Genomic DNA, 115,343 nt, shown 5'->3' with positions numbered 1-115,343 from the left:
ACGGCCGGGCCGAAGCGCTCGATATCGACCAGGAAGGCGTCATGGCCCTGCGGCGACGGCAACGGCAGGAATTCGACTTCCGCGCCGCCCGCGCGCAGGCCTTCGGCGACCTGCTGCTGTTGTTGCAGGGGGAACAGGATGTCGGTCTGCACGCCGATGGACAGGGCCTTATCGACGCGGATCTGGGCAAGTCCTGTCATCACGTCGCCGCCGTATTCGGCGAGATCGAACCAGTCCATCGAGCGGCTGAGGTAGAGATAGCAGTTGGGATCGAAGCGGCGCACGAAGCGGCGCGCGTGGCCTTCGAGGTAACTCTCGACTTCGAACTCGAGGCCGAACGGATCGTCGTCATCGCGGCGGTCGGAATCGAGCCGCACGCGGCCGAAGCGGCCGTCCCATTCCAGCGCCGAGCGATAGGTGATCACGCCGAGCTTGCGCGCCATGCGCATGCCGGCTTCGGGATAGGTTTGGTCGTCGTACTGGCCGTTGTTCCAGTTCGGGTCGAGGCGGATCGCTTCGCGCTGCAGCGAACGGATTGCGATCGAGAATGGCAACGCACGCGCGCTGCCGGAGATGTTGATGTGGCTGCGCGCCGAACCCGGATGACGCAGCAGGTAGGCGAGCGCGGTCATGCCGCCCATCGAGTTGCCAATGATGCAGGCGAGGCGTTCGATGCCGAGCCCATGCACGACCGAGAACGCGGCGTCGGCACCGTCTTCGACCGAAAGTTCAGGGAAGTCGAGGCGGTACAGCTGGCCCGTCGCGGGATTGATCGATGCGGGCCCGGTCGAGCCCTTGCAGCTGCCGAGCGAATTGACGCAGATGGCGAACCAGCGGTCGGTATCGATCGCCTTGCCCGGTCCGAGCATCGCTTCCCACCAGCCCGGTTCCGGATTGCCGGTGTTCATCGCTGCATGTGCGTCGGGCGAGAGGCCGGTGACGATCAGCACCGCGTTGTCGCGTTCGGCATTGAGCGTGCCCCACGTTTCGTACGCGGCGCGCGCACCGTGCAGCGCGCCACCGCGTTTCATCGGGAACGGCGAGGGCAATTCGAAGAAGCGGGTTCCGATCGGGATGAATTCGGTCATTCGCGCATGTTGCCGATGGTGAGTTCGACTGGTGCAGTGGCGGGCAGGCGCACGCGTACCGGGGCTGATTCCAGGTCGCCTTCCTGCGGCATTGCATTGCCGCTGCCGGATAGCCGCGCGATCACCTCGACTTCCTGCAACGACGACAGCTTCTGCGTCGGCATGGGGCTGTCGCCATCGTCGAGTGTGGCCGTGAACGGCAATTCCTGCACGCTGTGCTTCTCGACCGCCACCGGCATCGGTGGTCCGCTCGGAATACGTGCGATCACGAAGATGTTGGAGTCGTGGCGCAGGCGCACGCGTGAGGCGAGGTCGGGATCGAGCTGGACTTTCACCGTGATCGTGTGGTCGCCCGTGGCAGCGGCCGGCGCTGGCAACGGTGGCAAGCCGGCGGCGGTACGCGCGGCGTCTATTTGCGGACGCAGGGTGGCTGCGGTCCTGGCATCGACTTGCGGCAGCAGCGATTCCCAGGTCTTCGCGGCGTCGGCATGCTTGCCGGCCTGGCGCTGGGCGATGCCCAGGAACCAACGCGCGCGCTGGTGCTGTGGCTGTGCCTGCAACGCACGCTGCAGCAATGCGATCGCAGCATCGTCGAAGCGCCGTTCCGACGCGGCCATGGCGCGCGCCTGTGCCGCTTCGACCAGCACGTCGGCATCCCGCGGTGCCAACGCCACGGCCTTGGCGTAGGCCTCACGTGCATCGGCGAAGCGCTGTTCGGTGGTGTAGGCCTGGCCGAGCAGGCGCCAGCCGTCGGGTTGCTTCGGATCGCGATCGAGTTGCGCTTCGAGCTGGACGATGGCGTCGTCGAGCGTCGGCGGCATCGCAAGCGCTTGTGCATCGAGCGCGGTCGGGGTGCCGACGAGCTGGTAGAGCGCAAGTGTCGATATCGCGACGGTCGCGGCAATGCCGAGCGCCAGGTTGCGTGAGCTACGCCACAGCGGCCGCAACAGCAACGCGAGGACGGCAAGGGTGAGGGCGATTGCGAGAACGAGGAAAGCGGTCATCACCACTCCTGCGTGTCGTCGGTGGCGACTGTGCCGTGATCGGAGCGCTTGCGCACGATATGCGCGACGACCATGCCGCCGATCAGCACCAGCACGATCGGCCCCAGCCACAGCAGCCAGGTCTTGCCGGCGACGCGCGGACGGTACAGCACGAACTCGCCGTAGCGCGCGACCAAGAAATCCCTGACCTCGGCGTTGCTCTTGCCTTGCCGCATCAGTTTGAGCACTTCGCGGCGCAGGTCGTAGGCGATCTGCGCGTTGGAATCGGCCAGCGACTGGTTCTGGCACATGACACAGCGCAACTCGGAGACGAGCGCGCGGAAACGTTGTTCTTCCGCAGCGTCGTTGAACTGCAGCGGTGTTGGATCGGTCGCGACCTGGGCGATCGCGAGCGCCGGCATGCACGCCAGCAGCAAGGCGAGCAGGAAGGCCTTCATCGTGCGTCCTCGATCCGCTGCAGGGCCGGCAGCAGTTCACCGGCGATGAGCGCGTCGGTCAAGGGGCCGACATGCTTCCAGCGGATCGTGCCGTTGCCATCGACGAGGAAGGTTTCCGGTGCGCCGTAGATGCCCCAGTCGATGGCGGATTTACCTTCGACATCGGCGATCACGAGCCAGTATGGATTGCCGAACTGGTCGAGCCAGCGCAACGCGTCCGCTCGATCGTCCTTCCAGTTGTAGCCGACCACGCGTATGCGCTTGGTTTCGGCGAAACGGGTGATCACTGGGTGCTCGACCTGGCATTCCGGGCACCAGCTGCCCCAGACGTTGAGCAGGAATGGCGCCCCGCGCAGGTCCTGTAGCGTCACTGTGCGTTGTGGTTCGTGCAGCACCGGCAATGCGAACGCCGGTGCCGGCTTGTCGATCAACGGCGAGGGCAGGGCGTCGCGGTCCGGTTTGCGGCTGAGCCAGACGCCGGCGGCGAGCAGCACCGCAATGGCGGAGAAGATCGCGAGAGGAAGCCAACGATTCAATTTCATGGATCGCCATCCCCGAAATTTCCGTCAGGGCTCATATGACCCCGGGCGATAGGCACACCGATTTGCGGTTCCCAACTCTCTTCTGAGCTGGGAAGTTTGCTATGGCTGCGTTCACTACCTTCAATTTCTTTCGGTCTGAAACGTCGATCCGTTGCTGTGACGAAGCCACCCATCGCCATCAACAGCGCACCGAGCCAGATCCAGCGTATGAATGGTTTGCTGTGCACCCGCACCGCCCATGCATCACCGCCAAGCGGTTCGCCCAATGCGACGTACAGATCGCCGGTAAACCCTGGTGCGATGCCGGCCTCGGTCATCACCTGGCCGCCGCTGGCGTAGCTGCGCTTTTCCGGATGCAGCGTGGTCAGCGGTGCGTCGTCGTGCAGGACCTGCACGGTGCCGCGGTCGGCGATGTAGTTGGGACCTTGCAGGCGCTGCACGCCTTCGAAACGGAATGCATGGCGGCCGAGTTCGACGGTTTGCCCAGGCTTCAACGCGAGCTCGTGTTGCTGGTTCAGGCCCTCGACCAAAAGAGCGCCGACCAGGAACACCGCGATGCCGACGTGCGCGAGCGTCATGCCAAGCATTTCGGCGGTGAAGCGTCGTCCTTGCGAATTGGGTTTACTTCTTTGAAGCCGAGTCCACAGGAAACGCGCCGTGCCCGCTGCAACCCAGGCTGCGCCGGCCACGCCCGCAGCGACCTTCCACTGGCCTTGCGGCGCGAGGAAATACGCGGCGATGCCGATCCCGAGCGCAAGCCCGAGCCACGGCAGCAGCATCGCGATCGGTCGCGACGCCTGTTCGCGCTGCCAGCGCGTCAAGGGCCCGAATGGCAGCAGCAATACCAGCGGTGCCATCAGCACCACGAACAACAGCGCGAAGTAAGGCGGGCCGACGGAGATCTTGCCGAGGTTCAACGCATCGGCCAGCAATGGATACAGCGTGCCGAGCAACACCATTGCGCATGCCGAAGCCAGTAGGAGGTTGTTGGCGAGTAACAGGGTTTCGCGCGAGCTCGCCGCGAACGGTGCGCCGTCTTCGGCGTCCGGTGCGCGCAGCGCATACAGCAGCAGCGAGCCGCCGATGACCACGCCGAGGAACGTCAGGATGAACAAGCCGCGCATCGGATCGGAAGCGAACGCATGCACGCTGGTGAGCACGCCCGAGCGCACGAGGAAGGTGCCGAGCAGCGATAGCGAGAATGTCGCGATGGCGAGCAGCAAGGTCCAACCGCGGAAGCTGCCGCGCTTTTCGGTCACCGCCTGCGAATGCAGCAACGCCGCACCGGCGAGCCACGGCATGAAGCTGGCGTTCTCGACCGGATCCCAGAACCACCAGCCGCCCCAGCCGAGTTCGTAATACGCCCACCACGAACCCAGCGCGATGCCGATGGTGAGGAAGCCCCAGGCGACGTTGGTCCACGGCCGCGTCCAGCGCAGCCAGCGCACGTCGACGCGGCCATCGAGTAGTGCCGCGATCGCGAATGCGAATGGCACCGCGAAACCGACATAGCCGATGTACAGCATCGGCGGGTGGATGATCATGCCCGGGTCTTGCAGCAGCGGGTTGAGGTCGCGGCCTTCGAGCTCCGCCGGCAGCAGGCGCTCGAATGGGTTGCTGGTGAAGATCAGAAACGCGAGGAAGCCGATGCTGACCAGCCCCATCACGCCAAGCACGCGTGCGATCACCTCGCTAGGCAGGCGCTGCGAGAAACGCGCAACCGCCGCGGTCCACAACGCAAGAATCAGCGCCCACAACAGCAGCGAGCCCTCGTGAGCGCCCCAGACCGCGGTGTAGCGGTAGACGATCGGCAGCAACGAGTTGGAATTGGTGGCCACGTAGCGCAGCGAGAAATCCTGCGTGACGAACGCATGGCTCAGGATCGCGAAAGCGAGTGCGACCAGCGCGAGTTGCAGATAGGCGGCCGGACGCGCGATCGCCATCCACGATGCGCGCCCACGCTGTGCGCCGGCCAGCGGCAATGCGGCTTGCAGCGCCGCAACCAGCAGCGCCAGGATCAGGGCGACTTGGCCCAGCTCCGGAAGGATATGCACAGGCAGCATTTACTGTGTGCTCGCCTTGTCGGCGGGCATCGGCACGTCGTGCTTGCGATGTGCCATGCCCATCTTGTCGGCGACTTCCTTCGGCATGTAGGTCTCGTCGTGCTTGGCCAGCACTTCCTCAGCGACGAAGGTGTCGCCCTGCATGCGTCCCGTTGCGATCACGGCCTGCTTCTCGCGGAACAGGTCAGGGAGGATCCCGGTGTAGACCACGGGCAATTGCGCATCGCCGTCGTCGACGCGGAAGTGCGCCTGCATCGAGCCTTCTGCGCGCTGGAACGAGCCGGCCGCGACCATGCCGCCGAGACGAAAACGGGCGCGCTCGCCCGCTTCGCCCTTCAATACTTCCGAGGGCGTGTAGAGGTAGGCGACATTGCGCTGCAGCGCCATCGCAACCAGCGCGGTGGCGATCGCGGCCGCGACGACCAGCGCCAGCACCAGCCACAGACGGCGTTTGCGGGTCGGATTCATCGCGTCAGTTCCGAAGGTGTCGTGCGCGCAGCTTCACGCGTGGCCCTCAGCTTCGCGGCCCGCAACTGCTGGCGGATCTGGATGCGCGGCGCAATCAGGTCCCACAGCAGCACGACAACGAACACCGTGTAAGCGGCGATGACGTAGTTCTGGTAGCTCATCGGCCGCCTCCTGCACCGTCAGCCTTGGTCGGCGGATTGGCAATTCGTAGCACCCAGTCCTTGCCGGCTTCGCGACGCAGGTTGTCGGCACGCGAACGCGCCAGCAACGAACCGATGAACCACAGCTTGGTGCCGATGATCATCGCCACCAGTGGCGGCACCATGCTCGGGTCGATGCTCGATTTGCCGAGCAGGCTGATCGTCTGGCCCTGGTGCAGCGAGTTCCACCACACCACGGAGTAGCGGATTACCGGCAACAATGCGACGCCGACGATGGCGAGCAGACCGGCAGCGCGCGCGGCAGCGCGGCGATCGTCGATGGCGTTGTAGAGGCCGATCACACCGAGGTAGAGGAAGAGAAGAATCAGTTCGGTGGTCAGGCGCGGATCCCAGTCCCACCACGTGCCCCACATCGGCTTGCCCCAGATCGAACCGGTGGCGAGCGTGATCACGGTGAACGCAGCGCCGATCGGTGCGCAGGCCATCGCCAGGATTTCGCACAGCTTGATCCGCCAGACCAGCGCGATCGCCGCGTAGACGGCCATCAACCCGAAGACGAACATGCTCATCCAGGCGCTCGGTACGTGGATGTAGAGGATCCGGAAGCTGTCGCCCTGCTGGTAGTCGGCCGGCACCTGGAACAGCGCCGCCCACAGCCCATATGCCATCACCAGCACGCCGAACGCGTACGCCACCGGCGCCCAGCGCGCCGCGAAACGGTCGAAGTAAGGCGGCGAACCGAGTTGGTGGAACCAGCGGACGACAGGATTCATCATGCTCTTAAACAGCGTTAACTCAGGGCAATACGGATGGCCGCGGCCGCAGCCAAGGGCGCCAGTACCAGCGCCAGCACCAGGCCGGCACCGAGCAGCAGCAGCGCGCCGGTCGGATCGAGGCCCTGCGACGCGGCGGCCACGCTGCCGGCGCCGAACACCAAGACGGGCACGTACAGCGGCAGCGCCAGCAGGGCGACAAGGATACCGGAGCGCCGCATGCCGACGGTTAACGCGGCCACCACCGCGCCGAGCAGGCTCAGCAGCGGCGTGCCCAGGGCGAGTGAGGCCAGCAACACCGGCAATTCGCTGCGTGGCAGGTGCAGCAGTTCGCCGAGGAAAGGCGTGGCGACGAGCAGCGGCAGCGCGGTCGTCGCCCAGTGCATGAACGTGCGCACCAGCACCAGCCACGACAGCGGCACCGGGGCCAGCATCCATTGCTCGAGCGAGCCGTCCTCGGCGTCGCCGCGGAACAGCGTATCCAGTGCGAGCAGGCCGGCCAGCAGGACGGCCAGCCACAGCACCGCCGACGCCACCTTCGACAAGGCCTGTGCTTCGCCGCCCAAGGCCAGTGCGAACAGCACCACGACCAGCAGCGCGAACAGCGCCGGCTGCAGCGCATCGCCGCGACGGCGCCAAAGCAGGCGCAGGTCGCGCAAGCACAGGGCCTTTGCCGCTCTCAGGAAGTCCGATGTGCCGTCCATGGCGTTAATGACTCTGCTCCGGATAGCCCGGCCCGGCCATCCCTGGCCGGGCGTTCGGAGTCGCAGCCGATGCCGATAGGGCATCGGCTGGGCGCGACCCCTCACCCAGCGTCAGCATCCGTGTCCGCACCGGCGGTGCGGCATAGGCACCGTGCGTGGTCAGCAACGAGGCACCGCCATCGCGCAGGTGTGCCTGGACCATGCGGTTGACGAGATTGATCCCGTCGAGGTCGAGGTTGGCGTAGGGCTCGTCGAGCAGCCATAACGGCGCCGGCGCCAGCCACAGCCGGGCCAGCGACAACCGCTTCTTCTGCCCCGCCGACAGCTGGCGGGCGAGGATGTCCTCGTAACTGGCCAGGCCGACGATGCCCAGCGCATTGCCCGGCGTCTGCCCACGACGGCGGCCGTGCAGGCCGCAAAGGAAATTCAGGTTCTCGAGCGCCGACAGATCCGCCTTCAGGGCCGGCAGATGGCCGAGGTAGGCGATCGCGCGGGAACGCAGCGACGCCTTTGCCGGTTGCCCATCGATGTCGACTTCGCCCGCATCCGCTTGCAGCAACCCAGCCAGTACGCGCAGCAAGGTGGTCTTGCCGGCGCCGTTGTCGCCTTGCACCAGCAGCGCCTCGCCCGCGTCGACGGCGAAATCGAGTGGGCCGAACACCGGCTGCTCGTTGCGCGCAAAACGCAAGCCGCGTGCGGCGAGCAGCGGCGGGTTGCGGTTGGTCATTAAGGGGGTGTTCCAGCTAGAGACGGTTATCATTTTAGCTGTCGTTCCCCCACTACGCCGAATCCGGTGAGGTCAGGGAAGAGCCAAGATCGATTCCGAGGGAACGGATGAGCAGCGCAACGAGGTTTCTGGACGTTCTACTGATTGCCGCTGCGTTGTTCCTGGCCTGCTTCTGCGTCCTGCTGTTCAGAAGCTTCAATCAGGCACCCCCGTTCGAGGGGCCGGTCGGAGGCTACCTGCCGCTGCAGGCCTTCCAATCGAAAATCGAAAGCTGCAAGTTCAGCGCGCACCGCCGGATCCTGATCTCCGGCTGGATTGCCAGGCCGGGGCAGCGCCGGGGCAAGCACACGACCACTGTCGTCATACGCGACGCAGCCGATGGTCGGCTCTATGCGATGGAAACCGATCTTCCGCCACGGCGGGATGTCTCCAAAAGATTGAACTACTTGCTCGGCGACAGGATCGACTACACGACGTCCGGGTTTGCGGCTTCGCTGAACTTGCAGAAGGCCGGGCACAGGATCCGGGAGGGCCAGCTGTACATCGCCTATGACGAGGGCGAAAGCTACACGCTGGTACCGACGACGTGCTCGTTCTCGGGGGCACGATGAAACGGATCCATGTTCCGGCCCCCTGGCTTCTCCCTGTGCTGATCATAGTCGCGGTCTTCTGCCTGAATTTCTTTGTCTTCGAAAAACGGGCTGACGGCGACGATGCGTTGTTTTCCGCAGCGATCAGCAAGAACGGCCTTTGGCAGTTCCTCCAGTACCGCTACATGCACTGGTCCGGCCGGGTCCCGAACGACATCGCCCTTGTGCTGCTCAATCACATGGTGGCGTGGAAGGTACTGAATGCATGCATGCTGCTGCTGTTGTGCGACAGCATCGGCCGCATCGGGTTTGCCGATCGTTTGCCTCGCTCCGCGTCGATGGCATGCGCGTTCGCACTTTTCATCCTGTTCACGCCGGGCGTGCTGTCGGAAGCGGCGTGGTGGGTGACCGGATCGCTCAACTATCTGTGGCCAGCCGCACTGGGTGCCTACGGTGCATTGCAATTCCTCGACAGGCGAGAACGCTCCACGCTCGGCCACCTCAGCCTGATGATCGCTTCCGGTCTGGCTGCCTATAACGAGCAGGTCGCGATTGTGATGATCGGGATGCTCGCGCCGATCATGTGGAGGCTGGCAGCGACTCGGGAATGGAACAAGTGGGACATCGCCCACGTCGGCTTCGTGCTTTTGAATGCGGCCATCGGGCTTGCGGCACCCGGGGCCCGTAACCGCTACGAGCTCGAGCAAATCCGCTGGTTCGCCAACTTCGACGCGCTCGATTTGATGGAGAAGGCGAACATCGGCATGGGGCTGGTTGCCAGCACCATCGTCAATGCCCAGAACCTGCTGGTCGCGATGCTGGCCGCGATTTCCGCATGCTTCGTCTTGCGCAGTCCCGCCAGCCGCTGGGCACGCATCGCGATCCTTGGTGGGTTGATGTTCGTGGGGGCCAACTACCTCATCGGGCTTTCGCTGCCCGCCGACTCGAGGCTGGCAGCGATGTATGGCGTGACTGCGGTTTCTGGCGTCAATGCAGCCTGGTCGAAGGCTTATTCGTTCATGGCAGTTTCGCTGTTTTCGACACTCTGCCTGGTCGCCGCCACGGCCCTGGTTTTCTTCAAGCGATCGCCGCGCGAAGCGTTGCTTACGGGTTGGGTTCTGTTGGCTGCGCTCGCCTCGGTGGCAGCCCTGGGTTTGTCGCCGACGGCTTTTGTCTCCGGGGACCGCGTCCGGTTCGTCGCGTCGGTTGTCTTCCTGGCCGTGACCTGTCGGGCGTTGGCTGTGTTCCGTGAACAATACGGGGAGCTGGCATTCAAGGGCGCGATGGCGCTTGCGGGTGCAATCGCGGTCCTGCGGGTTCTTCAGCTGGCCGATTGAATCGGCTGATGACGGGCACTCAGCCTACCCAGTCAACGCAATCTGAACTCGCCGCAGCAGGCCGCACGCGGTACGCGCGCAGGCGCGCTGGCTCGCCACGCCGCCAGTACAGCGTGGCGAGTTGACCGAAACGCCGCGCCATCGCATCGAAATCGGCCGCAGGTATGCCCACGACCAGCCAACTCGGCTCGCGCCAGGTGCGGTTGCGGGCCGAGGAAAACGCGGGGCGGAACGGCGCGCCACTGGCGAGCAGCGCTGCGTTGAGCGATTCGTCGGCCAGGCGATTGGTGTGTTCTGGGCGCTCCACCGAATAGGGGTTCCACGCCGACAACAATCCGAACGAGGTGCCTTCCGGGAACGCGGATTCCAAATCCGGTGCGGGTGCACCGATTTGCAGCGCATGCCAATGGCCGTCGCGCTCCCAGCGGTAGTCGGCGTCCAGATAAGCCTGCATTAGCGCGACGATGCGGGCATCGTCGAAGTCACTGGGGGTCACGAAGCGTGGCCTGCATCCATGCTACAAAGTCGCCATTGTACCGGCTCCCCCACTTCCGATGCCCCTGACCAAGCTGCCCAAAGTCGGCACCACCATTTTCACCGTCATGTCCCAGCTCGCGCTGGAACACAAAGCCGTCAATCTCGGCCAGGGGTTTCCCGATTTCGCCGTGCCGGATCGGCTGGTCGAAGAGCTCGACAAGGCCATGCGTGCCGGTCACAACCAGTACGCGCCGATGACCGGCATTCCCGCGCTGCGCCAGGCCATCGCCGCCAAGACCGAGCGTTGCTATGGCTATCGACCGGATGCCGATAGCGAGGTCACGGTAACCTCGGGCGCCTCGGAAGCGATCTTCGATGCCATCCACGCGGTGGTGCATCCGGGCGAGGAAGTGATCGTCCTCGATCCCTGCTACGACTGCTACGAACCGGCGATCGACCTGGCCGGTGCGAAGGCGGTGCATGTGCCGCTCGATCCGCAGACCTTCGCCCCCGACTGGGACAGGGTCCGCGCCGCGATCACGCCCAGGACGCGGGTGTTGATGATCAACAGCCCGCACAACCCGTCCGGTGCGATGCTCGGCGCAGACGATATGGCCGTGGTCGCTGATCTGCTCCGCGATACGAAGATCTGGCTGCTCTCGGATGAAGTCTACGAGCACATCGTGTTTGATGGTGCCCGTCACGAATCGGTGTTGCGCTATCCCGAACTGCGCGAGCGCGCCTTCGTCATCTCCAGCTTCGGCAAGACCTACCACTGCACCGGCTGGAAGATCGGCTATTGCATCGCGCCACCGGCGTTGTCCGCCGAATTCCGCAAAGTGCACCAGTACAACACCTTCTGCAGTTTCGCCCCGGCGCAGCACGCGTTCGCGGCGATGATCGAGCAGGAGCCTGAGCACTACGAACAGCTCGGCGCGTTCTACGAAGCCAAGCGCGACCATTTCCGCGAACAGTTGCTGACGACGAAGCTCAAGCCATTGCTGGTGCCGGGCGGTTATTTCCAGCTCGTCGATTATTCCTCCGTGAGCGACCTCGACGACCTCGCGTTCTGTCGCTGGCTGACCACCGAAAAAGGCGTCGCTGCGATCCCGTTGTCGCCGTTCTACGAGACCCCACCTCAGGGCCAGCGCCTGGCGCGACTGTGCTTCGCCAAGAATCCGTCGACGCTCGACGCTGCGATCGAACGCCTGCAGAAATTGTGAATGTGGCTGCATTTGTGGGAGCGACGTAAGTCGCGATCATCAGGTCACATCGCGACTTACGTCGCTCCCACAAAGAACGAAAAGGAAAGAACTGGGACTTTATGAACAACCTGCGTATTTCCCTCGTCCAAGGCGACACCCGCTGGCACGATCCAGCCGGCAACCGCGACTATTACGGCCACCTGATCGCACCGCTGCACGGCACCACCGACCTGATCGTGCTGCCGGAAACCTTCACCAGCGGCTTCAGCAATGACGCGATCTCGCAGGCCGAAAGCATGGACGGTCCAACCGTCGCCTGGCTGCGCGAGCAGTCGCGCAAACTCAATGCGGCGATCACCGGCAGCGTCCAGATCCGCACCGACGAGAGTGTCTTCAACCGATTGTTTTTCGCCACGCCTGATGGCGCGTTGAAGCATTACGACAAGCGCCATCTGTTCCGCTATGCGAAGGAACACGAGCGTTACGCCGCAGGGCGCGACCGCCTGACGGTCGAATGGAAGGGTTGGCGCATCTGCCCGCTGGTCTGCTACGACCTGCGCTTCCCGGTGTATTCGCGCAATCGCTACGATGTCGAACGCAAGGGCGGCCTCGATTACGACCTGCTGATCTACGTCGCCAATTGGCCGTCGGCACGCGCGTATCCGTGGAAGACGCTGCTGCGCGCCCGCGCCATCGAAAACCTGTGCTTCGTCGCCGGCCTCAACCGCGTCGGCACCGACGGCAATGGCCTGCATTACGCCGGCGACAGCGCCGTGATCGATTTCCTCGGCCACCCGCTCAGCGAATCCACCGACGAAGAACTGGTCACGACCACCACGCTTCCCGCCGCCGAACTGCTGGCCCATCGCGAGCGTTTTCCGGCCATGCTGGACGGGGATGCGTTTACGCTGGCGTAGGGAAGTGGCGTCTTACCACTTCCTTTACGAATACTGGAGTTAACTGAAACTCCAAGCGGTTCGCGTCGCATCACCCCGAGGGGTGGTCATGAGGCTGGACGGACAAGCGTTGTTGTTGGCTTGCGGGTTGATGCTGGCCGCTGCATTGCCGGCGACGCCGCCTGCATCGCAGACCGCGGGTGCCAAGCCCGACGGTGTGGCACCCGTGATCCTGCTGGAAATCGAAGGCGGCATTGGTCCGGCTACGCGCGATTACATCCAGCGTGGCCTCAAACGTGCAGCCGCCGAGCACGCGCCTGCGGTGGTGCTGCGCATCGACACTCCAGGCGGACTCGATGCCGCCACTCGCGACATCAACCGCGCCATCCTGGCCTCCGAAGTGCCGGTGATCGCGTGGGTTGCACCACAAGGCGCGCGTGCCGCCAGCGCCGGCACCTACATCGTCTATGCCTGCCATCTGGCGGCGATGGCACCAGCCACGTCGTTGGGCGCAGCGACACCGGTGGCGCTGGGTGGGCCTGGTCCCGGGTCCGCACCGGGCACCGCGCCGAAGAAGGAAGACGAGACGCCGAATAAGGACGACGGCAAAGCCGACGGCAAGCGCAAGGACACACCGCGCGACGATAACGCAATGATGCACAAGGCGATCAACGACTCGGTCGCCTACCTGCGCAGCCTTGCGGAACTGCGTGGCCGCAATGCCGACTTCGCTGAGGCCGCGGTGCGCGATGCCGCGACCCTGACAGCCGCCCAGGCGCAGTTGCAGAAAGTGGTTGAGATCATCGCCGACAACATCGACTCGCTCTTGCGCCAAGCCAATGGCCGTAAGGTCAAGTTGCGCAAAGGCGATGTGGTCCTTGCGACGGCTGCTCGATCCGTGGTCGCCGTCGCGCCCGACTGGCGCTTCAAGCTGCTGGCAGTGATTACCGAACCGACGGTCGCCTATCTGCTTCTGCTGGTGGGCTTGTACGGCCTGCTATTCGAAGGCTACAGCCCTGGCGCTGTCTTCCCTGGAGTGGTTGGCGCGATCAGTCTGCTGATGGCGCTGTACGCATTACAGGTGTTGCCGGTCAATTACGCCGGTGTCGCGTTGATCGTGCTCGGTGTCGCCTTGATGACGGCAGAAATCGCGATGCCCAGCTTCGGTTCGCTCGGAATCGGTGGGCTGGTCGCGTTGATCGTCGGCTCGCTGATCCTGTTCGACACCGAAGTGCCGGGTTTCGGTGTGCCTGGACAGCTCATCGTCGGTATCGGCGTGGCCAGCGCTCTGGTGTTCACGACCACAATCTGGCTGGCGGCGCGCGCCCGTCGGCGCCCGGTGGTGACTGGTGTCGAGGAATTGGTCGGACATATCGCCATCGCCATGCGCGATTTTGATGGTCGCGGCCAGGTGCAGATTCGCGGCGAACTCTGGCAGGCCGAATCGCCCGCGCCGGTGCGCCGCGGCCAGCCGGTGCGCGTGCAGGCGCTGGATGGCCTGGTATTGCGCGTCACCCCGGTCAACGAAGCTAAGGGAGTCTAGCCATGGGCATCATCGTGTACTTCCCGGTACTACTGATTGCGCTGGTGTTACTGGCCACTGCGATCAAGATCCTGCGCGAGTACGAGCGCGGCGTGGTGTTCCAGCTCGGCCGCTTCTGGAAGGTCAAGGGGCCGGGGCTCATCATCCTGATCCCGATCGTGCAGCAGATGGTACGCGTCGATCTGCGCACCATCGTGATGGACGTGCCGCCGCAGGACGTGATTTCTCGGGATAACGTCTCGGTGAAGGTCAATGCGGTGGTCTACTTCCGCGTGGTCGACCCGCAGAAAGCGATCATCAACGTCGAGCACTTCTACGAAGCCACCAGCCAGCTCGCCCAGACCACGTTGCGTTCCGTGCTCGGCAAGCACGAACTCGACGAAATGCTGGCCGAGCGCGACAAGCTCAACGACGATGTCCGCACCATCCTCGATGCGCAAACCGATGCATGGGGTATCAAGGTCGCCAATGTCGAGATCAAGCACATCGACCTCAACGAAACCATGGTGCGCGCGATCGCCAAGCAAGCCGAAGCCGAGCGCGTGCGTCGCGCCAAGGTGATCCACGCTGAGGGCGAGCTGCAGGCTGCCGAGAAACTGGTCGAGGCCGCCAAGCTGCTCGGTGCCGACCCGCGCGCGATCCAGCTGCGTTACCTGCAGACCTTGACCGAGATCGCCGGCGAGAAGAGCTCCACCATCGTGTTCCCGCTGCCGATGGACCTGGTCGAGCCGATGTTGACCCGGCTCAAGGGCGCATCACCATAGCGTCGTTCAAACCAGGCCGGTGCCGTAGAACACGCCGATCACCACGAACACCGCCAGCGTCTTGATCACGGTGATCGCGAAGATGTCTTTGTAGGCCTGGCGATGGGTGAGGCCGGTAACGGCGAGCAGGGTGATCACCGCGCCGTTGTGCGGCAAGGTATCCATACCGCCGGACGCCATCGATGCGATGCGATGCAGCACTTCCATCGAGATCCCTGCGGCCTGTGCATTGGCGATGAAAGTTTCCGACATCGCTGCGAGCGCGATGCTCATCCCGCCGGACGCCGAGCCGGTGATGCCGGCGAGCGCGGTGACGGTGATTGCCTCGTTGACCAGCGGATTGGGGATGGCACTTAGCGCGTTCGCGACGACGAGGAAGCCTGGTAAGGCGGCGATCACCGCGCCAAAACCATATTCCGATGCGGTGTTCATCGAAGCGAGCAGGGCTCCGCCGATGGCATGGCGGGTGCCGTCGGCGAAACTCGCCATCACCGGTTTCCATGCGAAGGCCAGCACGGTGGCGATGCCGACCAGCAACGCGCCTTCGACGGCCCAGATCGCAGCGACTTTCGACACTTCCTGCACTACCGGCGTGGCGTTTCCCATCACCGCCGGCACGAATTCATGACTACTGCCGTAGACGCGTGGAATCCATGTGGTCAGCAGTTTGTTGGCAACGCCGACCAGCACCAACGGCAGGATCGCGACGAATGGATTGGCCAGTGCACCGCCGGCAAACACGGCCGGTTCGTTGAGCAGCGTCGAGGGATCGCCATAGCCTTCGCCGTTTGCGGCGGCCTTGCGTCGGCGCCATTCGAGGTAGGCCAGACCCAGGATCAGGATGAAGACGCCACCGACCGTGCCGAGGATCGGCGCGGCCCAGGAATCGGTGCCGAAGAATGCGGTGGGGATGATGTTCTGGATTTGCGGCGTGCCTGGCAGCGAGTCCATGGTGAAGGTGAACGCGCCGAGCGCGATGGTGCCGGGGATCAGGCGCTTGGGGATGTCGCTCTGGCGGAACAATTCTGCCGCGAACGGATAGACCGCGAAGACCACGACGAATAGCGACACGCCGCCGTAAGTGAGCACCGCGCAAACCACGACGATCGACAGCATTGCGCGGCCGGCACCGAACAACCGGATGGTGGCGGCGACGATCGCCTTGGAGAAACCCGAGATCTCGATCAGCTTGCCGAAGATCGCGCCGAGCAGGAACACCGGGAAGTACAGCTTGAGGAAGCCGACCATCTTGTCCATGAACAGGCCGGTGAACATCGGCGCAACCAGCGAGGGATCGGTCAGCAGCACCGCACCGAGCGCGGCGACCGGCGCGAACAGGATGACGCTGTAGCCGCGGTAGGCCACCAGCATCAGAAAGCACAGCGCGGCCAACACGATCAGAAAGGACATTCCTTCGCTCCACGGCGATCCCCAGGCCGCGAGTGTCGGGAATGCAGGGTCACGCGGCCCATTGTCCGAAGGTACGATGCCACCCGCAGCGGGGCGGCCCTAGCCTTGCGGGCAATGGCGGCAGGGGGCCGCTGGCAAGACATACCCGCAGGAGGGACGTAATGAGGCGCAAGCATCTGAGTCTGGCGATCGGTTCCGCGCTGCTCGCATCGGCGATGGGGTCACCGCTGGCACTGGCGCAGGACACCGCACCTGCCGCCACCAAGTCCGAACCCAAGACGCTCGACGTCGTCACTGTGACCGCGCGCAAGCGGGAGGAGACGCTGCAGGAAGTCCCCGTCGCCGTCACTGCCTTCACCGCAGATGCGCTGGACAAGCTCAACGTCGAGGACCTGGGCGATCTCGACGCGCAGGTACCCAACCTGACGATCTACGCCGCGCGTGGTTCTAGCAGCACCATCACCGCTTATATCCGTGGCGTCGGCCAGTCCGATCCGCTGTGGGGCGTCGATCCCGGTGTTGGCATCTACATGGACGACGTCTACATCGCACGTCCGCAGGGTGCGTTGCTCGATGTGTTCGACGTCGATCGGGTGGAAGTGCTGCGCGGTCCGCAGGGCACGCTCTACGGCAAGAACACCATCGGCGGCGCGATCAAGTACATCTCCAAGCCGCTGTCGCCGGAATTCAACGGCTACGGCCAGGTCACGGTCGGCAATTACGGCCAGCGCGACCTGAAGGCAGCGGTCGGTGGTGGACTCGGCGGAAACGATGCCCTGCGCGCGCGCCTGTCGGTCGCCGACCTGCATCGCGATGGCTTCGGCGAGAACATCGTCACCGGCGAGGATGTCAGCGACAAGAAGATCAAGGCCTTCCGCTTCAACATCGGCGCGTACGTAACCGATGACGTGAACCTGCAGTTTGCAGTCGATCACATGGACGACACTTCCGGTGTCCGCGGCGCCCAGATGCTGGCGCCGAACCGCTTCGTGCCGGGCACGCTCCCGCTCGACGATCGCTACGACGTCCGCAACGGCATGCCGAACATCAACGACACCGAAATGCTCGGCGTCTCGGCGGCCGTGAACTATCGCTTCAGCGAGGACTGGAACTTCAAGTACATCTGGGCCAAGCGCGAATCGGACACCGAAACCAACATCGACTTCGACACCCTGCAGAACAAGATCGCCGACGTAAAGGCGTTTTACAGTGACGAGCAGGTCAGCAACGAGTTCCAGGTCAATTACGATGCCGGCGGGCGTTCCCGCGGCGTGATCGGCATCTACGCCTTCGACGGCGAGGCCGGTGGCCAGGTGCTCAACAACTTCTTCAACCTGCTCTTCGGCGACACCCAGGGCACGGTCTACACGGAAAGCGTCGCTGCATACGCCGACTGGTCGTTCAACCTGACCGACAAGCTGGAACTCAGCGTCGGTGCCCGGTATACCGACGAGGACAAGCACGCGGTGGTGTTGAACCGCGGCTACAGCGACGCGACTTACACCAATCCCATCAGCGTTGCCGCCAACTTCGACAAGACCATCAACTTCAAGAATGTCTCGCCGAAGATCTCGCTGGACTACCAGATCACGCCCGACATCATGGTCTACGGCCTGGCGTCGCGCGGCTTCAAGTCCGGTGGCTTCAACATCCGCGCGCAGGCCACCGCGGTGCCGCGCTCGGCGGAGCCGTTCGAGGACGAGCAGGTCGACAGTTACGAGGTCGGCACCAAGATGGGCCTGTTCGACCAGCGGCTGTTCCTCAACCTGGCCTATTTCCACAACAAGTACGACGACATCCAGCTGTCGATCTTCACCGGTTACGACAGCAACGGCGACGGCGTCGACGACGCGTTCTTCGGTGATTTCACCAACGCGGGCGCCGGCACGGTGCAGGGCTTCGAGGCCGAGTACCAGTGGCTGCCGACGGAGCACTGGCTGATCTCCGGCAACCTTGCGTGGCTGGATGCGCAGTACGACGAGTACCTGTTCAAGGGCTTCAACATCGCCCACCAGCAGGAATTCACCAATGCCCCTGAATTGTCCGGCGCACTGAACGTGGAGTACCGGACCGACCTCGGCGGTGCCGGCAGCCTGTCGGCGCGCGTCGGCTATTCCTGGCAGGACGATGTCGTAGCCACCACGGAAGTCGTCTTCGATCCGGTGTTGCGCACCTCGGTATCGCCGATCACGCAGGATGGCTACGGCCTGGTCAACGCCGGCGTCATCTGGAAGGCCAACGATGCGTGGACGGTGTCGCTGCAGGGCACCAACCTGGCCGACAAGGAATACCGCACTACCGGCTACGTCCTGCCGACACTCGGCGTGCGGACAGGCTTCTACGGCGCACCGCGCCAGTACACGCTGAGCGTGCGTTACGAGTTCTGAGTATTCCGCCACACCCCGAAGTGGCGCGAATCCAGCGGCGGGCCTCGGCCCGCCGCTGCGTTATGCTCGGTTCGAACCAGAGCCAAGGGCGTGGGCGCGGTCGTGATGCAAGCGCAAGCTGAGACTGTTCCGTGTTGAGCGTGGGCGTCGTCGTCCTGGCGGCCTTGCTCTGGCTCGGCGCGCTGTTCGGCGTGGCGTTGTACGCGGAGCGCCGGCCGGCCGTACTCGCATCACGATGGCCATACGTCTATGCGCTGTCGCTGGCCGTGTACTGCACGTCGTGGACGTTCTACGGCACCGTTACCCAGGCCGCGCGCTACGGCTGGCCGCTGCCGCCGACCTTCGTCGGCACCATCCTGCTATACGCGTTCGCGGCGGTGGCGATGGTGCGCCTGGTGCGCCTGGCTCACGCATCGAATGCGACCTCGCTGGCCGACCTGATCGCGACCAGGCTCGGCAAGGATTCCTGGGTGGCCGCGACCGTCACTGCGGTCGCCGCGCTCGGCCTGATTCCGTACATCGCATTGCAGCTGAAAGCCGTGGCGATGAGCTACGCGATGCTGACGCGTTCTGGCGCCGAGGTTCCGCAGTCGCTGTGGCAGGACGGTGCGCTGTACGTGGCGTTGTCGATGGCCGTGTTCGCGATGCTGTTCGGCACGCGCCGGGTCAGTGCTGCCGAGCACAACCGCGGCCTGGTGCTGGCGATTGCCTTCGAATCGATCTTCAAGCTGGCGGCGATGCTCGCGCTCGGGGCGTTCGTGGTGTTCGGGCTCGACCTGCCGGACGTCGCGGCGAAGGTCCCGCAGTCGGAGCCTGACGCCGGCGGCTTCATGCCGCTGGTCCTGCTCGGTGTGCTGGCGATGTTCACCTTGCCGCATCAGTTCCACGTCGGGGTGGTCGAGTGTCGCGACGAGTCGCACGTGCGCACCGCGCGCTGGCTGTTTCCGCTGTACCTGCTGCTGATCGCGTTGCCGTTGCTGCCGCTGGTGCGTGCCGGCGATGCCTTGCTTGCGGGCACCGGCTTGTCGTCGGACCTGTACGTGCTGGCGTTGCCACTGTCGCAAGGCCAGGATGGGCTGGCGCTGTTCGCTTTCCTCGGCGGCCTGAGCGCAGCGACCGGCATGGTGGTGGTCAGCACGCTCACGTTGAGCCTGATGATCGGCAATCACTGGCTCGCGCCCGGCCTGTTGCGCGGCGCGTGGTTGCACTCGCGCGGCGGCGACCTGCGCGGCACGGTGTTGTTGCTGCGTCGGCTCGGCATCGTCGCGATCATGTTGCTGGCCTGGGCCTACAACCGGTTGATCGCGGGCAACGATGCACTGGCCGATGTCGGGGCGGTGTCGTTCTCGGCATTGGCGACGCTGGCACCGGCGCTCGGGTTCGCTGTATGGCGGCCGCAAACGCCGCCGCGCGCCGTGGTAGCCGGCATCGTTGTCGGATTCTCGATCTGGTGCTGGGCACTGCTGGTGCCGCTGGCGGCGCAGGCACGCGGCATCGCGCCGGAGTGGCTGCACGACGGACTCTTCGGAGTGAGCTGGCTGGCACCGGATGCGTTGTTCGGGCTGACCGGCTGGAGCCGGCTCGGCCGCGCGGTGGCATCGAGTCTGTTCGTGGGCACGCTGGCGACGTTCGCGGTTGCGGCGTGGCGGCAGGGGCCGCGTCGCGAAAAGCGTGGTTTCGACCTGCGCACGCTGCGCAACGCCGGTCGCCGCTTCCTGCCGGAGCCGCGTCTGGACGAACTGCTGCAGGACGCTCCGGCGAGTGGTCCGGTGCCGGCAGCGATCGAGGCGCGCCTGGAACACGAACTCGCCGCGGTCCTCGGCAGTGCTTCGGCCCGCCTGTTGCTGGACGCGGCGCAGCGCGAAGTCGGCGCCGACCTCGACACCGTCGCAGCGATCGTCGGTGAGGCATCACAGGACCTGCGCTTCAACCAGCGCCTGCTCGAAGCGGCGATGGAAAACATGAGCCAGGGCATCAGCGTGGTCGATGCGCAGTTGCGGCTGGTGGCCTGGAACCGACGCTACGCCGAACTGTTTGGATTCCCCGAGGAGTTGCTGCATGTCGGCCAGCCGGTGGCGGACCTCGCCGCCTGGGCGTTGCAGCGTATGCCGCACCACGACACGAACGAGCGCGCGCTGGAACGCCGACTGGCGCACATGCGCGCCGGCACGGCGCACCTGTCCGAGCGCGTGTTCCCGGACGGCAGCATCGTCGAGATCCGTGGCAATCCGATGCCCGGCGGCGGTTTCGTGGCGACCTTCACCGACGTCACCGCATTCCGCCGCGCCGAGGCCGCGCTGATCCAGTCGAACGAAACCCTCGAGGAGCGCGTCGTCGACCGCACCACGCTGCTGGAGCACGCCAAGCGCGAAGCCGAACGCGCCAACGATGCCAAGAGCCGCTTCCTTGCCGCGATCGGCCACGACCTGCTGCAACCGCTGCATGCCGCACACCTGTTCACCGATGCACTGTCGCAACAGTTGTCCGATGCGGGCCAGCGCGCATTGGTGGCGCAGACGCGCGGCGCATTGGATTCGACCACCGACCTGCTGACCGGCCTGCTCGACATGTCGCGCCTGGAAGCGGGCGGCTTGTCGGCACAGCTGCGCGATTTTCCACTCGCCGAAATACTTGATCCGCTGGCATCGGAATTCCGCGCCCTGGCTGCGGAACGCGGATTGGAGTTCCGTTACGTCCCCAGCCGCCTATGGGTGCACAGCGATCCGCAATTGCTGCGCCGTGTGCTCCAGAATTTCCTCGCCAATGCGGTCCGCTACACCGCGCGGGGTCGAGTGCTGTTCGGCGCGCGCCGCGAGGGCGACACACTGCGCATCGAAGTCCACGACAGCGGCCCGGGCATCGCGGACGATCAACAGGGCGCGATGTTCGAGGAATTCCGCCGAGGCGAGGATGCGGCCGGGCAGGGACTGGGGCTCGGATTGGCGATTGCCGAGCGCATGGCGCAATTGCTCGACGCACCGTTGTCGCTGCTTAGCCGGCTCGGTGTCGGCACGATGTTCGCGATCAGTGTGCCGATCGCCATCGCGCCAGCAAGGGAAGATATGGCGCTATCGGATGCGCGTGTGCGTCTGCCCGGCACCCACGTATTGGTCGTCGACAATGAGCCGATGGCGCTCGATGCACTGCAGCGCCTGTTGCAAGGCTGGGGTTGCACGGTGAGCGTGGCCAGCGGCGGAGATGCCGCGCAACGTGCGCTCGCCGATCGTGTGGCCGACCTGTGGCTGTTCGACTACCACCTCGACGACGACGACACCGGCGTCGCGCTGTGCGATCGACTGGTGCAGGCCCATGGCGCGCGACCCGCCGTCATCCTGAGCGCCGATGTGGGCGAGGGCGTCCGCCGCGCGGTGCACGAAGCCGGTCTCCCGCTGTTGATCAAGCCGCTCAAGCCACTGGCGCTGAAGTCGGTGCTGGACCGGCTGCTGGCTGCACGGACGGTTCAGTAGGGTCGATTCGCCCTGCAGCGGAGGAGAAGCGATGGCTTCTTCTCCGTCTTGGCCCCGCTTCGCACTGCAGGCTTTATTTCTTGAGCTTCGCAGGGAACTGCTTCGCAATCCCGTCGGTGAGCGCATCGGCGAACATGAGCATGTGCTCATGGCCTTCGTCGTATGCCTTGATGTCCGCCGCCCAGTCCTTGTTGAGCCTGGCGACGACTTCTCCGGTCGTGAGATCCAGATGCTTCTGCAGCATCGCTTCCAGGTCCGCCTTTGGCCAATGCGAATTGGCGGTGCTCAGGAAGGCGGCGATGTCCTTTCCGTTTGCCGACCACTTGGCTTGGGCGGCCGTCAATGGCTCCTTGTCGCCCGCCTTCGCCGCCGCGACCACTTCGGTGGCGATCGTGATGTGGTCGCGCAACAGCGCGGCTAGTTTGTTTCCCGCATCTTCGCCGTAGTACGGCTTGATCGCCACCCCGATGTCGTCCTGGTTCTGGAGCAGACGCTTGGCGACGGCATCAGTGTCGGGCAAGCCGGCCAATGCGCTGATGATGTAATTGCGGGTGTAGGTGATGTGGTCTTCCCACAATTTCCTCATCGCAGCCTTCAGTTCTTCCTTGCGCTCGGCCTTGGATGCGCCCTGCATGCTGGCGCTGGCAGCAGCAACAAGATTCGCCTCCGGTGCAGACTGTGCGATGGCGGCCGGGCTGGCCAAAGACGCCGTGAGTAGTAGTGCCAGGATGATCGCTTTCATGATGCGATTCCTCCTACGTGAGAGACCGATCATTAGGCGCGCCGCCGTGAAACCAGCGTAAAACGGCCCAGTCATAACGAAGCCCGGAATAGCTCAGCGATATCGGCTGCCATATCGTCGAGGCGCAATGCCATGCGAACGATCATTGCGATTCACGCCAAGATAACAATCGAAATTCATGGAGCAGCGGCCGTGTCCGCCTAACGTCATTCAGAACGTTTGAAGATTTGCGCCATGAAGCATTCTGGATGCATGAACCGTTCACGTTCGGCCCGGATGCAGCGCACGTCAGCAACCTCTTCACATATTTGGGAATTCCGCCATGCCTACTTGCACCGTCCGATACAACGTCCGGCTCATCCCGAAAATTCCAGAGGCCCAGGCCATGAACGCGATCGGGATATTCACCGAAGAACGTGCCCCGAACGAACAGGGTGACCCCGGCCCCCTGATTTCGCGCCGGCTCAATAATTTCAGCGGCCCGGCCGGCAGTTCTCTCAGGGAAATCGTCAGGCACGGGAATACATGGCAGATGGACGTGCAGGATCGGGTTGGCCCATTGGAATGGGATGCCTGAGCGAATCTCAGCGGAGATCAACCGGTTGCCGAAGCCGTTGCGCGCGTACCGCTACAACTGCCGCGCCGGATCGCTCAGTTCCAACTCCCGCAATACCACGCCCGCCTGGGTGCGATTGCGTACGCCGAGGCGTTCGAAAATAGCGGTCAGGTGCGCTTTGACCGTGCGTTCCTGCACGTCGAGGCGGTCGGCGATCTGCTTGTTGAGCAGGCCTTCGGCGACCAGCACCAGCACGCGGAACTGCTGCGGCGACAGGCTGGCCAGGCGCGCGGCGAGGTTGGCATCGTGCGTCGATGATTGCGCGCGCGCTGCCGAGCTACGCAATGTCGCCGGAAGCCATTGTTCGCAGGCGAGCACGGTGCGGATCGCGTTGCGCAGTTCGTCGAGGCCGGAACTCTTGGGCAGGTAACCGGCGGCGCCATGGTCGAGCGCACGGCGCACTACGCGAGGATCGTCGTTGGCGGAGACGACGACCACGGCCACGCCGGGATACTGCGCACGGACCGCTGCGAGGCCGGCGAGGCCATGGTTGCCCGGCATGTGCAGGTCGAGCAGCACGAGGTCGATGTCAGGTTCGCTCTCGAGTACGGCGAGCACGCCGTCGAGTGAATCGGCTTCGCGTACCTGCAGGTCGGCGACAGCGTCTGCTGCGGCACCGCGCAGCGCAGCGCGGAACAGCGGGTGGTCGTCGGCAATCAGCAGGGTGGGCATGCGGTGAAGCTACTGGATCGTCCAGCCGCCGTCGACGTCGATGGTGTGTCCGGTGATGTTGCGTGCGGGCGGCGAGATCAGGAACGCGGTGATGCCGGCGAGTTCGTCGAAGCCGATGAACACGCCTTTCGGCATCGGTTTCAGCATGACTTCGCTGACTACCTGCGCCTCGGGGATGCCGCGCGTGCGCGCCTGGTCGGCGATCTGCTTGTCGACCAGCGGGGTCTTCACGTACGTCGGGCAGATGGTATTGATGGTGATATCGACGTCGGCGGTTTCCAGCGCGACGACTTTCGAGAAGCCAAGCAGGCCGTGCTTGGCGGCGACGTAGGCGCTCTTGTACGGACTGGCGACCAGCGAATGGATCGAGCCGATGTTGACGATGCGGCCGAAGCCGCGCGCGCGCATGCCTGGCAGCAACGCACGCGTCAGCCGCGCGACGCCGACCAGCATCACCTGCACCAGGAAATCCCACTTCGGCATCGGGAATTCCTCCAGCGGCGCAACATGCTGCAAGCCCGCGTTGTTGATCAGGACCTCGACCGGACGCGATACCGCGGCGACTGCCGTGGCGACGCTGTCGTCGGAGGTCACGTCGAGCGCCAGCGCCTCGGCAGAACCGCCGGATGCGCGGATCTGCCCGGCCACGGCGATAGCGGCGCCGAGATCGAGGTCGGTGACGACGAGATGGTGGCCGGCGCCAGCCAGCTCGGTGGCGACACCGGCACCGATACCGCTGCCAGCGCCGGTGATCAGGATGCAGCGAGCGGTCATGGACTGCGGGTAGTCATGGACGTTCTCCTCGGCCAAGACTAGCAAGTGGCTGTCCTGCCAACTTGGTACGAAAGTACGATGCCGCGCCGACTCAGGCTTGCTAGGGTCGCGGGCATGATGACTGCATCCTTCCCGTTGCGTGGTTCGATCCTGGCCGGCGTCGCACTGCTGGCCGCTTGCGTCGCGGCGGTTCCGCGTCCGGCCAGCTCGGAGGCATCGATGTTCACCACCATGCGGGTCAGCGAGCATCGAGGCACCGACGACTTGCTGACCGGCGGCCTCGGCCTCGATGGCCTGCGTGCGATGACGCCACCCGTGCTCGCGAATCCGGAGCGACCTTCGCCCGCGGAATTGCGCCGTCGCGCCTTGTGGAACAACTGGCGCGGCATCGCCGACCTTGCGCCGGGTGGTGGCTACGGCGACCTGTACGGCAGCGTTGCGAACGTGCCCGGTCGCGAATTCCACGCTTACGCCACGGTCCCGGGCGCAACTCAGCCGCATCGCGTGATGCTGCAACTGCCCGATGCCTTCGACCAGGGCAAGCGCTGTGTGGTGGTCACCGCCGTGTCGGGCTCACGCGGCATCTACGGTTCCATCGCGGTGGCCGGGGCCTGGGGCCTGCCGAAGGGCTGCGCGGTGGCTTATACCGACAAGGGCGCAGGTACGGACTACTTCGATCTCGATGCGCGGCAGGGTGTGCGCACCGACGGTACCGTGGGCGCTGTCGACGATGGTCTCGCGTTCACACCGGAGCCGATGGCGGGCAACGGGATTGCATTCAAGCACGCGCATTCGCGCGACAACCCCGAAGCGGTTTGGGGCCGGCACGTCAGGCAGGCCGCCGAATTCGCATTGCAGGCATTGAACGAGGCGCTGCCGCAAGCGCCGCGTTTCACCTTCGACAACACCCGCGTGATCGCGGTCGGCATCTCAAACGGTGGCGGTGCGGTGCTGCGCGCGGCGGAACTGGAAGGCAGCGGAGCCGAAGACGGCTGGCTGGATGCAGTCGTCGCCGGCGAGCCGAACATCGTCGTCGCCGATGCGCGCCCGCTGTACGACTACACCACCGAAGCGGCGCTGCTCATGCCCTGCGCCTTGCCGCAGCTGGGGTTGCCGCCGATGCCTTACGCGGCACAACGCTGCGCTGCACTTGCAGAGGCGGGACTGATTGCCGGCGCCGATCCCGTCGCGCAACAGAAATCCGCCTACGACGCCTTGCGTGCCTCCGGGTGGACCGACGCCGCCTTGCGTGCAGGCTCGATCAGCGTCGCGTTCGACCTGTGGCGCGCGGTCGCGGTGACCTATGCCTCGACGTACGGCCGCTATGGCGTCGGGGAGCATCCCTGCAAACAGAACTTCGCCGCGATGACGCCGGCACTGGCGCCACGCCCCGCAACGGCGGCCGAGCGCAGTGCCTGGTGGGCGGACGCCAGTGGCATTCCGCCGGGTGCAGGTGTCGGCATCACCGACGGCATCATCGCAACGACGCCCGATCCGACACTGCCGGGATTGCGTTGCCTGCGTGCGCTTTGGGACGGGCAGGGCGCCGATGCGGACAGGGTGCGTCAAGGGATCGCAGAAACCCGCGCCGCATTGCCGCGCGAGGGCCTGCCGGTTGTGGTGATCCATGGCCTCGACGATGGCCTCGTGCCGGCTGCCTTCAACAGCGCGCCCTATGTCGCCAAGGCGAAAGCCGCCGATCGCGACGTGCGCTACTGGCAGGTGCGCAACGCCCAGCATTTCGATGCGTTCCTCGGCTTTCCGCAGTACGGTGCGCAGTACCTGCCGTTGCTGCCTTATATCTACGCGGCGCTCGACCGGGTCTGGGCGCATCTCGAAGACGGCAGCGCACTGCCGGCGGATGCGGTGATCGAAACGACACCGCGCGGCGCGGGCAAGCCGCTCGACGCCAGCCATCTGGCCATACCACTTTGATCGCGTGACGCAAACGCCTGTCGCGCCTCTGCGGTGGCCATGTCCAGTCCATCACTGGGATTGCGGTAGCGTCGGCACGACACACGCATGCCGGACATCCCATGCCTTATGCATCCACCTATGCAGCCACTGAACCGGGTCGCGCCGATGTCGATGGCCTGGCCGGCCCTGCCGTCGTCGAGTTCGGTGCGCCCTGGTGCGGCTACTGCATCGCCGCCCAGCCATTGATCGAATCCGCGTTCGCGCGGCACGCCGACGTGCGTCATATCAAGATCGAGGATGGTCGCGGATTGCCGCTCGGCCGATCGTTCCGGATCAAGCTATGGCCGACGCTGGTCTTCCTGTTCGACGGAGAGGAAGTCGAACGCATCGTTCGTCCGACGGACTTCGCCGAAATCCTCCAGGCCTTTGAACGGATCGATGCGTCCTGAGGGTCGATTGTCTTTCCGGAACGGCGTATTCCTCTTCCGGAATCCAGCAATGACCTTCGCGAATGCGAAATGGTCATTCCGGAGCGTGGAAATGCCCTTGCGGAATCCCACGCTTGCATTCGCGAAGGCGAATTCGCCCTTCCGTTGCACCAAATCAGCGCAACGGGATGACTTCGCAGCCCTCCGTTGATGAAAATTTCATCAACGGAATGAGTCTTTTGGATTCCGGAAGGCGAAAAAGCCGGGTCAGCGACGTGCCTGCTGCTTACGCTCGCCGTTTGTGGAAATACACCTGTTCCGCCGCCCAACGCAGCGGTGCCGAATGCAGGAACAGGTCGAACGGCCAATCGCACTGGAATCGGTCGTAAGCCCAGCGCAGCGCGCGCTTGGCTTGGAAGCGTGGCGCGGCGCGTGCCGCCACTTGCTCGGGCGCCTCGCCGCCGTCTCGCACGTATCGTGCGATGGCATCGCCAACGCACCAGCCATGCTGCCAGGCCGAATGGATGCCGCCCGCCGTCACCGGCGAAACGATGCCGGCGGCATCGCCGGTCAGGATCACGCCCGGTGCCGTGATCTGCGATACCGGGCCGCCGCATGGCACCAAGCCAGCGCGTGTTGCCATTGGTGTCGCGTCAATCGGCAGGCCGACAACGCCGCGGATGCGTTGCAGGAAGCCATCGATGTCTGGACTGCGCGTCTGCGCATTGCTGTGCCGCAACGCGAGTCCGACTTGGACGCCGGTCGGATTCTGCGCGACCCAACCGATGTAGCCGGGCGCGTAACGCTTGCTGATGAAGCAGTGCAGCGCATCCGGTTCAGGTAATTGCAAGCCGGCGAATTCGTGTTCGATCCCGTAGAGGAAATCGTCGACGCGACCGAGATTCGCGCGTTCGGCGACGCGCGACTTGGCGCCGTCGGCGCCGACCAGATAGCGCGTGCTGCCGAGGCCTTCGACCTGCCAGCCGACGCCATCCTGCGTGGCGTTGGTGAACGATTGCTGCAGCCTTAGTTCAACGCTGTGCGAACGCAATTCGTCCGCCAGCCAGCGCATCACGTTGGGCGTGTCGGTGGTGAGGAAGTAGTAATCTGGCGCGACCAGCGACAGGCTGCGCAGATTGGGGGCATACAGGCGCACGCGTTCCACGCGTTGCACCAGTGCCGCCGGCACGCGGTTGAGCCAGGTCTGCTCGGCGGCTTCTTTGACGATGATCCCGGTGGTGTGGAGTTTGATCCCAGGGTCGCGCTTGCGCTCGATCACGCACACGCGCAATCCGTAGTGCGCCGCCGCAAGTGCGCATGCCGCGCCGGCAAAGCTGGCACCGACGACCACCACGTCCCAGTCGTATCGTTGAACTGCCGTCATTGCTCGCTGCTGTGTCGTAGGTGTGCGAGGCAGTGTGGTGATGCGATGTGGAGTGGATACGAGTCGCGTGTGAAGTCAGCAAGAAGCGCAAACACGAAGGGCGCCGAAGCGCCCTTGTGTCGTCTCACTTGCGTCGGCGCTTAGCCGCCGCCCTGACGTCCGCCACCGGGACGCCCACCACCACGCGGACCGCCGGGCCTCGGACCACCGGGACGTGGGCCGCCGCCGGGGCGACCACCGGGTTTGCCACCCGGACGCGGACCACCGGGGCGCGGGCCACGCGGCTTGTCGGCGTACGGGTTGTAGCTGCCGGGGTTGGCGTGATCGGACGGGAAGCTCGGCGCGTTGGCAGGGTGGCCATATGGACGCGATGAACGCTGGCCTTGGCCCTGGCCGCCGCCGGGGCCACGCGGACTGCGTTGATCCTGGCCGAAGCCGCTGTCGCGACGCGGCGGACGATCACCGTAGGCACCACCGCCTGGGCCGCGCGGACCACGCTCGCCGCCAGGGCCGCCTGGACCGCGTTCGCCGCGGCCCTGGTAACCGCCTTCGCTGCGTTCGCCATACGGACGATTACCACCCGGACCACCACTGCGCGGACCACCCGGACCGCCCGGACGCGGGCCACCGGGACGGCCTGCGCCGCCGCCAGGCTTGTTGCCATAAGGCTTGCGCGGACCACGTGCGCCATCGGGATTGCGATGACCGGCCGGGCCGGTGTCGACGCCTTCCGGCACGTACCAAGTGCGGAATGCGGCGGGATTCTCATGGCTACCGGGTTGTGCATCGCCACGCGGACCGCGCTGGCCTGGCTGGCGCGGGCCCTTGGGCTTGAACGCCTTGTGCGCCTGCTTGGCGGCAGCTTCGCCACTGACGGTGAGGCCGCCGTGAGGCTTGTTGCCGCCGCGACCGCGGCCGCGGTCTTCGCGCACATGATCGAAGCGCCGCAGTTCGCGGCCTTCATCGGCGGTGTTATGGCCGCTGATGTAGCCAGCCGAACGACGCTCGCCGCCGACGTGCACGGTCGACTTGGCGGCCTTGCGCTGGCCGATCACCGGTTGCAGCGTCAACGCCGACGGCGCGCCGTCTTCGAGGCCAAGCTTCTTGCGCAGCGCTTCGACCTTGTCGGCCTGCAACTCCTGCGATTGCCCGCGCAGCAGCGGCTGCGGCAGGGAGACATCGCCATAGCGGATGCGCTTGAGGCGGCTGACCTGGCAGCCCTGCGATTCCCACAGGCGGCGCACTTCGCGGTTGCGGCCTTCCTTCAGCAATACGCGGAACCAGTCGTGCGAATCGCTGCCGCCGATGCGTTCGATCTCGTCGAACTTGGCCGGGCCGTCTTCCAACGCGATGCCGCGGGCAAGGCGGTCGACGATGTTGTCCGGCACGTTGTCCATGCCTTCCGGCGCGCGCACGCGGCAGACGTATTCGCGCTCGACCTCGTAAGACGGATGCATCATCGCGTTGGCGAGTTCGCCGTCGGTGGTCAGCAGCAGCAGGCCGGTGGTGTTGATGTCGAGGCGGCCGATCGCAATCCAGCGCGCGCCTTTCAGGGCGGGCAGCGCTTCGAAGATGGTCGGGCGGCCTTCGGGATCTTCGCGCGTGGTCACTTCGCCTTCGGGCTTGTTGTACATCAGCACGCGGGCCGGTTCGGTGAGCGCGCTGGCGACGAAGGTCTTGCCGTCGATCTCGATCTTGTCGCCGCCGGTGATGCTCTGGCCGACTTGTGCGACCGCGCCGTTGACCTTGACCAGGCCGTCGGCGATGCGCTGCTCAAGTGCACGACGCGAGCCCAGGCCGGCTTGCGCGAGGACCTTGTGCAGGCGCTCTTCGAGGCGCGGGGTTTCAGCGGATTTTTCGATGTCGCCGCGTTTCAGCGTGAGCTTGCGGCTACTTTTATCTGGAGTGTCACTCATCTTTCTGCTCCGACGAGGCCTGCTCCATTTCAAGAGCTCCGGCGTCGTCATCTGTTGTTGCTACGGGCGTCGTCTCGACGGCGTGGTCGTCTTCGATGTCGTTCGTATCCGCCGCGCGCTCTCCCGGCGCGGCTTCGGGTTCGCCGGTGAGGGCGGGGGATTCGTTTTCGCCGCCGGTTTCGTCGGCGTCGGTGTCAGCGGTGATATCGCCGATCGGCATGCTGCCGTCCGATGTGCCGGCGTCGAACTGGAATTGCGGCTCCAGCTCGCCGAGATCCTTCAGTTCCGACAGTGGCGGCAGTTCGTCAAGGCGCTTGAGGCCAAAGTAGTCGAGGAAGATCTTGGTGGTGCCGAACAACGCCGGCTTGCCGGGCACGTCGCGGTGGCCGACCACGCGGATCCACTCGCGTTCCTCCAGCGCCTTAATGATGTTGCTGTTCACCGCGACGCCGCGGACCTGTTCGATCTCGCCACGAGTGATGGGCTGGCGGTAGGCGATCAGGGCCAGGGTTTCCAGCGTGGCGCGGGTGTACTTGGTCTGGCGCTCGGTCCACAACCGCGCGACCCAGGCATGCACGTCGGCTTGCACCTGGAAGCGGAAGCCTGAGGCCAGTTCTACGAGTTCGACGCCGCGGTCGGCGCAACCTTCGCGCAGGCTCTGCAACGCTGTTTCGACGCTGTCGGCAGGGGGCGGCGCGTCTTCCGGGAACAGCGCGTGCAGCTGCGCCAGCGTCAGCGGCTGGTTCGCGGCCAGCAAGGCGGCTTCGACGATGCGGGTGATGAGTTGTTGGTCCATTGCGCGGTACGTGTGGGCGAACAGGCTCATGGCCCGTTTCGACTTTCAGTGGAATCGTTGGCGGCGTCGGGTTCGTCGTCGAATTCGCTCGACAGTTCCAGCGCGGCCGGGTCGCCTTCGCCGATGGCGAGGGACTTGACGTAGATGATGCCGACCGACGCCGGTGCGATCGGGGCTTCCTGCACGAGGTCGAGCAGGTGTTCCTTGGCCAGTTCGAGCAACGCAAGGAAGGTCACGACCACGCCGAGCTTGCCTTCGTGCACTTCGAACAACGATTCGAAGCGGTGGAACTTGCCGTCTTCCAGGCGCGTGAGCAGTTCGCCCATGCGCTGGCGCACGCTGAGTGCGTCGCGCTTGATCGCGTGCTGGGTATACAGCTCGGCGCGCTTGAGCACGTCGTGGAGTGCCAGCAACATTTCACGCAGGTCGACCGGCGGCGGCAGCTTGACCGAGGCGCGGTCCGGCACGAAGGCGCTGACCGGGACGGTGTCGCGATCCTGCCGGGGCAGGGCATCGATATCCTCGGCAGCCTGCTTGAAGCGTTCGTATTCCTGCAGGCGGCGCACGAGTTCGGCGCGCGGATCGCCTTCTTCATCCTCCGCCATCGCCGAGCGCGGCAGCAGCATCCGCGACTTGATCTCGGCCAGGATCGCGGCCATCACCAGGTATTCGGCGGCCAGCTCGAAGCGCATCTCGTGCATGGCCTGGATGTAGTCGACGTACTGACGGGTGATCTCGGCGACCGGGATGTCGAGGATGTCCAGGTTCTGCCGGCGGATCAGGTACAGCAGCAGGTCGAGTGGACCTTCGAAGGCATCGAGGATGACCTCCAGCGCGTCCGGCGGGATGTACAGGTCCTGGGGGATCTGCAGCACCGGTTGGCCGAGCACCATCGCCAGCGGCATTTCCTGCTGCTGCGGTTGGACGGGCGCATGGTTTTGCTGGGTCGCGTCGGACGCGTTTTCAGAAGTCATCAATTTAGCGGCCCCCTCCGGGCCACTGAGTCTCGCAAGAGCGCGTGCTGGGGCAAGGCTTGGTCACACGGAAGCGTCAAGTTAAAGCAGGCGTCTGGTACGACGGGCGTCGCTGGTCGAACATCCCCGAACACCACACGCGACACGCACCGCTATGTTGCGGCGGACAGCGAGAAGGGACGTCGGGCAGGGGTCGGGTTGGGGCAGCGGGCGCGTGGGTCGCGATGGGCCGCTGCATCCGGCCTCGAACTATGGACGCAGGGTACGGGCTGCGCTGGCCGCTGTCTAGCGGGTGGCTGAATGCTGCGCGGCTACAATCGGCGCCTGCGAATCGAGGAAGCAAGCGCATGTGGTACGCGATCGAGGGCCATGACGGTCCGGATGTCCTGGCGAAACGGCTGGCCGCACGAGGCGATCACCTGGCGCGGCTGCATGCCCTGCGGGACGCGGGGCGGCTGATGTTGGCCGGTCCGTGCCCGGCGATCGATGCCGAGGATCCAGGCCCGGCCGGGTTCAGCGGGAGCATCGTGATCGCTGAATTCCCTTCGCTCGAAGATGCCCGCACCTGGGCCGATGCGGATCCCTACATCGCGGCAGGCGTCTATGCCCGCGTCGACGTGCGGCCGTTCAAGCCGGTGCTGCCATGATCCAAACGGAGCGCAGCGATCGTGTCGAACGCATCCGTGTCGCGCTCGAAGCGGCCTTCGCGCCGCAATCGCTGGAGGTCATCGACGATAGCCACAGGCACGTTGGCCATGCAGGCGCGCGCGATGGACGCGGCCATTTCAATGTCGACATCGTCAGCCCGGCCTTCGCCGGCATGTCGCCGCTGGCCCGGCATCGTGCGGTGTACGCCGCGCTTGGTGAGATGATGGACACCGACATCCACGCCCTGTCGATCCGAGCCAGGACCGCTGAAGAACACTGAGCATGGGCGGTAATTATGTTGCGGTGCAACGTAAATCGCCCCGGTTCTGCTGCGGTGCAGCAGCTCCGAAAGCCCCGCCAGGCCTACGTATCATCGTTTTGAGGCGGGGCGTTGGCAGCAAGATAACGCTTGCTTTACACGTTTCGTTGAAAACGTTTACAGTCGCCCCGGGCTATCGCAGCTCGCGGAGGGTCGATGAGCGGCGTGAACATCACCATCAAGGATGTCGCACGACGCGCCAATGTCTCGGTTGCGACCGTTTCGCGAGCCCTCAACGGACATGAGAATGTTACCGAAGCCGTGCGCCAGCGGGTGTTCAGCGCCGCCCACGAATTGCGTTACAGCCCGCATCATGCCGCGCGCAGCCTCAGCAGTCGCCGCACTCGCACCATTGGGGTGGTGCTGCCGGATCTCTACGGTGAATTCTTTTCCGAATTGATGCGTGGCATCGACCAGGTCGCGCGCGAGCGGGGCCTGCATTTGCTGGTGTCCAGTTATCACGGCAATCCGGAAGAGCAGGGTGTTGCGTTGCGGGCGATGCGTGGTCGCGTCGATGGCCTGCTGGTGATGTCGCCTTACCTCGACAATGTCGATGGGCTCGCCGACAACCTGTCGCATTCGATGCCCGCCGTCCTGTTGAACACGCATTTGCCCGGTGCAGGCATTCCCACGTTGAGCATCGACAATTACGGCGGCGCGCGCACGCTGATGCGCCACCTGATCGAAAGCGGCTACCGCCGCATCGCATTTATCGCTGGCCCGGAAGACAACTTCGACGCCCACGAACGCCTGCGTGGTTATGGCGATGCCATCGCAGAAGCATTGCCGGACGCCAAGCCCTGGATATTGCCGGGCGATTTCGATGAAGCCTCCGGACACCGTGCCGGCCGCGAATTGCTGGCATCGAAGCAGCGTCCCGACGCCGTCTTCGCGGCCAACGACATGATGGCGCTGGGCTGCCTGTTCGCGTTCAACCAGGCCGGCTTGCAAGTGCCCGGCGATGTTGCCCTGGCCGGATTCGACGACATTCCACTCTCGCGCTACGTGCATCCTTCGTTGACGACGATGCGCGTCGACATCACCGAATTCGGCGGGCGCGCACTGCGTGCCTTGCTCGATCGACCAGAACAGGACGACGCGACGGTCCCGACGGAAATCCTGCTCGCGCCCGAACTCATCGTCCGCGAATCGACCCGGGCCGAAGCGCCGCGACAGGCTCGCACCGACAGTTCCTGATCCAGCGCCGGCAGCAACGCGCCCGGGCTCCTTTTCCATGGATGCAAATCGACCTACCCACACCTTGTCCGCTGATGTAACCGATTACACGAATACCTGACCGCCCTGGGAGGGGACATGTCATGAAGCATCAAAACCAGTCGTCGCGTCGTTACAACCGCACGTTGTTGTGCTGTGCATTGGCCAGTTGCCTGGCCTTGGCTGCCCCGATTGCCATCGCGCAAACCACCGCCGCCACGGTCCGCGGCCAGGTCACGGTGGACGCTGCCCCTGCTGCCGACGCACGCGTGACCGCGACCAACCTCGCCACCGGCTTGACCCGCACCGTGCAAGCCACCGGCAATGGCAGTTACACCGTGACTGGCTTGCCGCCGGGCACCTATCGCATCGACGTTGCTGCGGGCGGCCGCACCAGTTCGCAGACTGTGCGAGTGCAGGTCGGACAGACCGCGACCCTGGATCTCGCTGTCGGCGCGGCGGCTGCGCCGACGACTCTAGAGACGGTGACGGTGGTGGGGACCGTGCTGCCCGAGACCAAGACATCGGAAGTCGCCACCTATGTTTCCCAGAAGCAGATCGAGGTATTGCCACAAGCGTCGCGTAACTTCCTCGCGTTCGCCGACACGGTGCCCGGCATGATCTTCGAAACGAGCTCCGATGATTCGACCAAACTGCGCGGCGGCGCGCAGAACTCCAACGGCATCAACGTCTTCATTGATGGCGTGGGCCAGAAGAACTACGTCTTGAAGGGCGGCGTAAGCAGCCAGGATTCGACCAGCGGCAATCCGTTCCCGCAATTGGCCATCGGCGAATACAAGGTTATCACCTCCAACTACAAGGCCGAATACGACCAGGTCAGCAGTGCGGCGATCACTGCGGTCACTAAATCAGGCACGAACGAGTTCGACGGCAGCGTCTTCTGGGACAGGACCAGTACCGATTGGCGGTCGCCTACTTTTGCCGAGGAACGCGCCGGCGGTAGGAAGACGATTTCACTCACGGAGCAGTACGGCGCCTCGTTCGGCGGGCCAATCATTCGCGACCGCCTGTTCTTCTTTATGACGTATGAAGCCAAAGACCTCACCCGGCCGCGTGACGTCAGCCCCGATGACTCTGCGTTCAGTCTCGCGGACCTGACGGAGGAGCTGCGTGATCAGACAGGCCCCACGTCGGCGGCATTCGAGGAGGACATGTTCTTCGGCAAACTCACCTGGCAGCCGGACGACGCGAACCTGGTCGAGTTGTCCGCGAAGGTGCGCGAAGAGGTGGAAGTCACCGGCATCGGCGGTGCGAACACCCTTTCTTATGCGAGCAACAAGAACAACGACAGCACGCGCATCGACCTGCGCTGGCAATGGACGGTCGGGGACTGGTTGAACGACGCGCACATCACGTCCGAAGACGACTACTGGAATCCGCGCCCCGTGACGATCGGACCGGGCTATAACATCGTCAACACGCTCAATGACAATAACGGCAGGTTGATCCTGAATGTCGGCGGCGGGCGCGACTTCCAGGACAAGGGCCAGAAGGGGTATGCGTTCCAGGACGACCTGACCTTCACCGGCTGGGAAGGGCACACGATCAAGGGCGGGGTCAAGTTCAAGTCCGTACGCGTGGATGCATTCCAGCAGCAGCCGTTCAACCAGCAGTTCCGGGTCGACTACTACCGCAACCTGGCGGCAGGGAACACCACGGTCGACAGCTTCATCCCATTCCGGGTCGAATTCGGCGCCCCGCTGCCAGGGATCGCGGATCGCAACGTGAGCTCACGCAACAAACAGTTCGGCATCTATCTGCAGGACGATTGGGAGGTCAACGAGCACCTGACGCTGAACTTCGGCCTGCGTTACGACTACGAGGAAACGCCCAGCTATCTGGACCACCGGACGCCGGACAACCTGGCCGCCGCGCTACGCGGATGGCAGAACATCCAGAACACCGACTACAACATCGAGGACTACATCAGTAACGGCAACAACCGCGATGCCGACGACGACAACTGGGCGCCGCGCCTGGGCTTTTCCTATGACCTGAACGCCGATCAGCGCCATGTCATCTTCGGCGGCGCCGGTCGTTCCTACGATCGCAATCTATTCGATTACCTCGCGCTCGAGCAGGCCAGGAACACGTTCCCGACCTACTCGTTCAACTTCGACGTGGCAGGTCACCCATGCACGCAAGGCACCGGCAATTGCGTTGCCTGGGATCCCAGGTACAAGGATCTGAACGAGCTTTATGCACTGGTCGCTGCCAACCCCAACCTGGGGCAGGAAGTGAACATGATGAACAACAACCTCGAGACGCCATATTCGGATCAATTCAGCTTGGGCATGCGGAATGTCGTGCCGCTGATGGGGCACGACTGGAGTACATCGGTCACCGTGGCGCATATCCGTAGCTACGACGGCATCATCTTCTCGCTCGGCAACCGCTATCCGGACGGAACGTTTTACGGTCCCGGCCGCACGTTCGGTGGTGCTCCGTTCGGCCAGCCGATTCCTGGCTTCGGCACGCTGGTCAAGGCCGACAACGGCCTCGAAACCCGTGCCAACCAGTTGCTGCTGTCCGCGGAGAAGCCCTTCACCCCCAGTTCCCCATGGAGCGTGACGCTGGCCTACACCTACACGGACTCGGAGGAGAACCGCAGCAATGCGGCCAACGGCGACGAGCATTACGTATTCGACTACCCCAACCTGGACGACCACCCGTGGGTGGAATCGATCGGCATCTCCAAGCACCGTTTCGTAGGCACAGGCGTTGTCGAGTTCTGGGGTCTCACGTTCTCGACCAAGCTCACGTTGGCGAGCCCTGCCGCCAAAAACGTCCTGAACTGTATCCAGCCGACTCCGGCCGGCCTGGACAACTGCGCCTACGGCACATTCGAGGCTGGGTACTTCGATGACGCCAAGTTCCGCCAATGGGACATCGCGGTGCAGAAGGAATGGACCATCGAAGGCGACCTGAGCCTCTGGGTGCGCGGCGATGTCTTCAACGTCACCAACGCACAGAATCTGACGGACTTCGGTACGTTCAGAGGCGTCGATGGCGTGCAAGACGTCAACTACGGCATCCGCACCGGCAACGGGACGGTCTGGCCGCCGCGCATGTTCAAGCTCTCCGCGGGTTTTAGATGGTGATGTCGCCCCGACCCGCCCGCATTTAGCGGGCGGGTCGTTTGCGAAGCTCCAATGGATTTCTTGAAGACAGGTTGATTTGCTAATGCCTTTACTCGCTGGTCGTTTTCGATTTTTGCTCATTCCGGTGTGTTTGCTGACGGTCATCGCCGCATGCCAGCGGCAACCGGTTTCAGATCAGGCGACAGCTGCGTCCAACCCGCCTGCGACGCCCCTGCAGATGCAGTCGCGCGATGTTCCCGCGCTGATCGACGACCTCGAACGCCGCACCTTCGATTACTTCTGGGAACTGGGCAACCCGGATAACGGCCTGGTGCCGGATCGTTGGCCGACGCCTTCGTCTTCGAGCATCGCCGCAGTTGGTTTTGGCCTAACCGCATACGGCGTCGGCGTCGAACGTGGCTGGATCAGCCGCGAGCAGGCCGTCGACCGCACGCTGGCCACGCTGCGTTTCTTCGCGCGCGCACCACAAGGGCCCAACGCGTCCGGCGCCGCCGGCTACAAGGGCTTTTTCTATCACTTCCTGGAAATGGACAGCGGCGTGCGCAGTGGCACCAATGAAGTGTCGACGGTGGATACGTCGCTGCTGCTCGGCGGTGTCCTGTTCGCGCAATCATATTTTGATCGCGACGATCGACGCGAAACCGAGATCCGCCGTCTTGCGGAGAAAATCTATGGTCGCGTCGATTGGCCTTGGGCGCAGGAACGTGGTGCCTGGATATCGATGGGCTGGACGCCGGAGCACGGCATGCATGCCTACGACTGGAAGGGTTACAACGAAGCGATCCTGGTGTACATCCTCGCGCTCGGATCGCCGACGCATCCGGTCGGCAAGGATGCGTTCGAAGCCTGGACCTCGACCTACGATCGCACCTGGGGCAAGTTCCATGGCCAGGAGCACCTGAGCTTCCCGCCGCTGTTCGGCCACCAGTATTCGCACATCTGGATCGACTTCCGCGGCATCCACGACAACTACATGCGCAAGCGCGGGATCGATTACTTCGAGAACAGCCGCCGCGCGGTGCTGTCGCAGCAGGCCTATGCGGAAGAAAACCCGTCGCAGTGGCAGGGTTACGGCAAGAACGTCTGGGGCCTGACCGCCAGCGATGGCCCGATCGACGCCAGCTTCGAATACAAGGGCGAGGCGCGCCTGTTCCGCACCTATTCCGCGCGTGGCGCCGGCATCGAATACATCCTCGACGACGGCACGATCGCGCCGACCGCAGCCGCCGGTTCGATCGCCTTCGCGCCGGAGATTGCGATTCCGGCCATCGAGGAGATGCATCGACGCTACGGCAAGCAGATCTACGCCGAATACGGCTTCCTCGATGCGTTCAACCCCAGCTTCACCTATGCCGATGCCGACCTGCATCATGGCAAGATCGTCGACGGCATCGGCTGGATCGATGGCGACTATCTCGGTATCGACCAGGGCCCGATCGTGCTGATGATCGAGAATTATCGAAGCGATTTCGTGTGGCAGGTGATGCGCAGGAACCCGCACATCCGCCGCGGCCTGGAACGTGCCGGCTTCAAGGGCGGATGGCTGGAGCAGAAGGCGAGCGCAGCAGCCGATAGCCAGCACGCTTCCGTCACAAAGCCGCACTGACGATTGCTGCATGCGCTCGCGCTCACCACTGCCATGGCTGTGCTGCCTGCTGCTGGCGTTGTGCGGCGGCTGCATGCGCGAACGCGACGATGGCAAGGAAGTGGTGCGGTTCTGGGCGATGGGGTACGAAGGCGAAGTCGTCGCCCAATTGATCCCGGAATTCGAGCGCCGCAATCCCGGCATCAAGGTGGACTTGCAGCAACTCCCCTGGTTGTCTGCACACGAAAAACTGTTGACTGGATTCGCTGGCGATGCGTTGCCGGATGTGGTTCCGCTCGGCAATACCTGGATTGCGGAGTTCGCCGCGCTCGACGCACTGGAACCGCTCGATCCATTCATCGCGCGAACGCCTTCCCTGGACACCGCCGATTATTTTCCCGGCCCCTGGGACAGCGGCGTCGTCGATGGCAACGTCTATGCCGTGCCGTGGTACGTCGAAACACGGCTGCCGTTCTATCGCACCGACTTGTTGAAGAAGGCCGGCGTCAGTGCGCCACCGAAGAGCTGGGACGAGTGGCGGACAGCGATGGCCGCGATCAAGCGCGAAGTCGGCCCGGACAATTACGCGATCCTGCTGCCGCTCAACGAATTCGAGCCGCTGCTGAACCTGGCGATCCAGGAACCCGAACCATTGCTGCGCGACGACGGCCGTTACGGCAACTTCCGCAGCGCCGGTTTCAGGCATGCGCTGGGGTTCTACAAGGAGATGTTCGACAAGCGTTGGGCGCCGTTGGCCACGAACGTGCAGATTTCGAATGTCTGGGACGAGCTGGGCAACGGCTTCTTCTCGTTCTATATCTCCGGCCCCTGGAACATCGCCAAGTTCAAGGAGCGCCTGCCGCAGGACCAGCAGGACGACTGGATGACGATGCCGTTGCCCGGACCCAATGGAGCTGGTGCTTCGGTAGCCGGCGGCACCAGCCTGGTGATCTTCCGCCAGTCGCGCCACAAACAGGCTGCGTGGAAATTGATCGAATACCTTTCCGAGCCTGGAACGCAGGCCCGCTTCCACGCGCTGACCGGCAACCTCCCGCCGCGCCGCTCGCCGTGGCGCACACCCGCGTTGGGCAATGATCCTCATGCGCGTGCGTTCCGCATCCAGCTTGAACGCGCCGTATCGACGCCGAAAGTCCCGGAATGGGAACGCATCGCCACCGAGATGCGTCTGGTGGGCGAGCAGGTCGCGAACGGTCGCATGACCGTCGACGAGGCCGCGGTCGAGCTCGACCGGCGCGCCGACAGCATCCTCGAGAAGCGACGCTGGATGCTGGACCACCACACGCTCTCGGCTGGTGCGCAATGAAAGCCTCGACGGCAGGCTGGATGTTCGCGGCGCCCGCGCTCGGCGTCATCGGGGTGTTCTTCGTCTTGCCGGTCATCGCCGCGCTGGCACTGAGCCTGACCGATTTCGACATCTATGCGCTTGCCGATATCGACAACCTGCGCTTTGTCGGTTTCGACAATTACATCGGCCTGCTGCAGAACCCGCTGTTCTGGAAGGCGCTCGGTAACACCTTGTATTTCGTCGTCGTCGGCGTGCCGTTGTCGATCGCGGTCTCGCTGGGCGCCGCGTTGTTGCTGCATTCCAAGCTGGGTCGGTTCAAGCCGTTCTTCCGCACCGCATTCTTCGCGCCGGTGGTCACCACCGTGGTCGCGGTGGCGGTGATCTGGCGCTATCTGTTCCATACCAAGTACGGGCTGGTGAACTGGGGCCTCTCGTCGGTCGGCATCGATCCGGTCGACTGGCTCGGCGATCCGCACTGGGCGATGCCGACGATCATCCTGTTCGCGGTGTGGAAGAACTTCGGCTACAACATGATCATCTTCCTCGCCGGGTTGCAGTCGATCCCGGAGGATCTGTACGAAGCCGCGCGCATCGATGGCGCGTCGGTGTGGCGGCAGTTCCTGCATGTGACGCTGCCGATGCTCGGCCCGGTGCTGTTGCTGGTCGGGATCCTGACCATGGCCGGCTACTTCCAACTGTTCGCCGAGCCTTACGTCATGACCCAGGGCGGGCCGCTGGAAAGCACGGTCAGCGTGCTGTACCTGATGTACGAAGAAGGGTTCAAGTGGTGGAACCTCGGCAATGCATCGGCCGTGGCGTTCTTGCTGTTCGTGCTGATGACCGCCGTCACCAGCGGCTTGCTGTGGTTCGCGCGCAGGCGGGGAGCGGAATGATGCATGCCGCCCAGCACCGCTTCGCTGCGGCGATCATCAATGGACTGTTGATCGGGCTCGCCGCCCTCAGCATCGCGCCGTTGCTGTGGATGTTGTCGGTGTCGTTCATGCAGACGGGCGAAGCGAGCCATTTCCCGCCGCCGTTGCTGCCCGACGCACCCACCTGGCACAACTACCGCGAGCTGTTCGTGCGTGCCGGCATGGGTCGCTATCTGGCCAACAGTTTCCTGGTCGCGACCTGCATCACGCTGCTCTCGCTGCTGTTCAACACGATGGCGGGCTATGCGTTCGCGAAGTTGAAATTCTTGGGCCGCGATCGGGTGTTCCGCGGGCTGTTGGCGGCGCTGGTGATTCCGGGACAGGTCGCGATGATGCCGCTGTTCCTGATGCTGAAGCAGATGGGCCTGGTCAACACGTATGCCGGTGCGATCGTGCCGGGGATGGCGGCGATCTTCGGCATCTTCCTGGTGCGCCAGTACGCCAGGACCATCCCGGACGAACTGCTGGAAGCCGCGCGCATCGATGGCGCCGGCGAATTCCGCATCTTCTGGCAGATCGTGCTGCCCGCGCTCAAGCCGATTTTGGTGACCCTGGCGATCTTCAGCTTCCTCGGCGCATGGAACGACTTCATGTGGCCGTTGATCGTCCTCAGCGACCAGCAGTTGCAGACCTTGCCCGTGGCGTTGGCGTCACTGTCGCGCGAGCATGTGATGGATAACGAACTGATGATGGCGGGCTCGGTGGTGACGGTGCTGCCGGTGCTGCTGTTGTTCCTGGTGCTGCAGCGTTATTACCTGCAGGGCCTGCTGGTCGGGAGCGTCAAAGGGTGAGGATGGTCTTTGCATTGCTGCTTGCGCTTGCTTTCGTTGCATCGGCGCAACCAGGCCCACGCGCTCTCGACAGCTTCGACACCATCGACAACTGGAAAGCCGTCGCCTCCGACAGCGTCTCGGCCAGCCTGCGCCAATCCGATGGCGTGCAGGGCAAGGCTCTCTGCCTCGACTACGACTTCAACGGCGTCTCCGGCTATGCAGTGGCCCGGCGCACGTTGCCGATGACCTATCCGGCCAATTACGAATTCGCGTTGCAGTTGCGCGGCGAGGGCCCGGTCAACAACCTGGAGTTCAAGCTGAGCGACTCCAGCGGCGACAACGTCTGGTGGGTCAACAAACCGAACTACCCGCTGCCGCGCGAGTGGACGCCGTTGAAGCTCAAGAAGCGGCATATCACGTTCGCGTGGGGTCCGAGCGAAGACAAGACGCTGCGCAAGACGCAAACCTTCGAGATCACCATCAGCGCCGGCAAGGGCGGCGGCAAGGGCACGGTGTGCATCGATGAACTGCTGTTCCGCGAACTTCCTGTCGACGACACGCCGGCGCCGAAGCCCGTCGCAAGCGCTTCGACGCATGTCGCCGATGACGGCGCGGCAAACGCGGTCGATGGCGACCGCGCGACCGCATGGCGCGTGCCGAAGCGCGCCGGGCAAACGCTGACGCTGGACCTCGGTCGCGAACGCGAATTCGGCGGCTTGAATCTGCGTTGGCGCGACGGCGAACATGCCTCGGTTTACCGCATCGCTTGGTCCGACGACGGCCGCACCTGGCGTGAAGCTCGCAAAGTGACGCTGGGCAACGGCGGCGTCGATCCGATCGCGCTCCCCGAATCGGAGGCGCGCTATCTGCGCCTGATCCTGGAAGACGGGCCGGGCACGAACTTCGGTCTGGCCGAAGTCGCCATCGAAAAACTGGCTTTTGCCGCGACGCCGAACGATTTCATCAAGGCGTTGGCGAAGGATGCGCCGCGCGGCTGGTATCCGCGCGGGTTCGTCGGCGAGCAGCCGTACTGGACGATCGTCGGTGTCGACGGTGGCAAGGAACAGGGCCTGATTGGCGAGGACGGTGCGATTGAAGTCGCGAAAGGCGGCTTCAGTATCGAACCGTTCGTGGTCAGCGACGGCAAGTTGGTGACCTGGGCGGACGTGCGCGCGACGCAGTCGCTGCAGGACGGCTATCTGCCGATTCTGAGCGTCGAATGGAAGCATGCGGACTTTGGTTTGCGCATCACCTCGTTCGGTCACACATCGTTTTCAGGCGACCGTTCGCAGCTTCATGCCCGCTATCGACTGAGCAACCCCACAATCTCGTCACGCGACTACATTTTCGCGTTGGCCGTGCAGCCGTTCCAGGTCAACCCGCCAAGTCAGTTCCTCAACACCGTAGGCGGCGTCAGTCGGATCGAGGTGCTGTCCTTCGAGGACGGCATCGCTTCCGTGGCCGGCAAACAACGCGTCTACGCCAGCGTCAGTCCCGATGCTGCCTTTGCGACTGCATTCGATGCCGGGATGGCGGTGTCGCATCTTGCTGAAGGGACGCTGCCCGACACGAAACGCGTTTCGGACGAAACCGGCTTGGCTTCCGGTGCGATGCTCTATCGCTTGCATCTGGGGCCGGGCGAGTCGAAAGACATCGATCTGCTTATCCCGCTGACAGGCGGTGCCTTCTGCGAAGGCAATACCTGCACCGCGGATGCGATGCAACGAAGCGTGGCGGACGAATGGCGCAAAGAGCTGGGCCATGTCCGGATCCGCGTGCCGGAAAAGGCGCAACACCTGGTCGACACGTTGCGTACGGCACTGGCGCACATGCTGATCAGCCGCGTCGGTCCGCGTCTGCAGCCGGGCACGCGCTCCTACGCGCGTGCATGGATCCGCGACGGCGCGATGATCTCGGAAGGACTGCTGAGGCTCGGTCGCGAAGATGTCGCCGCTGAGTTCCTGCGCTGGTACGCGCCGTACCAGTTCGATAACGGCAAGGTGCCGTGCTGCGTCGACGACCGCGGCAGCGATCCGGTACCGGAAAACGACAGCCACGGCGAGCTGATCTACGCCGTCGCGGAACTGTATCGCTACACCGGCGACCGCGAACCGCTCGAGGCGATGTGGCCGCACGTCGTCGGTGCCGTGAAGTACATGGACGAGTTGCGCCTGAGCGAGCGCACCGAGGCCAATCGGGCCAGTAACCCCGCGTTCTACGGGTTGATGCCCGCGTCGATCAGCCACGAAGGCTATTCGGCCAAACCGATGCATTCGTACTGGGACGATTTCTGGGCGTTGCGCGGTTACAAGGACGCCGTCGAGATCGCGCAGTGGCTGGGACGCGATGCCGATGCCGATCGCTTCGCGGCGTCGCGCGACCAGTTCCGGGATGACCTGTACGCCTCGCTGCGCGTTGCGACACGTCAACGCGGCATCGACTTCATTCCGGGGTCTGCCGAACTCGGCGACTTCGATGCCACGTCGACCACGATCGCGCTGGCGCCCGGAGGCGAACAGGGCCGCCTGCCCGAAGACCTCCTGCGCAACACTTTCGAGCGTTACTGGAAGGAATTCGTCGAGCGCCGCGACGGCAAGCGCGAGTGGAAGGACTACACGCCGTACGAACTGCGCACCATCGGCAGTTTCATTCGCCTCGGGTGGCGCGATCGCGCGCATGAAGCCCTGGATTTCTTCTTCGCCGACCAGCAACCGCGCACCTGGAACCAATGGGCCGAAGTGGTATCGCACACGCCGCGCAAGCCGTTCTTCCTCGGCGACCTGCCGCATGCGTGGGTCGAATCCGATTACGTCAGGTCGGCGCTGGACCTGTTCGCCTACGAGCGCGATGTCGATGACGCACTGGTGATCGCAGCCGGCATTCCGGCCGACTGGCTGGACGGGGAGGGCGTCGCGATCGAGGGCCTGCGCACGCCGCACGGCAAGCTGGGCTACTCGTTGCGTCGTACTGGCGGCAAGTTGCGCCTGCAGCTATCTGCGGGACTACGCGTGCCGGCTGGTGGCATCGTGTTGCCGTGGCCCTATACCGGCAAGCCGGGTGCCGCGCGGATCGACGGCGCGGCGGCGCAATGGAACAATGGTGAGCTGCGGATACGCGCGTCGCCGGCGAACGTGGAAGTTGAGCTGGCGAAGTAGGGCGCCTTCCCGATCGATCAACCCGGCAACGGATCGGCCAGGCTGCGCCCATGCGTTGCGATCACGTTGCCGTACCAACGGGCGCTGTCCTTGGGCGTGCGTTCCTGGCTGTCGTAATTGACGTGGACGATGCCGAAGCGCTTGGAATAGCCGAGCGACCATTCCAGGTTGTCGAGCAACGACCACACCATGTAGCCACGGATGTCGCACCCGGACTTGATCGCGTCGTGGATGGCGGTGATGTGCTTGCGCAGGTAGTTCGTGCGCAGCGGATCGCGGACGCGACCCTCCTCAGCGACGGGAGGATCGAAAAAGGCGGCGCCGTTCTCCGTGATGTACAGCGGCAGATCGCCGTAGCGTTGCTTCACCCATTGCAGCGTGTCGGTAAGCCCCTGCGGAAAGACTTCCCAACCGGTTTCTGTGTAGGTGCCAAGCGGTTGTTTGACCGCACCGGCGCGTAGCGGATAGCTGCCGTCGGCGCGGGTGACGTTGCGGGTGTAGTAGTTGATGCCGATGAAATCGAGCGGCTGCTTGATCAGGGCGAAATCTTCCGCCGGCCATTCCGGCCAGGCGTCCCCGAAGATTTCGCGCAATTCGTCCGGGTAACTACCGAGCAGGGCAGGATCGAGGTACTGGCGGTTCATGTAGGCATGCGCTCGCTCGACCGCGGCCTTGTCCTCGGTAGACTCCGACGCGGCGTACTTCGGTTCCAGGTTCACCACCAGGCCGATCTCGTGCTTGCCGACTGCGCGATAGGCCTTTACCGCGGCACCATGGGCGCGCATGAGGTTGTGGCTGGCGATCGGCGCCTCGAAACGGCTGCGATGTCCCGGCGCCAGCGCACCGTGCAGATAGCCGCCGTCGGTGATCACCCAGGGTTCGTTGAGCGTCACCCACTTCTTCACCCGGCCATCGAGCGCGCGGAACATCACCTCACCGTATTCGGCGAACCAATGCGCGATGTCCGGATTGAGCCAGCCGCCGCGGTCGTCGAGGGCGGCCGGCAAGTCCCAGTGATACAGGGTCACCAGCGGTTCGATGCCGTTGGCCAGCAGTTCGTCGACCAGGCGCGAATAGAAGTCGAGGCCTTGCTGGTTGACCCGGCCGGTGCCGTCCGGCAGCACCCGCGACCACGACACACTGAAGCGGTATGCCTGCAGGCCGAGCTCGCGCATCAGCCTGACGTCGTCCTTCCAGCGCCGGTAGTGGTCGCAGGCGACATCCCCGGTATCGCCGTTGAGGGTCATTCCCGGGGTATGCGCAAAGCGGGTCCAGATGCTCGGCCCGGCGCCATCGGCCAGCGGCGAACCTTCGATCTGGTGGGCCGCGGTGGCGGCACCCCACAGGAAGCCTTCCGGGAACATGTAGTCAGGTGCAGCGTAGTCCTGTGCAGGCGACTGGCTCATCGCGTAGGTTCCCCTGATCGCTGGAAGTGGCGGCATGTAAACGATTACATGGCAGAATAGCCCAGCTCTCGATCAAATGCATGGCCGCTGTCCACAACTTCGCCGGGAGGCACATGGCAGGTCTGTCGCTGGAAGGGATTCGCAAGGTCTATCCGAACGGCCAGGTCGCGGTCGACGACGCGAGCTTCACGGTCGGCGATGGCGAGCTGCTGGTGCTGGTCGGGCCGTCGGGCTGCGGTAAATCGACGCTGCTGCGGATGATCGCGGGCCTGGAGGCCATCAGCTCGGGCACGCTGCGCATCGGCGAGCGCGTGGTCAACGACGTTGCCCCCAAGGATCGCGACATCGCGATGGTGTTCCAGAGCTATGCCCTGTATCCGCACATGAGCGTCGCCGAGAACCTGGGCTTTGGCCTGAAGTTGCGAGGCCTCCCCAAGGATCAGATCGCCGCCCGCGTGGGCGAGGCGGCTGCGACGCTGGAGCTGGGGCAATTGCTCGACCGCAAGCCTGCCGCATTGTCGGGCGGACAGCGGCAACGCGTGGCGCTCGGTCGTGCCCTGGTCCGGCAGCCGCAGGTATTCCTGCTCGATGAACCGCTGTCAAACCTCGACGCGAAGCTGCGCATGTCGATGCGCGTGGAGATCGCGCGTCTGCACCGCCAGCTCGGCGCCACCATGGTCTATGTCACCCACGACCAGATCGAGGCCATGACCCTCGGCCAGCGCATCGTGGTGTTGAAGGATGGCGTGATCCAGCAGATCGATACGCCGATGGCCCTGTACGCCAGGCCTGCGAACCTGTTCGTCGCGACGTTCCTTGGCAGCCCGGCGATGAATGTGCTGCGCGGGCAGGTGGTCCAGCAGGACGGCCTTGCCCTGGATCTCGGCGATGGCTGGAGTGTGCCCCTAGGCGATGCAGACCTGCCGGCGCAATGCCTCGGCCGTGAGATCGCGGTCGGCGTACGCCCCGAGCACCTGCATACCGCCGAGGCTGGCGAGGCGCGCGCCGCCTTCGCGCCCGAAGTGGAAGTGGTCGAACCCGTCGGCAACGAAGTCTTCGTCAACCTGCGCCATGGCCCGCAGTCTCTAGTGGCACGTTTCGGTCCGCAGACCCTGCCGGAGATCGGCGCTCCGCTGCCGATCGCCCTGGCTTCGCGTCACCTGCATTTCTTCGAGCCCGAATCCGGCCGCCGGATCGACGCCGAGGCCTGAGCGTCCCCTTTCCGGCCGCTCGGGACGGCGCTGCGGCAGCCCGTTATACTCGCCCGTGAACATGACGCTTGCGTCGTTTCACCGCAAGTAAATTCAGTCACTTAGCGGAAAAATCAAACCTATCTTCTTATTATGCAACGCCGGCGCGAGCCATTGGCGTTGCAGGGGCCCGACGACCGCCGCATGCGCCTGTCCACGATCAAGCTCTCCGGTTTCAAATCCTTCGTCGATCCGACCACGCTGCACCTGCCGACCAACATGACCGGCGTGGTCGGGCCGAATGGTTGCGGCAAGTCCAACATCATCGATGCGGTGCGTTGGGTGATGGGCGAAAGCTCCGCCAGTCGCCTGCGCGGCGATTCGCTGACCGACGTGATCTTCTCCGGTTCGTCGTCGCGCAAGCCGGTGTCGCAAGCCACGGTCGAACTGATCTTCGACAACGCCGACCACACCATCACCGGCGAATACGCCGCGTTCAACGAGATCTCGGTCAAGCGCACGGTCAGCCGCGACGGCCAGAGCAATTACTACCTCAACGGCACCAAGTGCCGCCGCCGCGACATCACCGATCTGTTCCTCGGCACCGGCCTCGGCCCGCGCAGCTATTCGATTATCGAGCAGGGCATGATCAGCCAGATCATCGAGGCGCGGCCCGAGGATCTGCGCGTGTTCCTCGAAGAAGCTGCCGGCATCTCCAAGTACAAGGAACGGCGCAAGGAAACCGAAACCCGCATCCGTCATACCCGCGAGAACCTCGATCGTTTGAACGATCTCCGCGAGGAAGTAGGCAAGCAGCTCGAGCACCTCAAGCGCCAGGCCCGCCAGGCGGAGCAATACCAGTCGATCCAGGCCGAACGCCGGATCAAGGACGCCGAGTGGAAGGCGCTGGAATACCGCGCCCTCGATACGCGGGTGCAATCGCTGCGCGAGAAGTTGTCGCAGGAAGAAACCAAGCTGCAGCAGCTGATCGCCGAGCAGCGCGAAGCCGAACGCCAGATCGAAACCGATCGGGTCCGCCGCGAAGAAGCCACCGAAGCATTGAACAAGACGCAGGCCGAGGTTTACCAGGTCGGCGGCACGCTGGCCCGGATCGAACAACAGATCGCGCACCAGCGCGAAATGGCGCAAGGCCTGCAGCGTGCGCGCGACGAAGCCCAGAGTGCGCTGGCCGAACTCGGCAGCCACATCAGCGGCGACGAAGCCAAGCTCGGCGTGCTGCGCAGCGCCATCGCTGAGGCCGAACCGCAACTGGCGCAGCTGCAAGGCGACGACCAGGCCCGGCAGGACGCACTACGCGAAGCCGAGGCGAAACTGGCCGACTGGCAGCAGCGTTGGGACGCACACACCCGTGCGCAGTCCGAAGCCGCGCGCGCCGGCGACGTCGAGCGTACCCGCGTCGATTATCTTGACCGCCAGGCTCTCGATGCCGACCGTCGTCGCGAACAACTCCTCGCCGAACGTGCCGGCCTGGACCTGACTGCATTGGCGGAAGCCTTCGCCGGGATCCAGGCGCAGCACGACACGCAGAAAACCTCGCTCGACGGCCTCAATGCCGACGTCGAGACACGCAAGCACGCCGTCACCGAACTGCAGGACCAGCAGCGCACCGCGCAGACCGAACTTGCGGACGTGCGCAAGCAAGCGCAGGAAAAGCGCGGCCGCCTGTCTTCGCTGGAAACGCTGCAGCATGCCGCGCTCGGGCAGGAACAGGGCGCCGCGACGGCGTGGCTGAAGCAGCGCGGGCTGGATTCCGCCGCGCGTGTCGGCGAGAAGCTCGTCGTCGAAACCGGCTGGGAAAACGCAGTTGAAAGCGCGCTTGGTCAACTGATCGAGGGCGTGCTGGTCGAATCGCCGGAAGCACTGGTCGATGCGCTGGGTGAGCTCGGCGAAGGTCGCTTGACCCTGGTCGATCCACACAATGACGCCATCGCTTTTGCGCCGACGTCATTGGCAGCGAAGGTGCAGGGCCCAATCGCGATCCGCCGCATCCTGTCGAAGTTGCATGCGGCCGAGACCCTGAGTGATGCGCGCGCGCTGTTGCCTGGCCTCGGCGATGGCGAATCGGTCATCACCCGTAACGGCGAGCGCCTCGGTGCCGGCTGGGTACGCGTACTGCGTTCCGGTGCGACCAAGCAGGGCGCGTTGTTGCGCGAGCGCGAGATCCAGTCGCTCCGCGCCGAAATCGAACAACTGCAGCACCGTGAGCACGAGCTCGAGCGTGGCATCACCGCCTGGCGCGATCGTTTGCTTGCTGCCGAGCAGCACCGCGAAGACGCGCAGCGCGCGTCGTACCTTGCCCATCGCAGCGTGTCGGAACTGGCAGGCCAGCTGCAGAGCCAACAGGGGCGGCTGGATTCCGCACGCAATCGCATCGAGCGCATCGATGCCGACGTCGCGCAACTCATCGCCACGCTCGACACCAGCCGCGAGCAGGCCCGTGAAGCGCGTGCAAAGCTCGAAGACGCCGTCACGCGCATGGGCGAGCTGGAAACCACGCGCCAGGCGCTTGACGCCGAACGTCGCACGCTCAGCGAAGCCCGCGACGCCGCGCGTTCCGCCGCCCGCGAATCGCGGGACACCGCACACGCGTTGGCACTGACCCTTGAATCACAGCGCGCGCAGATCGTCGCGTTGTCCCAGGCGCTTGAACGTATGGGCGGGCAACGCGGTCAGCTCGATACGCGCCTCAATGAACTCGCGTCGCAACTGGCCGAAGGCGATACGCCGGTCAACGCGCTGGAGAGCGAGCGCCAGGCCGCACTCGAAGAACGCGTACGTACCGAAAAAGCGCTGGCAGCCGCACGCTCGGCGCTGGAAGGCATCGACAACGAACTGCGCGGTTACGAACAGACCCGCCACCAGCGCGATGAACAGGCGCTGGCGCAGCGCGAAAAGATTTCGCAGCGCAAACTCGACCAACAGGCGCTGGTGATCAAGGCCGAGCAGCTTTCCGTTGCGGTGGTCGAATCCGGTTTCGTGCTCGATGAAGTCATCGCCAGCCTTGCGGCCGATGCCGACCTCGCGGTGTGGGAGAAAGCGGTCACCGATTTCGACGCCAAGCTGCGCCGATTGGAGCCGGTCAACCTGGCCGCGATCGCCGAACATGCCGAGGCCGCGCAGCGGAAGGACTACCTCGACGCGCAGAACACCGACCTCACCACCGCGCTGGAAACCCTGGAAGACGCGATCCGCAAGATCGACCGCGAAACCCGCGGTCGCTTCAAGGACACCTTCGACCGCGTGAATTCCGGTGTGCAGGAACTCTACCCGCGCCTGTTCGGCGGCGGCCATGCCTACCTTGAACTCACCGGCGAAGACCTGCTCGACACCGGCGTTGCGATCATGGCGCGCCCGCCGGGCAAACGCGTCTCGAACATCTCGCTGCTGTCCGGTGGCGAGAAGGCGATGACTGCGGTGGCGCTGGTGTTCGCGATCTTCCGCCTCAACCCGGCACCGTTCTGCTTGCTGGACGAGGTCGACGCGCCGCTCGATGAAGCCAACGTCGGTCGCTTCACGGCGATGGTCAGCGAGATGAGCGAGGCGGTACAGTTCCTGTTCGTGACCCACAACAAGGCGACGATGGAAGCCGCGCACCAGCTCTCGGGCGTGACCATGCGAGAGCCGGGCGTCAGCCGCCTGGTCTCGGTGGACCTGGCCGAAGCCGCGCGCCTCGCCGGCGCCGCGTAACGAGGAGAAACGATGGATACGACCGTGTTGCGCATCGCCATCGCCATTGCTGGTGTGTTGTTGATCGCCGCGATCTATTTCTTCGGGCGCCCGCGTAAACCGGGACAGGGCCGGCGCGTCGCGGAGCGCAGCGACGGCAGCCGCATCGAGCCGACACTGGGGGCGCAACTGGAAGACGAGCTCGCCAGGGGTGGGTCAGAACCGACCGTGCAATCGGAACTCGGGCTGTCCGGCAGCGAATCCGCCGATGCCGGGCACAACGACCTCGGTCGCCGTGGCGAGGCGAGCTTCGAAAAAATCATCACGCTGTATGTCGCCGCGCGCGCCGGCGAGAAACTGCGCGGCCCCGACATCGTCGTCGCTGCGGAGAAGGCCGGGTTGACCTATGGCCACATGCAGATCTTCCATCGACTGGTCGAGAACCATCCCGAGCGCGGACCGATCTTCAGCGTCGCCAACATCATGCGACCCGGCAGCTTCGACATGGCGACGATCCAGGAGCTGGAAACGCCGGCGATCGCGTTCTTCCTGACGCTGCCGGCGCCGCTGACCGCACTGGATGCCTGGGAAAAGATGCTACCCACGGCACAACGCATGTCCGAATTGCTCGACGGCGTGGTGCTCGACGAGTCGCGCAATGCACTCGGCCGCCAGCGCATCGCCCACATCCGCGACGAACTGCGCGGCTATGATCGTCAGCATGAAGCGCCGCCCCTGACCAAGCCTGCGCGCTGGTAGCCCTTGCTCGCCTTCCTGCGAAAGCGGGACAAGCGCCAAGCGCTGAACATCCGAGGGATGCTCCGAAGAGCGAGCGCAGCAAGTCATCTGGGTCTTGCTTTTGCCGCTGCTGAATCAAAGTCAAAATGGATCCCGTCGTTCGCCGGGATGACGGCGTGAAGGACTAGCGCGTGACAAAGACCACCTCCAAGCCTGCCGACCGCGTCATCGAACTCCGTCGCAGGCTCGACGACGCCAACTACCGCTACCACGTGCTCGACGAGCCGGACATCCCGGACGTCGAATACGACCGCATGTTGCGCGAGCTGGAAGCGATCGAGGCAGAACATCCGGAACTGGCGGACCCTAATTCGCCCACCGCGCGCGTCGGTAATGCGCCATCCGGCAAGTTCGCATCGGTTCGCCATGCAGTGCCGATGCTGTCGCTGGCGAACGCTTTCAGCGACGGTGAAATCCAGGAATTCGTCGCGCGGATCAGCAAGGAAACCGGCGATCAGGAACCTGCGTTCTCGGTCGAGCCCAAGCTCGACGGCCTCGCCATCAGCCTGCGCTATGAGCACGGTGTGTTCGTGCGTGGCGCGACGCGTGGTGATGGAGCCACCGGCGAAGATGTCAGCGCCAACCTGCGCACGGTGCGCACAGTCCCGCTGAAGTTACGCGGCAAGGCGCCGCCGGTGCTCGAAGTCCGTGGCGAAATCTACATGCCGAAGGCCGCATTCGAGCGCTACAACGACTGGGCGCGCGAACATGGCGAGAAGACGCTGGCGAATCCGCGCAATGGCGCAGCTGGTTCACTGCGCCAGCTCGATGCACGCATCACCGCGCAGCGGCCGCTGGCGTTCTATGCCTATGCGCTGGGCGAAACCGATGGCGCGAAGCTGCCATCCACGCATTCGCAGACGTTGGCATGGCTGCGTGAGCTAGGGTTTCCGGTCTCTCCAGAAGTGGACGTCGCACGTGGCGCTGGCGGGTTGCTCGAATATTTCAATCGCATCGGCGAGCGTCGCAACGCATTGCCGTACGACATCGACGGCGTGGTCTACAAGCTCGATCGTTACGACCAGCAACGTGCGATGGGCTTCGTTTCGCGTGCGCCGCGCTGGGCATTGGCCCACAAGTATCCGGCGCAGGAAGAAGCGACCACAGTGGAATCCATCGAGGTCAATGTCGGCCGTACCGGCGCAGTCACGCCGTGGGTGCTGATGACACCGGTCCATGTGGGCGGCGTTACCGTGACCCGGGCGACACTGCACAATGCCGATCAGATCGCACGGTTGGACGTGCGTGTCGGCGATACGGTGATCGTGCGGCGCGCCGGCGATGTGATCCCGGAAGTGGTGCGGGTGATCGAAGAACGGCGGCCACTGGACAAGCGTGGCAAGCCGCTGCATCCGCCGTACCAGTTGCCGACGCAGTGCCCGGTGTGCGGCTCGGCGGTCGAACGCGAGGAAGGGGAAGTCGTCGCGCGTTGCACGGGTGGTCTGTACTGCGCAGCGCAGCGGGTGCAGGCGCTGTTCCACTTCGCATCGCGCAGGGCGATGGATATCGACGGCCTGGGTGAGCGGTTCATCACGGCCCTGGTCGAGTTCGACTACGTGCACAGTGTCGCCGACCTGTATCGGCTGACGCTCGACGATTTCGTCGCGATGAAGCGTCGCGCCGATGAGCGTGAAGGCAGCACGCCAGAAACCGTGAAAGCGGGCAAGGTCGCGACCAAGTGGGCCGAGAACCTGATCGCGGCCATCGATGCAAGCCGCAACACGACACTGGAACGCGTGCTGTACGCGCTCGGCATCCGCGATGTCGGCGAATCGACGGCCAAGACGCTTGCGCGGCACTTCGGCGCGCTCGACCCGCTGATGACCGCCGATGAGGCCACGCTGACGACGGTGCCCGACGTCGGCCCGATCGTCGCCGCGCGCATCGCCCACTTCTTCGCTGAGCCGCACAACCGCGAAGTGATTGCCGCATTGCGCGCCAACGGTGTGCATTGGCCGGAAGGTGCGCCGCAGCGCTCGAGCGAGGGTCCGCTCTCTGGGCAGACAGTGGTGTTGACCGGCGGTCTGGAGGCGATGTCGCGCGATGAGGCTGGGGCAAAGCTTGAAGCCCTGGGCGCCAAGGTGTCAGGCAGCGTGTCGAAGAAAACATCCTTCGTCGTTGCCGGTGAAGCAGCGGGCAGCAAGTTGGTGAAGGCCCAGGAATTGGGCGTCGAGATCTGGGACGAGGCGCGGCTGCTGGCGTTCCTGGCCGAGAACGGGCAATGAGCTTCCCCTTCACCTGTGGGAGCGACGTAAGTCGCGATCAGAGCGCAGCGATGCCACACGATCGCGACTTACGTCGCTCCCACAAGAGCAGGGACAGGGTTTGGGGCAGGGGCGGATGATGTCGGATTGGCAGCCGACGGCCGCGTTTGATGCGCTGCGGTTGCGCGCAAGGCTCAACGCACTGATCCGTGCGTTCTTTGCCGCCCGCAGCGTGCTCGAGGTTGAAACGCCGGTGCTGTCCCGCGCCGGCAACACCGATCCCAACATCGCCTCGTTCTCGCTGCAATTCAGCGGTCGCACCGAGGGCGCGCCGCGCACGCGCTGGTTGCGCACATCGCCGGAATTCCCGCTCAAGCGCCTGCTCGCGGCAGGACTTGGCGATTGCTACGAACTCGGCCGCGTGTTCCGCGATGGCGAGGCCGGCGGGCGCCACAATCCAGAGTTCACGATGCTCGAATGGTATCGGGTGGGTTGGGACCATCAGCGCCTGATCGATGAAACCGGGGCGCTGGTGCAGGAGGCGCTGGCGCTAGTCGATCGTGATGCCGAAGTCGTAAAGCAGAGCTATCGCGAGTTGTATTCGCAGCGCCTCGGCCTGGACCCGATGCAGGCCAGCGACGAGCAGTTGCGCAATGCACTTGGCGATATCCGCATCGACCCGGCTGGCCTGACTCGCGACGACTGGCTCGATCTGCTGATGACGCATCGGCTGCAGCCATCGTTTCCCAGCGATCAGTTGCTCGTTGTCTACGATTATCCGGCATCGCAATGCGCACTCGCTCGCATCCGTAGCGACGACCCGCCGGTAGCGGAGCGCTTCGAGCTCTATCTCGGTCCGCTGGAGCTGGCCAACGGCTATCACGAACTCGCCAACGCGGGCGAACAACGGGCGCGGTTCCAGCGCGATCACGCCATCCGACAGATGCGGGGACACGCCGAACCACCGTTGGACGAAGGCCTGCTCGCGGCCTTGCAGCATGGCCTGCCGGCCTGCGCTGGCGTTGCGCTGGGCGTCGACCGTTTGCTGATGGCGATGCTGGGCACGGACCGCATCGGCGACGTGCTTGCGTTCGATTTCGCCCACGCCTGAAACGGCGGCTAAATGTCTTTTTAGCCGCGCAGACGAGGGCGGCAAATCTTCTGCCGCGATTCAGTTCCGCACGCTAGAGTGCGCGTCAGGCCACGGAGGAGTGCCGTCATGCGACTGCTGATCGCTTCAAGTCTTGTGCTTGTGTGCAGTGCGGTCGCTTCCGGCGCCGCGGTCGCGCAGCAATACGGATATGAGTCTTACCCTGGCAACGACAGCGGCATCGTGCGTTGCGAGTCGGTGAACGGCCGCACGCAGCAATGCCCGGCCGATACCTACGGCGGCGTGCGCCTGGTGCGCCAGTTGTCCCGCGGTGCCTGCGTCCAGGGCCAGAATTGGGGTTACGGCCGCAACGGCATCTGGGTGTCGGGAGGATGCCGCGGGGAGTTCGCCCTCGGTTATGGCGGGCGTAATGACGGCTACGGTTACGACGATCGTTACGGCGACGCGGGCCCACAAGTCATCCGTTGCGAATCCAATGATGGTCGCAGCCGCGGCTGTCCGATCGACGCGCGTGGCGGTGTCCGCCTGATCCGCCAACTCTCGCGCTCGCCCTGCATCGAAGGCCAGACCTGGGGTCGCGATCGCCACGGCTTATGGGTATCGCAGGGGTGCCGTGCCGAATTCGAAATCGGCTATCGCCGTGATCGCGGCTACGGCTGGGGCCGCAATGACAACCGTTATGACGATGGTTACGGCGGTCCGCAGACGACGCGATGCGAGTCCAGCGATGGTCGTGGCCGGCGTTGCAATGTCTCGATTCGGCGCGGCGCGGAGCTGGTCCGGCAATTGTCGCGCTCGGTGTGTATCGAAGGTCAAAGCTGGGGCTGGGATCGCCAAGGCGTCTGGGTCGATCGCGGTTGCCGCGGTGAATTCAACGTCTGGTGATTTCGCAGCCCAGTGTCGTTCCACTAAACCGCCGCGCTTTGCGGCGGTTTTTTCATCGTCATGCCGCTGCCGCTAAACTAAGCGGATGAGCGCCGACATCGATTACGCCCGCTACGACCGCATTCGCCCAATCCGCTGGACCGGCGATGCGCTCGAACTGCTCGACCAGCGCAAGCTGCCGTTCGTGGTCGAGTACCTGAGTTGCCGGACCAGCGATGAGGTCGCAGCCGCGATCCATGCGTTGGCAGTCCGCGGCGCACCGGCGATCGGCATTGCCGCGGCCTGGGGCGTGGTGTTGGCGACGCGCGCGATTGATTCTGACGATGTCACCGATGCTGCGAGCAAGCTCGAGCCGGCCTTGCAACGACTCAACGCGGCGCGTCCGACTGCAGTCAACCTGGCCTGGGCGCTCGCACGCATGCGCGCGGCGCTCGCACGCGCCGGCGCCGACTGGCGCGACGCACTGGAACGCGAAGCGCGCGCGATCGATACCGAAGATCTCGCCGCCAACCGGCGCATGGGTGCACTCGGTGCGGCGCTGATCGAACCTGGCAGTGGCGTGCTCACGCACTGCAATACCGGCTCGCTCGCCACTGCGGGTTTCGGCACCGCGCTCGGTGTCATTCGCGCTGGCGTTGCACAGGGGCGCATCGACGAAGTGTTCGCGGGCGAAACCCGCCCATGGCTGCAAGGGGCGCGCCTGACGGTGTGGGAGTTGCAGCAGGACGGTATCGACGCAACCCTGATTGCCGATGCTGCCGCCTCGCACCTGATGAAGACCGGCAAGGTGCAGTGGGTCGTGGTTGGCGCTGACCGCATCTGCGCCAATGGCGACACGGCCAACAAGATCGGTACCTACCAACTGGCGATCGCGGCCAAGCACCATGGCGTCAAGGTCATGGTGGTAGCGCCGTCGTCTACAGTCGACATGGCCACGGCCAGCGGCGATCTGATCGAAATCGAAGAACGCGATCCCGGCGAGCTTCACGGGATTGGCGGAACGCGCACGGTGGCCGAAGGCATCGGTGCCTGGAACCCTGTTTTCGACGTTACTCCGCACGATCTGATCGACGCGATCGTGACCGAAAAGGGCGTGATCGAGCACCCGGATGCCGCCTCGATGCGGGCCGCTTTCGGCGCCTGAGATCGCGGCTGCAAAAATCCTCTAAAAAACACCCCTAAGTCATTGTTTCTGCGTGCGAATAAGCGGACTTTACAGGCCGCTTTCATGCTAGAATTTCACATCTGTTGATCCCGCCTGTTTGGGCTGTTGCGGATACCCCTCCGCAGCCCATCCGCGGCCATAAAAAAACTGAGCAAACGGAATCCGAATGGCCGAACTCGCCAAGGAAATCATCCCGGTCAACCTCGAAGACGAGATGCGTCGCAGCTACCTCGATTACGCAATGAGCGTGATCGTGGGGCGCGCGCTTCCCGACGTCCGGGATGGCTTGAAGCCCGTGCATCGCCGCGTCCTGTTCGCGATGAACGAGCTCGGTGCGCACAGCAACAAGCCGTACTACAAGTCGGCGCGTATCGTCGGTGACGTCATCGGTAAGTACCACCCGCACGGCGACCAGTCGGTGTACGACACGCTGGTGCGCATGGCGCAGCCCTTCTCGCTGCGTTACCTGCTGGTGGACGGGCAGGGCAACTTCGGTTCGGTCGACGGCGACTCCGCCGCGGCGATGCGTTACACCGAAGCGCGCATGGCCAAGCTCACCCATGAGCTGATGGCGGACATCGACAAGGAAACCGTCGACTTCCAGCCGAACTACGACGAGAAGGAACTCGAGCCCACGGTCATGCCGACCCGGGTGCCGAACCTGCTCATCAACGGTTCGGCCGGCATTGCGGTCGGCATGGCGACCAATATCCCGCCACACAATCTGTCGGAAGTGATCGACGCGACCATCGCGCTGATCGACGAGCCGACGATCGATATCGACGGCCTGATGCAGTACATCCCAGGCCCGGATTTCCCGACCGCGGGCATCATCAACGGCACCGCCGGCATCCACCTGGCCTACCGCACCGGCCGCGGCCGGGTGCGCATGCGCGCGCGCGCCGAGATCGAGGTCAACGATGACAACGGTCGCGAGGCGATCGCGGTCACCGAGATCCCGTACCAGGTCAACAAGGCACGGCTGATCGAGAAGATCGCCGAGCTGGTGAAGGAAAAGAAGCTCGAAGGCATCAGCGAGTTGCGCGACGAGTCCGACAAGGACGGCATGCGCATCTACATCGAGGTCAAGCGCGGCGAATCGGCCGAGGTCGTGCTCAACAACCTCTACCAGCAGACGCAGATGGAGTCGGTGTTCGGCATCAACATGGTGGCGCTGGTCGATGGCCGCCCGCAGTTGCTGAACCTCAAGCAGATCCTCGAGGCGTTCATCCGCCACCGCCGCGAGGTGGTGACCCGCCGCACCATCTTCGACCTGCGCAAGGCGCGCCAGCGTGCGCACATCCTCGAAGGCCTGACGGTCGCGCTCGCCAACATCGACGAGATGATCGAGCTGATCAAGACCTCGGCGAACCCGAACGAAGCCCGCGACCGCATGCTCGCGCGCACCTGGGAGCCGGGTCTGGTCGGCGCGCTGCTGGCTGCAACGGGTGCAGAAGCGTCGCGTCCGGAAGACCTGCCGAATGGCGTCGGCCTGGTCGACGGTCGCTACCAGCTCACCGAAACCCAAGCCCAGCAGATCCTCGAGATGCGCCTGCACCGCCTGACCGGGCTGGAGCAGGACAAGCTGACCGAGGAATACAAGCTGCTGCTGGAAACAATCCGCGGCCTGATCGAGATCCTCGAGAACCCCAACGTCCTGCTCGATGTGATCCGAACCGAGCTGCGCAACGTCAAGGAAGAATTCGGCGATGCGCGTCGCAGCGAGATCCGGGCCAGCGAGGAAGACCTCGACATCCTCGACCTGATCGCGCCGGAAGACGTCGTGGTCACGCTGTCGCATGCGGGTTATGCCAAGCGTCAGCCGGCCAGCGACTATCGCGCACAGAAGCGCGGCGGCAAGGGCCGCAGCGCTGTGGCGACCAAGGAAGAGGACTTCATCGACCAGCTGTGGCTGGTCAACACCCACGACACGTTGCTGACCTTCACCAGTACCGGCCGTGTGTTCTGGCTGCCGGTGCATCAGTTGCCCGACGCCGGTCCGAATGCGCGCGGCCGTCCGATCATCAACTGGATTCCGCTCGAATCTGGCGAGCAGGTGCAGGCGGTTCTACCGGTACGCGAGTACCGCGACGATCGTTACGTGTTCTTCGCCACCCGCGACGGCACGGTGAAGAAGACGCCGCTGACGGAGTTCGCGTTCCGCCTGCAGCGCGGCAAGATCGCCATCAACCTCGACGAGGGCGATGCATTGGTGGGCGTCGCCCTGACCGATGGCACCCGCGACATCATGCTGTTCGCCAGCAACGGCAAGGGTGTGCGCTTCGCCGAGAACGAAGTACGTTCGATGGGCCGCACCGCGACTGGCGTCCGTGGCATGCGCCTGACCGCGGGCGAGGAAGTGCGCAGCCTGATCGTGATCGAAGGTGACGGCGACATCCTTACCGCCAGCGAGCGAGGCTTCGGCAAGCGCACGCCAGCGACCGAGTATCCACGCAAGGGCCGCGGCACCCAGGGCGTGATCGCACTGCAGACCACCGCCCGCAACGGCAAGCTGGTCGGTGCGATCCAGCTCAGCGACCACCATGAGGTGCTGCTGATCTCGGACGGCGGCACCCTGGTGCGCACGCGCGCCGCGGAAATCTCGCAGGTCGGTCGCAATACCCAGGGCGTGACCCTGATCCGCCTGGCTGCGGACGAGAACCTGCAGGCGGTGGAGCGCGTCGATGCTTCGCTCGATGACGAAGTCGAGGCGATTACAGCGGTCGACACCCAAGGTGAGTCCGCTCCGCCGCTGCAATGATCGCTATGTGATGCTGAAACAAAAAACGGGCGGCCATTGGCCGCCCGTTTTGCTTGCGAACGTGACTTACCTGGGTCAGATCATGCCAGCTGCGATAGCACGTATTCGGCTGAAGACACCCGGTATTCGCCAGGGGCTTCGACATGCAGTTGTTTGACCACGCCGTCCTCGGCATAGAGCGCGAAACGCCGCGAGCGCGTACCCATCCCGTAGGCGCTGGCGTCCATTTCCAGGCCGAGTGCACGGGTGAAGTCGCCGTTGCCGTCGGCCAGCATCATCAGGCCATCCGGCACATCCTGGCTCTTGCCCCAGGCCTGCATCACGAAGGGATCATTGACCGACATGCAGGCCACATCGATGCCCTTTTCGCGGAATTCGTCGAAGTGCTCGACGAAGCTCGGCAGGTGGCGCTCGGAGCAGGTTGGAGTGAATGCGCCGGGCACAGCGAACAGCACCACCTTCTTGCCGTCGAACAGGGTACGGGTGTCGATGGTTTCGACGCCTTCGCGGATGCGTTGCAGCGGGATTTCGGGCAGGCGGTCGCCGGCTTGGATGGTCATGCAGTTCTCCCTTTGGATGAACGCAGTTTAGACGCGAACCGATAAATCCGCGTCAAGAATCTTGAAACGCCGCCGCTCGTTCGCATCTGATTCCGGACGGCGATTGCCGTCGTGTCCAAGCCAAGGTTCAACGAATAGGAGGTGTATGCGATGAGTATCGTCCGTTACCGCCAGTGGCCGGGCCAGGCGTCCTTGCAGAACGAAATGAAGCAGGCGTTCGACCGCCTGTTCGAAGGCAGTCTCTTCGACCAGGCCGGTTCCGACGACAGCTCCGTGGTCACCAGCCAGTGGGTGCCGCGGGTAGACGTCAAGGAAGAGAACGACCGTTTCGTGCTGTACGCCGATCTGCCAGGCATCGATCCCAATGACATCGAAGTATCGATGGACAAGGGCCTGCTTACGATCAAGGGTGAACGCAGCAGCGAGACGTCCGAACAGACCGACCGCTTCTCGCGCATCGAACGTCGTTACGGCAGCTTCCATCGCCGTTTTGCGCTGCCTGACAGCGCCGATCCGGAGGGTATCCAGGCCCACGGCCGCAACGGAGTGCTGGAAATCACCATTCCCAAGCGGCCTGAGTCCGCGCCCCGGCGCATCCAGGTGGGGCGCTACGAGGAAGAGCGTCCTGCGATCGACGCACCGAAGACGTCGCCGCACTGACGCGCTGCAGTCCTTCGCTGCGTTAATCTTCTGGCCCGCGTCGACCTGTCGCGGGCCAGATTCTTTGTCGCGGATGGCCACGCATGCAATTCAAGGACTACTACGAAATCCTCGGCGTCGAACCCGGTGCGGGCGAGGCGGAGATCAAGACCGCGTATCGACGCCTGGCGCGCAAATACCATCCGGACGTCAGCAAGGAAGCCGGCGCCGAGGAAAAATTCAAGGCGATCAACGAAGCGTACGAGGCGTTGCGCGATCCGCAGAAACGTACGGCCTACGACCGGTTGCGCGCACGCGGTTATCGACCCGGCGATGAAGTACAGCCGCCGCCGGGTGGCTTCGGTGGCGGTCCTGGCGGATTCGATTTCGAGGAAATCTTCGCCGGCGGAGGCGCCGGGGGTGGTTTCAGCGATTTCTTCGAATCGCTATTCGGGCGTCAGCGCGGCGGTTTCGGCCAGCAGCCGGGGCGGGGCCCGCAACCGCGTGGCGACACGCGAGCGAAACTCGCGGTGCCGCTGGAAGCGGTCTACGAAGGCGGCAGCGTGCGCATCGGGATCAACGGTAAGACCCTGGATGTGCGCGTGCCCAAGGGCGTGCGACCGGGGCAGGTGATCAGGCTGGCCGGACAGGGCGCGCAAGGCGACTTGTTGCTTGAAATCGAATACGCCGCCCACCCACGATTCGAAGTCGACGGTCGCAACATCGTCCATGTGTTGGCAGTCGCCCCTTGGGAGGCGGCGCTCGGTGCCACCGTTAGCGTGCCAACGCTGGGTGGGCCGGTCGAGCTGAAGATCCCGGCCGATTCCGAAGCCGGGCGCAAGCTGCGCCTGCGCGGACGCGGGCTGCCAGGCACGCCGCCTGGCGATCAGATCGTCGAATTGGAAGTGCTGGCGCCGCGCGTCCACAACGACACGCAGCGCGAGGCTTACCGGATGATGCGCGACGCGTTTGGCGACGACTGGCGTCGCGCGTGAGGTTTCGCTGCGAAGTCAGGCGCCCAGCATCTGCTGGATCATGTCCGCCAGTTCGGTTTCGCTGAATGGCTTGGTGATGTAGGCCTTGGCGCCCTGGCGCATGCCCCAGACGCGGTCGGTGTCCTGGTCCTTTGTTGTCACCAGCACGATCGGGATGTGCTTGGTCGTGGGTTCGCGCGAAATCGAGCGCGTCGCCTGGAACCCGTTGAGGTTGGGCATTACCACATCCATGAGGATCAAGTCGGGCAGTTCGCGCTTGGCCGCTTCGACGCCGGCGGCGCCGTCTTCGGCGGTCAAGGCCTCATGACCGAGTTTTTCGACGATGCGCCGGATGCCCATCAACTGGGAAGGTGAATCGTCGACGATCAGGATGCGTGCCATCTGTGGTCCCCAAGAGTACGAGTCGATTGTAGCGGTCGGACACGACACCGCAAGGTGGGCCTGTTGACCATACGGAGCAGGTCAAACCGCAACGACCGTCCGTCCGAGCGAGCCGCCCGCCAGCATGGTGGCGAACACTTCGGGCAACTGCTCCAGCCCGACTTCGCGGGTGCAGATGCGTTCCAGGTGCGCCGGCTTCCAGTCGCTGGCCAGGTGCTGCCAGACGGCTTCCCGGATATCGCGCGCGGTGCCCGCCGAGGCCACGCCCAGCAGCGACACGCCGCGGATGATGAACGGCATCACGGTTGTGTCGAGCGCATGGGTCGCCGCCAGGCCGGCGCTGGCGACGTTGCCGTAGGGGGCGGTCTGCGCGAGCAGGCTGGCCAGCATCGGCCCACCGACGTTATCGAGGCCGCCGCCGAAACGGACGGATTCCATCGGTTTCGTGGTCGCAAGCGCATCCCGTCCGAGTACCTGTGCGGCACCGACCGAATGCAGGTAGTCGGTGTGTTTGGTCTTGCCGCTGATCGCATGCACTTCGAAGCCGGCACGGCTGAAGATGTCGATCGCCAGCGAACCGACGCCGCCGGTCGCGCCGGTCACGGCCAGCGGGCCAAGCTCCGGTGTCTGCCGGTTCTCACGCATGCGGAACAACGCCAGCGCTGCAGTGAAGCCAGCGGTACCGAGGATCATGCTTTCGCGCAGGCTCAACTCTTGCGGGAGTGGAATCGCCCATTGCGATTCGATCCGCGCGTATTCGGAATAACCGCCATCGCGGGTCTCGCTCAACCCACACCCGGTGACCAGCACTGCGTCGCCTTCCTTGAATTTCGGATCGGTCGACGCGACGACATGCCCGGCGACATCGATGCCGCCGACCAGCGGGAATTTCCGCAGGATCTTGCCTTGGCCGGTGCCGGCGAGCGCATCCTTGAAGTTGACCGAGGAATAGGCGGTCTTGATGACGATTTCGCCGGGTGCGAGATCGTCAAGCGCGATCGACTCGATGCCGCTGCGGTAGCCGGTGGCATCGTTGTGGATGCGGAAGGCGTTGAAACGTACGGGAATTGCCATGCTTTTGCTCGTCATTCCAGCGAAAGCTGGAATCCATTTTGACCTTGCTTCAGATGATATCTGGATACAGATCGCGCCAGTCCAGGTTCCCGGATTCAATCAACTCGATCTTCCACGTCCGCTTCCAGGCTTTGATGGCCTTTTCCCGTAGGATCGCCGAGTCCATGGTGCCGTGAAGTTCGTACCAAACAAGGCCATGGATTCGGTATTGCTTGGTAAATCCATCGACTTGGTTATTCTTGTGCTGCCAGACACGCTGAATCAGATCAGATGTCACACCCACGTAGAGCGTGCCGCGTATTGCACTGGCGAGGATGTATACAGCTGGCTGAATCGTGCGGGTCACGAATAAGGGCGAAAGGTCAAAATGGATCCCAGCCTTCGCTGGGATGACGGCAAGAGCAAACTAGCGCAAATCCCCGCGCCGTTTCTGGTCGAGCCATTTCGAAGACCGCGCCGGCTGGTAGGCGCGCATCCACGCGAACAGGTCGTCGATATCATCGCCGTGCCACAGGTCACGGCGCTGGTCGGCGTGCAGGAAGCGTTCTTCGACCATGCGGTCCATCATCGCGATCAGCGGCGCGTAGAAACCATCGACGTCGAGGAAGGCGCAAGGCTTGTCGCCCAGGCCGAGCTGGCGCCAGGTCAGCATCTCGAACATCTCGTCCAGCGTGCCGAAGCCGCCGGGCAGGGCAATGAAGGCATCGCTGAGATCGAACATGCGTGCCTTGCGCTCGTGCATGTTGGCGACGACTTCGAGGCGGGTGATGTCGTGGTGGGCGACTTCCCAGCCGACCAGTTGCTCGGGGATCACGCCGATGACTTCGCCGCCGGCTTCGAGTGCGGCGTCCGCGAGGGTGCCCATCAGGCCGACGTTGCCCCCGCCATAGACCAACGTGAGTTTTTCCTGCGCAAGACGCGTGCCGAGTGCGATGGCGCGCTCGGCGTAAGCCGGCTTGCTGCCAGCGTTGGAGCCGCAATAGACGCAGACTGCCTGCATGGATCTCCGTCGCGATCGGCTGTTGGCCCTAGCCCCTAAGTTAGGGGCGGTTCGCGCCGTAGGCGCGAAAGGGCGGGTATGGCCTGCAATTTCGGGCCCCGAAGTTTGCGCAGCAAACTTTGGGTGTTCATAAGGCCAATGTTAGTTGGCCTTATGAATCGCGCGCTTGTCCACCGCCATGGCGGCGTCGTGGATCGCTTCCGACAACGTCGGGTGCGCGTGGCAGATGCGGGCGAGGTCGTCGGCCGAACCGTGGAATTCCATGGTCAGCACGCCTTCGTGCACGAGCTCGGACACGCCCACGCCGACCAGGTGCATGCCGAGCACGCGATCGGTTTCAGCGTGCGCGATCACCTTGACGAAGCCAGCCGGCTCGCCCATCGCCACCGCGCGTCCGATCGCAGCGAACGGGAAGCTGCCGGTCTTGTACGGGGTACCGTCGGCCTTGAGCTGCTGTTCGGTCTTGCCGACCCAGGCGATTTCCGGCTCGGTGTAGATCACCCACGGAATGGTGTCGAGGTTGACGTGGCCCGGCAGGCCGGCGATCAGCTCGGCGACTGCGATGCCTTCCTCGAAACCCTTATGCGCCAGCATCGGACCGCGCACGCAGTCTCCGATCGCCCAGACACCGTCGACGCCGGTGTGGCAGTGCTCGTCGACTTCGATCATGCCGCGCGCATCGAGCTTGACGCCCGTGCCTTCGGCCAGCAGGCCCTTGGTGGCGGCGCGACGGCCGACCGAGACCAGCAACTTGTCGAACACAATCGCCTGCTCGCCCTTGGTGTCGGCGTAGGTGACGTGCACGCCATCCTTCTTGACGTCGGCCTTGCTGACCTTGGCGCCGAGGCGGATGTCGAGCCCCTGTTTCTTGAATTCCTTCGCGGCGGTCTTCGCGACTTCGGCATCGGCGGCGGCGAGGAAGTCGGGCAGGGCTTCGAGGATGGTGACTTCGCTGCCGAGGCGCTTCCACACGCTGCCCAGCTCGAGGCCGATCACGCCCGCGCCGATCACGCCAAGGCGCTTCGGCACGGCGGTGAAGTCGAGCGCGCCGACGTTGTCGACGATGTGTTCGCCGAACTTGGCGAACGGCAGTTCGATCGAGTCCGAACCGGCGGCAAGGATGACGTTCGTCGCCTTCAGTTCGACTTCGGAACCATCATGCTGTTTCACCTTGACGACGTTGCCGGCATGGAGCGTGCCGAAGCCGTAGTACGGCGTCACCTTGTTCGCCTTGAACAGCATCGCGATGCCGCCGGTGAACTGCTTCACGATCTTGTCCTTGCGGCCGACCATGGTCGCGACGTCGATCTTCGCGTCCTTGGTGGTGATGCCGTGCTCGCCGAATAGGTGCTGCAGATTGTAGAACTGGCGCGAGCTGTCGAGCAGCGCCTTCGACGGGATGCAGCCGACGCGCAGGCAGGTGCCACCGAGTGCCGGTTTGCCGTCCTTGCCGAGCGCTGCGTCGATGCACGCGGTCTTCAGGCCGAGTTGCGCGGCACGGATCGCGGCGTGGTAGCCGGCAGGGCCGGCGCCGATGACGACTACGTCGAATTGCTCGCTCATTGTTTTCTTGTCCTTTGTCTTTCCCTTCTCCCCTCGGGAGAAGGTGCCCGAAGGGCGGATGAGGGGCGGCGGAGCGGTGCTAGCAGCAGATTGCGATGCGGGCTATTCACCCTTGTTACCGCTTGAGTATCAGTGCTTCGTCACCCCTCACCCCAACCCCTCTCACCTCTGGACACCCTTCGGGCGCCGCTGGGAGAGGGGTTCAAAGCAATTACATGCCAAGCAGCATGCGGTGCGGATTCTCGAGCTGGTTCTTGATATCGACCAGGAACAGCACCGCGTCCTTGCCATCGATGATGCGGTGGTCGTAGCTCAGCGCGATGTACATCATTGGCGCGGCGACGACGGCGCCGCCCTCGACGATCGCGCGTTCCTTGATCGCGTGCATGCCGAGGATCGCCGACTGCGGCGGATTGACGATCGGCGTCGACATCAGCGAGCCGAAGGTGCCGCCGTTGGTGATGGTGAAGGTGCCGCCCTGGAGGTCTTCCAGGCCGAGCTTGCCGTCGCGCGCCTTCTTGGCGTACTCGGCGATCTGCGCTTCGATTTCGGCGAAGCCCAGGCGATCGACGTTGCGCACGACCGGCGTGACCAAGCCCTTGTCGGTCGATACGGCGATCGAGATGTCGGCATAACCGTGGTAGATCACGTCGTTGCCGTCGACCGATGCGTTGACGATCGGATGACGCTGCAGCGCGTTCGCCGCGGCCTTGGCGAAGAAGCTCATGAAGCCGAGCTTGATGCCGTTGGCTTTCTCGAAGGCCTCACCCAGCTCCTTCCGCATCGCCATGACCTTGCCGAGGTTGACTTCGTTGAACGAGGTCAGCATCGCGATCGAGTTCTTCGATTGCATCAGGCGTTCGGCGATGCGCGCGCGCATGCGCGTCATCGGCACGCGCTCTTCCGGGCGCGTGCCAGCAGGCACAGGGGACTTGGCGTAATTGATGAGGTCTTCCTTGGTGACCGCACCCTTACGGCCGGTACCTTCGACCTGCGACGGATCGATGCCTTCCTTCACCGCGGTGAAGCGCGCGCCCGGCGGCAGATCAGCCGCGCCGGCAGCAGCCTTCGGCGCCTCGATCTTGGCGGCAGCGGGTGCCGCAGCCTTGGCGGGCTCGGCAGCCTTCGGCGCTTCGGTTTTGGCCGGCGCAGCGGCAGCGACGGCACCTTCCTCGATCACCGCGATGACTTGCTGGCTGGTGACGGTGGCGCCGGCTTCGAACTTGAGTTCCTTGAGCACGCCATCGACCGGCGAGGGCACTTCGAGCACGACCTTGTCCGTCTCGAGGTCGAGCAGGTTCTCGTCGCGCTTGACCGCGTCGCCCGCCTTCTTGTGCCAAGCGGCGATGGTGGCGTCGGAAACGGATTCGGGCAGAACCGGGACTTTGACTTCGATGGCCATTTCGGCGTCCTAGAAATTAATTCGAATGAAGTAGAAAAGTTATTCCGCGCACTGGTCGCCGTTGCAGGCGTTGACCAGCGCATCGGCGACGAGTTGGGTCTGTTCGGCGACGTGCTCGGCGAAGTGGCCGGCGGCCGGCGAGGGTGAGCGCGCGCGGCCGGCGTAATGCAGCGTCTGTTTCGGCTGCAGGCAGCTGCGGAGGTGATGCTGGATCTGGTACCAGGCGCCCTGGTTCTGGGGCTCTTCCTGGCACCACACCACTTCCTTGACGGCGGCGAAGCGCTTCAACTCTTCGACCAGCTCGGAACGCGGGAACGGGTACAACTGTTCGACGCGGATGATCGCGACGTCGTCGAGGCCCTGCTTCTGCGCTTCTTCCAGCAGATCGTAGTAGACCTTGCCGGAACAGACCACAACGCGCCTGGCCTTCTTGGCGTTCGCAGTGGTGTCGGGGATCAAACGCTGGAACGTGCCGTTGGCGAGTTCATCGAGCGACGATACCGCCAGCTTGTGGCGCAGCAGCGATTTCGGCGTCATCACCACCAGCGGCTTGCGCGTGGTCATGCGCTGCTGGCGGCGGATCATGTGGAAGGCCTGCGCCGGTGTCGTCGGCGCGCACACCAGCATGTTGTCGAGCGCGCACAGCTGCAGGAAGCGCTCCAGGCGTGCCGAGCTGTGCTCAGGGCCTTGCCCTTCGTAACCATGCGGCAGGAACAACGCCAGGCCACACAGACGGCCCCACTTGGCTTCGCCCGAGGACAGGAACTGATCGATGACAACCTGTGCGCCGTTGGCGAAGTCGCCGAACTGCGCTTCCCAGATATCGAGCGTCATCGGATCGGCAGTGGCGAAACCATATTCGAACGCCATCACCGCTTCTTCGCTCAACAGCGAATCGATGATGGTGACGCTCTGCGGGTTCTGCACCAGCTGGCGCAGCGGCAAGTAGTAAGCGTCGGTGTTCTGGTCGTGCAGCACCGCGTGGCGATGGAAGAACGTGCCGCGGCCGCAGTCCTGGCCGACCAGGCGCAGCTTGTAGCCTTCCTCAAGCAGCGTTGCGTAGGCGAGGTTCTCGGCGAACCCCCAGTCGCCCGCTTGTTCACCAGCCGCCATCTTGCGGCGGTCTTCATAGATCTTGGCGACGCGCGGATGCAGTTTGACTGTGTCCGGGATCGCATTGATCGCCGCGGCGAGCTTGTCCAGCGCAGCGCGCTTGACTGTCGTATCGGTCTTGTCCACCAGCTTGCCGCTGAGGTATTTGCTCCAGTCGACGGTGAATTCGTCGGCCTTGACCTGTACCAGTTCGGTAGTGACTTCACCGGCGTCGAGCTTGTCGCGGTAGGCGTCGACCACGGCCTTGGCGGCCTCGGCGGTGACGCTGCCTTCGGCGGCGAGGCGGTCGGCGTACAACTCGCGCGTCGTCTTGTGGGCGCGGATTTTCTGGTACATCAGCGGCTGCGTCGCCGCCGGCTCATCGGCCTCGTTGTGGCCATGGCGGCGGTAGCAGACGAGGTCGATGACCACGTCCTTGCCGAAGCGCTGGCGGAAATCGAAAGCGAGTTCGGCGCAGAACACGACGGCTTCAGGATCGTCGCCGTTCACATGCAGAATCGGCGCGCCGACCATCTTGGCGACGTCGGTGCAGTACAGCGTGGAGCGTGCGTCTTCGGCGGCGCTGGTGGTGAAACCAACCTGGTTGTTGATGACAACGTGGATGGTGCCGCCAACGGCGAAACCGCGCGCTTGCGACATCTGGAACAGCTCCATCACCACGCCCTGGCCGGCGAACGCAGCGTCGCCGTGCAGGAGCACCGGCAACACTGTCTTGCGTTCCTTGTCGCCGCGACGGGTCTGCCGTGAGCGTACGCTGCCGACAACCACGGGATCGACGATTTCCAGGTGCGAGGGGTTGAATGCGAGTGCGAGGTGCACGGGACCGCCGGGCGTGCCGATGTCGGCGCTGAAACCCATGTGGTACTTCACGTCGCCGGTGTGGGCGATGTCGCCCCCGACGTGTTCGAACTTGCCTTCGAATTCGTCGAACAACTTGCGCGGCGACTTGCCGAGCGTGTTGACCAGTACGTTGAGGCGGCCGCGATGAGCCATGCCCATCACGACTTCCTTGACGCCGGCTTCGCCGCCGCGACGGATCATGACGTCGAGCAAGGGGATCAGGCTGTCGCCGCCTTCCAGCGAGAAACGCTTCTGGCCGACGTACTTGGTGTGCAGGTAGCGTTCCAGGCCTTCGGCCGCGCTCAGGCGCTCGAGGATGCGCACCTTGGCCTCCGGCGAGCGACCGTAGTTGCCGGCGGCGGTTTCCAGGCGTTCGTACACCCAACGCCGTTGCTCGGCGTCGGTGATGTGCATGAACTCGGCGCCGATCGAGCCGGTGTACGTGGCCTTGAGCAGCTTCAGCAGGTCACCGAGCTTCATCCGCTCGCGTCCGGCCACGCCGCCGGTGCTGAACTCGGTGTTCTGGTCGCTCTCCGAGAGGCGATGGAAGCCCAGCGCCAGGTCCGGCGCTGCCGGCATGATCATCATGCCCAGCGGGTCGAGGTTGGCGGCAAGGTGCCCGCGCGATCGATAGGCGGTGATCAGCTTGCCTACCGCACGTTCACGCTCGTCACCGGCCGCGCTGGTGCCGCCACCGTCGAGCATGCCGCGTGCGGCACGACGCCCGGCGACGGCGATCTGGTCGATCACCACCGAATGCGGGATGTCACCGGCTTCGCGGCCTTTCAGCGCGTCGAAATAGGCTTTCCATTTCGCCCCGACGCTGTCGGGGGCGACCAGGTACTGCTCGTATAGATCCTCGATGAAAGCGGCATTGGCGCCGAGTTGCGAGGACTGGGCAAACTGCTTCAGGAGACTGTCCACTATGGCGTCGGGAAGCTCTAAATGAGGGCAAGCGGCTGATCCGACGGGATTTTTGGTCCACGTCGGTGCGTCCGTAAGGTGGGCGCGAAAGGTCTGGAATTATAGCCGGAGCTGTTGCCGCGCTGCATCAAATGACGTTGCTGTGCTTTCCCTTCTCCCAGCGGAGAAGGTGCCCGGAGGGCGGATGAGGGGCGGCGGAGCAAGGATGTTGAAGCTTGCCGCGGGACTTGCCGAGTTCGATCGCGGGGTTTGAGAACTATCGCTTCTTCGCCCCTCACCCCAACCCCTCTCCCGGTGGGAGAGGGCTCAAATCCCAAGAGCGCGATATTCGGTCACTAGCCGCGCGCGCTCCCAAACCGCGGTAAACGCGCCGCGTAGCTGCCGCGCCCGTCCGGGAGAGTGCAGGTCGGCCTCGCCGTCGAAACGGTGGCCGAGACTGCGGAAGTAGTAGCCCCCGGCGTCATTGGCGACGTAGGCGGAGGGATAGTCGCGATCGATCTGCTCGGCGACCTCGCGGAACAGGAACACGCTCGGCAGCCGTTGCGCCAGCAGTAATAGCGGTGCATGCGCGCGTTGCGGCGTGGCCGCGTCCTGCAACAGGAAGCGCGCCTCGTTGCCGCGGCCGGCGGTGCCGAAGCGACGCAGCGCGTCGATGATTTCCGGTGCGTCGAACAGGCTGGGATCGAGTTCGCGGCTGTAGATCCAAAGGCAACGACGAGCCGAGGCGATCAGGGCGCTGGTGACCGCGATGGCCGATTCGCGATCCTCGATCGCAGTCGGCCCGGACAGCGCGCGGTGCATCGCCTGGTGTTCGATGCCGGCTTCCCAGAAGCGTTCACCATAGGGCACGAAGCCATGGCGGGCGTAGAAATCGATGGCCGACACCTGGGCATTGAGCGCCACTTCGCGCCAGCCACGCAGCTGGGCCTCGCCGATCAGCGCCATCAGCAGCGCATCGCCGACGCCTTTGCCGCGCCATTCCTCCAGCACGGCCATGCGCCCGATCTTGTGCTCCGGAGTGAGCCGGCCGGTGCCGATCGGCGTGCCGTCGAGTGCACGCGCGAGTACGTGCACGCAATGCGGGTCGAGCGCGTCCCATTCTTCTTCCACCGGGACGTTTTGCTCCTGCACGAACACGATCTCGCGCACTGCGCGCAACTCGGCCATGCCGCGCTCGTATTCGATGGTGTCGACGCGGAACGGTTGGAGGGTGTCGGTGCTCATTCTTCCTCGTCCAGTTGCATCTGATAGTGGCCGCTGGCGAACAATTCGATCACCGCATCGCGACCGGCCTGCGACAACGCGGCGTAGATCGCGCCATCGATGGCGCTTGCCGCCGCCAGCCGCTGCGCATCGCGCGCCGGCAATGCCAGTTCGCGACCGCTGACGTACAAACGCGCCCCTTTGCCGGCCTTGCGCCATGCCATCCGCGACCACGGATGGCGCAGCAGCTGCGCGCCATGGCCGAGGTCCCATTCGACCTCGATCCGGGGGGGCGGCGTCTGCAGCGGCGCCAGTTCGCCTGCACTCCGATATAACGTGATGAAGCGGCCAAACCAGTCACCGAGGCGGTCGGGGTCGTTCATCCGCAATGCGTTCAGGGCTGCAACGACTCGCGTCATGGCGGCAGCATCAATCTCGTTCGGGTCGCCAGCCGGGGCCAGGTCAGGGTCGCGGTAACGCAGCGCCTCGTCGGCTTCGGCGGCCAGGGTATCGACGAAATCGCCGAGCAACTCCGCGGCTGACGGTGCGCGCATGCCGATCGAAAACGTCAGGCAGGCGTCCTCGGCCACGCCGTGGTGCGGTACGCCCGGTGGCAGGTAGAGCATGTCGCCCGGGCCGAGCACCCAATCGTGGCTCGGGTGGAACTCGCGCAGCAATTTCAGCTCGACGTCGTCGCGGAATGCCGTCGGTGGGGCTTCTTGTCCAAGAGCCTGACGCGCATCGATCTGCCAGCGCCTGTGACCCTCCGCCTGCAGCAGGAAGACGTCGTATTGATCGACATGCGCGCCGACCGAACCGCCAGGCGCGGCGAACGACACCATCACGTCGTCGATGCGCCAGCGAGGCAGGAAGTCGAATGCCGGCAGCAGTGCGGCGACGTCCATGTCCCACTTGTCCACGTCCTGGACCAGCAACGTCCAGTCGTGGTCGCCGAGTTGCGGGAACATCGCTTCCTCGAACGGGCCATGGCGCAGCAGCCACTTGTCGCTGGCGCGGTCATGCGCGACCAGCCGTGACAGCGCGGTCTCCTCGCAGGCCAGGCCGGCAAGGTCTTCCGGCGACATCGGTGAAATGAAGCCGGGAAAGGCGTTGCGGATCAGCAGCGGCTGCTTCTGCCAGTAATCGCGCAGGAACTGCGCCGGTGGCATGCCGAGCGGGGGCAGGGTCGCGGCATCGACTTCGAGCGGCAGCAGCGCGGCTTTCGACGTGGAAGCCTTCTTCATGGCGTCGCGATCTCGTCGTAGCCACGGCCTTCGAATTGCAGCAGGCACCAGCCGTGGCCGAACGGATCGGCCAGCTGCACGATGCGGCCCCAGCCGGCTTCGCGCACCGCGCCCTCCTGGATCGCGCCTGCTGCAACTGCGCGGATCAGCGCGCTGTCGAGATCGTCGACCACGACATCGACATGCAGTGGTGTCCAGTGGCGCAGATAGTCGCGCGTCGAAGCGCCGGCGCCGATGCTGCCGGCGTGCTTGTGCAGCAGGTAGATCGGTATCTGGGCGCCGAGCAACTCCAGTGCGTCTTCACCGAAGTGCCGCCCTGGGTGCAGTCCGAAGGCATGCGTATAGAACCGTTCCGCGGCGGCGAGGTCCGCCACATCGATGTTGAGCAATAGCTTCATGATGCGTGCCACGTCCTATGCAGCGGGGGATCAGGCCGATTTTACTGGCAGACCCTACTTGCCGGCGGGTCTACGCTTTGTGTGCACTTGGGCCTTGAGCTTGGTGCCGACCTCGACGATGGCCTTGATCGCAGGGATCAGCTCGTGGCCCAGTGCGGTCAACGTGTATTCCACCGACGGCGGCGAAGTCGCCAGCACGCGCCGCCCGATCAGGCCCTTGCCTTCGAGTTCGCGCAGGCGCGCGCTCAGCACGCGCGCGGAGATGCGCGGGATGTCGTGGCGCAACTCGCCGAAGCGGCGCGGGCCGGCGCTGAGGTACCAGATGACATTCGGGGCCCACGCGCCACGCAGCAGCGACATGCACTCTGTGAGCGGGCATATCGGCGGCGGCGCGTCGACTTTGCTTTTTCTGAGCGGCAGGCCCATGCGTGCGACACAACCTGTTTTTGGGATGGAGATTTCCTGGTTACCGGATGGATACCACATTCTGTTGCTAACCACCAGTTATGAGGTATCCGTTAGTAACCTGGTATGGATAGGATACGCCCCTCGACCATTTCCTGGGGCTGCGGCATGGAGCACGGCGGTAAAAACGAGGCGACGAGTCGCCTGGGCATCGAACATCCGATCATCCAGGGGCCGTTCGGCGGTGGTTTGTCGACGGCGAAACTCGCCGCGACGGTTTCGAATCTCGGCGGGCTGGGTTCGTTCGGTGCGCACATGCTGCAACCCGGCGACATCGGGCGGGTGGCCAACGACATCCGTGCGCTGACGTCGCAGCCGTTCGCCATGAACCTGTGGGTGTCCGATCACGATGCCGGCGGGCTGGATCTGGATGACGCCACGTTCGAGCACGGCTGGCGCCTGTTCGAACCGTATTTCCGCGAACTCGGCGTGGCCAAGCCCGAGCGCTTCGAGCGTGGCCATCCGTCATTCGATATGCAGATCGAAGCGTTGTTGGAAGCCCGGCCGCCGGCTTTCAGTTTCGTATTCGGTATCCCATCAGAAACGATCCTGGCCGAATGCCGCCGTCGCGGTATTGCCACCATCGGCGCGGCGACTTCGATTGCCGAAGCTCAGGCACTCGATGCCGCCGGCGTCGACCTGATCGTGGCAACTGGCGCCGAAGCCGGCGGTCATCGTCCGTCTTTCCTCGCGCCCGCCGAGGAATCGCTGATGGGCACGCTGACGCTGGTGCAGTTGGTCAGCGATCGCGTGAAAGCGCCGGTGATCGCCGCGGGTGGCATCGTCGATGCCCGCGGCATCCGCGCCGCGCTCGCGCTCGGTGCTCAGGCGGTGCAGATCGGCACGGCGTTCCTCGCCTGCGAAGAATCCGGCACCACCAGCGCGCACCGCGATGTGCTCTTCAGTGAGCGCGCGCAGCACACCACGCTGACCCGCGCCTTCACTGGACGCCTCGCGCGTGGCGTTCGCAATCGCTGGACCGAGGAGCAGCGCCTCGCGGAGCTGCCGCCATTCCCGATCACCAGCTGGTTCCTCTCGAAACTGCGCCCGGCCGCCATCGCCGCAGGCCGCACCGACCTGGTGTCGCTGTGGAGCGGCCAGGTCGCCCCCAATCTCCGCCACCGCAGCGCAGTGGCGTTGATGCAATCGCTGTTGTCCGAGCTGCCTTACAACAGTTTGTCCCCACTCCCCCAAGAAGAGGAAACCTTTGCATGAAGCTTTATTACGCTCCCGGCGTCTGCTCGCTTGCATCGCACATCGTCGCCCATGAAGCCGGTATCGATCTTTCGATCGAGAAGGTCGATACCAAAGCCAAACGCACCGAAACCGGACGCGACTACCTGGAAGTCACTCCGAAGGGCTACGTGCCCGCGCTGGAGTTTGATGACGGCGAGGTGCTGACCGAAGGCCCGGCCATCCTGCAGTATCTGGCAGACCTGAAGCCGGAGAGCGGCCTGGCACCGGCGAACGGCACGCTGGCGCGCTCGCGCCTGCAGGAGACGCTCGGATATATCAATTCCGAGATCCACAAGAGCTATAGCCCGCTGTTCAATCCGGCGACGTCCGCCGAAGTACGCGACGAACGCAAGGCCTACCTGCGCAAGCGCTACGACCTGCTCGACAAGAAGCTGGCGCAACAATCGTGGCTGCAGGGCGACACCTTCACCGTGGCCGATGCCTACCTCTTTGTGGTCACCAACTGGGCGAAGGGGGCCGAGCTCGACCTGTCGGAATTTTCCGCATTGACGGTGTTCCAGCAACGCGTCGCGGCGCGCCCGGCAGTCCAGGCGGCGATGCAGGCTGAAGGGTTGATCAAGGCTGCCAAGGCCGCCTGAGCCGGCGGCATCGATTCCAAGGAATCGACGCCTGCGTCAGATGTCCTTCGCGAGTTTTTCCGCAAGCCCGATGTAACCGGCCGGCGCCAGCGCCAGCAAACGCGCCTTGGCGTCGGCCGGTAATTCGAGGGTGGCGATGAACTCGCGCATCGAAGCCTCGGTAATGCCGTGGCCGCGGGTCAGCGCTTTCAATTGTTCGTAAGGATTGGGCAGGCCGTGGCGACGCATCACGGTCTGCACGGCTTCGGCCAGCACTTCCCAGGCTGCGTCGAGGTCGGCATCGAGCCGTTCCGGCGCGACGGTCAGCTTGCCGATGCCCTTGGCCAGCGAATCGAGTGCCACCAGCGTGTGGCCGAAGGCGGTGCCGAGCGCGCGCAGCACGGTGGAATCGGTGAGGTCGCGCTGCCAGCGGCTGATCGGCAGCTTGGCGCTGAAGTGCTCGAACAACGCGTTGGCGATGCCGAAGTTGCCTTCGGCGTTTTCGAAATCGATCGGGTTGACCTTGTGCGGCATGGTGCTCGAACCGACTTCGCCTTCCTTCAGCTTCTGCTTGAAGTAACCGAGCGAGATGTAACCCCAGATGTCGCGCGACAGGTCGATCAGGATGGTGTTGGCGCGACGCACCGCGTCGCCGACTTCGGCCACGCAGTCGTGCGGCTCGATCTGGGTGGTGTAGGGGTTGAACACCAGCTTGAGACTTTCGACGAAGCGGCGCGCGAATGCGGGCCAGTCCACGTCCGGATAGGAAACGACGTGGGCGTTGTAGTTGCCGACCGCGCCATTGATCTTGCCGGTGAACTCGACCGCGAGGATCTGCTTGCGCTGGCGTTCGAGGCGCGCGACGACGTTGGCGATTTCCTTGCCCAGGGTGGTGGGCGAGGCCGTTTGCCCGTGTGTGCGCGAGAGCATCGGCTGCGCCGCCTGCGCGTGGGCCAGCTTGCGCAGGCTGGCGATGACGCCATCGAACGCCGGCATCAACACCGTCGCGCGGGCTTCTTCCAGCATCAGCGCGTAGCTCAGGTTGTTGATGTCTTCGCTGGTGCAGGCGAAGTGCACGAATTCCAGTGCAGGAGCGAGCTCGGTGTCGTTCTTCAGCCGTTCCTTGATCAGGTACTCGACCGCCTTGACGTCGTGGTTGGTGGTCCGCTCGATCTCCTTGACCCTCGCAGCATCGGCGGTCGAGAAGTCGGCAGCGAGTGCGCGCAGGCGGGCCGCGGCGGCAGCGGAGAACGGCTTGAGTTCGACGATGCCCGGTTCATTCGCCAGCGCCAGCAGCCATTCCACCTCGACCTTGATCCGTGCCTTGATCAGGCCGAACTCGGAGAAGATCGGACGTAGCGCGTCGACCTTGCCGGCATAGCGGCCATCGAGCGGGGACAAGGCGAGCAGTTGGGCGTCGGACATGGTGTGGGGACGGCGAAAGGATGCGTAATTCTAAACGGTCGCGGGTATAAGCTCGGCCGATCGGATCAAGGAGTGGTCGGCAATGGCCAAGAACAGCGGATTCCGCCTCGAACGCGACAGCATGGGCGAGCTGCGGGTACCCGCCGACGCGCTGTGGGGTGCGCAGACCCAGCGTGCGGTCGACAATTTCCCGATTTCCGGCCAGCCATTGCCTCGCGACTTCATCCGGGCGCTCGGGCTGATCAAGGCCGCGGCCGCCGAAGTCAGCGCCGGGTTCGGGGAGTTGCCGAAGGCGCAGGCCGCTGCGATCCGCAAGGCCGCGCTGGAAGTCGCCGGCGGCGCGCACGACGCGCAATTCCCCATCGACGTGTTCCAGACCGGCTCGGGCACCTCGAGCAACATGAATGCCAATGAGGTGATCGCGACGCTGGCAACGCGTTCCGGCAAGGCCGGCGGTAGAAACAAGTTCGTCGTGCATCCGAACGATCACGTCAACTTCGGCCAGAGTTCCAACGACGTGATCCCAACCGCGATCCGGGTATCGGCGCAGCTGGCGGTGGCCGAACAATTGCTGCCGTCGCTCAAACACCTGCGCAAGACCATCGAGCGCCGTGGCAAGTCGCTCGACAAGATCACCAAGACCGGCCGCACCCACCTGATGGATGCGATGCCGCTGACCTTCGCCCAGGAGTTCGGCGCGTGGGCGGCACAACTCGCTTCCGCCGAAGGTCGCATCCAGGATGCGTCGAAACGCCTGCGGCGGCTGCCGATCGGAGGGACCGCGATCGGTACGGGCATCAATGCCGATCCACGCTTCGGCAAAGCGATGGCGAAGGCATTGTCGGCATTGGCAAGCACGAAGTTCGAATCGGCCGGAAACAAGTTCGAGGGGATCGCTGCGCAGGATGATGCGGTCGAACTGTCCGGCCAGCTCAATGCGCTCGCCGTGGCATTGATGAAGATCAGCAACGATTTGCGCTGGATGAACGCCGGGCCGCTGGCTGGCCTGGGCGAGATCGAATTGCCGGCGTTGCAGCCGGGCAGCTCGATCATGCCGGGCAAGGTCAATCCGGTGATCCCCGAAGCCACCTGTATGGTCTGCGTGCAGGTGATGGGGCATCACGCCGCGATCAGCATCGCGGGCGCATCCGGCAACTTCCAGCTCAACGTGATGCTGCCGCTGATCGCGTACGACCTGCTCGATTCGATTCGCCTGCTGTCAAATGCGATGCGTCTGCTGGCCGATTCCGCGATCGCCGGCCTGAAGGTGCGTCGCGGCAACGTACAGGAGGCGCTTGCGCGCAATCCCATCCTGGTGACCGCACTCAATCCGATCATCGGTTACGAGAAGGCGGCGGCGATCGCCAAGCGTGCCTATGTCGAAGGTCGGCCGGTACTGGATGTGGCGCGTGAGATGAGCGGGCTGCCAGAGAAGGAGCTGCGCAAGCTGCTCGATCCGGGTGCATTGACGAAGGGCGGAATCCGCGGTGGTGGCGCGGGAGGCTGAGCCCCCCGCGCGTGCCGCACTTCATTGGTTGGATGTGGTGGGCTTGGCCATATCGGTGGCTTGCGCGGCCTCGGTGGTTTCGTTCGATGCAGTAGCCTGCACCGCACCGCGCACTGACCCGCGGATGCTTTCGCGGATGCCGTCGCGGATCTCATCGCGGACGCGCGCGCGTTCGGCGTCGCTCATGCTGTCTTCCTTGCCGCAATCGTCGATGTCCTTCTGCGTCATCGTCGCGTAAGGCACGAACTCGGGCAGCGCGTCGGCCAGCTTGCCTTGCGTGGCCAACAACGTCGGCAGGTGCTGGCACAGCCGTTGGGCGTCGGCCTCCAGCGCCTTGGCTTCACCCTCGAGCTTCTGCTCGACCTTGTCGGTGTTGCCGGTGATGACACCGAACAAGGCTTCCTTCATCGCTTTGCCGGCCAGGTCCGCGCCCTTGACGCCGATGGCCATGCCGGTGTCGGCGATATCGATGACGTTGTGGCGATACTGCAGCAGCAGTGCACGTTGTGCAGGCGAGATCGCGATGGGCTGGCCGTCGATCAGGAAATCACCCCGGGGCGTGATCTCGGCCTTGGGCCGTCCATCCGGCCCATCGCCGAGGTCATGGCCATTGATATTGATGTTGTGGCCGAGGGTGATATTGCCACTGGCGAGTTCCTCGCGCGCCTTGGCGATGGCGCTGTCGGCGGCCTTGCCGAACACCGTCTGCGGCGCGGCCGATTGTCCGGCCGCAGGCGGTGCCGGCGCTGCCGGCGGCTTGCTGCAGGCCAGCAGCGGGAGGCTGGCGAGCAGGGCGGTAGCGATGGCGTAGGTCGTCTTCATGGTGTCCTCATGCGGCTCGATGACAAAGCGGCTTAGTTGTCGTCGCGCCAGCGGCGCAGGCGGATCGCGGCGAAGATCATCCCGGCGCCGGCGATCGCGCCGATCCACAGCTGCGGGGTCAGCAGCGTGGAGTACATCGATTTGATGTTGAGCAGTTGGCGGACCGATTCGGGACCGTCGACGTTGGCGTGCTCGAAGGTGGCGACGTCGATCCACGAGCCCGGCCAGACGCTCAACAGCGCGCGGCCCACGATGTTCTTCCAGAACCAGATCGTTTCCAGGTTGAACATCTGCATCAGGTCGAACCAGGTGACGAAGATGCCGGCGAACACCGGGATCATGATCGCCCACAGGAACGGCTTGCTGCGCGACCAGACCGAGCAGAGCAACAACCAGCCCACCGTCGGCAGCGCCCACAGTGCGTACACCGGGATGCTGGCCACCAGCAGAGCGGCATTGTCCAGCGGGCTGCCTGGACCCCAGATCAGCTGGAACGGATTGCCGCCATGCATCAGCGCAACTCCACTGATCAGCAGGAGAAAGGCGAACATCGTCGCAACCGCCGCGCCGACGGCGAGGGTCGGGGCCACCAGCAACGCACTGGTTGCCTTCGAGAGCACGGTTTCGGTGTCGGACAGCGGCAGCGATTTCCAGAACAGCACGCTGCGGTCCTTGCGTTCGTCGTAGAGCGCGCCGAGGCAGTAGAAGAACACCACGAAGGCCAGCACGATGAAGGGCCAAGTCGAAGCCAGCAGCATGCTCAGGTCGATACCGCCGGCGAGGTGACGCATCTCTTCCGGACCAAGACGCTCGCTGAGCGCGCCCAGATCGAGCCCGTTGATCGTCACGCCGTCGGACGTGGCCTTAGCCGCGATGCCGTCGAGTTTGCCGGACGCGATCGCCTTGCGGGCGGCCACTTCGCCGACCACGATCGCCATCAGCGTCAGCAGGATGGAGATGCCGCCGGCGACCAGCGGCGCCCAGAAGAAGCCGCCCTTGTGCTCCCAGAACTCACGTTTGAGCAGCAGTTTGAACTTGTGGGTGGCGTGCGGCGCCATCACAGGCTTACGGGTTTCGACGACAGCGTTCATGCGTAGGTCCCTTTCATGGTGGCGACGAACAGATCGGCCAGGCCCGGCGTGCGGGTTTCGCCGAATGCGGCGAGTTGGCTGAGCGGAACGTTGTCGAACAGCATCACGGTCTTGCCGAACGGCAGGGCGCGCTCGTCGATCGGTTTCAGCGCACGCGCTGCATCCGTGGCGTCGGCGTTGACCAGCACTTCAACGAAGCGTTCGCCGACAGCGTCCATCGGTGCGTCCAGCACGATCTTGCCGTCGCGGATGAACATCACGTCGGTGAGGATGTGTTCGATCTCCTCGACCTGGTGCGTGGTGATCAGGATGGTCTTGTTCTCGTCGAAATAATCTTCCAGCAGGCGCTGGTAGAACTGCTTGCGGTAGAGGATGTCGAGGCCGAGGGTCGGCTCGTCGAGAACCAGCAGCTTGGCGTCGATCGCCATCACCAGAGCCAGGTGCAGCTGCACGATCATGCCCTTCGACAATTCGCGCACTCGCATGCCCGGCTTGAGCTGGGTATGGGCGAGATAGCCCTCGCACTTCTTGCGGTCGAAACGCGGATGCACGCCGGCAACGAACTCGATCGCCTCCTTGACCTTGATCCAGCGCGGCAGCACGGCGACGTCGGCGATGAAGCAGACCTGGTTCATCAGTTCGTCGCGATGGGTGCGTGGATCGAGCCCGAGCACGCGCAGGTCGCCATCGAACGGAATCAGGCCGAGCATGGCCTTGAGCGCGGTGGTCTTGCCGGCGCCATTGGGGCCGATCAGACCGACGATCTTGCCGGTTTCGATGTCGAACGCGGTGTTGTCCAGCGCCAGCTTGTTCTTGTACTGCTTGCGCAGGCCGCGGGCGTTGACGACGGTGTCTGCACCGCTCTTATCAGTGCCCTCAATTGCAACGTTCTTGAGAGCGGCGTTCATTGCGCACCCCCATTGCCACGCAGCAGTTTTTCCAGCGACAGGCCCAGGCGCTGGATGCGTTCCAGCACCAATGGCCATTCTTCGCGCAGGAAGCGTTCGCGTTCGCTGGCGAGTAGTTTTTCGGATGCCCCTTCCATGACGTACATGCCTAATCCCCTACGTTTTTCTACGAGTGCCTCGTCCGCGAGTTCCTGGTAGGCGCGCGAAACGGTGATTGGATTCAGCCGATACTCGGCCGCGACCTGCCGCACGGAGGGCAGGGCATCGCCGGGCTTGAGCAGGCCGTCGAGCATCATTGCGACGACGCGCTCTTTCAGCTGGCGGTAGATGGGAGCGCCATCGCTCCATTCGATTGCGGTCATGGTTCAGCCCCGGGGTGCGAACGAGAAATACGGCATCGCCACGGATTGGCGGCTGCGGCGGATCGGTGTCTGTTCCGCCGGCTTCGACACACTCGCGGCTTGGGCGGAACCGCCATCGAACGTTTCGGCCAGCACGGCGAGGGTGGCAGCTTCGGCGGCGAAGGCAGCGACTTGGGCCACTGCATCGGCGGCTTCGGTAGTCTTGGCAAGGCGGCTTTCGAGGAGCTTGGCCCGTGCCTCGATGTTGCGGGCGGTTGCTTCGACCCTGTCCACCTTGTTCGCGGAGGCCTGGGCGAACGCTGGGGCCGTGGCTGCTGGCTGCAGCGGCATCGGGCTGGCCGCAATCAGGGCCAGGACCAGCATGCCGGTGGTGGCGAGTAGCGCGGCGACCGTGTTGTGGAGCTTGCGGTTCATGGTGAACGTCCTGCTCTGGGTGATCGGTGTTGTAGGCAACTATAACACCAGATTACACCCAGTCAACGACTTTCGACCCAACTGATGGCATAGGTGGCGGCCCCTGACGGGTCGGACGCCGCCTTTCCAATAAGATCGGGCTTGCGACAATTCCCCAGGAGAAATGCCGATGCCCCGGTTCCAGCTACGCATGGTGTGTTCGATTGGCTTTCTGCTGGCCGCTGGCATGGTCATGGCCGGCAGCGGATTGCTGGACCGCAGCTACCGTCCCTTGGCCGGCAAGGCTCCGGTGAACCTGCAACAGGCGCACGGCGGAAAGGTGCTGTTGGTGGTGAACACCGCGAGCAAATGCGGTTTCACCCCGCAATTCGAGGCGTTGGAAGCCTTGCACGCCAAATACAAGGGCGAGGGTTTTTCCGTGCTCGGCTTTCCTTCCGGCGATTTCATGAACCAGGAATACGCCGACGAAAAGCAGATCCAGAAGTTCTGCACACTGACTTATGGCGTCAAGTTCCCGATGTTCGAGAAGGTCCACGTCAAGGGCGATGAGGCCACGCCGCTATATCGCGATCTGGCCAAGGCCACCGGAGAAGCGCCCTCCTGGAACTTCCACAAGTACCTGATCGGTCGCGACGGCCAGGTGCTGGCCAGCTTCGGCACCCGCACCAAACCCGACGACAAGGTGGTCATCGATGCCATCGAACGCGCCCTGAAGGCGCCACGGCCGGCCAAGCCTGCCGCGAAATCCGGCTGATGCGATTGCCCAGGCCACGCGTGGCCGCGACAATGGGCGCTTCGCGTCGCGATCGCGGCGGACAGGAGTAAGTGCGGATGAAGGCTTTCGTGCGCGGCATTGCCGCGCTGTTGACCCTGGTGGCGGCTTCGGCTGCGATGGTCCCATTGAATGCGCGTGCCCAAGACAAGCAGGCTTTGGTAAGCGAACGCGACAAGATCAGTTACATGATCGGCATGGATGTCGGCCGTTCGATTGCGCCAGTCGGCCCCGACCTGGACCTCGCCGCGTTCGAGCGTGCGATCAAGAATGCGTTCGCCGGCGGCAAACCGTTGCTGGACGAAAAGGAAACCAAGGCCGTTGGCCAGGCGTTGATGCAGCGCATCGGTGCCCGCGCCGGTAAAGCGCCGGCAGGTGGCACGCCGCCGCCGGAAGTGGCGAAGGACAAGGTCGGTTACCTGGTCGGTAGCGATGTCGGCCGTTCGTTGGCGCCAATCAAGGGCGAGTTCGATCTCCCTGTGCTGCTGCAGGGCGTACGTACTGCGATGAACAACGGCAAGCCGCTGCTCGCGGAGGCCGAGGCCAATGCCCTCCGCGACGCTTTCAGCCAGCGCTTGCAGGCGAAGATGCAGGCCGAAGCCGCTGCCGTCGCCGACAAGAACAAGGCCGAAGGGGGTGCGTTCCTCGCCAGGAACAAAGCAGTGAAGGGTGTGTTCGTCACGCCGTCTGGCTTGCAATACATGGTGTTGCGCCAAGGTGCCGGCCTGCGGCCGAAGCCGAACGACAAGGTGCGCGTGAACTATCACGGCACGTTGATCGACGGCACCGTATTCGACAGTTCCTACGACCGCGGCCAGGAAGCGGAATTCGCACTCAACCAGGTGATCCCGGGCTGGACCGAGGGCGTCAGCATGATGCCTGTGGGCGCCAAGTACCGTTTTTGGATCCCGTCGGAACTCGCCTATGGCGAAAAGGGCCCGCCCTCGATCGGCCCGAATGCCATGCTGATCTTCGACGTCGAACTGATGGGCATCACCCAGTAACCGCAGCTTCAGCCAACCGCCAACACCCTTCACCGGACCGGTGATGACCGATCCCACTCTGGAGTCTTGCTCGATGAAATCGTTCCCGCGCCATGCCGTAGCCGTGTTCTCCCTGTCCGCACTGGCCTTGCTCGCTACCGGTTGCAAGCCCGGCGAAAAAGCTGCCGCCGACAAGCCGGAAGCCGCCAAGCCCGGCGAAACCACCACCAGCACCAAGGCCATCCCGGGCCTAGCCACCGAGAAAGAGCAGGTCAGCTACTTCATCGGCATGCAGATGGGCAAGCAGCTCGAGCAGGTGAAGGACGAAGTTGATCTCGACACGCTGGTGGAGGCGGTCAAGGCTTCGCTCGCCGGCGAGAAACTGCTGTTGACCGACGAGCAGGCGCAGCAGATCGGCGAAGCCTTCGGCCAGAAGATGCAGGCCAAGCAGATCGCCAAGATGATGGCCGATGCGAAGAAGAACCTCGAGGATGGCCAGAAATTCCTCGCCGAGAACGCGAAGAAGCCTGGCGTGAAGACCACCGCTTCCGGCTTGCAGTACATGGTGATCACCGAAGGCAAGGGCGCCAAGCCCCAGGCCAGCGATCAGGTCCGCGTGCACTACAAGGGTTCGCTGCTGAGCGGCAAGACCTTCGACAGCTCCTACGACCGCGGCGAGCCGGCGACCATGCCGCTGGGTGGTGTGATCCCGGGTTGGAGCGAGGGCCTGCAGCTGATGACCGTGGGTTCGAAGTACAAATTCTTCATCCCGGCTGCGCTGGCATATGGCGAACAGGGTCCGCCGGTGATCGGACCGAATGCGACGTTGGTGTTCGAGGTCGAGCTGCTGGATATCGTCAAGCAGTAATACCGAGCTGGCATAACGTCCCGCGACGACCACCTACAAGACGGGATCGAGTATGCGCGTCACCATCTTTGGCACGGGCTATGTTGGCCTGGTCACCGGAACCTGCCTCGCCGAGGTCGGTCACGATGTGGTCTGCGTCGACATCGACGCAGCCAAGGTCGAGGGCCTCAACCGCGGCGTGATTCCGATCTTCGAGCCAGGCCTGGAGCCGATGGTGAGGGAGAACCACGGTGCTGGTCGGTTGCAGTTCACCACCGACGCCGCGTTCGCCATCGAACGCGGCGACGTGCTGTTCATCGCCGTCGGCACGCCGCCCGACGAGGACGGCAGCGCCGACCTCCAGTACGTGCTGGCGGTGGCGAAGACGATCGGCCGGCATCTGCAGCGCGCCACGGTGGTGGTGAACAAGTCGACGGTGCCGGTTGGCACCGCCGACAAGGTGCGTGCGGCGATCACGGCAGAACTCGCAGCGCGTGGTGCCGACGCCGCGTTCGACGTCGTCTCCAATCCGGAGTTCCTCAAGGAGGGCGATGCCGTCAACGACTGCATGCGCCCCGATCGCATCATCATCGGCGCCGACAATCCGGCGGCGGTGGAAAAGCTCAAGCGCCTGTATGCCCCGTTCAACCGCAACCACGAGCGCATCGTGGCGATGGACGTGCGTTCGGCAGAGCTGACGAAGTACGCCGCCAACGCGATGCTGGCGACCAAGATCAGTTTCATGAACGAGATCGCCTGCATCGCCGAGCAGGTGGGTGCCGATGTCGAAATGGTGCGTCATGGCATCGGCTCGGATCCACGCATCGGCTGGCACTTCATCTATCCCGGTGCGGGCTACGGCGGCTCCTGCTTCCCGAAGGACGTGCAGGCGCTGGCGAAAACCGCGCACCAGCACGGCTGCGAGCCGCGCCTGCTCAATGCGGTGGAAGCGGTCAACGATGCGCAGAAAGGACATCTGTTCGAGCTGATCACGCGCCATTTCGGCGACGTGCGGGACAAGACCTTTGCCGTCTGGGGCCTGGCGTTCAAGCCGAACACCGACGATATGCGTGAAGCCTCCAGTCGTCGCCTGTTGCAGCAGTTGTGGGACGCGGGCGCCAGCGTGCGCGCCTACGATCCGGAGGCGATGCAGGAAGCCCGGCGTGTCTTCGGCGCACGTGGCGACCTCACGATGTGCGAATCGGCCGGCGCGACGCTGGAAGGCGCCGATGCCCTGGTCGTGGTGACCGAGTGGAAGCAGTTCCGCAGTCCCGACTTCGCCAAACTGAAAGTCACCTTGCGCGACGGCGTGATCTTCGACGGCCGCAATCTCTACCATCCGGCGGAAGTCGAAGCAGCTGGCCTGGCCTACTATGGCATCGGTCGCGGTCGCTCGGTGCGCGCGCCATGACCATCGATCCCAACATCGAAGCACGTTTGATCGAACTGGAAACGCGGTTGGCGTTCCAGGAAAACGCGCTGGCCGAACTCAGCGAAGCCTTGGCGACTTCGCGTCTGGAAGCTGCACGCAATGCCGAGTTGTTGCGGCGCGCGCTCGAAGAACTGAAACAGAATCGCGGCGATTTCTTCGCCGATCCAGCCAGCGAACCACCTCCGCCACATTATTGATGTAACGTTCGTGCCAGCCTCCGCAACAACGCAATCGAATCCGGATTTATGAGCGACACTCTTCGCGACCAGTTGCTCGGCCTTGGCTTCAAGCCGGCTCCAAAACCCGAGCGCAAACCAGAGCGCAAGCCCGACCCGCGGCCTGCTGGCAAGCACACGGGCAAGCCATCGCATGCGAAGCCCGCACACGCCAGACCGGCGGCAGGGCAGGGTAAACCCAAGCCTCAGCGCACGCGCGAAGAGATCGATCTTGCCAAGGCCTACGCGATTCGCGCGCAGAAGGAAAAAGACGAACGCATCGAGGCTGAACGCCTGAAGCAGGAAGAGGCGCGCAAACGGCGTGAGGCCAAGGCGCAGCTCGCCGTGTTGCTGAAGGACAAGGCGCAGAACGATCCCGCGGCCGAGTTCGTCCGCCACTTCGATTACGGTGGCAAGATCAAGCGCGTGTACGTCACCGAAGCGCAGCTGAAGGCGCTCAATGCCGGTGAACTCGGCGTGGTCCAGATGGATGGCCGCTACCAGTTGGTCGACGCTGCGTTGTTGGCGCAGGCCGAAGCGATCTTCGCACCTGCGGTCGCCCTCAAGGTCGACCCGAACGCCCCCGCCGACGCCGATCCCTACGCCGACCCGCAGTACCAGGTGCCCGACGACCTGGTCTGGTAACAGGGCCGATCCATGGCCGGCTTGCGCCGGCGCCAGCGTTTCACGTTCGGTAGCCTTCCCCCGGCTAGCGGAGCCTGTTGTGGACGCTGCGGTCCGTTACTGGGCGTTCCTGAGCTATAGCCACGCCGATCGGCTCGACGCCGAGCGATTGCATCGCTCGCTCGAGGGCTACCGGATTCCGTCGCGACTGGTGGGGCAGTTGGGCCCGGCCGGCGCAGTGCCGTCGCGTTTGCACCCCGTGTTCCGCGATCGCGACGAGCTCACCGCCAGCGAACGCATTGGCCCTGTGGTGGAAAGCGCGCTTGCGTCCAGTCGCGCAATGATCGTGTTGTGTTCGCCGGCGGCCGCCGACTCGTCGTGGGTCGATGCCGAGATCGTCGAGTTTCAGCGACTGCAGCCGCAGGCACCAGTGTTGTGCGTCCTCCTCGCCGGCGTGCCGATGGCATCGGCCGATCCCGACACCGCATCCCAGGAATGCCTGCCACCCTCCCTCCGCGTGCGTTTCGGCAATGGCAAAAGCCTGGCTGACCTTGCGCCTGTTGCAGTGGATCTGCGCCCGCAGGGCGATGGCTGGCGAATGGGCGTGCAGAAACTTGTCGCCGGCCTGGCGGGCGTACCTCTCGGGCAGCTGGTCCAGCGTGACGCGCACCGCAGGCACCAGCGCATGGCTGTGCTGTCGGCAATGTTGGCGCTGGTTGCGATCGGCGTCGGTGCACTGGCGTTTGTCGCAGTGCGTGCGCGTGATGAAGCGCGGGCGCAGCGCGTCCAGGCCGAAGGCCTGGTCGAATTCATGCTTGGCGACCTGCGCAAGAAACTCGATCCGGTTGGCCGCCTCGATGCGCTCGATGCCGTGGGTAGTCGCGCCTTGCAGTATTACGACAGCCAGAATCCGCGCACGCTTGATGCGGACGCGCTTGGCCGGCGTTCGCGTGCGTTGCACTTGATCGGCGAGATCAGCGATCGACGCGGCGACATCGATGGCGCGCGTGGTGCCTTCTATCGTGCCCGCGATACCACCGCCGAACTTCTCAGGCGAGCCCCGGGCGACGGTCAACGTGTCTATGAACACAGCCAGAGCGTGGGCTGGGTCGGCTACATCGACTGGCAACGCGGCGACGGTGTCGCGGCGGAAAAGGCCCAGCGCGAATACCTGCGGCTGGCGCAGCGCCTGCACGAGATCGACCCGAAGAACCAAGCCTGGTTCATCGAACTCGGAAATGCCCACTCCAACATCGGCACCATGTTCAAGGAACAGGGCAGGACGGCCGAGGCGATCGCGCAGTACGAACTGGCGCGGGGCGTATTCCAGCAACTGGTCGACGCCGAGCCGAAGGATGCGACGCACCTGATCGCCCTTGGGCAGGCCTGGTCCTGGCTGTCCTCCTCGTACATCGATGCGCTGCGCCTCGACGATGCATTGCGGGCGCGCGAACGCGAGATCGCTATCTACGCGCCCTTGCTTGCGCGCGAACCCGACAACGCCATCGCCATGGAACGGATGATGATCGCGCGCCGTTTCAAGGCGCAGCTCCTGGCAGACCGGGGTGAGCTGGCGATTGCTGAGAACGAGGTCCGCGAGGCGGTACGGATGAGCGAAGCACAGCTGCAGCAGGAACCGGACGACACCGTCTGGCAGAAGGCCGCGGCGAAGTCGCACCTGCTGATGGCGGACGTGCTGCGTCAGCGACGCGACCCGTTGCAGGGCATGGTGGAACTCGAACGCGCACGCGCGCTGGTGGCCGGACTGCGGGCACGCGACGACAGCGTGTGGGCCTGGAGCGTCGAACTGCCGGAATCGCTGGCCCAGGTCGAATCCGACCTGCAGCACGCCCTCGGGAACAACGTCGACGCCTTGCAGGTGGCGGAGGATTCGACCAAACGCCTGCGCCGGACCATGCAGGATGCCAAGCAGCGCGACAAGACGCGGCGTTGGCTGGCGCTGGCCGTCGCGCGCACTGCAGCGTTGCTCGACGACGCTGGCGAGCACGCTTCGGCGCAAGCAGCCTGGCGAGAGGCCAGCGCGCTCCTGGAGGCGTCGGATCGTCTCGACGTCGACGCCATGCGCTGGCAGATGCGTGCACACCTGGCGTTGGGCAATGCAAGCGACGCGGCACGAATACGGAAGCGCCTGCAACAAGCCAGCTATCGCCATCCCGACCTTGCCGAAGGCGGCGCCCGCACCGATGGTCGGTGAGGACGTTGTCTTCCATACCCGAGGAGAAATGCGTCATGGGCCTCAGCAACGACAACCCGAGCCGTGCCGGCGCGCTGCCGTTTCCGAAAGCCATCAGGTTGCAGATGACGCTCCTGCAGCTGCAGGGGAACGATGTCAATTTCAGCCTGACCTCAAGCTCGCCCGGCGTCGTCGTTTCGGGAACGCCTCCGAAGATCAATCTCGTCGGCATCCGTCAGCCGGTGCTACTCAGGATTGAACTGGTGGGTTCGGTAGCGGAGGAGGGGGACGCACGCTTCCTGGACAATCCTCACGATGCCATGCACTTCGGCCACGGCCACGCTCCGCCGACGGGTCCTGGTACCGCTGGCGGCATGTTCGTACCGCTGGCCGTGTCGGACGATGGGCGCGAACTGACTTTCCTCGCCAGGAATACGGGCAATGGCGAGGACTATCGGGCGAAGTTCAACTACACCCATGAGGCCAACTCGAGGGCCAACGCATCAGGCGGCCCAATCATCATCAACGACTGAGCCCATGGCGCCCACGGCGATCCCCTCGACGCCATCGACCGCACTGATCGTAGGCGTCACGAGCCATCGCGACCTGGATGCGGACCAGCTCCCGGAGCTGCGTGCGCGCCTGCTCACCGAGCTGTCCGGACTTCGCAACCAGTTCCCGGATCTGTCGATGATCGTATTGTCGCCACTGGCCGAAGGCGGCGATCGGCTGGCGGCGGAAGTCGGGCTGGAAATCGGCGCACGACTGATCGTGCCGTTGCCGATGCCTGCGGAGATCTACGCCGCGGATTTTTCCACGCCGGCTTCGCGCGCGCAGTTCGAACGATTATTGGCGCAGGCGGAAGTGATCCAGATGCCGTTACCCACGGGCGACCTGGACGAATTGCTCCAGCCCGGGCCGGCACGCGACCGTCAATACATGCTTGCGGGACTGCATGTCGCCAGCCATTGCCATGTGCTGCTGGCGTTGTGGGATGGACGCGAGAATGGCGGGCTCGGCGGCACGGCGCAGATCGTGCGCTATTACCTCGGCGGCCCAATGCCGGGCGCGCGCCGCGCCAGCGACAACCTGCGACAGATGCTGGCCGGCGACGACGACAGCCTGGCGTTGCACCTGCCGGCGTATCGCGTTGCACCGACGACTGCGAGGGCCGAAGCCGAGCCACCGGCGTGGTTGACCAGCGCCGGTCGTCGGTCGTTGGGCGCTGGCATACCGCCGGACTACCGACGGATTTTCGAGCGCATGCAGACCTTCGAGGAGGATCGCCGCCGTCATGCCGCGTTGCCACACGCGAGTTGGGGGCAGGACCCGGCGGAACGGTTGCTGCATGTGGTCGATGGGATGGCGGTGCACTACCAGCGGCGCATCGGCGCTGCCATGCGTGCGATCCACGGCCTCGCGGTGCTGATGGGCCTCGCGTTCCTGTTGTATGCGGACCTTGGCGCGCCGGACTGGATGTTGCGAGTCTTTTTGCTGTTCTTCTCCATCGGCCTGCTGATCGCCGTCGTCGCGCACCGGCGCGATTGGCATCGCAAGTACATCGATTACCGCGCATTGGCCGAGGGTCTCCGCGTCCAGACTTTCTGGCGTCGCGCCGGACTGACGATGACCGGCGACCCCGAGTTCGCGCACGACAATTTCATGCAGAAGCAGGATGTCGAACTCGGGTGGATCCGCAACATCATGCGTCAGGTCGGCTTGATGCCACTGCCAGAAGCGGACGATCCGGCCCGTGCCGTCGATGCCGTGATCGAAGCTTGGATCGGTCGGCCGGATCAATCGGGGCAGCTCACGTACTACCAACGCAAGGCGGCGTTGCGCGAGCGTCACCATTGGCGCACGCAATCTCTAGGCAAGGCCTGCCTGTGGGCCGGCATCGCCATCAGCCTGTTCCTGGCCTTGTTCCATCACGGTCTCGAAGACATCACCCGCAACTTGCTGGTGACGACGATGGGCACGCTGTCGCTGATCGCCGCAGTGCGCGAGGCTTACGCGTATCGAAAAGCAGACAAGGAGCTGGTCAAGCAATACCGCTTCATGCATCGCATCTACCGCAATGCCCGCATCGCGCTGGACACTGCCAGCAGCACCCAGGAACGTCGCGAAATCCTGCGCGCATTGGGCGAAGCGACATTGGCCGAACACGCCGAGTGGGCGTTGATGCACCGCGATCGGCCGATCGAACACGGCCGGCCGTAGCGGACTAACCGCGGTTCAACAATTCACGACCGCGACGTGCCAGTCGACGCAGGCTGGACTCGCCAGGTCGCGCACGATGGCCTGATTCAAGTGCGGCAGCTTCGAAGTCGCGATGTCGTGCGGTGACAGGTTCTTGGTCGATACCCCAGGCATAAACTCGATGCCAGCCGCGGCATAGCAATGCTGCACCATGGCCGAGCAGTACAAAGCATTCTCCTGCGCCAGCAGATTGGCGCGGCTGCGCAGGCTGGGGCGATGCATCGCGAACAGCGTGCCGACCAGTTCGCGCAACGAATACGTCGACAGCCCCGCGAGCAGGTCGAGCCCCGCCGACAACACTTGCCGGGTCTGCTGCGGATCGAGGCCGAAATCGAGAATGGCCAGGTTCGGGAACTGCGCTTCGTCGTGGTAACGCGCAGCGCGGTTCTCCTGCACGCCGAGGCGGATCTGCTTGCGCACGACGTCGAGGTCGGATTCCAGTACCCACCAATGTCCGTCGACGCGGCGTTCGCTGAACAGGAACGCATGCGACCACGGGCTGCGGTGGCCATCGTCGGTCAGCGGTGCCTGCGCCTTGCGGATGGCCTTGTTGATCCATTCGCCGCCGCCGCACAGGCCGATCCGGCCGGGCGCGGCGTGCCGCTCGATCCACTCGGCGTTGCTGGACATGTCGTCGGAGATCGCTGGCACAGTCATTGTGTCGGGGAGGACGAAACTATTCCGGATCGTAATCCAGATTCGACGCCAGCCAGCGTTCGGCCTGCACGAGATCGACGCCCTTGCGCCGCGCGTAATCGGCGGCCTGTTCCTTCGAGACGCGGCCGACCACGAAGTACTGACTCTGTGGATGGCTGAAGTAGTAGCCCGAGACCGCTGCGGCCGGATACATCGCAAAGCTCTCGGTCAGGTGGAGACCTGTGTTGCGCTCGGCATCGAGCAGACGGAACAGCGTGACTTTTTCGCTGTGCTCGGGGCACGCCGGATAGCCGGGAGCAGGACGGATGCCGCGATAGGCTTCCGCGATCAACGCTTCGTTGTCGAGCACCTCGTCGGATGCGAAACCCCACAACTGCTTGCGCACGCGTTCGTGCAGGCGTTCGGCGAGCGCTTCGGCGAAGCGGTCGGCCAGCGCCTTGAGCAGGATCGCGTTGTAGTCGTCGTGGTCGGCTTCGAAGCGCGCGACGTGTTCCTCGATACCCAACCCGGCGGTAACGGCGAAGCCGCCGATCCAGTCCTGCTTTCCGGACTCCTTCGGCGCGATGAAATCGGCGAGGCAGAAATCGGGGCGATCGATGGGCTTGTCGACCTGCTGGCGCAGGAAGTACAGAGTGGTGGGAGCGCCATCGACGTCGACCACCACGTCGTCGCCAATGCTGTTCGCCGGCCAGATGCCCACCACGGCCTTCGCGGTCAGCCACTTTTCCGCGACGATGGTCTTCAGCATCGCCTGTGCATCGCGGAACAATTCGCGCGCCTGCGAACCGACGACTTCGTCGTCGAGGATCGCCGGATACTTGCCGGCCAGTTCCCAGGTGTTGAAGAACGGCGTCCAGTCGATCACGTCGACCAGGTCGGCGAGCGGGTAGTCGTCGAATACGGTGATACCGGGCTGTTGCGGCGCGGGCGGCGTGTACTCGCTCCAGCCACCGTCGAACCGCTGCGCACGCGCCTTCTCCAGCGACACCAGCCGCTTGGCATCGCCACGGTTCTTGTGGCGGGTGCGGATTTCGGCGTAGTCGGCGTCGTTGGCGGCGACGAAGTTCGCGCGCAGGTCGACGCTGATCAGCGACTGCGCGACACCCACGGCACGCGATGCATCCTTCACCCACACCGTCGGCGACTTGTAGTGCGGATCGATCTTCAGCGCGGTGTGCGCACGCGACGTGGTGGCGCCGCCGATCAGTAATGGCATCGTCAGGCCCTGGCGCTGCATCTCACGCGCGACGTGGCTCATTTCCTCAAGCGATGGCGTGATCAGGCCGGAGAGGCCGATCAGGTCCGCATTCTCGGCCTTGGCACGGTCGAGGATGGTCTGCGCCGGCACCATCACACCCAGGTCGATCACGTCGAAATTGTTGCAGGCCAGCACCACGCCGACGATGTTCTTGCCGATGTCGTGCACGTCGCCCTTGACCGTGGCCATCACGATCTTGCCGTTGGATTTGCCGACATCGCCAGTGCGGAGTTTTTCGGCTTCGATGTAAGGCAGCAGGTAAGCGACCGCCTTCTTCATCACGCGCGCGGACTTCACCACCTGCGGCAGGAACATCTTGCCGGCGCCGAACAGATCGCCGACCACGTTCATGCCGGCCATCAATGGCCCTTCGATCACGTCGAGTGGGCGCGTGGCTTCCGCGCGCGCCGCTTCGGTATCGACCTCGATGTACTGGTCGATGCCATGCACCAGTGCGTGGGTGAGCCGCGACTGCACCGGCTTGTCGCGCCAGGCGAGATCCTCGACCTTCTTCTCGCCTTTCTTGCCCTTGAACTTGTCCGCGATCTCGAGCAGGCGTTCGGTGCCGTCAGCGCGGCGATTCAGCACCACGTCCTCGACGCGTTCGCGCAGCTCGGCGTCGAGGTCGTCGTACAGCGGCAGGCCGCCGGCGTTGACGATGCCCATGTCCATGCCGGCCTTGATCGCGTGGTACAGGAACACCACGTGGATGGCCTGGCGTACAGGTTCGTTGCCGCGGAACGAGAACGACACGTTCGAAACGCCGCCGGAGATATGGCTGTGCGGGAAACGGCGCTTGAGTTCGCGCGCGGCCTCGATGAAGTCGACGGCGTAGTTGTTGTGCTCCTCGATGCCGGTGGCGATCGCGAACACATTGGGGTCGAAGATGATGTCCTCGGGCGGGAAGCCGATCTGCTCGGTCAGCAGTTTGTAGGCGCGCGAGCAGATCTCGATCTTGCGCTCGGCAGTATCGGCCTGGCCGACTTCGTCGAACGCCATCACCACCACGGCCGCGCCGTAGCGCCGCACCAGACGAGCCTGGCGTAGGAACTCGGACTCGCCTTCCTTCATCGAGATCGAGTTGACGATGCCCTTGCCCTGCAGGCATTTCAGGCCCGCCTCGATCACGCTGAACTTGGAGCTGTCGACCATCACCGGCACGCGTGCGATGTCGGGTTCGGCGGCGATCAGGTTGAGGTAGGTGACCATGGCCTGCTCGGAATCGAGCATGCCTTCGTCCATGTTGACGTCGATGACCTGCGCGCCGTTCTCGACCTGCTGGCGCGCGACCACGACGGCTTCGTCGTAGCGGCCTTCCATGATCAGTTTCTTGAACTGCGCCGAGCCGGTGACGTTGGTGCGCTCGCCAACGTTGACGAAATTGCTTTCCGGCGTGATCTGCAGCGGCTCCAGGCCGCTGAGGCGGGTGTTGCGAGGTAATGAGGTCATGCCGCGTCAGCCAGCTCCGGAATACGTCGCGGTGATAGGTCGGAGACCGCTTCGGCGATCGCCTTGATGTGCTCAGGCGTGGTGCCGCAACAGCCACCGACCAGGTTCAGCAGGTTCGCTTCGGCGAATTCGCGCAGCACCAATGCCATGTCTTCCGGTGTTTCGTCGTAACCGCCGAACGCATTCGGCAAGCCGGCGTTCGGATGGCAGCTGACGTAGGCATCCGCGACTTGGGCGAGCACGTCGACGTGCACACGCAGATCCTTGGCGCCGAGAGCGCAGTTCAGGCCGATCGATAGCGGCCGCGCATGCCGCAGCGAATACCAGAAGGCCTCGGCGGTCTGCCCCGACAGCGTACGGCCGGAGGCATCGGTGATGGTGCCGGAGATCAGCACCGGCAGGCGTCCGCCGTGCGCTGCGAACTCATCGTCGATGGCGAACAGCGCGGCCTTGGCGTTGAGCGTGTCGAAGATGGTTTCGACCATGATCACGTCGGCGCCGCCTTCGATCAGGCCGGCCACGGCTTCGCGATAAGCGCCGGCGAGTTCGTCGAAGGAGGTGGCGCGATAACCGGGACGGTTTACGTCCGGGCTCAGCGATGCAGTCCGGCTGGTCGGACCAAGCACGCCGATCACGAAACGGGGTTTCGCGGGGTTCTTCGCCTCGGCCGCGTCGCAGGCGGCACGCGCGAGCTTGGCGCCTTCGAAATTCAATTCGCGCACCAGATGCTGCAAGTGATAGTCGGCCAACGAGATCGAGGTCGAGTTGAAGGTGTTGGTTTCGATCAGGTCGGCGCCGGCCTCGAGGTAGGCCGCATGGATGTCGTAGATGATCTCGGCCCGGGTCAGCGTCAGCAGGTCGTTGTTGCCTTTCTGGTCGTGGCTTTGGCAGCCGCAGCCCGGACCGTGCGCGTGGCCACCATCAGCGAATAACGCGTCGTAGCCTTCGGCGAAGCGCTCGCCGCGGTAATCGACTTCCTGTAGGTCGTGGCGCTGGATCATCGTGCCCATGGCGCCATCGATGACCAGGATGCGTTCGGCCAGCGCCGCTTCGAGCTTGGCGACGCGTTCGGGATGCAGCCAGGGCAACGTATCTGTGGAAACTGGATTCATGGCTTCACTCCAATCAGTGAAATCACTTCGAAATGCGGAGGGCGCTTCTCGCGGGTGACGGTGGCACTGGTCGCGATCGCCAATCCGGCCTTGTCCGCGAACTTGCGCAACTCCTTCTCGCTGAAACCGAGGTTGGCGTGGCCGTAGGCCTCGACCACGGCGCGGTGCTCGTGCTTGGCCAGGCTCGAGAGCAGCAGGCGGCCGCCGCGACGCAGCACGCGCGCGGCCTCGGCCACTGCCTGTGCCGGCTTGGCGGCGTAAGTGAGGGCGTGCATCAGCACCACCAGGTCGAAGCTCGCGTCGGCGAAGGGCAGGGCGTGCATGTCGCCCTCGCGCACTTCCACGTTCGCGAATGGGCGGAGACGTTCGCTCGCGGCCGCGACGACGCGGGCGCTGGCATCGACGCAGACGTAGCGGCGCGAATACGGGGCCAGCAGTTCGGCCAACACACCGTCGCCGGAGGCGATGTCGAGTACGTCGCCTGGTGCGAGCAACGGCAACGCGGTGCGCGCCAGCGCTTCCCACGTACGACCGGGCGAATAGTGGCGTTCCATGTCACCGGCCACCGAATCCGCCCAGTTCTGGTCCGAAGCACGCATCGCCAGTACCGCCGGCACGCGTTCGGCGTCCTGTCGCAGCAGCGGGTCGTCGCTGGCCGTGCTCATGGTCTGCCACAAAGCCTGCTGCGCCGGGTCGAGAGCAGCCTCGTCGAAGCGGTAATAGGCCGACACGCCGGCGCGGCGATCGCGCACGAGTCCGGCTTCCTTGAGTTTGGCCAGGTGCGTCGACACACGCGGCTGCGCAAGGCGCGTGATCGCCGACAGCTCGGCGACGGTCAGTTCCTCGCGTTCGAGCAGGGCGAGCAGGCGGACGCGGGTGGCGTCGGCGAACACTTTCAGTTGGGTCGACCAGCCCTCGAGATCCATGGATAGCGCCTTTATCAACGTATCGCGATATAGCGATAATTATGATCCCGATCCGTGCTCGGAGCAAGCAAAGCGGCCGCGATGGGTGGGGTTCTGCAACGTGCGCGGCTACAATTCGCAATTCACTTGCGATCAATCCGGGGTGCCCGCGTGGATTTCCGCTTCACCGAAGAGCAGTTGATGATCCAGGACGTGGCGCGCCGCATCGCGCAGGAGAAGATCGCGCCGTCCGCCGAACACCACGACCAGACCGGCGAATTCCCGCTGGCCAACATCCGCACCCTTGGCGAGAACGGCCTGATGGGCATCGAGGTGCCGGCCGAATATGGCGGTGCCGGCATGGACCCGGTCAGCTATGTGCTGGCCATGATTGAAATCGCCGCCGGTGACGCCGCGCATTCGACCATCATGTCGGTCAACAACTCGCTGTTCTGCAACGGCATCCTCAAGAACGGCACCGAAGAACAGAAGCAGCTGTACGTGCGTGCGATCGCCGAAGGCCGCGAGATCGGCGCCTTCGCGCTGACCGAACCGCAGTCGGGTTCGGACGCCACTGCGATGCGCTGCAAGGCCATCAAGCAGGCCGATGGCACCTATCTGATCAATGGCAAGAAGAGCTGGATCACTTCCGGCCCGGTGGCCAAGTACATCGTGCTGTTCGCGATGACAGACCCGGACAAGCATGCGCGCGGGATCACCGCGTTCATGATCGATACCGCCCGCGCCGGTTTCCACCGCGGCAAGACCGAGCCCAAGCTCGGCATCCGCGCGTCGGCGACCTGCGAGATCGAATTCGCCGATTACGTTGCGCAACCGGACGAAGTGCTGGGCGAGGAAGGTCACGGTTTCAAGATCGCGATGGGCGTGCTCGATGCCGGCCGCATCGGCATCGCCTCGCAGGCCATCGGCATCGCCCGGGCCGCGTACGAAGCTACGCTGACCTATGTCAGGGACCGCAAGGCCTTCGGCGCGCCGATCGGCACGTTCCAGATGACCCAGGCCAAGATCGCCGACATGAAATGCAAGCTGGATGCAGCGCTGCTGCTGACCCTGCGTGCGGCATGGCTGAAGGGACAGGATCAACGCTTCACCAATGAGGCCGCGATCGCCAAGCTCACCGCGTCAGAAGCGGCGATGTGGATCACCCACCAGGCCGTGCAGATCCACGGCGGAATGGGCTATTCGAAAGAGATGCCGCTGGAGCGCTATTTCCGCGACGCCAAGATCACCGAAATATACGAAGGCACCAGCGAGATCCAGCGCCTGGTCATCGCACGCAACGAAACCGGATTGCGCTGATCCGATCACCACAGGCCCGCGTGCAAGCGCGGGCCTCGTTGTTTTGAAAGATCGCTGAAGTATTTGCACTAAAACCAAACGGATTGGACCAGATTTCATGAGTACTACTCCATGAGCACTGCACGCAAAGCTCCCGCCAAGACCGCTGGCAAAGGCCGCGCCGTCGCCAAGCAAGACATCCAAGAAAGCGTCGCCGTCGCCGTCGATCTCGAACCCATCATCGCCGCCATGCGCAAGCGCCTGCCGAAGGCGCGCCATGCCGAGGGCGAAGCCTTCATCAACGCGTTCTACCGCCGCATGGGCGAGGACGAATTGCCGCAACACGACGCCGACGGCTGGGCCGCGTTGGCGGTGGACTTCCTCGATTTCGCGCGCGCGCGCAAGACCGGTACCGCGCTGGTGCGGTTGTACAACCCGACCAGGAAGAGCCACGGTTGGGAAACGCCGCACACCGTGCTGCAGATCGCCAACGACGACATGCCGTTCCTGGTCGACACGGTGACCATGGCGCTGGCGGAACAGGGTATTGGCGTGCACGTGCTCGGCCATCCGGTCGTCACCTTCCAGCGCGACAAGGCTGGCAAGTTGGTGGCCGTGGGCGGAGGCATGCCGGAATCCCTGATGCATCTGGAGATCGACCGCCAGTCGCCCGAGGCAATGCCGAAGATCAAGCATGCGGTGGAAACCGTGCTTGGCGATGCGCGCGCGATCGTGCGCGACTGGTCGCAGATGCGCGACAAGATGGCTGCAGTCGCGGAAGATCTCGCCTCGCGCGAGTCGGCCGATCCGGCCGCGCTCATCGAGGCGCGTGAGTTCCTGCGCTGGGCCTCCAGCGACCATTTCACCTTCCTCGGCTATCGCGAATACGAGGTCGTCAAGCTGGGCGGCGAAGACGTGCTGCGCGGCGTCAAGGACAGCGGACTCGGCCTGCTGCGCGGGCACGATGACAGCAAGCCGCGCCCCCTGACCTCGCTGCCTGCGCATAACAAGCAACGTGCGACCGGCGATGCGCTGATCCTGACCAAGACCAACGCGCGCGCAACCGTCCATCGTCCCGGCTACATGGACTACATCGGTGTCCTTGGTTTCGACGCCAAGGGCAAAGCCACCACCGAACATCGTTTCGTCGGCCTGTATACGTCCAGCGCTTACAACCGCCGGCCATGGGACATCCCGCTGGTGCGCCAGCGACACGAATACGTGATGCAGAAGTCCGGGCTTGCGCCGAACAGCCACAGCGGCAAGGCGCTGCGCCACATCATCGAAACCTTGCCGCGCGACGAATTGTTCCAGGCCAGCGGCGAGGAGCTGCTGCGCATCAGCACCGGCATCCTCAACCTGCAGGAGCGCGTGCGCAGCAAGCTCTTCCTGCGCCGCGACCGCTATGGCCGATTCTTCTCGGCCTTGGCTTACATCCCGCGTGACCGCTTCAACACCGACGTGCGCCTCCGCATCGAGGCGATGCTCAAGCGCGTGCTGCATGGCGAGCACATCGACACCAGCGTCGTCCTCGGCGAATCGCCGTTGGCACAGCTGCATCTGATCGTGCGGCCGAAGTCGGGCGATGTGGTCGAAGTCGACAATGCCGCGATCGAGGCGGAGCTGGCCGAGATCGTGCGCAACTGGCGCGACGACCTGCGTGATGAACTGGCCGCTCGCCATGGTGAGGAACGTGGCCTGGCGCTGCATGCGCGCTATGGTCGCGTGTTGCCGACCGATTACCTGGAGACCGTCGGTGCGAAGGTGGGCGCGGACGACGTCGGACACCTCGCCGCGCTGACTGGTCCCGACGACTTGCGCCTGAGCCTGTATCGCAGCCGCGCCCATGCGGCCGGCGAGGGTGGGTTGCGCTTCAAGTTCTACCGCCAGAATACGGATATTCCGTTGTCGGATGCGTTGCCGATGATGGAGAACATGGGCCTGCGGGTGATCTCCGAGCACCCGTACCGCATCGTCGTCGACGGCAAGCCGCTTTACATCCAGGACTTCGAAGTCGAAACCGTTGGCGCCAGGCTCGACATCGCCAACATCGACGAGAACTTCGAAGCTGCGTTCGCACAGATCTGGCGTGGCAATGCCGAGAATGACGGCTTCAACCGGTTGATCCTCAATGCCGGCCTGTCGTGGCGCCAGGTCGCAATGCTGCGCGGTTACTTCAAGTATCTGCTGCAGGTCGGCGTGCCATTCTCGCAGAGCTACGTCGAAGAGACGTTCTCCCGTTATCCGTTGCTGGCGCGCTTGCTCGTCGAACTGTTCGAAGCCCGCTTCGACCCGTGCACGGGCAGCGAGAGCAAGGCCGAGATCCAGGCCGGCGCCGAGCGCTTCCAGCAGCAGCTGAGCAACCTCGCCAAGGGCGATGCCGCTGTGCTGGCCGCATTGCAGCCGGTGATCGACGCGCGTGCCGACAAGCGTGACGCCCAGATCATTGCGACGCGCACCGCGATCAAGGCGTTGCTCGAACGCGTGGCGAGCCTCGACGAAGACCGCATCCTGCGTAGCTTCGGCGGCGTGATCGATGCCACCCTGCGCACCAACTACTACATCCAGTACAAGGACGGTCTGCGCGTCGATGGCGGCCCGGCGGACTACATCAGCTTCAAGTTCGATTCGAGCAAAGTGCCAGACCTGCCGAAGCCGCGGCCGTATCGCGAGATCTGGGTGTATGGCCCGCGTGTCGAAGGCGTGCACCTGCGGTTTGGTCCGGTCGCGCGTGGCGGTTTGCGCTGGTCGGATCGTCGCGAAGACTTCCGCACCGAAGTCCTGGGCCTGGTGAAGGCGCAGATGGTGAAGAACACAGTGATCGTGCCGGTCGGCTCCAAGGGCGGCTTCTTCTGCAAGCAGTTGCCGGATCCGGCAGTCAATCGCGATGCATGGTTCAACGAAGGCGTGGCCTGCTACAAGCGCTTCATCAACGGCCTGCTCGACATCACCGACAACATCGATACCAGCGGCAAGATCGTGCCGCCGCGCAACGTGGTGCGTTACGACAACGACGATCCGTACCTGGTCGTCGCCGCCGACAAGGGCACGGCGACTTTCTCCGACATCGCCAACGGCATCGCCACCGCGCACGGTTTCTGGCTCGACGACGCCTTCGCGTCAGGCGGCTCGGTCGGTTACGACCACAAGGGCATGGGCATCACCGCGAAGGGTGCGTGGGAATCGGTCAAGCGCCACTTCCGCGCAATGGGCCGCGACAGCCAGACCCAGGACTTCACCGTGGTCGGCATCGGCGACATGTCCGGTGACGTGTTCGGCAACGGCATGCTGCTGAGCAAGCACATCCGCCTGTTCGCTGCGTTCGACCACCGCCACATCTTCCTCGACCCGAACCCTGATGCGGCGAAGACGTTCAAGGAACGCGAGCGGATGTTCAACCTGCCGCGTTCGTCGTGGGACGACTACGACAAGAAGCTGATCAGCAAGGGCGGTGGCGTGTTCTCGCGTTCGGCGAAGTCGATCCCGTTGTCGCCGGAGATCAAGACGGCACTCGGCATCGACTCCAGCATCGAAGCGATGAGCCCGTTCGAGCTGATGAACGCGATCCTGAAGGCGCCGGTCGACCTGTTGTGGAATGGCGGCATCGGCACTTACGTCAAGGCCAGTCGCGAATCGAACAGCGATGTCGGCGACCGCGCCAACAATGCACTGCGCGTCAACGGCAACGAACTGCGCTGCAAGACGGTGGGCGAGGGCGGCAACCTTGGCCTCACCCAGCTCGGCCGCGTCGAGGCCGCACAGCACGGCGTGCTGCTCAACACCGACTTCATCGACAACTCCGCCGGCGTGGATACCTCGGACCACGAGGTCAACATCAAGATCCTGCTCAACGGCGAGGTGCAGAAGAAGAAGCTGACGTTCGAGGCGCGCAACAAGCTGCTGGCGTCGATGACGGACGAAGTTGGCGCGCTGGTGCTCACCGACAACTACCGCCAGAACCAGGCGATCAGCCTGATGGAGCGGATGAGCAAGACGCGCCTGGGCTCCAAGGCGCACTTCATCCGCACGCTGGAATCGCAGGGCCTGCTGGATCGGCAGATCGAGTTCCTGCCATCCGACGCCGAATTCGCCGAACGCAAGGCGAGTGGGCAGGGACTGACGCGGCCGGAGCTGTCGATCCTGCTGTCGTATTCGAAGATCGTGCTGTTCCAGCAACTGCTCGACTCAGACGTACCGGAAGACCAGTACCTGTCGAAGGAACTGGTGCGCTATTTCCCAGAACCGTTGCAGCAGAAGTACGCCAAGGCGATGGAACAGCACCGCCTGAAGCGCGAGATCATCGCCACCGCGGTGACCAACTCGATGGTCAACCGCATGGGCGCGACGTTCACACTGCGCATGCAGGAAGACAGCGGCCGCGCACCGGGCGAAGTGGCAAAGGCCTTCACCATCACCCGCGAGACCCTCGATGTGCGTGCGTTGTGGGCGCAGATCGATGCGCTCGACGGCAAGGTGGCCGAAGCGGTGCAGATCGATGCGCTGCAGGTGATCTGGTCCCTGCAACGTGCATTCACGCGTTGGCTGCTGTCTCGTCCAGGTGCGATCCCCGACATCGCCACCGCCGTCGCGCGTTACCACGATGGTTTCAAGGACATCCGTGCTGGCGAAAATATTCTCGGACCAGGGCAGCGGCCGGGCTACGAAGCGACCCTGCGCGACTGGAAGGCCAAGGGCGTGCCGAACGACCTTGCCCTGCAGCTGGCGGCATTGCCGTACCTGGAGCCGGCCAGCGACATCATCGAACTCGCACGCGAGCGAAAGCTGCGTCCGGTGGAAGTGGCGAAAGTGCATTTCCGCCTCGGCGAAGCCCTGCGCCTGCCGTGGTTGATCGAGCAGATCGATGGCCTGACCGTGGAAGGCCGCTGGCATGCCGTTGCCCGTGGTGTGCTGCGCGAGGAACTGGCTGCGCAGCAACGCAAGCTGGTCGGCCAGGTGCTGGCGATGCCCGGCGCGAATGCCGATGCCAAGGTCAAGCACTGGGTCGAACGCGACGATGCCTCGCTGCGCTTCACCATGGCCATGCTCAACGAACTGGCCGCGCAGAAGACGCTGGATTACCCGACCGCATCGGTCGCCGTGCAGCGACTGTCGCAACTGGCGTCGCGTGGCTGAGGGTTGATGCCAGTGGCGTGAGGTTTAACGAACGGCGGCATCCGGTATGCTGATTGCAGCAACCGCCGGAGCCGCCGATGAGTTCGACCCAGCGACTCGCTTTCCTCGCCAGCCCTTCGCCCGAAGCGCAAACCGCCTTGGGCGAACTGGTCGCGCAACACGGCCAGCACGAACCCGAAGCCGCCGACGTCCTCGTCGCACTCGGTGGCGACGGTTTCATGCTGCAGTCCCTGCATCGTTATGGCGCTCTGGGCAAGCCGGTGTTCGGGATGAAGCTGGGTTCCGTCGGCTTCCTGATGAACCACCATCGCAGCGACGAACTGCTGACCCGCATTGCCGCCGCCGAACCCGCGGTCCTGCGGCCGCTGGAAATGGTTGCCCAAACCGAATCCGGCGCCAGCGTCGGCTCGCTCGCCTATAACGAAGTCTCGCTGCTGCGCCAAACGCGCCAGGCCGCGCACTTGAGCATCGACCTCAATGGCCAGACCCGCCTCGACGAACTGATTTGCGACGGCGTGATGGTCGCAACGCCCGCCGGCAGCACCGCCTACAACTTCTCCGCGCACGGCCCGATCCTGCCATTGGGATCGCGCGTGATCGCATTGACCCCGATCGCACCCTTCCGCCCGCGCCGCTGGCGCGGTGCGTTGCTCAAGGCGGATACCGAAGTCCGATTCCGCGTGGTCGATCCCTACAAGCGTCCGGTCAGCGCCACCGCCGACTCGCACGAAGTCCGGGATGTGGTCGAAGTCACAATCCGCGAATCGCAGGAACGTACAGTGACGTTGTTGTTCGATCCGGAACATAACCTCGAAGAGCGGATTCTTAGCGAGCAGTTTGTGACTTGAGGCTGCTATTAACCCGAAGCCGTCATTCCTCTCCGCTACATGTGTACTCAAGCCCCTGTTTTAACAGGGGTTTATTGTTTGTGGTGTCGATATTCCCTACGCGGTTACCTGCGGACGACCTCGTCCTTACAACGAGCTTTAGATCTCCTTGCTGCCTTCAGCAAGGAATCGGACTCCCGCCGTGCGGCGTTCGCCGCCGAGGTGATGAGTGGCGCTATGTGAACAGGCCGTTCGTCCCTGCAAAGACATGTCACTTGACCCGGCCGGTACAATGCCAAGCTGGTGGGTAGGGCATCGCCGTGCAATGCGGCGGGCCATAAAAAGGAAAGGGGATGCATGAAGTTTATGGTTCGCGGCGCAGGTGCGCTGCTGGTGTGTGCTGTCCTGGTTGCTCCGGCCTGGGGCCAAGTCACGATCCCCGAGGAATATGGCAAGACAATCAAGTCCGCCGAAGCAGTCGGGGCCCTGGGTCCGAACCTGTTCGGCGATCAAACAAGCTTCTACACCGGTGCGACGACGTTCTCGGCCACGGACGTGAGCCTGCCAGGCAACAGTTCCCTGCCAGTGGCCGTAGGACGGCGATTTGTGGTCCAGAGCCGGGACATGGAGGCGGTTAACAACCTCATGTCGGCGGACGGCATGTTCGCGGACTGGGAGTTGGACATCCCGCATTTGCATGCTGTTTTCAGCACTGCGGCCTACGACAGTAACGGTGGTTGGCAGGTCAGGAACGGCCAAGGCGACCCGAACCTCCGTTGTTCTGCTGGAGGTTTGCGGGAACCGCTGGTTGCGACCGGGTCTTTTGGAGGGCTTTGGGAGGCCAGTGAGTACTGGCACGGGTACAACGCCTACATCCCAGGCGTTGGCGATCAGGAGATGCTGAGCGTCGGAACGTCGAACCCGCATCAGCCCACCGATGGCAAGACCTATGAGTGGGTCACCAACAACCAGTGGTATTTCTCGTGCCTGCCCAACACCGCCAACGGCGTGCCGGGCGAAGCGTTCCTTGCAATTTCGCCGGACGGCACACGGTACTGGTTCGATTGGTTCGCCAGTCGAGAAGCTTCGACGATCGTGAAAGAGAAGGGCCCAGTCCAAGCGCTCAGCGAGTCGGGCGAGTCGACCACCAGCACCACCGATGCCACCAGTTCCGACCAAGTCACAACTATGGCGCCAGTAGGCGACAAAACCAGCCTGACCCGCATGGAGGTTTGGATCCTGCCGACGCGGGTCGAAGACCGGTTCGGCAACTATGTCACCTACACCTATGACGCCACCCATCCGTGGCGGCTCACGACGATCGCCGCGAATGATGGACGCCAATTGACGCTGGGCTACAACACCGACGGGGACATTGCGTCGGTGTCAGACGACACGCGCACTTGGATCTATAGATATAGCAGCGGACTGAGTGAGGTGGAATTGCCGGACACGTCGAAATGGTTGATCAATTTCGGGACGGTGCGTCAGGCCTACACCTCACCTCAGCCCAACCAGAACATTGTCGCGTTCTGCGAGCAACCTAGTTCCGGTGCCACGCAGCCGATCTACACTGGCACCATCACTCATCCCTCCGGGGCAGTCGGCGAGTTCCGGTTCCAGTCCAAGCTGCACGGTCGGTCCTACGTGCCCAAGGTGTGCATCAAGCCGGATCCCTACGGCGCAGCAGACTATGCACACAATCCGTTCTACTTCGACACGGTCGGCCTGATCCAGAAGACGATCAGCGGCCCCGGGTTGCCCGTGGCGCAATGGAGCTATACCTACGGCCCGCCGAACAATAGCTGGGCCGAGGATTGCACCAGCGGCTGCGTGGCGACCAAGACGGTGGAAGTGACCGGCCCCGGCGACTTCGTGCGCTACACCTTCGGCAACAAGTATCGGGACACCGACGGCAAGCTACTGAAAGTCGAAACGGGCAGCGCACTGACCAGCATTCTCAAGACCGAAACCACGACCTACCTACTAGACCCCACGAACCAGGCCTACCCGAGCCAAGTGGGTCGAAGCCCCTATCTGCGAGGGGATCATTCTGCTGAAAAACTGACGCCCAGCATCCAGCGCCAGATCACCCAGCAGGGGACGACGTTCACCTGGCAGGCCAATCAAACAAACGGCGTTTACAGCTTCGACCAATTCGCCAACCCGTTGAGCGTGACCCGAGCGAGTTCGCTGGGTTACACGCAGACCAATGTCACCGAGTACGAGCACAACACCAGCAAATGGGTGCTCGGCCAGGTCAAGAAGCTGACCACCGATGGCATCGAGGTTTCACGGACCGACTATCACGCCATCACCGCATTGCCGACGGCCAGCTACAGCTTCAACAAACTGCAACACAGCGCGGCTTATTACACGGACGGGACGCTCAGGCAGCTCACCGACGGCCGCAACTACACCACGACCTTCTCGGTCTGGAACCGTGGCATTCCGGAACTCATCCAGTATCCGGCCACGCCTGATCAGCCTACCGGTGCCAGTGTGTCGGCGCATGCCAACCCGCTTGGCTGGATCGAATGGGCTGAGGACGAGAACGGCTACAGGACGTGCTACGGCTACGACGCGATGGGTCGTCTGGCCAACATTACCCATCCATCTGAAACGGCGCCGGTGGAGAACGACGTTTGCGATACGTCCAAGTGGGCTCAAACCACGCGAACGTTCGCGCCGGTACTCACGAGCGAATACGGTATTGCGGGCGGGCATTGGAAACAGATCGTCAGCACCGGCAATGCACGCAAGGTGTCCTATTTCGATGCGATGTGGCGGCCGCTCGTGACGGAAAGTTACGACAGTGCCGATGCAGCCAACACCCGCAGCGTGAGCGTGACGCGCTATGACGCGGGCGGTCATCCTGTATTCCAGTCGTACCCGCTGCGCAGCCTTACCGATTACGCGACCGTCACGCAGGGCTCGCGCACCACGTACGACTCCCTCGATCGCGTCACTCGCGTCGAGCAGGATTCCGAACTGGGCGTACTGGCCAGCACGACCGAATATCTGACTGGCTTCCAGACCCGCGTCACGAACCCACGGGGTCATGCGACCACTACGTCGTACTACGTCTACGACCAGCCGACGCAAGACTTGCCGAGGGTCATGCTCCTCCCGGAAGGCGCGCGCACCACGGTCTATCGGGATGTGTTCGGCAAACCCACCACTCTCGTACGGGGCAATGCCGACAGTTCAGTCTGGAACGGCCGCTACTACGTCTATGACGCCAACCAGCAACTGTGCAAGCGCGTCGAGTTGGAGACCGGCACGACCGCGATGGGCTACGACGCGGCTGGCAATCTCGCCTGGTCTGCCGCCGGGTTGCCCTGGTCCAACACTACTGATTGCACCATCGATACCACCGGACGTCGCGCCGACCGGACCTACGACGCCCGCAATCGGCTGAAAACGCTGAGCTTCCCGGATGGCGTCGGCAATCAGGTCTGGACCTATACCCCGGATAGCAAGCCCGACCAGATCACCACGTACAACGCCACCAACAACGGCGTGCCGGTGATCAACGCCTATCACTACAACCGACGCCGGCTGCTAGATGGACAAGGCGAATCGATCAGTCAGCCCGAGTGGTACACGTGGGGTCTGGGCTATGGCTACGACGGCAACGGCAACCTGGCATCGCACGTCTACCCCAACAACGTTACGGTGGACTATGCGCCTAATGCCCTGGGCCAACCGACCAAGGCAGGGACCTACGCCACCGGCGTCAGCTACCACCCGAACGGCGCCATCGCCCAGTTCACCTATGGCAATGGCATCGTTCACACGCTGGCTCAGAACACGCGGCAGTTGCCTGACCGCAGCAAGGATGCGTACGGCGGTACTTCGACGTTGGACGACAGCTATGACTTCGACGAGAACGGCAATGTCGCCGCGATCAGCGATGGTCTGGCTGGAGCGTGGGGCAATCGCACGATGACCTACGACGGGCTGGACCGGCTCAAGACCACCACCACCACCTCGCCGATGTTCGGCAGCGAGGGTGCCAGTTACGAATACGACGTGCTGGACAACCTGACCCGCGTCCATGTCGGCGGGACTGCCGCGCGGGATCACTACTACTGCTACGACGCGGCTTGGCGACTCACCAACGTCAAGACCACGAGTTGCTCCGGCGCCAGCGTGATCGGCCTGGGCTACGACCTGCAGGGCAATCTGGACAACAAGAACGGCCAGAACTACGACTTCGACTTCGGCAATCGCCTGCGGATCGTCACCGGCAAGGAACATTATCGCTACGACGGTCATGGACGTCGGGCGCTGGCCTGGGCGCCGGGGTATGCCAACGGCAACATCCTGTCGCAATACGATATGGGCGGTGTGCTGCGCTACCAGCAGGATTCCCGCAAGAGCAAGCAATACGCCCATTTCTATTTGGGCGGCAGCCTGGTGGCCACGCGCGAGACGCCGATCGGGACGAACAACCATGTGGTGAAGTACCAACACACCGATGCGCTGGGCAGTCCGGTGGCGGTGACCGATGCCAGCCGCGTTGTACTGGAACGCAGTGAGTACGAGCCCTACGGCAAGGTGCTAAATCGCCCGGTCCACGATGGTCCCGGCTACACCGGGCATGTGGAGGATGCGGCGACGGGGCTGACGTATATGCAGCAGCGCTATTACGACCCCGGCATCGGACGGTTCTTGAGCGTCGATCCGGTCACGGCGGATGGCAATACCGGCGGGAACTTCAATCGCTATTGGTACGCCAACAACAACCCGTACAGATTCAAGGACCCTGATGGACGTTGTTCGACCGGTTGGGGATTCTTGCCGTGCCCGATCCCGGTAAGCATGCGTGATCCGGCAATGGTTCGAGCTGACCAGATTCGTGGGCACGATGGGCGAATGGTGATGGGGTTTGTAGGCGGTTCGGCCGCCTTGGGCGCTGCGCCTGCTGTTGCTGTCGAGACTGGTGCCGCTACAGGCCTAGCCAATTTAGCCAACAAAGCTGCGACTGCGGCCGAAGGCATGCTAGTAAAAGCTAGGGATACGGTGCTCACAAAGACAGCGGAAGCTGGGAAGGTTGTTGCTACCAAAGTCGGGGAAGCTGCGCAGGCTGTTGCAGCGAGGGTTTCCAATGTGGTCACGAACGTCTTAACTAATCCTGCGGTGACCAGCTTCTTGGGGTCAGAAGTAAGGATGGAGCAGGCTAGCGATGTTGCTACAGAGACCGTCGAGGGCTTAACAGGAGTGGAGTCCCCAGCAGCAACACCCCAAGGCTTGGCCGCCGGTGCTTTTGCGGAAGAAATTCGAGATCGGCTTGATGAAAACTAATAATCCGAGTCTGGGGTGGGCATTAATCGTGCTTGGCATCATGGCAATCATCCGCGCGGATAAGCGACTCGCGCCAGGCGCGCCAATTGTGCTCGGTGAATATGCATACGTAGTCAGCATTGGACTGATCGGAATTGGCGTATACCTTCTCTACAAAAACAGAGATAAGAATCGCTAGATCGGAGATCAAAGGGGACGGAGGCAATTAAACCGAATCCCATAACGCACAAGGCCCCGTAGGGTGGGCTTTTAGCCCACCATCTTTGTTCTTCCATTCGGTGGGCTAAAGCCCACCCTACGAGGGAAGGGTTCGGTGCACGGGGTTGCCTGTGATGTCGGGCGATTCCTATGCAAGGTTGCGCTGTGCACCTATGGCGACGGTGCTGCGGGTTGCGCACGATCCGGACATGTCCAACTATCGTCGCGCTCGGGTTCCGGGCGGTTCGTTCTTCTTCACTGTGGCGCTGGCCGAGCGACGTTCGTCGCTATTGATTGATCGCATCGACGACTTGCGTGCGGCGTTCCGCGCGGCGCAGGCGAAACTAGGACCAAAGGGGACGGAGGTAATTAACCAGTCTCTTTGCACTGCCTTCCCCTGGGTCTGACCGTGGTTGGGCTATTCAAGGTCTTCGCAACCATCTGCTGAAAACGTTCGTCTCCGAGAGGACCAAAGGGGACGGAGGTAATTAACCAGTCTCTCTGCTCTGCCTTCCCCTGGGCCTGACCCAAGTTGGTCGATTCAAGGTCTTCGCAACCATCTGCTGGAAGCGTTCGTCTCCGAGCACGCGCTCCTGAACCAGATGGCGGCGAATGTTGGCTAGGTCTTGCTCCGAAGTTCCGGGGGACAAAGGGGACGGAGGCAATTAATCCGATCCCATAAAGCACAATGGCGGGACCAAAGGGGACGGAGAAGGTGCTGCGGGTTGCGCACGATCCGGACATGTCCAACTATCGTCGCGCCCGGGTTCCGGGCGGTTCGTTCTTCTTCACCGAATCAAAGGGGACGGAGGCAATTAAGCCGGCTCCATAAGGCAAAATAGGGGTCAGAGAACAATTAGCTGACCCATGAAGCACAAGGCCCGCAATCGCGGGTCTTGTCGTTTGTGGGACCGGGAACAAAGGGGACGGAGGTAATTAACCAGTCTCTTTGCTCTGCCTTCCTCTGGGTCTGACCGTAGTTGGACGATTCAAGGTCTTCGCAACCATCTGCTGGAAACGTTCGTCTCCGAGCACGCGCTCCTGAACCAGATGGCGGCGAATGTTGGCTAGGTCTTGCTCCGAAGTTCCGGCAGCAAGCCACTGTCGATACGCCGAGGCACGCGTGGAGATGTCGGCGCCAAGTGCGAGATAGACGGGATGCGGCGACAGCAGTGGATCGCAGGTCGTTCCAAGGTGTGTGTGGACACTCGACCAAGGGAATGCCTCAGGCGTGGAGACCATGGCGGCGCGCACGGGATTGAGTTCGATGTAGCGGATGACAGTCAGCAGGTAGCGCTCCGAGTCGACCAAGGAGGACTTGAAGCGGCCTTGCCAGAGCGTCCCGCAGCGGCCATGCCGGATGTTGAATGCTTGGACGTAGGCCTGACCGGCCATGCGCATTGCTAGCGAGACGGCGCCTAGGCGTTGGGCACTCAGAAGCAAGTGGACATGATTGTCCATCAGCACAAACGCATGGACGGCGATGCCGTACTTGCAGCAGGCTTCGCGCAGCAAACGCTTGAAATGGCGACGGTCATCGTCGTCGATGAAGATCGCGCAACGGTTTACGCCACGCTGGGTGACGTGCATTGGCGTACCGGGTAACTCGAGCCGTGGTTGGCGTGGCATGGCGAATCGAGAAGGATGTCTCGATCAGCCTGGTACACGGCAAGCAATGGCGCTGTCAGTAGCGGGGAGATGGTCGGGTAGGAATTTGCCGCTTAATTACCTCCGTCCCCTTTCAGAAGTCAGGCGCTCAGGCCGTGCGGCTCGATGATGCCGGTGGCAATGCCGGCAATGACCAGCAGGATCAACAGCACCGACAGCGCGATGCGGCGCGTCAACGCGTTCACCGTGCGCTTGGTCGTGCCCTTGTCGACGAGCATGTAGTAGAGGCCGGCGCCGAGGTTGTAGATGATCAACCCGAGGAAGGCGACGATGAACAAGGTTTTCATGAGGGCGATGCCTGCGACGAAGAAATAGGTGTCCCGCCTGTCGCTAGCCATCTCCGACGGATGAGCAGGGCCACGGTCATCGCCAGCAGGAACAGGCCGTAGGCGACTGAGGTCGCGAGCACCTGCTTCCACATCGGGCCGAACTGCGGGTCGGCGTTCACCATGCTCCAGTGCATGCCGATGACGGCGGCGATGAGGGCCACGATCAGGCTGGTGGTGTCTAACAACGCTCGTGCCGGTCCGCGCGGTGCACGCGGATAGGCCCAGAACAGGACGGCGAGGATCGAGAACCAGGGAATGAACAGGATCAGGGCGAGGTTGAATTCGACTTGCGGGTTCATGGGAAACCCTTTGGGAGCGGCGAGTTGCGATGCCGCCATGCTAGGCCGACCAGATCAGTTCGCCTAGAATCAGAATCAGGTAAAAAAACCATATCAGTTCAGACGGCGGACTCACTACACGCCGGTCTGGCGGGGGAGAGGTCGCCCACGTGAAGCGCTATCAGGCTCTGGCCGACGACATCGCACGCTCGATCCAGGCCGGCGTGCTGAAGCCCGGCGATCGCCTGCCATCTGTGCGGCAGGCCAGTGCGGCGCGCAAGCTCAGCCCGGCTACCGTCTTCCAGGCTTACTACCTGCTGGAGGCGCGGGGACTGGTGCAGTCGCGCGCACGCTCCGGCTACTACGTGATGCGCGCGCCGCCGCCGTTGCCCCCGGAACCCGAGGTGGCATCGCGACCGGACGGCGAATCGCGCGAGGTCGATGTCAGCCAACTGGTGTTCGAGGTGCTGCAGTCGGCGATGGTGCGCGACGTGGTGCCGCTGGGCTCCGCCTTCATGAGTCCGCTGCTGTTTCCGCTCGATCGGATCGGGCGCGCACTCGCCACGGCCGCGGTGAACCTCGATCCGTGGAGCACGGTCGACGATCTCACGCCCGGCAACGCTGCACTGCGACGTCAGATTGCGTTGCGGTACTTGATCGATGGCATGGAAGTCGGCGTGGATGAAATCGTCATCACCAACGGCGCGTTCGAGGCGCTGAACCTGTGCGTTGCCGCAGTGACCCAGCCTGGCGATGCCGTGCTGGTGGAATCGCCGTGTTTCTACGCCACGCTGCAATCGCTGGAGCGCAGCGGCCTGCGTGCGATCGAAGTGCCCACGCATCCGCGTGAAGGCATCGATCTGGACGCGATCGAAGCGGCGATCGCGCGCCACGCGCCGCGTGCGTGCTGGCTGATGCCCACCTTCCAGAATCCGCTCGGCAGCACGATGCCCGAGGAGCGCAAGCGCGCGCTCGTCGCGTTGTTGGCGCGGCACGGCATTCCGTTGATAGAGGACGACGTCTATGCCGAGCTGCACTACGCCGACAAGCGTGCGCTGCCAGCGAAGGCTTTCGACCGCGATGGCCTGGTGATGCATTGCTCGTCGTTTTCGAAGAGTCTTGCACCGGGTTACCGCATTGGCTGGGTCGCCGCCGGCCGGTACGCGCAGGAGATCGCGCGTCGCAAGCTGACTTCCACACTCAACACCAACGTGCCGACGCAGATCGCGCTGGCGCGCTATCTCGAACGCGGCGGCTTCGACCGCCATCTGCGGCGCCTGCGCAAGACGCTGGCCGCGCAGCAGGAGCAGTACATCGCGGTGATCGCACGCGCCTTCCCCAAGGGCACGCGGGTGACGCGGCCGGCGGGCGGCTATTTCCTGTGGATCGAATTGCCCGAGGGGACCGACGCCTTGCGGCTGCAGCGACGGGCATCACACTTGGGCATCAGCATCGCGCCCGGACCGATGTTCTCCGCCATTCGCGGCTTCGGCCATTGCCTGCGGTTGAACTGCGGCCATCCGCTGGACGCACGCATCGACTCGGCCGTGGTCACGCTGGGGAAGCTAGCTGCGACGGCCGGCGATGGCTGAATGCAGGTCTTCCCCACGCGTGCCAGTTAAATCTTCAGGAACCTGCGCCGGCGTACAGGAGACGGGTGCAGCCCGATGCCCCAGAATGGGCGCTGTTTTTCCCAACGACTGCGACATGACGATACGTCCTGCTTCACTCGACCGCGAACAGTTGCTCGCCTGCGCCCGTGGCGAAATGTTCGGCCCAGGTAACGCACGACTGCCGGCGCCGCCGATGCTGATGTTCGACCGCATCACCCATATCGCCAGCGAAGGCGGGCAGTACAACAAGGGCGTCATCCGCGCCGAGCTCGACATCACACCGGACCTCTGGTTCTTCGCCTGCCATTTCATCGGCGACCCGGTGATGCCGGGCTGCCTCGGCGTCGATGCGATGTGGCAGTTGGCGGGTTTCTACCTGCCGTGGCTCGGCGAGCCTGGGCGCGGTCGTGCATTGGGCGTCGGCCAGGTGAAATTCAGCGGGCAGGTGATGCCCGACGCGAAGCTGGTCAGCTACGAGATCGACATCCGCCGGGTGATGCGGGGCAAACTGGCCCTGGTCATCGCCGATGGCCGCACCCTGGTCGACGGCCGCGAGATCTACGTTGCCAACGACCTGCGCGTCGGCCTGTTCACTTCCACCGAGGGCTTCTGAGCATGCCTCACGCAACGAACCGGCGCGTCGTCGTCACCGGCATGGGCATCGTGTCGTGCCTCGGCAACGACCTGGACAGCGTGTCCGCGTCGCTGCGCGCCGGCCGCGCAGGCATTACCCATCGTCCCGATTACGCGGAACTCGGCCTGCGCAGCCAGGTCGCCGGCGTGCCAGACATCGATCTCGAAGCGCAGATCGACCGCAAGCTCAAGCGCTTTATGGGCGATGCCGCCGCGTACAGCTATGTCGCGATGCACGATGCGATCGCGATGGCAGGGCTCGATGCCGAGACCGTCAGCCATCCGCGCACCGGGTTGATCGCGGGTTCCGGCGGCGGCTCGCCGCAATGGCAGATCGAGACTGGCGACTTGCTGCGCAACAAGGGCGTGCGCAAGGTCGGGCCGTACATGGTGCCGCGTACGATGTCATCGACGGTATCGGCGACGCTCGCCACGTCGTTCGGTTTGCGCGGCGTCAGCTATTCGATTTCCGCGGCCTGCGCGACCTCGGCGCACTGCATCGGTGCGGCGGCGGACATGATTCGTCACGGCGTGCAGGACGTGATGTTCGCCGGCGGCGGCGAGGAAGCGCACTGGGGCATGACCGCACAGTTCGATGCGATGGGCGCTTTGTCGACGCACCACAACGACACGCCGCAGTCCGCGTCGCGGCCGTACGACGCGGGTCGCGACGGCTTCGT

At 64.1% G+C, this 115,343-nt stretch carries 93 protein-coding genes and 2 pseudogenes (2 of these 95 cut by a window edge); 50 read left to right on the top strand and 45 right to left on the bottom strand.

The window, feature by feature from the left end:
* From MO486_RS04475 to ccmA, 10 genes and pseudogenes are all read right to left on the bottom strand, one after another.
* Positions 1–1,088: the 5' portion of a homoserine O-acetyltransferase gene (locus MO486_RS04475; protein WP_242904883.1), read on the bottom strand. The gene continues 25 nt to the left of window position 1, outside the view; the window shows 1,088 of its 1,113 coding nt (coding positions 1–1,088); the start codon lies at positions 1,086–1,088; its stop codon lies beyond the left edge, outside the window.
* Positions 1,085–2,092 carry a tetratricopeptide repeat protein gene (locus tag MO486_RS04470; RefSeq protein ID WP_242904881.1) on the bottom strand — a complete coding sequence of 336 codons (1,008 nt, stop codon included), beginning with the start codon at positions 2,090–2,092 and terminating at the stop codon, positions 1,085–1,087. Before MO486_RS04470 ends, MO486_RS04475 begins: the two co-directional genes overlap by 4 nt.
* Positions 2,092–2,529, bottom strand: coding sequence for a cytochrome c-type biogenesis protein (locus MO486_RS04465; protein WP_242904879.1), 438 nt, complete (start codon positions 2,527–2,529; stop codon positions 2,092–2,094). Before MO486_RS04465 ends, MO486_RS04470 begins: the two co-directional genes overlap by 1 nt.
* Positions 2,526–3,071 carry a DsbE family thiol:disulfide interchange protein gene (locus tag MO486_RS04460; RefSeq protein WP_242904877.1) on the bottom strand — a complete coding sequence of 182 codons (546 nt, stop codon included), beginning with the start codon at positions 3,069–3,071 and terminating at the stop codon, positions 2,526–2,528. Before MO486_RS04460 ends, MO486_RS04465 begins: the two co-directional genes overlap by 4 nt.
* Positions 3,072–3,187: 116 nt before the next feature.
* A pseudogene (locus MO486_RS04455) lies at positions 3,188–5,119 on the bottom strand (heme lyase CcmF/NrfE family subunit); the annotation flags it as partial.
* A gap of 15 nt (positions 5,120–5,134) precedes the next feature.
* Positions 5,135–5,602: a cytochrome c maturation protein CcmE gene (ccmE, locus tag MO486_RS04450; RefSeq protein WP_242904875.1), complete on the bottom strand. Its 468-nt coding sequence runs from the start codon at positions 5,600–5,602 to the stop codon at positions 5,135–5,137.
* On the bottom strand, positions 5,599–5,763 hold the full coding sequence (gene ccmD / locus MO486_RS04445; RefSeq protein ID WP_242904873.1) for a heme exporter protein CcmD: 165 nt from the start codon (positions 5,761–5,763) through the stop codon (positions 5,599–5,601). Before ccmD ends, ccmE begins: the two co-directional genes overlap by 4 nt.
* Positions 5,760–6,536, bottom strand: coding sequence for a heme ABC transporter permease CcmC (gene ccmC, locus MO486_RS04440; protein ID WP_242904871.1), 777 nt, complete (start codon positions 6,534–6,536; stop codon positions 5,760–5,762). Before ccmC ends, ccmD begins: the two co-directional genes overlap by 4 nt.
* Before the next feature lie 17 nt (positions 6,537–6,553).
* Entirely contained in the window at positions 6,554–7,240 is a 687-nt protein-coding gene (gene ccmB / locus MO486_RS04435; RefSeq protein ID WP_242904869.1) for a heme exporter protein CcmB, read from the bottom strand.
* Positions 7,241–7,244: 4 nt separating this feature from the next.
* Positions 7,245–7,967 carry a heme ABC exporter ATP-binding protein CcmA gene (gene ccmA, locus MO486_RS04430; protein WP_242904867.1) on the bottom strand — a complete coding sequence of 241 codons (723 nt, stop codon included), beginning with the start codon at positions 7,965–7,967 and terminating at the stop codon, positions 7,245–7,247.
* A gap of 107 nt (positions 7,968–8,074) precedes the next feature.
* Here ccmA and MO486_RS04425 point away from each other — a divergent pair, with 107 nt between their 5' ends.
* Positions 8,075–8,578 (top strand): hypothetical protein, encoded by a 504-nt coding sequence (locus MO486_RS04425; protein WP_242904865.1) that lies wholly within the window; start codon positions 8,075–8,077, stop codon positions 8,576–8,578.
* Positions 8,575–9,894, top strand: a complete 1,320-nt coding sequence (locus MO486_RS04420; RefSeq protein WP_242904864.1) for a DUF6056 family protein — start codon at positions 8,575–8,577, stop codon at positions 9,892–9,894. The genes MO486_RS04425 and MO486_RS04420 overlap by 4 nt, the downstream gene beginning before the upstream one ends.
* Positions 9,895–9,913: 19 nt before the next feature.
* On the opposite strand, the gene MO486_RS04415 is transcribed toward MO486_RS04420, so the two are convergent.
* Positions 9,914–10,390 (bottom strand): DUF3293 domain-containing protein, encoded by a 477-nt coding sequence (locus MO486_RS04415; protein WP_242904862.1) that lies wholly within the window; start codon positions 10,388–10,390, stop codon positions 9,914–9,916.
* Between the two features lie 58 nt (positions 10,391–10,448).
* Here MO486_RS04415 and MO486_RS04410 point away from each other — a divergent pair, with 58 nt between their 5' ends.
* The 4 genes from MO486_RS04410 (at position 10,449) to MO486_RS04395 (ending at position 14,779) form a co-directional block, all read left to right on the top strand.
* A complete protein-coding gene (locus tag MO486_RS04410; protein WP_242904860.1) occupies positions 10,449–11,594 on the top strand; it encodes a pyridoxal phosphate-dependent aminotransferase in 1,146 nt (381 codons plus the stop codon).
* Positions 11,595–11,695: 101 nt separating this feature from the next.
* Positions 11,696–12,493, top strand: coding sequence for an amidohydrolase (locus MO486_RS04405; RefSeq protein WP_242904858.1), 798 nt, complete (start codon positions 11,696–11,698; stop codon positions 12,491–12,493).
* Between the two features lie 88 nt (positions 12,494–12,581).
* On the top strand, positions 12,582–14,015 hold the full coding sequence (locus MO486_RS04400) for a nodulation protein NfeD (protein ID WP_242904857.1): 1,434 nt from the start codon (positions 12,582–12,584) through the stop codon (positions 14,013–14,015).
* A 2-nt stretch (positions 14,016–14,017) separates the two neighbouring features.
* Entirely contained in the window at positions 14,018–14,779 is a 762-nt protein-coding gene (locus MO486_RS04395) for a slipin family protein (protein WP_242904856.1), read from the top strand.
* Positions 14,780–14,785: 6 nt separating this feature from the next.
* Here the strand turns inward: MO486_RS04395 and MO486_RS04390 are convergent, their stop codons facing one another.
* The gene (locus MO486_RS04390; protein ID WP_242904855.1) at positions 14,786–16,189 is read right to left on the bottom strand and encodes a GntP family permease; all 1,404 of its coding nucleotides are present in this window, start codon (positions 16,187–16,189) and stop codon (positions 14,786–14,788) included.
* Between the two features lie 161 nt (positions 16,190–16,350).
* Here MO486_RS04390 and MO486_RS04385 point away from each other — a divergent pair, with 161 nt between their 5' ends.
* Together MO486_RS04385 and MO486_RS04380 are read left to right on the top strand one after the other, a co-directional pair.
* Entirely contained in the window at positions 16,351–18,576 is a 2,226-nt protein-coding gene (locus MO486_RS04385) for a TonB-dependent receptor (RefSeq protein ID WP_242904854.1), read from the top strand.
* Positions 18,577–18,707: 131 nt separating this feature from the next.
* Positions 18,708–22,043, top strand: coding sequence for a PAS-domain containing protein (locus MO486_RS04380; RefSeq protein ID WP_242904853.1), 3,336 nt, complete (start codon positions 18,708–18,710; stop codon positions 22,041–22,043).
* 73 nt (positions 22,044–22,116) lie between these two features.
* Here MO486_RS04380 and MO486_RS04375 read toward each other — a convergent pair whose 3' ends face one another.
* Entirely contained in the window at positions 22,117–22,785 is a 669-nt protein-coding gene (locus tag MO486_RS04375; RefSeq protein WP_242904851.1) for a hypothetical protein, read from the bottom strand.
* Positions 22,786–23,107: 322 nt separating this feature from the next.
* On the opposite strand from MO486_RS04375, the gene MO486_RS04370 reads away from it, so the two are divergent.
* Complete coding sequence (locus MO486_RS04370; RefSeq protein WP_242904850.1) at positions 23,108–23,362, top strand: hypothetical protein; 255 nt, start codon at positions 23,108–23,110, stop codon at positions 23,360–23,362.
* A 51-nt stretch (positions 23,363–23,413) separates the two neighbouring features.
* On the opposite strand, the gene MO486_RS04365 is transcribed toward MO486_RS04370, so the two are convergent.
* Both MO486_RS04365 and MO486_RS04360 read right to left on the bottom strand, forming a co-directional pair.
* Positions 23,414–24,073: a response regulator transcription factor gene (locus MO486_RS04365; protein WP_242904849.1), complete on the bottom strand. Its 660-nt coding sequence runs from the start codon at positions 24,071–24,073 to the stop codon at positions 23,414–23,416.
* Positions 24,074–24,082: 9 nt separating this feature from the next.
* Positions 24,083–24,847: a 3-hydroxybutyrate dehydrogenase gene (locus tag MO486_RS04360; RefSeq protein ID WP_242904848.1), complete on the bottom strand. Its 765-nt coding sequence runs from the start codon at positions 24,845–24,847 to the stop codon at positions 24,083–24,085.
* Positions 24,848–24,961: 114 nt separating this feature from the next.
* Here MO486_RS04360 and MO486_RS04355 point away from each other — a divergent pair, with 114 nt between their 5' ends.
* Positions 24,962–26,782 carry a D-(-)-3-hydroxybutyrate oligomer hydrolase gene (locus tag MO486_RS04355; RefSeq protein ID WP_242904847.1) on the top strand — a complete coding sequence of 607 codons (1,821 nt, stop codon included), beginning with the start codon at positions 24,962–24,964 and terminating at the stop codon, positions 26,780–26,782.
* A 101-nt stretch (positions 26,783–26,883) separates the two neighbouring features.
* Complete coding sequence (locus MO486_RS04350) at positions 26,884–27,213, top strand: thioredoxin family protein (RefSeq protein ID WP_242904846.1); 330 nt, start codon at positions 26,884–26,886, stop codon at positions 27,211–27,213.
* 265 nt (positions 27,214–27,478) lie between these two features.
* On the opposite strand, the gene MO486_RS04345 is transcribed toward MO486_RS04350, so the two are convergent.
* The 4 genes from MO486_RS04345 to MO486_RS04330 form a co-directional block, all read right to left on the bottom strand.
* Entirely contained in the window at positions 27,479–28,576 is a 1,098-nt protein-coding gene (locus MO486_RS04345; protein ID WP_242904845.1) for an NAD(P)/FAD-dependent oxidoreductase, read from the bottom strand.
* 140 nt (positions 28,577–28,716) lie between these two features.
* Positions 28,717–30,492, bottom strand: a complete 1,776-nt coding sequence (rluB, locus tag MO486_RS04340) for a 23S rRNA pseudouridine(2605) synthase RluB (protein ID WP_242904844.1) — start codon at positions 30,490–30,492, stop codon at positions 28,717–28,719.
* Positions 30,485–31,288 carry an SMC-Scp complex subunit ScpB gene (scpB, locus tag MO486_RS04335; RefSeq protein ID WP_242905336.1) on the bottom strand — a complete coding sequence of 268 codons (804 nt, stop codon included), beginning with the start codon at positions 31,286–31,288 and terminating at the stop codon, positions 30,485–30,487. The genes rluB and scpB overlap by 8 nt, the downstream gene beginning before the upstream one ends.
* Before the next feature lie 26 nt (positions 31,289–31,314).
* A complete protein-coding gene (locus MO486_RS04330; protein WP_242904842.1) occupies positions 31,315–32,262 on the bottom strand; it encodes a ScpA family protein in 948 nt (315 codons plus the stop codon).
* A gap of 347 nt (positions 32,263–32,609) precedes the next feature.
* On the opposite strand from MO486_RS04330, the gene MO486_RS04325 reads away from it, so the two are divergent.
* From MO486_RS04325 to MO486_RS04285, 9 genes are all read left to right on the top strand, one after another.
* Entirely contained in the window at positions 32,610–32,909 is a 300-nt protein-coding gene (locus MO486_RS04325) for a YciI family protein (RefSeq protein ID WP_242904841.1), read from the top strand.
* Positions 32,906–33,190: a BolA family protein gene (locus tag MO486_RS04320; RefSeq protein WP_242904840.1), complete on the top strand. Its 285-nt coding sequence runs from the start codon at positions 32,906–32,908 to the stop codon at positions 33,188–33,190. The genes MO486_RS04325 and MO486_RS04320 overlap by 4 nt, the downstream gene beginning before the upstream one ends.
* Before the next feature lie 195 nt (positions 33,191–33,385).
* Positions 33,386–34,426, top strand: coding sequence for a LacI family DNA-binding transcriptional regulator (locus MO486_RS04315; protein WP_242904839.1), 1,041 nt, complete (start codon positions 33,386–33,388; stop codon positions 34,424–34,426).
* A gap of 122 nt (positions 34,427–34,548) precedes the next feature.
* Entirely contained in the window at positions 34,549–37,566 is a 3,018-nt protein-coding gene (locus MO486_RS04310) for a TonB-dependent receptor (RefSeq protein ID WP_242904838.1), read from the top strand.
* A 217-nt stretch (positions 37,567–37,783) separates the two neighbouring features.
* Positions 37,784–39,172: a glucoamylase family protein gene (locus tag MO486_RS04305; protein ID WP_242904837.1), complete on the top strand. Its 1,389-nt coding sequence runs from the start codon at positions 37,784–37,786 to the stop codon at positions 39,170–39,172.
* A 10-nt stretch (positions 39,173–39,182) separates the two neighbouring features.
* Positions 39,183–40,475: a sugar ABC transporter substrate-binding protein gene (locus tag MO486_RS04300; RefSeq protein ID WP_242904836.1), complete on the top strand. Its 1,293-nt coding sequence runs from the start codon at positions 39,183–39,185 to the stop codon at positions 40,473–40,475.
* Positions 40,472–41,350, top strand: a complete 879-nt coding sequence (locus MO486_RS04295) for a sugar ABC transporter permease (protein WP_242904835.1) — start codon at positions 40,472–40,474, stop codon at positions 41,348–41,350. Before MO486_RS04300 ends, MO486_RS04295 begins: the two co-directional genes overlap by 4 nt.
* A complete protein-coding gene (locus MO486_RS04290; RefSeq protein WP_242904834.1) occupies positions 41,347–42,180 on the top strand; it encodes a carbohydrate ABC transporter permease in 834 nt (277 codons plus the stop codon). Before MO486_RS04295 ends, MO486_RS04290 begins: the two co-directional genes overlap by 4 nt.
* A gap of 2 nt (positions 42,181–42,182) precedes the next feature.
* Positions 42,183–45,317 (top strand): discoidin domain-containing protein, encoded by a 3,135-nt coding sequence (locus MO486_RS04285; protein WP_242904832.1) that lies wholly within the window; start codon positions 42,183–42,185, stop codon positions 45,315–45,317.
* Positions 45,318–45,334: 17 nt separating this feature from the next.
* Here the strand turns inward: MO486_RS04285 and MO486_RS04280 are convergent, their stop codons facing one another.
* Positions 45,335–46,723 (bottom strand): GH1 family beta-glucosidase, encoded by a 1,389-nt coding sequence (locus tag MO486_RS04280; RefSeq protein ID WP_242904829.1) that lies wholly within the window; start codon positions 46,721–46,723, stop codon positions 45,335–45,337.
* Between the two features lie 113 nt (positions 46,724–46,836).
* Here MO486_RS04280 and ugpC point away from each other — a divergent pair, with 113 nt between their 5' ends.
* From ugpC to gyrA, 8 genes are all read left to right on the top strand, one after another.
* A complete protein-coding gene (gene ugpC / locus MO486_RS04275) occupies positions 46,837–47,934 on the top strand; it encodes a sn-glycerol-3-phosphate ABC transporter ATP-binding protein UgpC (RefSeq protein WP_242904827.1) in 1,098 nt (365 codons plus the stop codon).
* A gap of 183 nt (positions 47,935–48,117) precedes the next feature.
* Positions 48,118–51,621 carry a chromosome segregation protein SMC gene (smc, locus tag MO486_RS04270; protein WP_242905335.1) on the top strand — a complete coding sequence of 1,168 codons (3,504 nt, stop codon included), beginning with the start codon at positions 48,118–48,120 and terminating at the stop codon, positions 51,619–51,621.
* 12 nt (positions 51,622–51,633) lie between these two features.
* Positions 51,634–52,359, top strand: coding sequence for a cell division protein ZipA (gene zipA, locus MO486_RS04265; RefSeq protein ID WP_242904825.1), 726 nt, complete (start codon positions 51,634–51,636; stop codon positions 52,357–52,359).
* A 170-nt stretch (positions 52,360–52,529) separates the two neighbouring features.
* Positions 52,530–54,623, top strand: a complete 2,094-nt coding sequence (ligA, locus tag MO486_RS04260) for an NAD-dependent DNA ligase LigA (RefSeq protein WP_242904823.1) — start codon at positions 52,530–52,532, stop codon at positions 54,621–54,623.
* 118 nt (positions 54,624–54,741) lie between these two features.
* On the top strand, positions 54,742–55,713 hold the full coding sequence (gene epmA, locus MO486_RS04255) for an EF-P lysine aminoacylase EpmA (RefSeq protein WP_242904821.1): 972 nt from the start codon (positions 54,742–54,744) through the stop codon (positions 55,711–55,713).
* A gap of 108 nt (positions 55,714–55,821) precedes the next feature.
* Positions 55,822–56,598, top strand: coding sequence for a DUF3011 domain-containing protein (locus MO486_RS04250; protein ID WP_242904819.1), 777 nt, complete (start codon positions 55,822–55,824; stop codon positions 56,596–56,598).
* An 85-nt stretch (positions 56,599–56,683) separates the two neighbouring features.
* Entirely contained in the window at positions 56,684–57,742 is a 1,059-nt protein-coding gene (gene mtnA / locus MO486_RS04245; RefSeq protein ID WP_242904817.1) for an S-methyl-5-thioribose-1-phosphate isomerase, read from the top strand.
* A 187-nt stretch (positions 57,743–57,929) separates the two neighbouring features.
* Positions 57,930–60,524 carry a DNA gyrase subunit A gene (gene gyrA / locus MO486_RS04240; protein ID WP_242904815.1) on the top strand — a complete coding sequence of 865 codons (2,595 nt, stop codon included), beginning with the start codon at positions 57,930–57,932 and terminating at the stop codon, positions 60,522–60,524.
* Between the two features lie 80 nt (positions 60,525–60,604).
* Here the strand turns inward: gyrA and MO486_RS04235 are convergent, their stop codons facing one another.
* Positions 60,605–61,084 carry a peroxiredoxin gene (locus MO486_RS04235; protein WP_242904813.1) on the bottom strand — a complete coding sequence of 160 codons (480 nt, stop codon included), beginning with the start codon at positions 61,082–61,084 and terminating at the stop codon, positions 60,605–60,607.
* Positions 61,085–61,234: 150 nt separating this feature from the next.
* Between MO486_RS04235 and MO486_RS04230 the strand changes: the two genes are divergently transcribed.
* Positions 61,235–61,744, top strand: coding sequence for an Hsp20/alpha crystallin family protein (locus MO486_RS04230; protein ID WP_242904811.1), 510 nt, complete (start codon positions 61,235–61,237; stop codon positions 61,742–61,744).
* A gap of 83 nt (positions 61,745–61,827) precedes the next feature.
* Complete coding sequence (locus MO486_RS04225; protein ID WP_242904809.1) at positions 61,828–62,718, top strand: DnaJ C-terminal domain-containing protein; 891 nt, start codon at positions 61,828–61,830, stop codon at positions 62,716–62,718.
* 15 nt (positions 62,719–62,733) lie between these two features.
* Here MO486_RS04225 and pilH read toward each other — a convergent pair whose 3' ends face one another.
* From pilH to MO486_RS04170, 11 genes are all read right to left on the bottom strand, one after another.
* Positions 62,734–63,099, bottom strand: a complete 366-nt coding sequence (gene pilH / locus MO486_RS04220; protein ID WP_242904807.1) for a twitching motility response regulator PilH — start codon at positions 63,097–63,099, stop codon at positions 62,734–62,736.
* An 81-nt stretch (positions 63,100–63,180) separates the two neighbouring features.
* Entirely contained in the window at positions 63,181–64,173 is a 993-nt protein-coding gene (locus MO486_RS04215) for a YhdH/YhfP family quinone oxidoreductase (RefSeq protein WP_242904805.1), read from the bottom strand.
* A 49-nt stretch (positions 64,174–64,222) separates the two neighbouring features.
* Positions 64,223–64,519, bottom strand: coding sequence for a GIY-YIG nuclease family protein (locus tag MO486_RS04210; protein WP_242904804.1), 297 nt, complete (start codon positions 64,517–64,519; stop codon positions 64,223–64,225).
* A 60-nt stretch (positions 64,520–64,579) separates the two neighbouring features.
* Positions 64,580–65,173, bottom strand: coding sequence for a TIGR00730 family Rossman fold protein (locus MO486_RS04205; protein WP_242904803.1), 594 nt, complete (start codon positions 65,171–65,173; stop codon positions 64,580–64,582).
* A gap of 141 nt (positions 65,174–65,314) precedes the next feature.
* Positions 65,315–66,736, bottom strand: coding sequence for a dihydrolipoyl dehydrogenase (gene lpdA / locus MO486_RS04200; protein ID WP_242904802.1), 1,422 nt, complete (start codon positions 66,734–66,736; stop codon positions 65,315–65,317).
* A gap of 211 nt (positions 66,737–66,947) precedes the next feature.
* Positions 66,948–68,138, bottom strand: coding sequence for a dihydrolipoyllysine-residue succinyltransferase (gene sucB, locus MO486_RS04195; RefSeq protein ID WP_242904801.1), 1,191 nt, complete (start codon positions 68,136–68,138; stop codon positions 66,948–66,950).
* A 39-nt stretch (positions 68,139–68,177) separates the two neighbouring features.
* Positions 68,178–71,015: a 2-oxoglutarate dehydrogenase E1 component gene (locus tag MO486_RS04190; protein WP_242904800.1), complete on the bottom strand. Its 2,838-nt coding sequence runs from the start codon at positions 71,013–71,015 to the stop codon at positions 68,178–68,180.
* A gap of 306 nt (positions 71,016–71,321) precedes the next feature.
* Positions 71,322–72,239: a GNAT family N-acetyltransferase gene (locus tag MO486_RS04185; RefSeq protein WP_242904798.1), complete on the bottom strand. Its 918-nt coding sequence runs from the start codon at positions 72,237–72,239 to the stop codon at positions 71,322–71,324.
* Positions 72,236–73,387: a cupin domain-containing protein gene (locus tag MO486_RS04180; RefSeq protein WP_242905334.1), complete on the bottom strand. Its 1,152-nt coding sequence runs from the start codon at positions 73,385–73,387 to the stop codon at positions 72,236–72,238. Before MO486_RS04180 ends, MO486_RS04185 begins: the two co-directional genes overlap by 4 nt.
* A 71-nt stretch (positions 73,388–73,458) precedes the next feature.
* Positions 73,459–73,860 carry a VOC family protein gene (locus MO486_RS04175; protein ID WP_242904797.1) on the bottom strand — a complete coding sequence of 134 codons (402 nt, stop codon included), beginning with the start codon at positions 73,858–73,860 and terminating at the stop codon, positions 73,459–73,461.
* 54 nt (positions 73,861–73,914) lie between these two features.
* Positions 73,915–74,220, bottom strand: coding sequence for a helix-turn-helix domain-containing protein (locus MO486_RS04170; protein ID WP_242904796.1), 306 nt, complete (start codon positions 74,218–74,220; stop codon positions 73,915–73,917).
* Positions 74,221–74,391: 171 nt separating this feature from the next.
* On the opposite strand from MO486_RS04170, the gene MO486_RS04165 reads away from it, so the two are divergent.
* Complete coding sequence (locus tag MO486_RS04165; protein WP_242904795.1) at positions 74,392–75,540, top strand: nitronate monooxygenase; 1,149 nt, start codon at positions 74,392–74,394, stop codon at positions 75,538–75,540.
* Entirely contained in the window at positions 75,537–76,160 is a 624-nt protein-coding gene (gene gstA / locus MO486_RS04160) for a glutathione transferase GstA (RefSeq protein WP_242904794.1), read from the top strand. The genes MO486_RS04165 and gstA overlap by 4 nt, the downstream gene beginning before the upstream one ends.
* 36 nt (positions 76,161–76,196) lie before the next feature.
* On the opposite strand, the gene purB is transcribed toward gstA, so the two are convergent.
* The gene (gene purB, locus MO486_RS04155; protein WP_242904793.1) at positions 76,197–77,564 is read right to left on the bottom strand and encodes an adenylosuccinate lyase; all 1,368 of its coding nucleotides are present in this window, start codon (positions 77,562–77,564) and stop codon (positions 76,197–76,199) included.
* Between the two features lie 82 nt (positions 77,565–77,646).
* Here purB and MO486_RS04150 point away from each other — a divergent pair, with 82 nt between their 5' ends.
* A complete protein-coding gene (locus MO486_RS04150) occupies positions 77,647–79,071 on the top strand; it encodes a class II fumarate hydratase (RefSeq protein ID WP_242904792.1) in 1,425 nt (474 codons plus the stop codon).
* Between the two features lie 21 nt (positions 79,072–79,092).
* Here MO486_RS04150 and MO486_RS04145 read toward each other — a convergent pair whose 3' ends face one another.
* Genes MO486_RS04145 through MO486_RS04125 form a run of 5 tightly spaced genes read right to left on the bottom strand, consistent with a single transcriptional unit; the run spans position 79,093 to position 82,668 of the window.
* Positions 79,093–79,893 (bottom strand): YggN family protein, encoded by an 801-nt coding sequence (locus MO486_RS04145; RefSeq protein ID WP_242904791.1) that lies wholly within the window; start codon positions 79,891–79,893, stop codon positions 79,093–79,095.
* A gap of 32 nt (positions 79,894–79,925) precedes the next feature.
* Positions 79,926–80,984: a hypothetical protein gene (locus tag MO486_RS04140; RefSeq protein ID WP_242904790.1), complete on the bottom strand. Its 1,059-nt coding sequence runs from the start codon at positions 80,982–80,984 to the stop codon at positions 79,926–79,928.
* On the bottom strand, positions 80,981–81,892 hold the full coding sequence (locus MO486_RS04135) for an ABC transporter ATP-binding protein (RefSeq protein WP_242904789.1): 912 nt from the start codon (positions 81,890–81,892) through the stop codon (positions 80,981–80,983). The genes MO486_RS04140 and MO486_RS04135 overlap by 4 nt, the downstream gene beginning before the upstream one ends.
* On the bottom strand, positions 81,889–82,254 hold the full coding sequence (locus MO486_RS04130; protein WP_242904788.1) for a GntR family transcriptional regulator: 366 nt from the start codon (positions 82,252–82,254) through the stop codon (positions 81,889–81,891). The genes MO486_RS04135 and MO486_RS04130 overlap by 4 nt, the downstream gene beginning before the upstream one ends.
* Positions 82,255–82,257: 3 nt before the next feature.
* The gene (locus tag MO486_RS04125) at positions 82,258–82,668 is read right to left on the bottom strand and encodes a hypothetical protein (protein ID WP_242904787.1); all 411 of its coding nucleotides are present in this window, start codon (positions 82,666–82,668) and stop codon (positions 82,258–82,260) included.
* A gap of 190 nt (positions 82,669–82,858) precedes the next feature.
* On the opposite strand from MO486_RS04125, the gene MO486_RS04120 reads away from it, so the two are divergent.
* From MO486_RS04120 to MO486_RS04080, 9 genes are all read left to right on the top strand, one after another.
* Positions 82,859–83,422: a glutathione peroxidase gene (locus tag MO486_RS04120; RefSeq protein WP_242905333.1), complete on the top strand. Its 564-nt coding sequence runs from the start codon at positions 82,859–82,861 to the stop codon at positions 83,420–83,422.
* A 77-nt stretch (positions 83,423–83,499) separates the two neighbouring features.
* Positions 83,500–84,444 carry an FKBP-type peptidyl-prolyl cis-trans isomerase gene (locus MO486_RS04115; protein WP_242904786.1) on the top strand — a complete coding sequence of 315 codons (945 nt, stop codon included), beginning with the start codon at positions 83,500–83,502 and terminating at the stop codon, positions 84,442–84,444.
* 73 nt (positions 84,445–84,517) lie between these two features.
* Positions 84,518–85,291 carry an FKBP-type peptidyl-prolyl cis-trans isomerase gene (locus MO486_RS04110; protein ID WP_242904784.1) on the top strand — a complete coding sequence of 258 codons (774 nt, stop codon included), beginning with the start codon at positions 84,518–84,520 and terminating at the stop codon, positions 85,289–85,291.
* Between the two features lie 52 nt (positions 85,292–85,343).
* A complete protein-coding gene (locus MO486_RS04105; protein ID WP_242904783.1) occupies positions 85,344–86,681 on the top strand; it encodes a UDP-glucose/GDP-mannose dehydrogenase family protein in 1,338 nt (445 codons plus the stop codon).
* Positions 86,678–86,899, top strand: coding sequence for a SlyX family protein (locus MO486_RS04100; protein ID WP_242904782.1), 222 nt, complete (start codon positions 86,678–86,680; stop codon positions 86,897–86,899). Before MO486_RS04105 ends, MO486_RS04100 begins: the two co-directional genes overlap by 4 nt.
* 48 nt (positions 86,900–86,947) lie before the next feature.
* A complete protein-coding gene (locus MO486_RS04095) occupies positions 86,948–87,562 on the top strand; it encodes a DUF2058 family protein (RefSeq protein ID WP_242904781.1) in 615 nt (204 codons plus the stop codon).
* A gap of 79 nt (positions 87,563–87,641) precedes the next feature.
* The gene (locus tag MO486_RS04090; RefSeq protein WP_242904780.1) at positions 87,642–89,756 is read left to right on the top strand and encodes a toll/interleukin-1 receptor domain-containing protein; all 2,115 of its coding nucleotides are present in this window, start codon (positions 87,642–87,644) and stop codon (positions 89,754–89,756) included.
* A gap of 35 nt (positions 89,757–89,791) precedes the next feature.
* A complete protein-coding gene (locus tag MO486_RS04085; RefSeq protein WP_242904779.1) occupies positions 89,792–90,268 on the top strand; it encodes a hypothetical protein in 477 nt (158 codons plus the stop codon).
* 4 nt (positions 90,269–90,272) lie between these two features.
* The gene (locus tag MO486_RS04080; RefSeq protein ID WP_242904778.1) at positions 90,273–91,955 is read left to right on the top strand and encodes a hypothetical protein; all 1,683 of its coding nucleotides are present in this window, start codon (positions 90,273–90,275) and stop codon (positions 91,953–91,955) included.
* Positions 91,956–91,970: 15 nt separating this feature from the next.
* Here MO486_RS04080 and MO486_RS04075 read toward each other — a convergent pair whose 3' ends face one another.
* Genes MO486_RS04075 through MO486_RS04060 form a run of 4 tightly spaced genes read right to left on the bottom strand, consistent with a single transcriptional unit; the run spans position 91,971 to position 97,396 of the window.
* Positions 91,971–92,624 carry a hypothetical protein gene (locus tag MO486_RS04075; RefSeq protein WP_242904777.1) on the bottom strand — a complete coding sequence of 218 codons (654 nt, stop codon included), beginning with the start codon at positions 92,622–92,624 and terminating at the stop codon, positions 91,971–91,973.
* A 46-nt stretch (positions 92,625–92,670) separates the two neighbouring features.
* The gene (gene metH, locus MO486_RS04070) at positions 92,671–95,358 is read right to left on the bottom strand and encodes a methionine synthase (RefSeq protein WP_242904776.1); all 2,688 of its coding nucleotides are present in this window, start codon (positions 95,356–95,358) and stop codon (positions 92,671–92,673) included.
* On the bottom strand, positions 95,355–96,470 hold the full coding sequence (locus tag MO486_RS04065) for a homocysteine S-methyltransferase family protein (RefSeq protein WP_242904773.1): 1,116 nt from the start codon (positions 96,468–96,470) through the stop codon (positions 95,355–95,357). The genes metH and MO486_RS04065 overlap by 4 nt, the downstream gene beginning before the upstream one ends.
* On the bottom strand, positions 96,467–97,396 hold the full coding sequence (locus MO486_RS04060; protein ID WP_242904771.1) for a metalloregulator ArsR/SmtB family transcription factor: 930 nt from the start codon (positions 97,394–97,396) through the stop codon (positions 96,467–96,469). The genes MO486_RS04065 and MO486_RS04060 overlap by 4 nt, the downstream gene beginning before the upstream one ends.
* Positions 97,397–97,477: 81 nt before the next feature.
* On the opposite strand from MO486_RS04060, the gene MO486_RS04055 reads away from it, so the two are divergent.
* From MO486_RS04055 to MO486_RS04035, 5 genes and pseudogenes are all read left to right on the top strand, one after another.
* Complete coding sequence (locus MO486_RS04055) at positions 97,478–98,695, top strand: acyl-CoA dehydrogenase family protein (RefSeq protein WP_255745827.1); 1,218 nt, start codon at positions 97,478–97,480, stop codon at positions 98,693–98,695.
* A 198-nt stretch (positions 98,696–98,893) separates the two neighbouring features.
* Positions 98,894–103,807, top strand: a pseudogene (locus MO486_RS04050) (NAD-glutamate dehydrogenase domain-containing protein); the annotation flags it as partial.
* 77 nt (positions 103,808–103,884) lie between these two features.
* Positions 103,885–104,655: an NAD kinase gene (locus MO486_RS04045; RefSeq protein WP_242904767.1), complete on the top strand. Its 771-nt coding sequence runs from the start codon at positions 103,885–103,887 to the stop codon at positions 104,653–104,655.
* Positions 104,656–104,991: 336 nt separating this feature from the next.
* Positions 104,992–109,944: an RHS repeat-associated core domain-containing protein gene (locus MO486_RS04040; protein WP_242904765.1), complete on the top strand. Its 4,953-nt coding sequence runs from the start codon at positions 104,992–104,994 to the stop codon at positions 109,942–109,944.
* A 407-nt stretch (positions 109,945–110,351) separates the two neighbouring features.
* Entirely contained in the window at positions 110,352–110,549 is a 198-nt protein-coding gene (locus MO486_RS04035) for a hypothetical protein (protein ID WP_242904763.1), read from the top strand.
* Positions 110,550–111,078: 529 nt separating this feature from the next.
* Here MO486_RS04035 and MO486_RS04030 read toward each other — a convergent pair.
* The 3 genes from MO486_RS04030 to MO486_RS04020 all read right to left on the bottom strand — a co-directional run bounded on the left by MO486_RS04030 (position 111,079) and on the right by MO486_RS04020 (position 112,438).
* On the bottom strand, positions 111,079–111,771 hold the full coding sequence (locus MO486_RS04030; RefSeq protein ID WP_242904762.1) for a transposase: 693 nt from the start codon (positions 111,769–111,771) through the stop codon (positions 111,079–111,081).
* A 119-nt stretch (positions 111,772–111,890) separates the two neighbouring features.
* The gene (locus tag MO486_RS04025; protein ID WP_242904761.1) at positions 111,891–112,097 is read right to left on the bottom strand and encodes a twin transmembrane helix small protein; all 207 of its coding nucleotides are present in this window, start codon (positions 112,095–112,097) and stop codon (positions 111,891–111,893) included.
* A complete protein-coding gene (locus tag MO486_RS04020) occupies positions 112,094–112,438 on the bottom strand; it encodes a hypothetical protein (RefSeq protein WP_242904760.1) in 345 nt (114 codons plus the stop codon). The genes MO486_RS04025 and MO486_RS04020 overlap by 4 nt, the downstream gene beginning before the upstream one ends.
* Positions 112,439–112,587: 149 nt before the next feature.
* Between MO486_RS04020 and MO486_RS04015 the strand changes: the two genes are divergently transcribed.
* From MO486_RS04015 to fabB, 3 genes are all read left to right on the top strand, one after another.
* Positions 112,588–114,009 carry a PLP-dependent aminotransferase family protein gene (locus MO486_RS04015; protein ID WP_242904759.1) on the top strand — a complete coding sequence of 474 codons (1,422 nt, stop codon included), beginning with the start codon at positions 112,588–112,590 and terminating at the stop codon, positions 114,007–114,009.
* 115 nt (positions 114,010–114,124) lie between these two features.
* Positions 114,125–114,643 carry a 3-hydroxyacyl-[acyl-carrier-protein] dehydratase FabA gene (fabA, locus tag MO486_RS04010; protein WP_242904757.1) on the top strand — a complete coding sequence of 173 codons (519 nt, stop codon included), beginning with the start codon at positions 114,125–114,127 and terminating at the stop codon, positions 114,641–114,643.
* A gap of 2 nt (positions 114,644–114,645) precedes the next feature.
* Positions 114,646–115,343, top strand: the 5' portion of a protein-coding gene (gene fabB / locus MO486_RS04005) for a beta-ketoacyl-ACP synthase I (RefSeq protein ID WP_242904756.1). Its footprint extends 550 nt past the window's final position; the window shows 698 of its 1,248 coding nt (coding positions 1–698); it begins with the start codon at positions 114,646–114,648; its stop codon lies off the right edge, out of view.

The sequence above is a fragment of the Lysobacter sp. CFH 32150 genome (assembly GCF_022758295.1).
Lineage (GTDB): Bacteria > Pseudomonadota > Gammaproteobacteria > Xanthomonadales > Xanthomonadaceae > CFH-32150.
The sequence above is the reverse complement of the archived record's forward strand: the minus strand, read 5'-3'. Positions and strand labels throughout refer to the sequence as shown.

Coding starts and splice junctions, on each gene's coding strand:
- MO486_RS04250 (WP_242904819.1), top strand. CDS start 55,822: ATGCGACTGCTGATCGCTTCAAGTCTTGTGCTTGTGTGCAGTGCGGTC.
- MO486_RS04080 (WP_242904778.1), top strand. CDS start 90,273: ATGGCGCCCACGGCGATCCCCTCGACGCCATCGACCGCACTGATCGTA.
- MO486_RS04330 (WP_242904842.1), bottom strand. CDS start 32,262: ATGACTTCTGAAAACGCGTCCGACGCGACCCAGCAAAACCATGCGCCC.
- ccmD (WP_242904873.1), bottom strand. CDS start 5,763: ATGAGCTACCAGAACTACGTCATCGCCGCTTACACGGTGTTCGTTGTC.
- MO486_RS04095 (WP_242904781.1), top strand. CDS start 86,948: ATGAGCGACACTCTTCGCGACCAGTTGCTCGGCCTTGGCTTCAAGCCG.
- MO486_RS04425 (WP_242904865.1), top strand. CDS start 8,075: ATGAGCAGCGCAACGAGGTTTCTGGACGTTCTACTGATTGCCGCTGCG.
- MO486_RS04150 (WP_242904792.1), top strand. CDS start 77,647: ATGGCCAAGAACAGCGGATTCCGCCTCGAACGCGACAGCATGGGCGAG.
- MO486_RS04215 (WP_242904805.1), bottom strand. CDS start 64,173: ATGGCAATTCCCGTACGTTTCAACGCCTTCCGCATCCACAACGATGCC.
- MO486_RS04290 (WP_242904834.1), top strand. CDS start 41,347: ATGATGCATGCCGCCCAGCACCGCTTCGCTGCGGCGATCATCAATGGA.
- MO486_RS04390 (WP_242904855.1), bottom strand. CDS start 16,189: ATGTCCTTTCTGATCGTGTTGGCCGCGCTGTGCTTTCTGATGCTGGTG.
- metH (WP_242904776.1), bottom strand. CDS start 95,358: ATGACCTCATTACCTCGCAACACCCGCCTCAGCGGCCTGGAGCCGCTG.
- MO486_RS04375 (WP_242904851.1), bottom strand. CDS start 22,785: ATGAAAGCGATCATCCTGGCACTACTACTCACGGCGTCTTTGGCCAGC.
- MO486_RS04055 (WP_255745827.1), top strand. CDS start 97,478: ATGGGTGGGGTTCTGCAACGTGCGCGGCTACAATTCGCAATTCACTTG.
- MO486_RS04420 (WP_242904864.1), top strand. CDS start 8,575: ATGAAACGGATCCATGTTCCGGCCCCCTGGCTTCTCCCTGTGCTGATC.
- MO486_RS04385 (WP_242904854.1), top strand. CDS start 16,351: ATGAGGCGCAAGCATCTGAGTCTGGCGATCGGTTCCGCGCTGCTCGCA.
- MO486_RS04075 (WP_242904777.1), bottom strand. CDS start 92,624: ATGTCCAGCAACGCCGAGTGGATCGAGCGGCACGCCGCGCCCGGCCGG.
- zipA (WP_242904825.1), top strand. CDS start 51,634: ATGGATACGACCGTGTTGCGCATCGCCATCGCCATTGCTGGTGTGTTG.
- MO486_RS04035 (WP_242904763.1), top strand. CDS start 110,352: ATGTCCAACTATCGTCGCGCTCGGGTTCCGGGCGGTTCGTTCTTCTTC.
- ugpC (WP_242904827.1), top strand. CDS start 46,837: ATGGCAGGTCTGTCGCTGGAAGGGATTCGCAAGGTCTATCCGAACGGC.
- ccmB (WP_242904869.1), bottom strand. CDS start 7,240: ATGGACGGCACATCGGACTTCCTGAGAGCGGCAAAGGCCCTGTGCTTG.
- MO486_RS04180 (WP_242905334.1), bottom strand. CDS start 73,387: ATGCCACCGGCGCAGTTCCTGCGCGATTACTGGCAGAAGCAGCCGCTG.
- MO486_RS04310 (WP_242904838.1), top strand. CDS start 34,549: ATGAAGCATCAAAACCAGTCGTCGCGTCGTTACAACCGCACGTTGTTG.
- MO486_RS04100 (WP_242904782.1), top strand. CDS start 86,678: ATGACCATCGATCCCAACATCGAAGCACGTTTGATCGAACTGGAAACG.
- MO486_RS04120 (WP_242905333.1), top strand. CDS start 82,859: ATGGTGTGTTCGATTGGCTTTCTGCTGGCCGCTGGCATGGTCATGGCC.
- lpdA (WP_242904802.1), bottom strand. CDS start 66,736: ATGAGCGAGCAATTCGACGTAGTCGTCATCGGCGCCGGCCCTGCCGGC.
- MO486_RS04405 (WP_242904858.1), top strand. CDS start 11,696: ATGAACAACCTGCGTATTTCCCTCGTCCAAGGCGACACCCGCTGGCAC.
- MO486_RS04225 (WP_242904809.1), top strand. CDS start 61,828: ATGCAATTCAAGGACTACTACGAAATCCTCGGCGTCGAACCCGGTGCG.
- smc (WP_242905335.1), top strand. CDS start 48,118: ATGCGCCTGTCCACGATCAAGCTCTCCGGTTTCAAATCCTTCGTCGAT.
- MO486_RS04040 (WP_242904765.1), top strand. CDS start 104,992: ATGAAGTTTATGGTTCGCGGCGCAGGTGCGCTGCTGGTGTGTGCTGTC.
- MO486_RS04060 (WP_242904771.1), bottom strand. CDS start 97,396: ATGGATCTCGAGGGCTGGTCGACCCAACTGAAAGTGTTCGCCGACGCC.
- MO486_RS04300 (WP_242904836.1), top strand. CDS start 39,183: ATGCGCTCGCGCTCACCACTGCCATGGCTGTGCTGCCTGCTGCTGGCG.
- MO486_RS04030 (WP_242904762.1), bottom strand. CDS start 111,771: ATGCCACGCCAACCACGGCTCGAGTTACCCGGTACGCCAATGCACGTC.
- MO486_RS04325 (WP_242904841.1), top strand. CDS start 32,610: ATGTGGTACGCGATCGAGGGCCATGACGGTCCGGATGTCCTGGCGAAA.
- MO486_RS04315 (WP_242904839.1), top strand. CDS start 33,386: ATGAGCGGCGTGAACATCACCATCAAGGATGTCGCACGACGCGCCAAT.
- fabA (WP_242904757.1), top strand. CDS start 114,125: ATGACGATACGTCCTGCTTCACTCGACCGCGAACAGTTGCTCGCCTGC.
- MO486_RS04280 (WP_242904829.1), bottom strand. CDS start 46,723: ATGAGCCAGTCGCCTGCACAGGACTACGCTGCACCTGACTACATGTTC.
- MO486_RS04025 (WP_242904761.1), bottom strand. CDS start 112,097: ATGAAAACCTTGTTCATCGTCGCCTTCCTCGGGTTGATCATCTACAAC.
- MO486_RS04105 (WP_242904783.1), top strand. CDS start 85,344: ATGCGCGTCACCATCTTTGGCACGGGCTATGTTGGCCTGGTCACCGGA.
- MO486_RS04350 (WP_242904846.1), top strand. CDS start 26,884: ATGCCTTATGCATCCACCTATGCAGCCACTGAACCGGGTCGCGCCGAT.
- purB (WP_242904793.1), bottom strand. CDS start 77,564: ATGTCCGACGCCCAACTGCTCGCCTTGTCCCCGCTCGATGGCCGCTAT.
- MO486_RS04460 (WP_242904877.1), bottom strand. CDS start 3,071: ATGAAATTGAATCGTTGGCTTCCTCTCGCGATCTTCTCCGCCATTGCG.
- MO486_RS04065 (WP_242904773.1), bottom strand. CDS start 96,470: ATGAATCCAGTTTCCACAGATACGTTGCCCTGGCTGCATCCCGAACGC.
- MO486_RS04360 (WP_242904848.1), bottom strand. CDS start 24,847: ATGACCGCTCGCTGCATCCTGATCACCGGCGCTGGCAGCGGTATCGGT.
- MO486_RS04365 (WP_242904849.1), bottom strand. CDS start 24,073: ATGCCCACCCTGCTGATTGCCGACGACCACCCGCTGTTCCGCGCTGCG.
- MO486_RS04175 (WP_242904797.1), bottom strand. CDS start 73,860: ATGAAGCTATTGCTCAACATCGATGTGGCGGACCTCGCCGCCGCGGAA.
- MO486_RS04115 (WP_242904786.1), top strand. CDS start 83,500: ATGAAGGCTTTCGTGCGCGGCATTGCCGCGCTGTTGACCCTGGTGGCG.
- epmA (WP_242904821.1), top strand. CDS start 54,742: ATGTCGGATTGGCAGCCGACGGCCGCGTTTGATGCGCTGCGGTTGCGC.
- MO486_RS04020 (WP_242904760.1), bottom strand. CDS start 112,438: ATGAACCCGCAAGTCGAATTCAACCTCGCCCTGATCCTGTTCATTCCC.
- MO486_RS04465 (WP_242904879.1), bottom strand. CDS start 2,529: ATGAAGGCCTTCCTGCTCGCCTTGCTGCTGGCGTGCATGCCGGCGCTC.
- MO486_RS04045 (WP_242904767.1), top strand. CDS start 103,885: ATGAGTTCGACCCAGCGACTCGCTTTCCTCGCCAGCCCTTCGCCCGAA.
- MO486_RS04205 (WP_242904803.1), bottom strand. CDS start 65,173: ATGCAGGCAGTCTGCGTCTATTGCGGCTCCAACGCTGGCAGCAAGCCG.
- MO486_RS04085 (WP_242904779.1), top strand. CDS start 89,792: ATGGGCCTCAGCAACGACAACCCGAGCCGTGCCGGCGCGCTGCCGTTT.
- MO486_RS04400 (WP_242904857.1), top strand. CDS start 12,582: ATGAGGCTGGACGGACAAGCGTTGTTGTTGGCTTGCGGGTTGATGCTG.
- ccmE (WP_242904875.1), bottom strand. CDS start 5,602: ATGAATCCGACCCGCAAACGCCGTCTGTGGCTGGTGCTGGCGCTGGTC.
- ccmA (WP_242904867.1), bottom strand. CDS start 7,967: ATGACCAACCGCAACCCGCCGCTGCTCGCCGCACGCGGCTTGCGTTTT.
- MO486_RS04170 (WP_242904796.1), bottom strand. CDS start 74,220: ATGTCGCTGCTGCGTGGCGCGTGGGCCCCGAATGTCATCTGGTACCTC.
- MO486_RS04165 (WP_242904795.1), top strand. CDS start 74,392: ATGGATAGGATACGCCCCTCGACCATTTCCTGGGGCTGCGGCATGGAG.
- MO486_RS04355 (WP_242904847.1), top strand. CDS start 24,962: ATGATGACTGCATCCTTCCCGTTGCGTGGTTCGATCCTGGCCGGCGTC.
- gstA (WP_242904794.1), top strand. CDS start 75,537: ATGAAGCTTTATTACGCTCCCGGCGTCTGCTCGCTTGCATCGCACATC.
- pilH (WP_242904807.1), bottom strand. CDS start 63,099: ATGGCACGCATCCTGATCGTCGACGATTCACCTTCCCAGTTGATGGGC.
- scpB (WP_242905336.1), bottom strand. CDS start 31,288: ATGGACCAACAACTCATCACCCGCATCGTCGAAGCCGCCTTGCTGGCC.
- gyrA (WP_242904815.1), top strand. CDS start 57,930: ATGGCCGAACTCGCCAAGGAAATCATCCCGGTCAACCTCGAAGACGAG.
- sucB (WP_242904801.1), bottom strand. CDS start 68,138: ATGGCCATCGAAGTCAAAGTCCCGGTTCTGCCCGAATCCGTTTCCGAC.
- MO486_RS04295 (WP_242904835.1), top strand. CDS start 40,472: ATGAAAGCCTCGACGGCAGGCTGGATGTTCGCGGCGCCCGCGCTCGGC.
- MO486_RS04140 (WP_242904790.1), bottom strand. CDS start 80,984: ATGAACGCTGTCGTCGAAACCCGTAAGCCTGTGATGGCGCCGCACGCC.
- MO486_RS04285 (WP_242904832.1), top strand. CDS start 42,183: ATGGTCTTTGCATTGCTGCTTGCGCTTGCTTTCGTTGCATCGGCGCAA.
- MO486_RS04470 (WP_242904881.1), bottom strand. CDS start 2,092: ATGACCGCTTTCCTCGTTCTCGCAATCGCCCTCACCCTTGCCGTCCTC.
- MO486_RS04395 (WP_242904856.1), top strand. CDS start 14,018: ATGGGCATCATCGTGTACTTCCCGGTACTACTGATTGCGCTGGTGTTA.
- MO486_RS04135 (WP_242904789.1), bottom strand. CDS start 81,892: ATGAACGCCGCTCTCAAGAACGTTGCAATTGAGGGCACTGATAAGAGC.
- MO486_RS04125 (WP_242904787.1), bottom strand. CDS start 82,668: ATGAACCGCAAGCTCCACAACACGGTCGCCGCGCTACTCGCCACCACC.
- MO486_RS04235 (WP_242904813.1), bottom strand. CDS start 61,084: ATGACCATCCAAGCCGGCGACCGCCTGCCCGAAATCCCGCTGCAACGC.
- rluB (WP_242904844.1), bottom strand. CDS start 30,492: ATGAGTGACACTCCAGATAAAAGTAGCCGCAAGCTCACGCTGAAACGC.
- MO486_RS04185 (WP_242904798.1), bottom strand. CDS start 72,239: ATGAGCACCGACACCCTCCAACCGTTCCGCGTCGACACCATCGAATAC.
- MO486_RS04410 (WP_242904860.1), top strand. CDS start 10,449: ATGCCCCTGACCAAGCTGCCCAAAGTCGGCACCACCATTTTCACCGTC.
- mtnA (WP_242904817.1), top strand. CDS start 56,684: ATGAGCGCCGACATCGATTACGCCCGCTACGACCGCATTCGCCCAATC.
- MO486_RS04145 (WP_242904791.1), bottom strand. CDS start 79,893: ATGAAGACGACCTACGCCATCGCTACCGCCCTGCTCGCCAGCCTCCCG.
- MO486_RS04130 (WP_242904788.1), bottom strand. CDS start 82,254: ATGACCGCAATCGAATGGAGCGATGGCGCTCCCATCTACCGCCAGCTG.
- ccmC (WP_242904871.1), bottom strand. CDS start 6,536: ATGAATCCTGTCGTCCGCTGGTTCCACCAACTCGGTTCGCCGCCTTAC.
- MO486_RS04345 (WP_242904845.1), bottom strand. CDS start 28,576: ATGACGGCAGTTCAACGATACGACTGGGACGTGGTGGTCGTCGGTGCC.
- MO486_RS04110 (WP_242904784.1), top strand. CDS start 84,518: ATGAAATCGTTCCCGCGCCATGCCGTAGCCGTGTTCTCCCTGTCCGCA.
- MO486_RS04370 (WP_242904850.1), top strand. CDS start 23,108: ATGCCTACTTGCACCGTCCGATACAACGTCCGGCTCATCCCGAAAATT.
- MO486_RS04305 (WP_242904837.1), top strand. CDS start 37,784: ATGCAGTCGCGCGATGTTCCCGCGCTGATCGACGACCTCGAACGCCGC.
- MO486_RS04320 (WP_242904840.1), top strand. CDS start 32,906: ATGATCCAAACGGAGCGCAGCGATCGTGTCGAACGCATCCGTGTCGCG.
- MO486_RS04230 (WP_242904811.1), top strand. CDS start 61,235: ATGAGTATCGTCCGTTACCGCCAGTGGCCGGGCCAGGCGTCCTTGCAG.